Origin of the sequence: Xenorhabdus poinarii G6, from assembly GCF_000968175.1 — a bacterium.
In the GTDB taxonomy this organism is placed as follows: domain Bacteria; phylum Pseudomonadota; class Gammaproteobacteria; order Enterobacterales; family Enterobacteriaceae; genus Xenorhabdus; species Xenorhabdus poinarii.
In genome coordinates, this window is the sequence record NZ_FO704551.1 from 3,515,872 (window position 1) to 3,631,214 (window position 115,343).

At 43.0% G+C, this 115,343-nt stretch carries 99 protein-coding genes and 8 pseudogenes (2 of these 107 only partly in view); 58 read left to right on the forward strand and 49 right to left on the reverse strand.

All coding sequences use genetic code 11. From position 1 onward, the window contains the following. From XPG1_RS16240 to argC, 3 genes are all read right to left on the reverse strand, one after another. Positions 1 to 1,023, reverse strand: the 5' portion of a protein-coding gene (locus XPG1_RS16240; protein ID WP_045960163.1) for an argininosuccinate synthase. 189 nt of this gene lie to the left of the window's left edge; 1,023 of the gene's 1,212 nt are visible here — the first part of the coding sequence; the start codon lies at positions 1,021 to 1,023; its stop codon lies beyond the left edge, outside the window. A 52-nt stretch (positions 1,024 to 1,075) separates the two neighbouring features. Next, entirely contained in the window at positions 1,076 to 1,849 is a 774-nt protein-coding gene (argB, locus tag XPG1_RS16245) for an acetylglutamate kinase (RefSeq protein WP_045960164.1), read from the reverse strand. A 69-nt stretch (positions 1,850 to 1,918) separates the two neighbouring features. Next, positions 1,919 to 2,923 (reverse strand): N-acetyl-gamma-glutamyl-phosphate reductase, encoded by a 1,005-nt coding sequence (argC, locus tag XPG1_RS16250; RefSeq protein ID WP_045960165.1) that lies wholly within the window; start codon positions 2,921 to 2,923, stop codon positions 1,919 to 1,921. A 116-nt stretch (positions 2,924 to 3,039) separates the two neighbouring features. On the opposite strand from argC, the gene argE reads away from it, so the two are divergent. Together argE and metF are read left to right on the forward strand one after the other, a co-directional pair. Next, the gene (argE, locus tag XPG1_RS16255; protein WP_045960166.1) at positions 3,040 to 4,197 is read left to right on the forward strand and encodes an acetylornithine deacetylase; all 1,158 of its coding nucleotides are present in this window, start codon (positions 3,040 to 3,042) and stop codon (positions 4,195 to 4,197) included. A gap of 440 nt (positions 4,198 to 4,637) precedes the next feature. Continuing rightward, a complete protein-coding gene (gene metF, locus XPG1_RS16260) occupies positions 4,638 to 5,525 on the forward strand; it encodes a methylenetetrahydrofolate reductase (protein WP_045960167.1) in 888 nt (295 codons plus the stop codon). Positions 5,526 to 5,611: 86 nt separating this feature from the next. Here metF and ppc read toward each other — a convergent pair whose 3' ends face one another. From ppc to metB, 3 genes are all read right to left on the reverse strand, one after another. Next, complete coding sequence (gene ppc, locus XPG1_RS16265; RefSeq protein ID WP_045960168.1) at positions 5,612 to 8,248, reverse strand: phosphoenolpyruvate carboxylase; 2,637 nt, start codon at positions 8,246 to 8,248, stop codon at positions 5,612 to 5,614. 172 nt (positions 8,249 to 8,420) lie between these two features. Further along, positions 8,421 to 10,856, reverse strand: coding sequence for a bifunctional aspartate kinase/homoserine dehydrogenase II (locus XPG1_RS16270; RefSeq protein WP_045960169.1), 2,436 nt, complete (start codon positions 10,854 to 10,856; stop codon positions 8,421 to 8,423). Between the two features lie 2 nt (positions 10,857 to 10,858). Beyond that, on the reverse strand, positions 10,859 to 12,019 hold the full coding sequence (gene metB, locus XPG1_RS16275; RefSeq protein ID WP_045960170.1) for a cystathionine gamma-synthase: 1,161 nt from the start codon (positions 12,017 to 12,019) through the stop codon (positions 10,859 to 10,861). 290 nt (positions 12,020 to 12,309) lie between these two features. On the opposite strand from metB, the gene metJ reads away from it, so the two are divergent. After that, positions 12,310 to 12,627 (forward strand): met regulon transcriptional regulator MetJ, encoded by a 318-nt coding sequence (gene metJ, locus XPG1_RS16280; RefSeq protein WP_045960171.1) that lies wholly within the window; start codon positions 12,310 to 12,312, stop codon positions 12,625 to 12,627. 96 nt (positions 12,628 to 12,723) lie between these two features. Here metJ and rpmE read toward each other — a convergent pair whose 3' ends face one another. Next, positions 12,724 to 12,939, reverse strand: coding sequence for a 50S ribosomal protein L31 (gene rpmE / locus XPG1_RS16285; RefSeq protein WP_045960172.1), 216 nt, complete (start codon positions 12,937 to 12,939; stop codon positions 12,724 to 12,726). Between the two features lie 231 nt (positions 12,940 to 13,170). Between rpmE and priA the strand changes: the two genes are divergently transcribed. The 7 genes from priA to rraA all read left to right on the forward strand — a co-directional run bounded on the left by priA (position 13,171) and on the right by rraA (position 21,325). Further along, entirely contained in the window at positions 13,171 to 15,369 is a 2,199-nt protein-coding gene (priA, locus tag XPG1_RS16290) for a primosomal protein N' (RefSeq protein WP_045960173.1), read from the forward strand. A gap of 314 nt (positions 15,370 to 15,683) precedes the next feature. Next, positions 15,684 to 16,706, forward strand: a complete 1,023-nt coding sequence (gene cytR, locus XPG1_RS16295) for a DNA-binding transcriptional regulator CytR (RefSeq protein WP_045960174.1) — start codon at positions 15,684 to 15,686, stop codon at positions 16,704 to 16,706. Between the two features lie 71 nt (positions 16,707 to 16,777). Continuing rightward, positions 16,778 to 17,593, forward strand: coding sequence for a cell division protein FtsN (gene ftsN, locus XPG1_RS16300; RefSeq protein ID WP_045960175.1), 816 nt, complete (start codon positions 16,778 to 16,780; stop codon positions 17,591 to 17,593). A 137-nt stretch (positions 17,594 to 17,730) separates the two neighbouring features. Next, positions 17,731 to 18,261: an ATP-dependent protease subunit HslV gene (gene hslV / locus XPG1_RS16305; protein WP_045960176.1), complete on the forward strand. Its 531-nt coding sequence runs from the start codon at positions 17,731 to 17,733 to the stop codon at positions 18,259 to 18,261. Between the two features lie 11 nt (positions 18,262 to 18,272). Further along, positions 18,273 to 19,604 carry an ATP-dependent protease ATPase subunit HslU gene (hslU, locus tag XPG1_RS16310; protein ID WP_045960177.1) on the forward strand — a complete coding sequence of 444 codons (1,332 nt, stop codon included), beginning with the start codon at positions 18,273 to 18,275 and terminating at the stop codon, positions 19,602 to 19,604. A gap of 180 nt (positions 19,605 to 19,784) precedes the next feature. After that, complete coding sequence (locus tag XPG1_RS16315) at positions 19,785 to 20,702, forward strand: 1,4-dihydroxy-2-naphthoate polyprenyltransferase (protein ID WP_045960854.1); 918 nt, start codon at positions 19,785 to 19,787, stop codon at positions 20,700 to 20,702. 107 nt (positions 20,703 to 20,809) lie between these two features. Beyond that, positions 20,810 to 21,325: a ribonuclease E activity regulator RraA gene (rraA, locus tag XPG1_RS16320; protein WP_045960178.1), complete on the forward strand. Its 516-nt coding sequence runs from the start codon at positions 20,810 to 20,812 to the stop codon at positions 21,323 to 21,325. Positions 21,326 to 21,442: 117 nt separating this feature from the next. Here the strand turns inward: rraA and zapB are convergent, their stop codons facing one another. Further along, positions 21,443 to 21,685, reverse strand: a complete 243-nt coding sequence (zapB, locus tag XPG1_RS16325; RefSeq protein WP_045960179.1) for a cell division protein ZapB — start codon at positions 21,683 to 21,685, stop codon at positions 21,443 to 21,445. A gap of 317 nt (positions 21,686 to 22,002) precedes the next feature. Here zapB and XPG1_RS16330 point away from each other — a divergent pair, with 317 nt between their 5' ends. The 3 genes from XPG1_RS16330 (at position 22,003) to fpr (ending at position 25,397) form a co-directional block, all read left to right on the forward strand. Then, positions 22,003 to 22,800 (forward strand): MIP/aquaporin family protein, encoded by a 798-nt coding sequence (locus XPG1_RS16330; RefSeq protein WP_045960180.1) that lies wholly within the window; start codon positions 22,003 to 22,005, stop codon positions 22,798 to 22,800. Positions 22,801 to 22,869: 69 nt separating this feature from the next. Continuing rightward, entirely contained in the window at positions 22,870 to 24,393 is a 1,524-nt protein-coding gene (glpK, locus tag XPG1_RS16335; protein WP_045960181.1) for a glycerol kinase GlpK, read from the forward strand. A 257-nt stretch (positions 24,394 to 24,650) separates the two neighbouring features. After that, the gene (fpr, locus tag XPG1_RS16340; RefSeq protein ID WP_045960182.1) at positions 24,651 to 25,397 is read left to right on the forward strand and encodes a ferredoxin--NADP(+) reductase; all 747 of its coding nucleotides are present in this window, start codon (positions 24,651 to 24,653) and stop codon (positions 25,395 to 25,397) included. Positions 25,398 to 25,433: 36 nt separating this feature from the next. Here the strand turns inward: fpr and XPG1_RS16345 are convergent, their stop codons facing one another. Further along, positions 25,434 to 25,883, reverse strand: a complete 450-nt coding sequence (locus XPG1_RS16345; protein ID WP_045960183.1) for a DUF805 domain-containing protein — start codon at positions 25,881 to 25,883, stop codon at positions 25,434 to 25,436. 57 nt (positions 25,884 to 25,940) lie between these two features. On the opposite strand from XPG1_RS16345, the gene XPG1_RS16350 reads away from it, so the two are divergent. Further along, a complete protein-coding gene (locus tag XPG1_RS16350) occupies positions 25,941 to 26,561 on the forward strand; it encodes a DUF1454 family protein (RefSeq protein WP_045960856.1) in 621 nt (206 codons plus the stop codon). Positions 26,562 to 26,705: 144 nt separating this feature from the next. Then, complete coding sequence (gene tpiA / locus XPG1_RS16355) at positions 26,706 to 27,473, forward strand: triose-phosphate isomerase (protein ID WP_045960184.1); 768 nt, start codon at positions 26,706 to 26,708, stop codon at positions 27,471 to 27,473. A gap of 93 nt (positions 27,474 to 27,566) precedes the next feature. On the opposite strand, the gene XPG1_RS16360 is transcribed toward tpiA, so the two are convergent. The 3 genes from XPG1_RS16360 to fieF all read right to left on the reverse strand — a co-directional run bounded on the left by XPG1_RS16360 (position 27,567) and on the right by fieF (position 30,873). Further along, positions 27,567 to 28,541, reverse strand: a complete 975-nt coding sequence (locus XPG1_RS16360; RefSeq protein ID WP_436286834.1) for a sulfate ABC transporter substrate-binding protein — start codon at positions 28,539 to 28,541, stop codon at positions 27,567 to 27,569. Positions 28,542 to 28,790: 249 nt separating this feature from the next. Continuing rightward, positions 28,791 to 29,768 (reverse strand): 6-phosphofructokinase, encoded by a 978-nt coding sequence (pfkA, locus tag XPG1_RS16365; protein WP_045960185.1) that lies wholly within the window; start codon positions 29,766 to 29,768, stop codon positions 28,791 to 28,793. A 205-nt stretch (positions 29,769 to 29,973) separates the two neighbouring features. Next, complete coding sequence (gene fieF / locus XPG1_RS16370; protein ID WP_045960186.1) at positions 29,974 to 30,873, reverse strand: CDF family cation-efflux transporter FieF; 900 nt, start codon at positions 30,871 to 30,873, stop codon at positions 29,974 to 29,976. Between the two features lie 156 nt (positions 30,874 to 31,029). Between fieF and rfaL the strand changes: the two genes are divergently transcribed. After that, a complete protein-coding gene (rfaL, locus tag XPG1_RS16375) occupies positions 31,030 to 32,259 on the forward strand; it encodes an O-antigen ligase RfaL (protein ID WP_052708327.1) in 1,230 nt (409 codons plus the stop codon). A 43-nt stretch (positions 32,260 to 32,302) separates the two neighbouring features. Here the strand turns inward: rfaL and XPG1_RS16380 are convergent, their stop codons facing one another. Next, entirely contained in the window at positions 32,303 to 33,442 is a 1,140-nt protein-coding gene (locus XPG1_RS16380; protein ID WP_045960188.1) for a glycosyltransferase, read from the reverse strand. Between the two features lie 206 nt (positions 33,443 to 33,648). Then, positions 33,649 to 34,143, reverse strand: coding sequence for a Spy/CpxP family protein refolding chaperone (locus tag XPG1_RS16385; RefSeq protein WP_045960189.1), 495 nt, complete (start codon positions 34,141 to 34,143; stop codon positions 33,649 to 33,651). Between the two features lie 152 nt (positions 34,144 to 34,295). Here XPG1_RS16385 and cpxR point away from each other — a divergent pair, with 152 nt between their 5' ends. The 15 genes and pseudogenes from cpxR (at position 34,296) to trmL (ending at position 48,531) form a co-directional block, all read left to right on the forward strand. Continuing rightward, entirely contained in the window at positions 34,296 to 34,988 is a 693-nt protein-coding gene (gene cpxR, locus XPG1_RS16390; RefSeq protein WP_045960190.1) for an envelope stress response regulator transcription factor CpxR, read from the forward strand. Continuing rightward, positions 34,985 to 36,367 carry an envelope stress sensor histidine kinase CpxA gene (gene cpxA / locus XPG1_RS16395; RefSeq protein ID WP_045960191.1) on the forward strand — a complete coding sequence of 461 codons (1,383 nt, stop codon included), beginning with the start codon at positions 34,985 to 34,987 and terminating at the stop codon, positions 36,365 to 36,367. Before cpxR ends, cpxA begins: the two co-directional genes overlap by 4 nt. Before the next feature lie 306 nt (positions 36,368 to 36,673). Continuing rightward, positions 36,674 to 37,072: pseudogene (locus XPG1_RS16400) on the forward strand (GDP-mannose 4,6-dehydratase); the annotation flags it as partial. A gap of 77 nt (positions 37,073 to 37,149) precedes the next feature. Then, positions 37,150 to 37,371 (forward strand): annotated as a pseudogene (locus XPG1_RS18615) (DDE-type integrase/transposase/recombinase); the annotation flags it as partial. Between the two features lie 399 nt (positions 37,372 to 37,770). Continuing rightward, positions 37,771 to 38,226: an FAD synthase family protein gene (locus tag XPG1_RS16405; protein WP_045960192.1), complete on the forward strand. Its 456-nt coding sequence runs from the start codon at positions 37,771 to 37,773 to the stop codon at positions 38,224 to 38,226. Next, positions 38,226 to 38,831 (forward strand): SDR family oxidoreductase, encoded by a 606-nt coding sequence (locus XPG1_RS16410; RefSeq protein WP_045960193.1) that lies wholly within the window; start codon positions 38,226 to 38,228, stop codon positions 38,829 to 38,831. The genes XPG1_RS16405 and XPG1_RS16410 overlap by 1 nt, the downstream gene beginning before the upstream one ends. Before the next feature lie 26 nt (positions 38,832 to 38,857). Next, a complete protein-coding gene (locus XPG1_RS16415; protein ID WP_045960194.1) occupies positions 38,858 to 40,093 on the forward strand; it encodes an oligosaccharide flippase family protein in 1,236 nt (411 codons plus the stop codon). Beyond that, a complete protein-coding gene (locus XPG1_RS16420; protein WP_045960195.1) occupies positions 40,080 to 41,225 on the forward strand; it encodes a CDP-glycerol glycerophosphotransferase family protein in 1,146 nt (381 codons plus the stop codon). The genes XPG1_RS16415 and XPG1_RS16420 overlap by 14 nt, the downstream gene beginning before the upstream one ends. Continuing rightward, the gene (locus tag XPG1_RS16425) at positions 41,222 to 42,289 is read left to right on the forward strand and encodes a hypothetical protein (RefSeq protein ID WP_045960196.1); all 1,068 of its coding nucleotides are present in this window, start codon (positions 41,222 to 41,224) and stop codon (positions 42,287 to 42,289) included. The genes XPG1_RS16420 and XPG1_RS16425 overlap by 4 nt, the downstream gene beginning before the upstream one ends. A gap of 230 nt (positions 42,290 to 42,519) precedes the next feature. Continuing rightward, positions 42,520 to 43,440: a hypothetical protein gene (locus tag XPG1_RS16430; RefSeq protein WP_157879521.1), complete on the forward strand. Its 921-nt coding sequence runs from the start codon at positions 42,520 to 42,522 to the stop codon at positions 43,438 to 43,440. Positions 43,441 to 43,445: 5 nt separating this feature from the next. Then, positions 43,446 to 44,255 carry a glycosyltransferase gene (locus XPG1_RS16435; RefSeq protein WP_045960198.1) on the forward strand — a complete coding sequence of 270 codons (810 nt, stop codon included), beginning with the start codon at positions 43,446 to 43,448 and terminating at the stop codon, positions 44,253 to 44,255. 17 nt (positions 44,256 to 44,272) lie between these two features. Next, positions 44,273 to 45,430: a DegT/DnrJ/EryC1/StrS family aminotransferase gene (locus XPG1_RS16440; RefSeq protein WP_045960199.1), complete on the forward strand. Its 1,158-nt coding sequence runs from the start codon at positions 44,273 to 44,275 to the stop codon at positions 45,428 to 45,430. Next, positions 45,431 to 46,042 carry a sugar transferase gene (locus XPG1_RS16445; protein WP_045960200.1) on the forward strand — a complete coding sequence of 204 codons (612 nt, stop codon included), beginning with the start codon at positions 45,431 to 45,433 and terminating at the stop codon, positions 46,040 to 46,042. It begins immediately after the preceding gene. A 5-nt stretch (positions 46,043 to 46,047) separates the two neighbouring features. Beyond that, positions 46,048 to 47,922 (forward strand): polysaccharide biosynthesis protein, encoded by a 1,875-nt coding sequence (locus XPG1_RS16450; RefSeq protein WP_045960201.1) that lies wholly within the window; start codon positions 46,048 to 46,050, stop codon positions 47,920 to 47,922. Between the two features lie 105 nt (positions 47,923 to 48,027). Further along, complete coding sequence (gene trmL / locus XPG1_RS16455) at positions 48,028 to 48,531, forward strand: tRNA (uridine(34)/cytosine(34)/5-carboxymethylaminomethyluridine(34)-2'-O)-methyltransferase TrmL (protein ID WP_045960202.1); 504 nt, start codon at positions 48,028 to 48,030, stop codon at positions 48,529 to 48,531. Positions 48,532 to 48,604: 73 nt separating this feature from the next. Here trmL and cysE read toward each other — a convergent pair whose 3' ends face one another. From cysE to XPG1_RS16475, 4 genes are all read right to left on the reverse strand, one after another. Continuing rightward, the gene (cysE, locus tag XPG1_RS16460) at positions 48,605 to 49,426 is read right to left on the reverse strand and encodes a serine O-acetyltransferase (protein ID WP_045960860.1); all 822 of its coding nucleotides are present in this window, start codon (positions 49,424 to 49,426) and stop codon (positions 48,605 to 48,607) included. Positions 49,427 to 49,484: 58 nt separating this feature from the next. Next, complete coding sequence (gene gpsA / locus XPG1_RS16465) at positions 49,485 to 50,504, reverse strand: NAD(P)H-dependent glycerol-3-phosphate dehydrogenase (RefSeq protein WP_045960203.1); 1,020 nt, start codon at positions 50,502 to 50,504, stop codon at positions 49,485 to 49,487. Further along, entirely contained in the window at positions 50,504 to 50,974 is a 471-nt protein-coding gene (gene secB / locus XPG1_RS16470; RefSeq protein WP_045960204.1) for a protein-export chaperone SecB, read from the reverse strand. Before secB ends, gpsA begins: the two co-directional genes overlap by 1 nt. Before the next feature lie 128 nt (positions 50,975 to 51,102). Then, positions 51,103 to 51,540, reverse strand: coding sequence for a rhodanese-like domain-containing protein (locus XPG1_RS16475; protein WP_045960205.1), 438 nt, complete (start codon positions 51,538 to 51,540; stop codon positions 51,103 to 51,105). A gap of 329 nt (positions 51,541 to 51,869) precedes the next feature. On the opposite strand from XPG1_RS16475, the gene envC reads away from it, so the two are divergent. After that, positions 51,870 to 53,183: a murein hydrolase activator EnvC gene (envC, locus tag XPG1_RS16480; RefSeq protein WP_045960206.1), complete on the forward strand. Its 1,314-nt coding sequence runs from the start codon at positions 51,870 to 51,872 to the stop codon at positions 53,181 to 53,183. 40 nt (positions 53,184 to 53,223) lie between these two features. Here envC and XPG1_RS16485 read toward each other — a convergent pair whose 3' ends face one another. Further along, positions 53,224 to 54,108, reverse strand: coding sequence for an IS982 family transposase (locus XPG1_RS16485; RefSeq protein ID WP_045960131.1), 885 nt, complete (start codon positions 54,106 to 54,108; stop codon positions 53,224 to 53,226). A 116-nt stretch (positions 54,109 to 54,224) separates the two neighbouring features. On the opposite strand from XPG1_RS16485, the gene XPG1_RS16490 reads away from it, so the two are divergent. Beyond that, a complete protein-coding gene (locus XPG1_RS16490; protein ID WP_045960207.1) occupies positions 54,225 to 55,223 on the forward strand; it encodes a divergent polysaccharide deacetylase family protein in 999 nt (332 codons plus the stop codon). A gap of 4 nt (positions 55,224 to 55,227) precedes the next feature. Here XPG1_RS16490 and tdh read toward each other — a convergent pair whose 3' ends face one another. Next, on the reverse strand, positions 55,228 to 56,253 hold the full coding sequence (gene tdh / locus XPG1_RS16495; RefSeq protein ID WP_045960208.1) for an L-threonine 3-dehydrogenase: 1,026 nt from the start codon (positions 56,251 to 56,253) through the stop codon (positions 55,228 to 55,230). Between the two features lie 9 nt (positions 56,254 to 56,262). Next, positions 56,263 to 57,459, reverse strand: a complete 1,197-nt coding sequence (gene kbl, locus XPG1_RS16500) for a glycine C-acetyltransferase (RefSeq protein ID WP_045960209.1) — start codon at positions 57,457 to 57,459, stop codon at positions 56,263 to 56,265. Between the two features lie 286 nt (positions 57,460 to 57,745). Here kbl and rfaD point away from each other — a divergent pair, with 286 nt between their 5' ends. From rfaD to rfaC, 3 genes are read left to right on the forward strand one after another with little or no spacing between them, the layout of a single operon-like run. Further along, positions 57,746 to 58,684 (forward strand): ADP-glyceromanno-heptose 6-epimerase, encoded by a 939-nt coding sequence (gene rfaD, locus XPG1_RS16505; protein WP_045960210.1) that lies wholly within the window; start codon positions 57,746 to 57,748, stop codon positions 58,682 to 58,684. A gap of 9 nt (positions 58,685 to 58,693) precedes the next feature. Further along, positions 58,694 to 59,746 carry an ADP-heptose--LPS heptosyltransferase RfaF gene (rfaF, locus tag XPG1_RS16510; RefSeq protein ID WP_045960211.1) on the forward strand — a complete coding sequence of 351 codons (1,053 nt, stop codon included), beginning with the start codon at positions 58,694 to 58,696 and terminating at the stop codon, positions 59,744 to 59,746. Continuing rightward, positions 59,746 to 60,723: a lipopolysaccharide heptosyltransferase RfaC gene (gene rfaC / locus XPG1_RS16515; RefSeq protein ID WP_045960212.1), complete on the forward strand. Its 978-nt coding sequence runs from the start codon at positions 59,746 to 59,748 to the stop codon at positions 60,721 to 60,723. The genes rfaF and rfaC overlap by 1 nt, the downstream gene beginning before the upstream one ends. Here the strand turns inward: rfaC and XPG1_RS16520 are convergent. The 3 genes from XPG1_RS16520 to XPG1_RS16530 form a co-directional block, all read right to left on the reverse strand. Then, positions 60,703 to 61,593 carry a GNAT family N-acetyltransferase gene (locus XPG1_RS16520; RefSeq protein ID WP_045960213.1) on the reverse strand — a complete coding sequence of 297 codons (891 nt, stop codon included), beginning with the start codon at positions 61,591 to 61,593 and terminating at the stop codon, positions 60,703 to 60,705. The two genes, rfaC and XPG1_RS16520, sit on opposite strands and share 21 nt — an antisense overlap. A 122-nt stretch (positions 61,594 to 61,715) precedes the next feature. Beyond that, complete coding sequence (locus XPG1_RS16525; protein WP_045960214.1) at positions 61,716 to 62,840, reverse strand: glycosyltransferase family 9 protein; 1,125 nt, start codon at positions 62,838 to 62,840, stop codon at positions 61,716 to 61,718. 39 nt (positions 62,841 to 62,879) lie between these two features. Further along, positions 62,880 to 63,839 (reverse strand): polysaccharide deacetylase family protein, encoded by a 960-nt coding sequence (locus XPG1_RS16530; RefSeq protein ID WP_045960862.1) that lies wholly within the window; start codon positions 63,837 to 63,839, stop codon positions 62,880 to 62,882. A gap of 198 nt (positions 63,840 to 64,037) precedes the next feature. Here XPG1_RS16530 and rfaQ point away from each other — a divergent pair, with 198 nt between their 5' ends. The 6 genes from rfaQ to coaD all read left to right on the forward strand — a co-directional run bounded on the left by rfaQ (position 64,038) and on the right by coaD (position 69,975). Next, positions 64,038 to 65,108 (forward strand): putative lipopolysaccharide heptosyltransferase III, encoded by a 1,071-nt coding sequence (gene rfaQ / locus XPG1_RS16535; RefSeq protein WP_045960215.1) that lies wholly within the window; start codon positions 64,038 to 64,040, stop codon positions 65,106 to 65,108. Next, a complete protein-coding gene (locus XPG1_RS16540; protein ID WP_045960216.1) occupies positions 65,105 to 66,232 on the forward strand; it encodes a glycosyltransferase family 4 protein in 1,128 nt (375 codons plus the stop codon). Before rfaQ ends, XPG1_RS16540 begins: the two co-directional genes overlap by 4 nt. Continuing rightward, positions 66,232 to 67,335: a glycosyltransferase gene (locus XPG1_RS16545; RefSeq protein WP_045960217.1), complete on the forward strand. Its 1,104-nt coding sequence runs from the start codon at positions 66,232 to 66,234 to the stop codon at positions 67,333 to 67,335. Before XPG1_RS16540 ends, XPG1_RS16545 begins: the two co-directional genes overlap by 1 nt. A 104-nt stretch (positions 67,336 to 67,439) precedes the next feature. After that, positions 67,440 to 68,717 (forward strand): lipid IV(A) 3-deoxy-D-manno-octulosonic acid transferase, encoded by a 1,278-nt coding sequence (gene waaA, locus XPG1_RS16550; protein ID WP_045960218.1) that lies wholly within the window; start codon positions 67,440 to 67,442, stop codon positions 68,715 to 68,717. Beyond that, positions 68,717 to 69,496 (forward strand): glycosyltransferase family 2 protein, encoded by a 780-nt coding sequence (locus XPG1_RS16555; RefSeq protein ID WP_045960219.1) that lies wholly within the window; start codon positions 68,717 to 68,719, stop codon positions 69,494 to 69,496. Before waaA ends, XPG1_RS16555 begins: the two co-directional genes overlap by 1 nt. Beyond that, positions 69,493 to 69,975, forward strand: coding sequence for a pantetheine-phosphate adenylyltransferase (coaD, locus tag XPG1_RS16560; protein WP_045960220.1), 483 nt, complete (start codon positions 69,493 to 69,495; stop codon positions 69,973 to 69,975). The genes XPG1_RS16555 and coaD overlap by 4 nt, the downstream gene beginning before the upstream one ends. A 42-nt stretch (positions 69,976 to 70,017) precedes the next feature. Here coaD and mutM read toward each other — a convergent pair whose 3' ends face one another. The 8 genes from mutM to radC all read right to left on the reverse strand — a co-directional run bounded on the left by mutM (position 70,018) and on the right by radC (position 77,208). Next, the gene (mutM, locus tag XPG1_RS16565; RefSeq protein ID WP_045960221.1) at positions 70,018 to 70,839 is read right to left on the reverse strand and encodes a bifunctional DNA-formamidopyrimidine glycosylase/DNA-(apurinic or apyrimidinic site) lyase; all 822 of its coding nucleotides are present in this window, start codon (positions 70,837 to 70,839) and stop codon (positions 70,018 to 70,020) included. Between the two features lie 113 nt (positions 70,840 to 70,952). Beyond that, entirely contained in the window at positions 70,953 to 72,182 is a 1,230-nt protein-coding gene (locus XPG1_RS16570) for a glycosyltransferase family 4 protein (protein WP_045960222.1), read from the reverse strand. Then, positions 72,163 to 73,284: a glycosyltransferase family 4 protein gene (locus tag XPG1_RS16575; RefSeq protein ID WP_045960223.1), complete on the reverse strand. Its 1,122-nt coding sequence runs from the start codon at positions 73,282 to 73,284 to the stop codon at positions 72,163 to 72,165. Before XPG1_RS16575 ends, XPG1_RS16570 begins: the two co-directional genes overlap by 20 nt. Before the next feature lie 15 nt (positions 73,285 to 73,299). Next, on the reverse strand, positions 73,300 to 74,289 hold the full coding sequence (locus XPG1_RS16580) for a glycosyltransferase family 9 protein (RefSeq protein ID WP_045960224.1): 990 nt from the start codon (positions 74,287 to 74,289) through the stop codon (positions 73,300 to 73,302). Between the two features lie 177 nt (positions 74,290 to 74,466). Further along, positions 74,467 to 75,585 (reverse strand): glycosyltransferase family 4 protein, encoded by a 1,119-nt coding sequence (locus XPG1_RS16585; protein WP_045960225.1) that lies wholly within the window; start codon positions 75,583 to 75,585, stop codon positions 74,467 to 74,469. A 236-nt stretch (positions 75,586 to 75,821) separates the two neighbouring features. Next, on the reverse strand, positions 75,822 to 75,989 hold the full coding sequence (gene rpmG / locus XPG1_RS16590) for a 50S ribosomal protein L33 (RefSeq protein ID WP_010847629.1): 168 nt from the start codon (positions 75,987 to 75,989) through the stop codon (positions 75,822 to 75,824). Positions 75,990 to 76,000: 11 nt separating this feature from the next. Next, positions 76,001 to 76,237 carry a 50S ribosomal protein L28 gene (gene rpmB, locus XPG1_RS16595; protein ID WP_045960226.1) on the reverse strand — a complete coding sequence of 79 codons (237 nt, stop codon included), beginning with the start codon at positions 76,235 to 76,237 and terminating at the stop codon, positions 76,001 to 76,003. A 278-nt stretch (positions 76,238 to 76,515) separates the two neighbouring features. Next, positions 76,516 to 77,208, reverse strand: coding sequence for a RadC family protein (gene radC, locus XPG1_RS16600; protein WP_045960865.1), 693 nt, complete (start codon positions 77,206 to 77,208; stop codon positions 76,516 to 76,518). A gap of 269 nt (positions 77,209 to 77,477) precedes the next feature. On the opposite strand from radC, the gene coaBC reads away from it, so the two are divergent. The 3 genes from coaBC to slmA all read left to right on the forward strand — a co-directional run bounded on the left by coaBC (position 77,478) and on the right by slmA (position 79,914). Further along, the gene (gene coaBC / locus XPG1_RS16610) at positions 77,478 to 78,722 is read left to right on the forward strand and encodes a bifunctional phosphopantothenoylcysteine decarboxylase/phosphopantothenate--cysteine ligase CoaBC (RefSeq protein WP_045960228.1); all 1,245 of its coding nucleotides are present in this window, start codon (positions 77,478 to 77,480) and stop codon (positions 78,720 to 78,722) included. Beyond that, positions 78,700 to 79,158 carry a dUTP diphosphatase gene (dut, locus tag XPG1_RS16615; RefSeq protein ID WP_045960229.1) on the forward strand — a complete coding sequence of 153 codons (459 nt, stop codon included), beginning with the start codon at positions 78,700 to 78,702 and terminating at the stop codon, positions 79,156 to 79,158. The genes coaBC and dut overlap by 23 nt, the downstream gene beginning before the upstream one ends. Before the next feature lie 156 nt (positions 79,159 to 79,314). Further along, positions 79,315 to 79,914, forward strand: a complete 600-nt coding sequence (slmA, locus tag XPG1_RS16620) for a nucleoid occlusion factor SlmA (protein WP_045960230.1) — start codon at positions 79,315 to 79,317, stop codon at positions 79,912 to 79,914. Between the two features lie 164 nt (positions 79,915 to 80,078). Here slmA and pyrE read toward each other — a convergent pair whose 3' ends face one another. Then, positions 80,079 to 80,720 carry an orotate phosphoribosyltransferase gene (gene pyrE, locus XPG1_RS16625; protein ID WP_045960231.1) on the reverse strand — a complete coding sequence of 214 codons (642 nt, stop codon included), beginning with the start codon at positions 80,718 to 80,720 and terminating at the stop codon, positions 80,079 to 80,081. A gap of 92 nt (positions 80,721 to 80,812) precedes the next feature. Then, positions 80,813 to 81,556, reverse strand: coding sequence for a ribonuclease PH (rph, locus tag XPG1_RS16630; RefSeq protein ID WP_045960232.1), 744 nt, complete (start codon positions 81,554 to 81,556; stop codon positions 80,813 to 80,815). A 124-nt stretch (positions 81,557 to 81,680) separates the two neighbouring features. Between rph and XPG1_RS16635 the strand changes: the two genes are divergently transcribed. The 5 genes and pseudogenes from XPG1_RS16635 to dinD (XPG1_RS16650) all read left to right on the forward strand — a co-directional run. Then, a complete protein-coding gene (locus XPG1_RS16635; RefSeq protein ID WP_045960233.1) occupies positions 81,681 to 82,544 on the forward strand; it encodes a YicC/YloC family endoribonuclease in 864 nt (287 codons plus the stop codon). Between the two features lie 184 nt (positions 82,545 to 82,728). Then, the gene (locus tag XPG1_RS16640; protein WP_045960234.1) at positions 82,729 to 83,997 is read left to right on the forward strand and encodes a tyrosine-type recombinase/integrase; all 1,269 of its coding nucleotides are present in this window, start codon (positions 82,729 to 82,731) and stop codon (positions 83,995 to 83,997) included. 162 nt (positions 83,998 to 84,159) lie between these two features. After that, on the forward strand, positions 84,160 to 85,296 hold the full coding sequence (locus tag XPG1_RS16645; protein WP_045957660.1) for an IS701 family transposase: 1,137 nt from the start codon (positions 84,160 to 84,162) through the stop codon (positions 85,294 to 85,296). Next, positions 85,203 to 85,481, forward strand: coding sequence for a hypothetical protein (locus XPG1_RS18620; RefSeq protein WP_157879421.1), 279 nt, complete (start codon positions 85,203 to 85,205; stop codon positions 85,479 to 85,481). Before XPG1_RS16645 ends, XPG1_RS18620 begins: the two co-directional genes overlap by 94 nt. A 704-nt stretch (positions 85,482 to 86,185) precedes the next feature. Beyond that, positions 86,186 to 86,395 (forward strand): annotated as a pseudogene (gene dinD / locus XPG1_RS16650) (DNA damage-inducible protein D); the annotation flags it as partial. Positions 86,396 to 86,421: 26 nt separating this feature from the next. On the opposite strand, the gene XPG1_RS18145 reads toward dinD (XPG1_RS16650), so the two are convergent. Further along, a protein-coding gene (locus tag XPG1_RS18145; protein WP_157879522.1) for an IS1 family transposase occupies positions 86,422 to 87,116 on the reverse strand; the annotation gives its coding sequence in 2 pieces (ribosomal slippage) (positions 86,422 to 86,867 and positions 86,867 to 87,116; 696 coding nt in all). A 65-nt stretch (positions 87,117 to 87,181) separates the two neighbouring features. Here XPG1_RS18145 and dinD (XPG1_RS16665) point away from each other — a divergent pair. From dinD (XPG1_RS16665) to XPG1_RS16680, 4 genes and pseudogenes are all read left to right on the forward strand, one after another. Beyond that, positions 87,182 to 87,799 (forward strand): annotated as a pseudogene (dinD, locus tag XPG1_RS16665) (DNA damage-inducible protein D); the annotation flags it as partial. 159 nt (positions 87,800 to 87,958) lie between these two features. Then, positions 87,959 to 88,693: pseudogene (locus tag XPG1_RS16670) on the forward strand (tyrosine-type recombinase/integrase); the annotation flags it as partial. Between the two features lie 175 nt (positions 88,694 to 88,868). Next, the gene (locus tag XPG1_RS16675) at positions 88,869 to 89,294 is read left to right on the forward strand and encodes a hypothetical protein (RefSeq protein ID WP_045960237.1); all 426 of its coding nucleotides are present in this window, start codon (positions 88,869 to 88,871) and stop codon (positions 89,292 to 89,294) included. After that, complete coding sequence (locus XPG1_RS16680) at positions 89,295 to 90,617, forward strand: DUF6575 domain-containing protein (protein WP_045960238.1); 1,323 nt, start codon at positions 89,295 to 89,297, stop codon at positions 90,615 to 90,617. It abuts the gene before it with no gap. Positions 90,618 to 90,671: 54 nt separating this feature from the next. On the opposite strand, the gene XPG1_RS16685 is transcribed toward XPG1_RS16680, so the two are convergent. The 3 genes and pseudogenes from XPG1_RS16685 to XPG1_RS16700 all read right to left on the reverse strand — a co-directional run bounded on the left by XPG1_RS16685 (position 90,672) and on the right by XPG1_RS16700 (position 93,332). Next, a complete protein-coding gene (locus XPG1_RS16685) occupies positions 90,672 to 91,193 on the reverse strand; it encodes a hypothetical protein (RefSeq protein WP_045960239.1) in 522 nt (173 codons plus the stop codon). A gap of 446 nt (positions 91,194 to 91,639) precedes the next feature. Then, positions 91,640 to 92,117 (reverse strand): annotated as a pseudogene (locus XPG1_RS17835) (IS1634 family transposase); the annotation flags it as partial. 117 nt (positions 92,118 to 92,234) lie between these two features. Then, a complete protein-coding gene (locus XPG1_RS16700; RefSeq protein ID WP_045960242.1) occupies positions 92,235 to 93,332 on the reverse strand; it encodes an ISAs1 family transposase in 1,098 nt (365 codons plus the stop codon). Positions 93,333 to 93,725: 393 nt separating this feature from the next. Here XPG1_RS16700 and XPG1_RS16705 point away from each other — a divergent pair, with 393 nt between their 5' ends. Further along, a complete protein-coding gene (locus XPG1_RS16705; protein WP_052708330.1) occupies positions 93,726 to 94,076 on the forward strand; it encodes a YcxB family protein in 351 nt (116 codons plus the stop codon). A 208-nt stretch (positions 94,077 to 94,284) separates the two neighbouring features. On the opposite strand, the gene XPG1_RS17165 is transcribed toward XPG1_RS16705, so the two are convergent. Together XPG1_RS17165 and XPG1_RS16715 are read right to left on the reverse strand one after the other, a co-directional pair. Next, complete coding sequence (locus tag XPG1_RS17165; protein ID WP_052708331.1) at positions 94,285 to 95,256, reverse strand: TPM domain-containing protein; 972 nt, start codon at positions 95,254 to 95,256, stop codon at positions 94,285 to 94,287. 329 nt (positions 95,257 to 95,585) lie between these two features. Beyond that, positions 95,586 to 96,998: an MFS transporter gene (locus XPG1_RS16715; protein ID WP_045960243.1), complete on the reverse strand. Its 1,413-nt coding sequence runs from the start codon at positions 96,996 to 96,998 to the stop codon at positions 95,586 to 95,588. 94 nt (positions 96,999 to 97,092) lie between these two features. Here XPG1_RS16715 and XPG1_RS16720 point away from each other — a divergent pair, with 94 nt between their 5' ends. Further along, positions 97,093 to 97,794 (forward strand): helix-turn-helix transcriptional regulator, encoded by a 702-nt coding sequence (locus XPG1_RS16720; RefSeq protein WP_045960244.1) that lies wholly within the window; start codon positions 97,093 to 97,095, stop codon positions 97,792 to 97,794. A gap of 22 nt (positions 97,795 to 97,816) precedes the next feature. On the opposite strand, the gene XPG1_RS16725 is transcribed toward XPG1_RS16720, so the two are convergent. From XPG1_RS16725 to fdhE, 4 genes are all read right to left on the reverse strand, one after another. Continuing rightward, on the reverse strand, positions 97,817 to 99,463 hold the full coding sequence (locus XPG1_RS16725; protein ID WP_045960245.1) for an LTA synthase family protein: 1,647 nt from the start codon (positions 99,461 to 99,463) through the stop codon (positions 97,817 to 97,819). A 69-nt stretch (positions 99,464 to 99,532) separates the two neighbouring features. After that, on the reverse strand, positions 99,533 to 101,446 hold the full coding sequence (gene selB / locus XPG1_RS16730) for a selenocysteine-specific translation elongation factor (protein ID WP_045960246.1): 1,914 nt from the start codon (positions 101,444 to 101,446) through the stop codon (positions 99,533 to 99,535). A gap of 33 nt (positions 101,447 to 101,479) precedes the next feature. Continuing rightward, positions 101,480 to 102,871 (reverse strand): L-seryl-tRNA(Sec) selenium transferase, encoded by a 1,392-nt coding sequence (selA, locus tag XPG1_RS16735; protein WP_045960247.1) that lies wholly within the window; start codon positions 102,869 to 102,871, stop codon positions 101,480 to 101,482. An 18-nt stretch (positions 102,872 to 102,889) separates the two neighbouring features. Then, a complete protein-coding gene (gene fdhE / locus XPG1_RS16740; RefSeq protein ID WP_045960248.1) occupies positions 102,890 to 103,825 on the reverse strand; it encodes a formate dehydrogenase accessory protein FdhE in 936 nt (311 codons plus the stop codon). Between the two features lie 274 nt (positions 103,826 to 104,099). Here fdhE and XPG1_RS16745 point away from each other — a divergent pair, with 274 nt between their 5' ends. After that, positions 104,100 to 106,181 (forward strand): plasmid pRiA4b ORF-3 family protein, encoded by a 2,082-nt coding sequence (locus XPG1_RS16745; RefSeq protein WP_045960249.1) that lies wholly within the window; start codon positions 104,100 to 104,102, stop codon positions 106,179 to 106,181. 160 nt (positions 106,182 to 106,341) lie between these two features. On the opposite strand, the gene XPG1_RS16750 is transcribed toward XPG1_RS16745, so the two are convergent. The 5 genes and pseudogenes from XPG1_RS16750 to fdnG form a co-directional block, all read right to left on the reverse strand. Beyond that, positions 106,342 to 107,655, reverse strand: coding sequence for a sodium-dependent transporter (locus XPG1_RS16750; RefSeq protein ID WP_045960250.1), 1,314 nt, complete (start codon positions 107,653 to 107,655; stop codon positions 106,342 to 106,344). Further along, entirely contained in the window at positions 107,652 to 107,843 is a 192-nt protein-coding gene (locus XPG1_RS16755) for a hypothetical protein (RefSeq protein ID WP_045960251.1), read from the reverse strand. The genes XPG1_RS16750 and XPG1_RS16755 overlap by 4 nt, the downstream gene beginning before the upstream one ends. Positions 107,844 to 108,505: 662 nt before the next feature. Further along, complete coding sequence (gene fdoI / locus XPG1_RS16760) at positions 108,506 to 109,147, reverse strand: formate dehydrogenase cytochrome b556 subunit (RefSeq protein WP_045960252.1); 642 nt, start codon at positions 109,145 to 109,147, stop codon at positions 108,506 to 108,508. Continuing rightward, a pseudogene (gene fdxH / locus XPG1_RS16765) lies at positions 109,144 to 110,077 on the reverse strand (formate dehydrogenase subunit beta). The gene fdoI and the pseudogene fdxH overlap by 4 nt, the downstream one beginning before the upstream one ends. 13 nt (positions 110,078 to 110,090) lie before the next feature. Beyond that, positions 110,091 to 113,139: pseudogene (gene fdnG, locus XPG1_RS16770) on the reverse strand (formate dehydrogenase-N subunit alpha). 607 nt (positions 113,140 to 113,746) lie between these two features. On the opposite strand from fdnG, the gene XPG1_RS16780 reads away from it, so the two are divergent. Beyond that, positions 113,747 to 115,343 carry the 5' portion of an aldehyde dehydrogenase family protein gene (locus XPG1_RS16780; RefSeq protein ID WP_071825413.1) on the forward strand. The gene runs 1,208 nt beyond the window's last position, so the window shows 1,597 of its 2,805 coding nt (coding positions 1–1,597); it begins with the start codon at positions 113,747 to 113,749; the stop codon falls past the right edge of the window.

The window sequence follows — 115,343 nt, forward strand, 5'->3', positions numbered from 1 at the left end:
ACTGACCCCTGCGGCTAAACTTTCGGCCGCCGCCTGGATTGATTGACGCAATGGCGCAAACCAACGCCCATCATAAACAACATAAGACATTTCCAGCCCCAGTTGTTGACGCCATTTGAAACTATCGCGATCCAGAACCAATTGTTCAATGCCACGTAATGCTTCCATCATGATGGTTCCCCCCGGCGTTTCATAACAACCACGGGATTTCATACCTACCAGCCGGTTTTCCACAATATCGATCCGGCCAATACCGTGCCGGGCGCCCAACTGATTTAATTCATACAGGCATTGGTACGGTGAAAGCGTCTGACCATTCACAGCAACTACCTCGCCACGTTCAACTGTGACCGTGACATATTCTGCTTCATTGGGCGCGGCTTCTGGCGCAACTGTCCATGCCCAACAATCTTTATTGGCGGCATTCCACGTACTTTCCAGCACGCCACCTTCGGTTGAAATGTGCCATGCATTTTCATCCCGGCTATAGATTTTTTCTCGTGTTGCCGTTGTTGGGATATGACGAACTTTCAAATAATCCAGCAACGCTTCACGGGAACGGAGATCCCATTCCCGCCAGGGCGCGACCACCTTCAAATGCGGTGCCAACGCGGTATAAGTACTTTCAAACCGTACCTGATCATTCCCCTTTCCTGTTGCCCCATGAGCGACGGCATCAGCGCCCACTTTCAGAGCCAGTTCAACTTGTGCTTTGGCAATGATTGGACGAGCCATTGACGTTCCGAGCAAATAACTGCCCTCATACAGCGCACCGGTTTTCAGTACCGGATAAACATACTCTTTGATAAACGCTTCACGCAGATCGACAACATGGCATTCAGACGCACCAGAAAGCAACGCCTTCTGCTCCACACCGTCCAGATCTTCACGGCTTTGACCAACATCAGCCACAAACGCAATCACGTCACAATTGCCATAATTTTCTTTCAACCAGGGAATAATGGCCGATGTATCCAAACCACCTGAATAGGCCAAAACGATTTTTTTGATGTTTTTTGTCATAGGGGTAACCTTTTTAATTTTATTTATCTCAGCCACAGGGCCGTTCTCTCAATCAAACCAAAATTCGGGTGCCGATCGGTATACCATTAAATAACGCAATCAACTGATCCGCCTGTCGCCAACTTGCGATATCCACGGGTTGCCCAAGTGTTTTGGCTGCCGCCAGCGCGGCATTCACTTTAACAATCATGCCATCGGTGATAATGCCTTGATCAATAAGCTGTGCTATCTTTTCTGCTGAAATTTCCGGGATTTTTTGGCCTTGCCCATCCAGAATACCGCTGACATCAGACAGCAAGATCAAATCGCCATTCAGCACTTGTGCGATAGCCGTCGCCGCATGATCCGCATTCACATTCATCAGTTCACCTTGTTCAGTAATACCAATTGAACTGATAATCGGCACATAGCCCACATCCAGCAAAATTTTCAGCAAATCAGGCTGGCCGGGTCGGGTTTTACCCGTGTGACCAAATTCTTCATCGAGTTGAGAAACCTTCACCGTTCCGCCATCCGCCAGACATAAGCCGATAACAGGCAAACGGTACTTGATTGCCCACGCCAACAATTTCTTATTGGCCGTTCCAGCTAACGTTCCGGTAATAATGTCGATTTGCTCTTTTGGCGTGATCCGCAGACCTTGTTTCTTCACAATCGGCATCTGCAATTGCTGCATCAGCTCGTCAACCAGGCAGCCCCCACCGTGTACAATCACCAGTGGACGTCTGTGTGTTTTTCGGTATAGCTGTAATAAGGTAAATAACCGTTCCAGCGCTTCTTCATTGTCTAATAACACACCACCCAATTTGATCACTAACGGCTTCATCGGATTTATCCTCTGTCAGTATTCACATCGATAGGAGTCTTCATTTATTCGGGATCCAGCCATCAGAAACTAAAGCAACGCCTGAGTTTCTTCATACCCAAAACGAATATTCATGCACTGCACTGCTTGTGCGGCGGCACCTTTCAATAAATTATCCTCAGCACCGACGACGATCAGGTGCTGCCCCTGAACGGCAAAGCCGATATCACAGAATGGCAAACCAACAACCGCTTTCAGCGAGGGAAAGCCATGACGGTATAAACGCACCAATGGCTTATCATGATACGCCTGCTGATAAACCTCTCTGATTTGTGCTTCTGTCACATCTGCTTTCAATTTACAGGTCATGGTGGCAAGAATACCGCGCGAGAAATTGCCCAAATGAGGGGTAAAAATCACCTCCGTCCCTAAATGCGTGGCGATTTCTGGTTGATGACGATGGTTAAACACCCCATAAGGCTGCAAACTCACTTCACAAAAGCTATTGGTGGTAGCGGCTTTCCGACCGACACCGCTGACACCACTGACTGCATTAATCACCGGCCAATGTTCTGTATCTAATAAATTTTGCTCAAGCAATGGCTTCAAAGAAAGTTGAGAAACCGTGGGATAACAACCGGGCACTGCAATTAATTGTGCTTGCTTGATTTTTTCTGCCTGCCACTCTGCTAATCCATAGACTGCTCGCGCCAGCCACTCCGCATTTTTATGTTTAAACCCGTAGTATTTTTCATAAAACTGTGTATTTTGTATGCGATAAGCACCCGATAAATCAAACACAATACAGCCCGCATCCAGAAAGACTGGCGCAATATCATGGCTGACTTCATGAGCCGTCGCGAGGAAGACCACATCAATTTCCTTCGCGGCCTCACTCACGTCGGTCAGTGGCTGTAAGGGCAGATCAAGAATCCCCTTATATTGTGGATGAAGTTCGGAAAAACATTTCCCCCTATCTAAGCTTTGAGAAGACACCATCAAGCTGGAAAGATAGACATGGGGATGACGTTGTAGATAGGCTGCTAACTCAGCTCCGGTATAACCACTGGCACCCACAATCAGTGCATTCAACATGGAATTTATTCACCTTATAGTATTAACCCAATAGTATTAATTTAGCCACTTTATTGAATTTATATGCAGTTAATTTGCATTAATATTGATACTATTCTGAATAAAGGCTGTCAACAGTGAAAATGAAATTACCTTCTTTTATTAAATTATATGACCAACTCATTGCTGCCCCTTCTATCAGTGCAACGGATGCTGAGCGGGATCAAAGCAATGAAATTGTTATCAACCTGCTGGCAGAATGGCTAAAGGCAATTGGCTTTGCGATTGAAATTCAGCCTGTTCCTGACACCCGGGGAAAATTCAATCTACTGGCAACATTGGGTAAGGGGTCAGGCGGTTTACTGCTATGCGGTCATACCGATACCGTGCCTTTTGATGCCGGCCGCTGGACACAAGATCCCTTCACACTGACCGAACGTGATGGTAAGTTGTATGGGCTTGGCACGGCGGACATGAAAGGCTTCTTTGCCTTTATTATTGATGCCCTGCGGGATATGGATGCCAGCAAGCTATCTCATCCCCTTTATATTCTGGCCACCGCCGATGAAGAAACATCTATGGCAGGCGCGCGTTACTTTGCTGCCAATACCCATATTCGGCCTGATTTTGCCATCATCGGCGAACCTACATCGTTACAACCTATCCGCGCCCATAAAGGGCATATCGCTCCAGCGATCCGCATTGACGGAAAATCAGGACATTCCAGCGATCCTGACCGGGGAGTCAACGCGATTGATTTGATGCACGAATCCATCACCCAACTGATAAAACTACGCCACACCTTACAAGAACGCTATCACAATCCCGCTTTTGTTATTCCTTATCCCACCATGAATTTTGGTCATATTCACGGTGGTGACGCGGCGAACCGCATTTGCGCCTGCTGCGAACTACATATGGATATTCGCCCACTTCCCGGATTGACCTTACAAGATTTGAACGGATTACTGAACGACGCACTGGCTCCCGTCAAACAGCGCTGGCCAGGTCGTCTCAACGTGACAGAACTTCATGCCCCGATACCAGGTTATGAGTGTCCCACCGACCACAAGCTAGTTGGCGTCATCGAAAAATTGTTGGGAACAAAGGCAGATACCGTCAATTACTGTACGGAAGCACCGTTTATTCAGGAATTATGTCCCACACTGGTTTTAGGGCCAGGATCGATTGAACAGGCACATCAGCCCGACGAATTTTTGGATATGGCATTTATTGAACCAACAAGAAAGCTGCTTTCACAACTTGTTGAACATTTTTGTTTAAGTGCAGACTAAACGTTATCTCCCAACACCACTCTTCTTGCAGTCGGCATTATCACCTCGGTGAGTACACCGGGGTTTTTCGCGATAAAAATTAAAATCAATGTGACCCGCATTTGAATAAAAATAATGCACCATCGATATTAAAAATTATGTTTTTCATCGCCGTATGGTCACTGAACCCAATCAGGTTTGGTGTGGTGATGTTACGTCTGTGTGGCAGTCTTTGATAATAGCTTCTTCATCTAAACCGTTTCTAAATGCAAACCATGCTCCAACATGAATTTCTTTCCTAATCACTTTGAATATTCCTCACCAAGAATAAGCCATTTCTTGATTGACTAAAAATCCGACTTCACCCATTCTGTTTTGGACATCTAAATGGATAGACATATAAACATTTAAACATCTAAAAAAACGGATAAAAATGCCGTTTGTTCATGGGGGCACAGGGTATGAGTTTTTTTCACGCTAATCAGCGAGAGGCACTGAATCAGAATTTGGCTGAACTTGAAGGACAAATTCGTGTTTCCTTTGAATTCTTTCCGCCCAGTACTGCTGAGATGGAACAAACCCTGTGGAAATCCATTGATCGTTTAAGCAAACTGAAACCTAAATTTGTTTCCGTCACCTATGGCGCTAACTCTGGCGAACGTAATCGCACACATAGCATCATCAAAGACATTAAAGAAAAAACGGGTCTTGATGCAGCGCCACACTTGACCTGCATTGATGCCAACCGTGAAGAGCTGCGCAACATTGCCCATGATTATTGGCAAAACGGCATCCGTCATATTGTGGCCTTACGGGGTGATTTACCGGTTCATTGCGGTAAACCAGAAATGTATGGTGCTGATTTAGTCGCACTTTTAAAAGCAGAAGCCGATTTTGATATTTCTGTCGCGGCTTACCCTGAAGTGCATCCTGAAGCCAAAAGTGCGCAGGCAGATCTGATTAACCTGAAACGCAAAATTGATGCCGGCGCTAATCGCGCCATTACCCAATTCTTTTTTGATGTAGAGAGTTATCTGCGCTTTCGCGATCGTTGCGTTGCAACAGGCATTGATGTGGAAATCGTGCCGGGAATTTTACCTGTCTCAAACTTCCGTCAGTTACAACGATTTGCCACCCTCACGAATGTTCGTATTCCAAATTGGATGACCAGAATGTTTGAAGGGTTGGATGATGATCCAGAAAGCCGAAACTTAGTCGGTGCGTCTATTGCAATGGACATGGTAAAAATCCTCAGCCGTGAAGGCGTGAAAGATTTTCATTTTTATACCCTGAATCGGGCAGAATTGAGTTATGCCATCTGCCATACGTTAGGGGTTCGCCCTTGTTAACTTGTTGATATAACCATAAAAAAAGCCGAGTATTCGGCTTTTTATCATTCAAACATGTTTTACGAAATGTTTTACAAAAATCAAAACTAGCCCGTGTTGCGCATTCCCGCTGCAACGCCCGCAATAGTGACCATCAGTGCTTGTTCAAGATGTGGATCAGGGCTTTCCTGCTGACGGGAACGCTGTAACAATTCAGCTTGTAGCACGTTCAACGGATCGGTATACACATTACGCAATGCGATAGATTCAGCGATCCACGGCAAATCCGCCATTAATTGCTCATCCTGTGAAATTGACAGCACCGTTTTGATATCTTTCGCAAGCTGATCACGCAATTTTGCCCCCAGAGGCCACAATTTCGGTGCCACGAGACGTTGGTCATAATATTCCGCCAGCCATAAATCGGCTTTGGCAAACACCATCTCTAACATGGCGATACGCGTATTGAAGAATGGCCAGTCACGGCACATATCCGTTAAAACCGACAAATTACCCGTATCAATCACCCGTTGCAACGCCGCGCCTGCCCCCAGCCATGCCGGAAGCATCAGGCGGTTTTGTGTCCATGCGAATATCCACGGGATCGCCCGCAAACTTTCAACGCCTCCCGTCGGGCGTCGTTTCGCCGGCCGTGAGCCCAAAGGCAATTTGGCCAATTCCTGCTCAGGGGTGGCAGCCCGAAAATAAGGCACAAATTCCGGTTGTTCACGCACATAATCACGATACATGTCACAAGAAACAGCCGACAGCGTATCCATAATCTGCCGCCATTCCGGTTTCGGCTCCGGTGGTGGCAATAAGTTAGCTTCCAGAATCGCACTGGCATACAAGGCTAAGCTACTGATCGTGACCTGTGGCAAGCCAAACTTAAAGCGGATCATTTCCCCCTGTTCTGTGACACGTAATCCCCCCTTCAGACTCCCTGGTGGTTGGGAAAGCAACGCCGCATGAGCAGGCGCACCACCACGACCAATCGTACCTCCACGGCCATGAAACAGGGTCAGCGTCACGCCCTCTTGTTCACAGACTTTGATTAACGCATCCTGCGCCCGGTATTGCGCCCACGACGCGGCCATCACCCCCGCATCTTTAGCGGAATCCGAGTAACCAATCATCACCATCTGTTTATCTTTTATCAGATTGCGATACCACGCGATCCCCAACAATTGCCGAATCACACTCTCGGCGTTGTTAAGGTCTTCAAGGGTTTCGAATAAGGGTGCAACGGGCAATGACAGCGAGCATCCCGCTTCTTTCAACAACAATTTCACGGCCAAAACATCAGAAGGGACTTTCGCCATGGAAATAACATAAGCGGCAATCGCATCTTGTGGTGATTCAGCTATCACCTTGCAGGTATCGAAAATCTCCTGTGTTTCTGCACTTGGCTGCCAGTCACACGGGGTTAAAGGCCGCTTTGACTGCAATTCACGCAGCAGAAATGTTTGTTTTTCAGCTTCCGGCCAGCTCGCATAATCGCCCATTTCCAGATATTGCGTCAGTTCAGCTATCGCTTCGGTATGGCGGGTACTTTCCTGACGGATATCAATTCGCACCAAAGATAAACCAAAGCAACGAATACGACGCAAAGTATCCAGCAATTGCCCATTTGCAATAATTTCCATGCCACACGCTTTCAGGGATTGATAGCAAGCATACAATGGTTGCCACAACTGTTCGTTATGCAGCAATAAGTCCGTGGGTGGCAGCGCTTGCTCACCTTTCAGACGTTTTTCCAGGTAAGCCAGCGTGTGACCTAATTGCGTTCGCAGTTGTTTAGCAATTTCACGGTAAGGCTCTAACACATGCTCGCCCCCTGCCATCTGACGAAGTTCAGGTGTACATACCGACATGGAGAGTTCAGAAACTAAAATCTGGATATCTTTCAGAAACAGATCCGCCGCCTTCCAACGACTGAGCAGCAAGGCATGGCGAGTCATTTCAGCCGTCACGTTAGGATTACCATCACGATCTCCTCCCATCCAAGAGGTGAAACGGACAGGTACCGCTTCTACCGGCAGGCTGTAGCCAATGGATTGTTCCAGTTGTTCATTGAATTCACTCAGAAAGGCGGGGACACCCTCCCACAAACTGTTTTCTACCACGGCAAATCCCCATTTTGCTTCGTCAATGGGCGTCGGGCGGATCTTACGTATCTCATCGGTATGCCATGATTGAGCAATCAACTGGCGCAACCGACGCATAATGTTATTGCGTTCGTAGTCCGCCAGGTCATCATGATCAAGCTGTGCCAGGCAGCCATTCACTTCAACTAATTTATGAATCAAGGTACGGCGGGCAATTTCTGTCGGATGTGCAGTCAGAACCAATTCAATCGCCAGTTCATTGACCGCATTGACCAATTCATCATGATTGAACTGTTTTTCTTTGAGTCGGTTGAACAACGTTGCCAATGCCACCGGATTGCTTGCCGCCTCACCGTGTGGCGAAATGCTGTGATATTGTTCAGCAACGTTAGTCAGATTTAAAAACTGGTTAAACGCGCGGGCAACAGGCAGTAACTCATCATTAGATAAATTTTCCAGTGTCGATAAAAGCTGCTGACGGTGTTCTCCATTGCCAGCACGGGAGGATTTGGATAACTTCCTGATGGTTTCCACTTTATCAAGAATATCATCTCCCAAAGCTTCTTTAATTGTATCGCCCAATAACTTACCGAGCATACTGACATTACTTCGCATTGCAGAATATTGTTGATTCATATAATCCCTGACCTTGTGTTGCTGTATGTCACCTATTTTCACCAGCAAGCTGGCTCAATTCGCATTTACCCGATATCTGTCCGAATGTGTTATGTCTTACTGTCGCGGTTTTATGCCTTTCTGTCGACCATGTTCTGCTGTCGGGTTAAAAATCCGACGAGGGAAAGCGGGGCTACAGCAGTTGCGACAGACGATTTAAATCTGATTGGATCGCCCCCGCCGTGACATCCCGCCCGGCGCCTGGCCCACGGATCACTAATGGATTATCACGATACCAGCGGCTTTCTATCGCAAAAACATTATCGGCTGGCAACAGTGAGGCCAATGGATGATCACCACGCACGGCTTCCACACCAACTTTTGCCTTACCGCTGGTATCAAAACGCGCAACATACCGTAGTACCAGCCCCATTTCCCGGGCGGCTTCTAACCGTTGCAACATCTGTGCATTAATGGCTGCACTGTTTTCAAAGAATTCATCAATAGAGCCCACCCGAGCTTCTTGCGGCACTAACGATTCAACACGAACCTGATCAGGCTCGATCTCATAACCGGCTTCCCGCGCCAGGATCACCAACTTACGCATGACATCCTGACCAGAAAGATCAATGCGCGGATCAGGTTCCGTTAACCCCTGCTGCCATGCTTGTTCCACTAATTCACTGAAAGGCACTGAACCATCAAACTGCAAGAATAGCCAGGATAATGTGCCGGAAAATACCCCACTGATGGAGAGGATAGTATCCCCACTTTCCCGCAAATCCCTGACGGAATAGTTAATTGGCAGCCCCGCACCAACCGTCGCGTTATATAACCAGTGGCGGCCTGTTTTGGCAAACGCATCGCGGATCATACGATAAGTGTTGCTGTCGGAAGAACCAACAATCTTGTTAGCGCTGATAACATGGAAGCCATAACTGGCAAAATAGCTATATTCTGAGGCCAATTCTTCACTTGCCGTGACATCCAATACCACCAAATCGTCATAAGGATGTGCCCGCATCCATAAAAACAGCGCATCCTCATCATGTACAGTTGCTTCATCATCAAAAAATGCCATCGCCCGACTGGCGTCAATACCCTGATAATTCAGCAAACTCCGGCGGCTATCAACAACCCCCGCCAGAATAAATTCAAAACCACTGCGCGCAGAAATATTTTTCTGTTCACGGGCAAACAGCTCCAGCCAACGAGAACCAATATTGCCTTTGCCAAACAGCACTAAACCAATCCGTTTTTCAGCCCGGAACAGGCTTTGATGGAGTCCCTGAATCAGATGAGACGTTTGATTCGAACGCAGCACAGCAACCAGGCTGATACCGTCTTCCGCATGCCAGATAAATTCAACCGGCTGATCCTTTAATTGTTGATAAAAACGGTGGCTATGCAGCGGGTTTTTACATACTCCCGCGCCGACCAACGCCACCAGCGCCAAGCCTTCCCGCAAAGAAAGTTTGCAGGGGAAAGAGGCATCCTGCAAAACATCGAGGGCGCTATTGACAACTTCAGAGGTATAGCAAAGCTGGATCAGGTTGCAATCGGTATGCAACCCGGTCGCCAATGGCCGGATTTGAGTTCGCTTCAACAAAGAATCAATGTCTTTGTGGATTTGTTTGAAATCGTGGGCTGAAGAAACATGCAATTCAATCAGACAGACATCATCATGACTGGTCACGATTTTTGCGCCGGTTCCCGTTGCCAGTACCCGTTCAATACGGGTAGAACCTTGTTCTGGCTGGTAACTACAACGCAGTTGCAGATCAATATCGCTGGTGGAAACCGGCTGCAATGTACGGGTATGGAGCACCGGGGCAGCTAAACGCGCCAGTTCACTGGCTTCATCCAAACGCAGTAACGGTAGCAGGCAGGCATCCTTAACTTTGCGCGGATCAGCGCTGTAAACCCCCGCGACATCACTCCAGATGGTGACCTTTTTAGCCCCAGCCAACGCTCCCACCTGTGTCGCAGAATAATCACTGCCATTGCGTCCCAACAAGACCGTTTCACCATTTTGGGTGCTGGAAATAAAACCGGTTACTACTAATCGCTTATCAGGATGTTGGATCAATAACGAGTTAAGCAGCGGTTGTGACAATCCGACATCAACTTGCGGCTGAGCAACCCGCTCGGCTCTGAGGAATTGACGCGCATCCAGCCATGTACTAGGAATTCCCTGATTTTCAAGCACGGCAGCCATCAAACGGGCAGACCAAATTTCCCCATGCCCCACGACTTCGGCGTATGTGATGTCCGTGATGGGTTTATCCAGTAATGTACTCAATCTTTCCAGATCAGCGATAAACAGGGAACTCAGTTCTTCAGCAACTGTGTCAGGCAGCAAACCACGGATCAATTCTTGCTGGTAACGCCGCAGAGATTGCTGTACCTGATGCGCGGATATTCGGTCACTCTGACTCAGTTTAAGCCAGTCAATAAGCTGGTTCGTGGTACTCCCTGCGGCTGACACGACCATCAAATCACCCGGCTTGCTGTAGTTCACCATAATTTCAGCGACCCGCTGATAACATTTCACATCAGCCAAGCTACTACCACCAAATTTATGCAACTGACGGCCAGATTCCGCCCCCGCTGTTGTCAGTGTACTCATGATTACCTCGTTGCCGCTGCCTGAAACGCATTATCCAGATCAGCAATTAAATCCTGACTATCTTCAATTCCTACAGAGACACGAAGAAGCAAATCCGTTATCCCTGCCTGAGCCCTTGCTTCTGCCGACATGCCCGCGTGTGTCATTGTTGCGGTATGAGAAATCAACGATTCCACCCCACCGAGAGATTCAGCCAAAGTCAATAATTTTAACGCAGATAAAAAACGACGCATGGTCTGTTCATCACCATCCAATTCGAAACTGAGCATTGCCCCGAAACCTTGCTGTTGCTTAACGGCAATTTCATGCCCCGGGTGAGTTTTCAATCCAGGATAAAACAGTTTTTTCACCTGAGGCTGTTGTTGCAGATAATCCACAATGGCAACCGCATTGTTTTGCTGGAGTAACACGCGAGCAGATAATGTACGAATGCCACGCAATAGCAGATAGCTGTCAAACGCCGCAGCCGTCACGCCGATATTGTTTGCCCACCAGGCCACCTCTTCCGCAATAGAGGATTCCTTAGCGATAATGGCCCCTGCAATCAGATCAGAATGTCCATTCAAGTATTTTGTGCAGGAATGAACAACTAAATCAGCCCCTAAATCTAATGGTTTTTGCAAAACAGGACTTAAAAACGTGTTATCAACAACGACCAATGCCCCGACGTCATGCGCCAAACCACAAATATATTGAATATCCACGATCCGTAACAAGGGATTACTTGGTGTCTCAATCAATACCAGCTTGGGCTTTTTGGCTAATGCCTGTTTTAACGCCTGTTCATCGGATTGATCAACAAAAATCACCTTGTATGCACCGCGCTTGCTCTGACTGTCAAAAAGACGATAACTACCGCCATAACAGTCATGGGGAGCTACTAAGCAATCCCCCGGTTTCAGAAACACACTACAAAGCAGATGAATAGCAGACATACCACTGCTGGTCATCACTGCACCCACGCCCCCTTCCAGCTCTGCCAAAACCTGTTGGACAACATCACGACCAGGATTGCCACGGCGGGAGTAATCATGAGGTCTTGGCTCATTAAAACCGGTAAAGTTATAGGTACTGGAAAGATAGATAGGTGGCACAACACAGCCATATTGTTCATCAATATTTGCACCACTGTGCACCGCAATTGTCGCTTGCTTACATCCCATACCCTTTCCCCGCCATCGTTATTATTGGTGACATGCAAGAATAACGATTGGATATATAGACGTCAACACATCTAGACATCTAAAATGTTTTGCGCTTTAATATCCCAATTCAATAAGTACCATTACACTTTATATGTCTTCTGGTTATATTTTATAAATTAGTGCCAGTGGGGCGATATAGTCGATGGGTGAATTATGCTAGACTAACGCATTATCGACATGAAAATAGGTCAGAAATTTTCGCCAATTCCTGATCTCAATTACTTGATTTAGAATATTTAAGGTATCTCATGGCTGAGTGGAATGGTGAGTATGTCAGCCCTTATGCTGAACATGGCAAAAAAAGTGAACAAGTCAAAAAGATTACGGTTTCAATACCGCTGAAGGTGTTGAAAATACTGACTGATGAACGTACCCGCCGTCAGGTGAATAATCTGCGTCATGCAACAAACAGCGAGTTACTGTGTGAAGCTTTTCTCCATGCGTTCACTGGACAGCCTCTGCCTGATGATGACGATCTGCGCAAAGAGCGCTATGACGAAATCCCGGAAGCAGCCAAAATCATGATGCGCGAACTCGGTATTGATCCTGACACATGGGAATATTGATAACAAAAACGCCCGATGTTTTGCATCGGGCGTTTTTGTTCAACTGTCTTTACTTCAACTATCCCGCCTGTATTAATCACAGACAAGAAGAAGTCATTACTTCTTAGTACCTGGAACGCTGAAACGTTTGTTGAAGCGATCAACACGACCACCAGTTGCAACATCACGCTGTTTACCAGTGTAGAATGGGTGACATGCACCGCAAACGTCCAGGTTCAGATTGTGACTTACAGTAGAGTTGATTTTGATGATATTACCGCAAGAGCAAGATGCCGTAATTTCTTCGTATTTAGGATGGATACCTTGTTTCATGGAAAACCTCTGTTCAGGCCGTGTCGCTATCCAGCCTTGTTATCGCCAGACACCACACGTCGTGTTGATGAAAATAATTCTCGGGAATTTCTTTCTATACCAAAGGCGGCGGATCATACAGAATATCGGTTTATTGCGCAATGAAATCTGCTGATTTGCTATGATACCTTTATCGTTATCTGTTTTTTCTATGCCCTTTTATCGGGTCATTCATTATCCGGAAATCGCCTTATGACAGTTGTCCAGGTTGCGTTGCCTGTCCCTCTAACCCGTTCATTCGATTATCTATTACCACCAGCATTCTCGCTGCCAGCTATCGGTGTCCGCGTCTGCGTCCCTTTTGGTAAACGAAATGCAATCGGTATTGTCACGGCTATCACTGATAACAGCCAGCTCCCTTCTGAGCAACTCAAGTCTATTACCACCATTCTTGATGTCCAGCCCCTGTTCCCCAATGATCTCTGGCAACTGCTTCAATGGGCAGCCAGCTATTATCACTATCCGTTGGGCGAAGTGCTGTTCCATGCCCTCCCGGTCTTGCTACGACAGGGAAAACCGGCAGAATTTTCACCACTCTGGCAGTGGCATGTCACCGAGGCAGGCCGTGAACTCCCGCTCGAACAACTCAAGCGCGTCACTAAACAGCAAAAAGCATTGGCCACTTTGCGTCAGCAACCTATTTATCGTCATCAGGTTTCTGAACGGGAGTTAAGCGAAAGCGCACTACAATCACTGAAAAAAAAATCACTCATTACCCTTCATCCCGTCCAGCCAGAAGCGGAAAACTGGCATACGCATTTTACAACCCTCGGTGATAGGTTAAAACTCAATGCAGAGCAAGCAACTGCGGTAGGTGCTATTCGTGCAGAAGATCAGATTTTTTCTCCGTGGCTACTGGCCGGTATCACCGGGTCGGGTAAAACGGAAGTGTACCTCAGTGTACTGGAGAACATTCTTGCACAAGGTAAGCAAGCGCTGATTTTAGTCCCCGAAATTAGCTTAACACCACAAACTATCCGCCGATTCCGCGAACGTTTTAACGCTCCCATTGATGTTCTGCATTCAGCCCTGAACGATAGCGAACGGTTGACGGTTTGGCTGAGGGCAAAAAGGGGGGAAAATGCCATCGTTATCGGTACGCGTTCCGCTTTGTTTACCCCCTTTGCTCATCTGGGCGTTATTATTATCGATGAAGAACACGATAATTCTTATAAACAACAAGAAGGCTGGCGTTATCATGCCCGTGATCTGGCGGTATTCCGGGCTAAGCAAGAGGGAATTCCCATTATTATGGGTACAGCAACCCCCGCACTGGAAACGCTATATAATGTCAAACAGGGGAAATATCGCCAACTTACCTTGACCCAACGAGCCGGCCCTGCCCAACCAGCCACTCAGCATTTATTGGATCTCAAAGGGCTGCCATTAACAGTTGGATTATCACGACCCCTGATCAATCGCATCAGTGAACACCTCAAGGCGGACAACCAAGTCATCCTGTTTCTGAACCGTCGTGGTTATTCCCCTGCCCTGCTTTGCCATGAATGTGGCTGGATAGCCGAATGCCCACGTTGCGATCACTATTACACTCTGCATCAAAACTATCGCCACCTACGCTGCCACCACTGCGACAGCCAGCGTCCGATCCCTCGACAGTGCCCGCAATGCGGCTCCACCCACTTAATTCCCGTTGGCCTGGGTACTGAGCAACTTGAAGATGGCATGACAAAACTGTTCCCCAATACGCCGATTACCCGCATTGACCGTGACACCACCAGCCGCAAGGGAGCGCTGGAACAACAACTGGCCGAAGTGCATCAAGGTGGCGCACGTATTTTAATTGGCACGCAAATGTTAGCAAAAGGCCATCATTTTCCCGATGTGACACTGGTCGCTTTACTGGATGTCGATGGTGCTCTGTTTTCTGCTGATTTCCGGGCGGCAGAACGTTTTGCCCAGCTATATACTCAGGTCTCCGGCCGGGCGGGACGAGCCGGAAAACGAGGCGAGGTCGTCCTTCAGACTCACCATCCTGAGCACCCGATTTTGCAAATCTTGCTGGAAAAAGGCTACGATGCGTTTGCACAACAGGCGATGGAAGAGCGTCAACAAGTTCATCTACCACCTTTTGCCAGCCATATATTGCTTCGTTCCGAAGATCACGACAATCAACAAGCTCCCGCCTTTTTACAACAAATGCGTCAACTGTTTGAGCTTCATCCACAGCACGATGATCATTTATGGATCATGGGACCCGTCCCCGCATTACAGGCTAAACGGGGAGGCCGTTATCGCTGGCAATTGTTGATTCAACATCCTTCCCGCATTTTCCTACAAAAAATGATGAGCAGGATCTATCCACAAATCACTGCGCTGCCACTGGCACGCAAAGTGAAATGGAACATTGATGTCGATCCGACGGAAAATTGATAATAAAAAATCATCAATTAAGGACATCAACAGCACATGGTATCTCGTCGCCAGACGCCACCATTCAACTGAATATCGGTCAAAAAGAGAGACGATTATGTCTGTCATTTGCGAAGTCTCTCTAAAAAATGATTCATATCACACTTTTTATGTCAACAAAGTCACGGATGGCGCGGTAAATCCGTTTAAAATAAAATGATGAATATGACTGTAGAAAGCAATCCGCCAGCGCTCCCTTCTCAGGAATGACTGGCATTTTTTTGGCAGCCAGATAGCAATCTTTTCGCTACCGCTGGAGAGTTAAGGAGTGAACGATGGAAAAAAAGAATTGCGCGTTGGCAACCATGAAAGATGTTGCCAAAGTGGCTGGCGTTTCTACCGCAACTGTATCAAGAGCACTCATGAATCCTGACAAGGTTTCTACCCGCACACGCCAGAAAGTTGAAAATGCCGTATTGGAAGTGGGTTATTATCCTCACCATCTCACCAAAAATTTACGCCGCAACGAATCCAGAACAATTCTGGTTATCGTGCCCGATATCAGTGATCCTTTCTTTACTGAAGTCATTCGGGGTATTGAAGAAACCGCCGTAGATTATGGTTATTTGGTACTGATTGGCGATTGCAGATATCAGCAGCAAGAACATGCTTTTATCAATCTTCTGATCACCAAACGCATTGATGGTATGGTGTTGCTTGGTTCCAACATTCCTTTTGATATTTCCAAAGAAGAGCAAAAAAATCTGCCACCGATGGTGATGGCCAACGAATTCGCCCCCGGACTGGAACTCCCCACTGTTCATATTGACAACCTGACCGCCGCCTTTAATGCAACCCATCATTTGCAAAAACTGGGGCATCAACGCATCGCCTGTGTTACCGGACCGAAAACCATGCCACTGTGTCACTATCGCTTACAGGGTTACATTCAGGCATTGCGGCGCACCGGGGAAACAATCCATGAAGAATACATTGTGCGCGGCGATTTCACCTATGAAAGTGGCGCGGCATTGGCAGAAACCTTGCTGACTCTGCCTCAACCACCAAGTGCTATTTTCTGTCATAGCGATGTCATGGCAATGGGCGTCATGTGGCAAGCTAAAAAAATGGGATTAAAATTACCCGAAGATCTCTCTGTTGTCGGTTTCGATAATTTAAACTTGGCTCAATACTGTGAACCCGCCCTGACCACAGTGAGACAGCCACGTTATGAAATTGGACATCACGCGATGCTATTATTGCTTGAGCAGCTTCAGGGACGTTTTGTTTCTCAGGACTCACGCTTATTGGAGGCAGAATTGATCATTCGTGCAAGTACTTGCCCGCCTAAAAGCTAGGCAAATAACGCCAGCTTAAGTAACATTAGTTATCTATTCCTTTTATTTTAAATAACTCAGCGAATTAAACAGTGGCACAACGAGATTATGTAAGCCGTGGGCGTAACGCCCCCCGCCGGAAAAGTACTGGTAAGAAAGCAAAGCAGGCTCAAGGATTATCTAAAACGACATTAGCCATTGCCGTGGTTTTGGTAGTCATCTTTATGGGTGGGCTTTATTTCATCGTACATCATCAGAAAGAAGAAAATGTACAGAATACCCCACAGCCCCATCATAAGATCAAGGAAAATAGCCTGCCACCAAAACCAGAAGAGCGCTGGAGCTATATTAAGGAATTGGAAAATCGGCCTGTTAACACACCGCCAATTCAGGAACCCGATACCACATTCAACCAACAAAACCGGCCTCACCCATTAACACCGGAGCAGAAACAGTTACTGGAACAAATCCAAGCCGATATGCACCAGCCACCGATTTCACTGAAAGAAGTGCCTTACAATAGTGAGCCAGTTCCACGTTCACATGTCCTGGTCAATCCACCGACATCGCAATATGAATATTCCCAACAACAGGCAGAACAGCGCTTGTCAGAGGAAAAAAGTTCAGCGTCTTCTTCCCTGAACACCAGTGAAACGAGCAAACCAAAATCTGAAACAACCGGTTCAAAATGGATACTACAATGCGGTTCTTTCCGGGCAATCGCACCGGCGGAATCTGTCCGTGCCAGCCTTGCATTTGCAGGCATTGAGAGTCAGATTACGACGAAAGATAATTGGAACCGTGTTGTGCTTGGCCCCTATAAAAATAAGGCCAGTGCTGAAAAAATGCGTGAGCGCGTCGCAAATGCAGGTATCCCCAATTGTATTCTCCGCCCGCTAGGGGGTTGAAAAAGCTGAAAGCTCCCCCATCTAGATCTCTAATAACATACATATGGTGCTTTTATCAGCATTGTGCAAGCAATGGTGAGATAACAAATTCACGCTCCGTGTGTACCCTTTTCTATTTTGTAACCAGGGGCTAACTCGTGACTACAATCGTAAGTGTTCGCCGTAATGGCACAGTCGTCATCGGTGGTGATGGACAGGCAACAATGGGCCATACCGTTATGAAAGGCAATGTCCGCAAAGTACGCCGCCTTTACAATGACAAAGTCATCGCAGGTTTTGCCGGCGGTACGGCTGATGCTTTCACACTGTTCGAGCTGTTTGAACGAAAACTTGAAATGCATCAGGGGCATCTGACCAAAGCAGCCGTGGAACTCGCCAAAGATTGGCGAACAGATCGCATGCTGCGCAAACTGGAAGCCCTGCTTGCAGTCGCAGATGAAAACGCGTCTCTGATTATTACGGGTAACGGTGATGTGATTCAGCCAGAAAATGACCTTATTGCGATTGGTTCCGGTGGATCATACGCACAGGCGGCGGCTCGCGCGATGTTAGAAACAACCGAACTCAGTGCCAGAGAAATTGCAGAACGCGCTCTGACTATCGCTGGCGATATCTGCATCTACACCAACCATAATCACAACTTCGAAGAACTGCCTTCGAAATCGTAAGGATAGATAGTATGTCTGAAATGACTCCTCGCGAAATTGTCAGCGAACTCAATAACCACATCATCGGTCAGGACAAAGCCAAACGCGCTGTTGCCATTGCCCTGCGTAACCGCTGGCGTCGTATGCAGTTAGATGAATTACTGCGTCATGAAGTCACGCCAAAAAATATTTTGATGATCGGGCCGACCGGCGTTGGTAAAACCGAGATTGCCCGTCGTCTGGCAAAATTAGCCAACGCACCTTTTATTAAAGTTGAAGCCACGAAATTCACCGAAGTGGGCTATGTTGGTAAAGAAGTTGACTCGATCATCCGTGATCTGACAGATGCCGCAATAAAAATGGTGCGTCTGCAATCCATTGAAAAAAATCGCTATCGGGCAGAAGAATTGGCCGAAGAACGTATTCTGGATGTCCTGCTTCCTCCGGCAAAAAATAACTGGGGACAAACAGAAGCGCAATCCGAACCCTCTTCGACCCGTCAGGCATTTCGCAAAAAATTGCGTGAAGGCCAGTTAGACGATAAAGAAATTGAAATCGAAGTCGCCGCTGCGCCTGTTGGTGTTGAAATCATGGCCCCTCCGGGCATGGAAGAGATGACGAATCAATTACAATCCATGTTCCAAAACCTGGCAGGCCAGCGTCAAAACAGTCGCAAGATGAAAATCAAAGACGCTTTCAAGCTACTGGTTGAAGAAGAAGCAGCAAAACTGGTGAATCCAGAAGAGCTGAAACAACAGGCGATTGATGCCGTTGAACAACATGGCATCGTTTTCATTGATGAGATCGATAAAATTTGTAAACGCGGTCAAACGTCTGGCCCGGATGTTTCCCGTGAAGGTGTTCAGCGTGATCTGCTGCCACTGGTCGAAGGCTGTACCGTTTCCACTAAACACGGCATGGTCAAAACGGATCACATTCTGTTTATTGCTTCCGGTGCCTTCCAGGTTTCCAGCCCTTCCGACCTGATCCCTGAGCTTCAGGGTCGCTTGCCAATCCGTGTTGAATTGCAGGCGCTGACCACAGAAGATTTTGAACGAATTCTGACCGAGCCTAATGCTTCGCTGACTGAACAGTACAAAGCGCTGATGGCGACGGAAGGTCTGAATATCGAATTCACTGCTGACGGTATCCGTAAAATTGCAGAAGCAGCATGGCAAGTGAATGAAACAACCGAAAATATTGGTGCTCGTCGTCTGCATACGGTACTTGAGCGCATGATGGAAGACCTCTCCTTTGACGCCAGCGAAAGCCAGGGAAAATCCGTCGAAATTAATGCCGATTATGTTAAAGAACACTTGGACGAATTGGTTGCAGACGAAGATTTGAGCCGGTTTATTCTGTAATCAGTGACACCGGCTCAATAAGACCTCGTTGACTGCACTGATGCACGTGAAAAATCTAACGTGGAAAAGGCGCAAGATACGATAAAAAATCACGCTATTGGGAGGCCTTGAGCCTCCCCTTTTTTTATTTTCGATGGTATAAAATTTATTACACCCATTCTAATGGCAGACAGTAACAATATGAGCTCAACCACGTTTAGCAGTCAGATACAAGCATGGCTGGAAAGCTTGCGCCCCAAAACACTCCCGCTGGCCGTTGCTGCCGTTGTCACAGGCTCAGCGCTTTCTTCATGGGCAGGACAGTTCAAATGGCCAGTGACAGTATTGGCGTTATTCACCGCCGCCATACTGCAAATTCTCTCCAATCTGGCCAACGATTATGGTGATGTCACCAAAGGCAGCGATACAGCAAAACGTATTGGCCCAATGCGCGGGATGCAAAAGGGGCTGATTACGGCAAAGCAGATGAAAACAGCATTGAAGATCACCGTGCTGTTTTCTTGTTTATCTGGCATTTCCCTCATCGCGGTAGCCTGCAATAGCCCAAGTGACATCATCGGTTTCTTGATCCTGGGATTATTGGCGATTGTCGCTGCTATCACTTATACGGTAGGGGTTCGTCCTTATGGCTATATCGGATTAGGTGATATTTCCGTTCTGATTTTCTTCGGCTGGTTAAGTGTGCTCGGGACTTTCTATCTGCAAACCCATACGGTTTCCATCAGCACCGTGTTGCCCGCAACGGCTTGTGGCTTACTTTCTGTCGCAGTCTTAAACATCAATAATCTACGCGATATCGACAATGACCGCCAAAACGGTAAAAATACCCTGGCCGTCCGGCTGGGCGGAAAAAAAGCCCGCTATTATCATGCCACCCTTCTGCTTACCGCTATGCTCTGCCTTATCGCTTTCACATTACTCTACCTGCATGGCTGGTCTTGTTGGTTGTTCCTGCTTGCGTTTCCTCTCCTGTTGAAACATGCCGTACAAGTCTTGCGTGATCCCACCCCTGAAGGTATGCGTCCCAAGTTACTACAAATGGTCAAGGTTGCATTATTGACCAATATCCTATTTTCCCTTGGATTAATGTTGAATTAAGCGAGTAAACAGCCATTTTGCCCGGCAGTTTTAAGATTGATGGTTTTGCCAACACTGGCGTTAAAAGGATATACTGTCTATTCCTTGTATAACCAGACGTCAATCCTATGAAATATGATACTTCCGAACTTTGTGATATCTATCAAGAAGATATAAACGTGGTAGAGCCACTTTTCTCCAACTTTGGTGGGCGTACTTCATTTGGTGGTCGTATCATCACAGTAAAATGTTTTGAAGATAATGGCCTTCTTTATGATTTACTTGAAGAAAATGGACATGGTCGCATTTTGCTCGTTGATGGTGGTGGATCGGTACGCAAGGCACTCGTTGATGCAGAGCTGGCTCAAATTGCGGTCAATAATGAGTGGGAAGGTATTGTCGTCTATGGCGCGGTGCGTCAGGTCGATTATCTCGCCGAACTTGATATTGGTATTCAGGCAATGGCAGCTATTCCTGCGGGTTCCAACAGTGAAGGCGTAGGGGAAAGTGATATCAGAGTCAATTTTGGGGGGGTGACGTTCTTCTCTGGTGATTATCTTTACGCAGACAACACCGGTATCGTCTTATCGGATGTCCCACTGGAGATTGACGAAGCACTTGACGATAGTGATGACGAAATCTGATCCCCGGTAAAAATAGCCATATCACCATTCTGGTCTAGCCGATATGAAGATCCCCAATATAAAGGGGACAAAAAAAGGGCGTAATCATCGCCCTTTTCAGCTAAGCAATTGGATACCTTATTGTACATCTTCCATTTTACCCAGCAGGGTACGTAAACGCTCTTGCCATGCTGATTGTTCTTGCTTGAGCTGCTCATTTTCACGTGCCAGAGAATCACGGCTATCTGCCACATTCTGAACATCCTGAGATAAGACGGTATTCTTTTCTTTTAATTCTTCAATCTCCATTTGCAACAAAGTGATGGTATCGATCGCTTGCTGAACTTTGGATTCTAGTTTTTCAAAAACTTCAAATGACATTCTGGGGCCCTCTTGTAAGCAATGTCTTGATTGTATTTAGCCTGTTAACACCTGTCTAGTTTCATCCCTTCAATGTGCAGCATAACGAAAAATATAGTGACTAAACCCAAATGTCTACAAGATCACATTTCCAAGTTGAATAAAACACCAAGTAAATGCGAATTCGCTCATTTTGTTGACGCAACACGCAGATTTCAAGTTCGCTATTTCTCGTTTACGCTCATTAACGATAAATTCACAGGCACTTTTCCCTTACTACAGAAAAAGGGACAAATAATTATCCGCTTTCCCTTGTACTTTTTTATAGGATCATAGAAATGAGCCAGAGCACAGCACCAACATTATCAGGTCAATGCATTGCCGAATTTTTAGGCACCGCGTTGCTCGTTTTTTTTGGCTTAGGCTGCGTTGCTGCTGCCCGAATTGCAGGAGCACAACTCGGCTTATGGGAAATCAGCATCATCTGGGGCTTTGGTGTCGCTCTGGCCGTTTACCTTACTGCCGGCATTTCAGGCGCACATCTTAACCCCGCCGTGACCATCGCTTTATGCCTATTTGCCAATTTTGACAGAAAAAAAGTGTTGCCTTATATCATTGCCCAAATGTTCGGTGGCTTTGCTGCGGCACTGATTGTCTACATGATGTATTACAACCTTTTCCTGGATTATGAGCAAGTTCACAACATCGTTCGCGGTTCACAGGAAAGTCTCTTTACTGCCGGCGTTTTTTCAACTTATCCGGCAGCACCGATTTCCGTATTCCAGGCGTTTATCGTTGAAGTTATCATCGCAGCCGTTCTGCTATGCTTGATTCTGTCCCTGACAGATGATGGCAACGGCATCCCAAGAGGGCCTTTGGCACCGCTATTAATCGGCATTCTCATCGCCGTTATCGGGGGAGCATTTGGCCCTTTGACCGGCTTTGCGTTGAATCCGGCTCGTGATTTTGGTCCCAAATTAGTGGCTTATTTGGCGGGTTGGGGGAATATTGCCCTCACCGGAGGTCGGGATATTCCTTATTTTCTTGTTCCGTTGGTCGCGCCTATCGTTGGCGCGGTCTTAGGTGCCTTTGGCTACCGCCAGCTGATTACTCGCCATTTACCGCGCGAGGTCTGATTTGCCAGATAAAAACGCTGGCAAATCCATAAAACGATAAAAATGAGTCAATAAAACCAGGTTATAGTTATGACAACAGAAAATACAACTGAAAAAAAATATATTGTCGCTCTGGATCAGGGCACGACCAGTTCACGCGCCGTGATCTTTGATCACGATGCAAATATTGTCTGCATTTCACAACGTGAATTTACACAAATCTATCCCAAACCTGGATGGGTGGAACATGATCCCATGGAAATCTGGGCAAGCCAAAGTTCTACCCTAGTGGAAGTACTGGCAAAAGCCGATATCCGTTCTGATCAAATTGCCAGTATTGGTATTACCAACCAACGGGAAACGACCATTGTCTGGGAAAAAGAAACAGGTAAGCCGGTCTATAACGCCATTGTCTGGCAATGCCGCCGAACAGCAGACATCTGTACCAAACTGAAACAAAAAGAAGGGCTGGAAGAGTATATTCGCCAAAATACAGGGCTGGTCGTTGACCCTTACTTCTCCGGGACAAAAATCAAATGGATTTTGGACAACGTGGAAGGGGTTCGCCAACGTGCTGAGCATGGTGAGCTTTTATTCGGTACTGTTGATACCTGGTTAGTCTGGAAAATGACGCAGGGACGGGTGCACGTCACTGATTACACCAATGCTTCCCGTACCATGTTGTTCAATATCCATAACCTGGACTGGGATCAGAAAATCCTTGATGAGTTGGGCATACCACGCGTCATGCTGCCCGAAGTTGCCGCTTCCTCAACAATCTATGGCCAAACGAATATCGGAGGAAAAGGCGGCACCCGTATTCCGATTTCGGGTATCGCAGGTGACCAGCAAGCCGCACTGTATGGGCAATTGTGTGTTCATCCCGGCATGGCAAAAAATACTTACGGCACGGGCTGTTTCCTGTTGATGAACACCGGCAACGATGCCGTCCGCTCTAATCATGGCCTGTTGACTACCATTGCCTGTGGCCCACGTGGTGAAGTCAATTATGCGCTGGAAGGCGCGGTATTTGTGGGTGGCGCCTCCATTCAATGGCTACGTGATGAACTCAAACTGATTGCAGATGCTGCGGATTCAGAATATTTTGCAACCAAAGTCAAAGACAGCAATGGGGTTTATGTTGTGCCTGCATTTACCGGGCTTGGTGCGCCATATTGGGATCCTTACGCGCGTGGCGCTATTTTCGGATTAACCCGTGGCGCCAACAGCAACCATATTATCCGTGCCACACTGGAATCCATCGCTTACCAAACCCGCGATGTCCTGGACGCCATGCAAGCCGATGCGGGTACACGCTTGCAAGCATTGCGCGTCGACGGCGGTGCGGTTGCTAACAACTTCCTGATGCAGTTCCAGTCCGATATTCTCGGCACCCGTGTTGAGCGACCTGAAGTGCGTGAAAGCACGGCGTTAGGCGCCGCTTTCCTGGCGGGTTTGGCGGTCGGCTTCTGGCAAGATTTGGATGAAGTGAAAAGCAAGGCCTTGATCGAAAAAGAGTTCCGTCCAGGTATCGAAACGACTGAACGCAACCATAAATACAATGGCTGGAAAAAAGCGGTTGCCCGCGCCCAAGAGTGGGAAGATCGCGCTTAATCGCTCAAGGCGCTGGCATGGTTTTTTGTTACCTTGCCCGCGCCTTGAAAAACTCAGATTGACAGGATAGCGTGCCTTGCAACATGACACTTGGCTGATAACACAATGTGCCGATGGTAACACGTAATCGATAATGCTATTTCAAGTAATCACGTAAGATTGTGACCCAAAATCCCCCATTGACATCGTCTTCATCTGGCTGAGATTAATTCGTGCCCGATGAGTACGGATCATATTGTGTAGAGAGGTTAATCGTAATGGCAAATTGGGTTACAGGCAAAGTTACCGACATCACCCATTGGACAGATTCACTTTTCAGTATCAAAATTCATGCACCAATAGAAAAATTCACCGCCGGTCAATTTGCAAAACTTGCGCTGGAAATTGATGAAGAGCGCATTCAACGAGCTTACTCTTACGTCAATTCGCCTGATGATAATTATCTGGAATTTTACCTAGTCACCGTTCCGGGAGGAAAACTCAGCCCCCAATTGGCTGCGTTAAAAACCGGGAATGAGTTGTTCGTCACAGAGCAGGCCGCTGGTTTTTTCGTTCTTGATGAAATCCCTGACAGCCAAACACTCTGGATGCTTTCCACTGGCACAGCAATTGGGCCTTATCTTTCCATTCTCCAACAAGGTATTAATCTGGAGCGGTTCGAAAATATCGTTTTAGTTCACGCAGTGAGATGGGGAAAAGATTTAAGTTATTTGCCCTTGATGCAGGCATTAGAGAATAAATTTCAGGGTAAACTGAAAATACAAACCATCGTGAGTCGCGAAAAATGGCCCAATGCACTAATGGGTAGAATTCCGGCATTAATTGAAAATGGTCAGTTGGAATCGGCGGCAGGCTTATCCATTCAGGCCGAAAACAGCCATGTCATGTTGTGCGGGAATCCCCAAATGGTCAGGGATACCCAGCAACTATTGAAAGAACAACGTAATATGGCAAAACATCTGCGCCGTAAACCGGGTCATATCACCAGTGAGCAATACTGGTAAACCGCCACGGCGGTCTCAATAAATGTACCGATAAACTTATCCGCGTTTTTGAACTGTTTCCCTGGCAGAAATATAATCAACCGTTTCTGCCATCTTACCAAAGCGATTAGCGCCTTCCGTGCCCCGAAAAACACCACAATCCAATATCATCATGACGCAAATCAGTGTCGGGACAAAGCGGCCTATTCCCCACTGCCATATTGGCGCCATTATGCTCCAGTCAAGGGACACTAATATCCAGGCCAATGCCAGTAATAACACCCACCCACCACGTTTATTCCGGTCATGCAAACGTTTCGAGAAAATCGCCACGGTTAGATATAATAGCAAGGCCACACCAGGCATCGCATAATTCATCGGGATAACCCCCATGCCGTGGAGTGTCAGAAGTATAAAAATCAAAGCAAAACAAATACCGATTCCGTACCAAAACTCTCGTCGTCCAATTCGGCCTTTGAATGAAAAACCCCATTGTTGTAATGTCATGTCATCTTTCCAATTGTGGGCACTGTTTTTCCAGGATTTAACTCAGTGAGTCGTAAAATGAAAACAGGCATAAATAAACTTCTGGTGGCAATATTAATCGCTTTTGGTATCGGTTTACCATTACCAGCCTCTGCCTATGAAGCTTCTGTCACAACAGAAATAGGCTCATTGCCAATGTATCTACAGCCAGATTTTCCTACTTTCGAAGAAACCATCCCTGTCTTCCGGGAAAAATACAATAAAAAACATCCAGATATTCCGCTTAACGAATATAAAGTCATTGCAAGCCAAAACATTTCCCAACCTTTTATCCGTGCCGCCAGCCGGATCAATCAAAACATTTACTCTTCGGCAGTACTGGAGCGAGGCAGCGAAAAGATAAAAAGCCTCCAGCTTACGCTGTTACCTTCACTGAATGAACACGAAGATGAGCGGAACTGGATATTGGCAAAACGCTACATGGCGGCGCTGATCAATCAATTTGAACCAACCCTCTCCCCTGAACAAGCTCAAATTCAATTGGAAAAACTTTTGCAGGCAGCTGCAACTTTCTCGACGTTCAGTCAAAAAATGGGCGCAGTCCGTTATGTCATCGTAAACAGCAGCGAAAATATAATGACCTTCGCTATTGAACCGATTAAGCTATCGTTATCTGACACCACAATAGATGAGAATTAGTGACACAACGCAGAGCTATTCGCGTTGATGATCTTTATACTATCGGGATTCCACGGACAAGGAATGGCATGATGGTGATGTCATTCAAAGCAAGAATATTCATTCAGTTCGCAATTTAATTATTTTCTGGTTGGAGGGAAAAATATGCGACATCCATTAGTTATGGGTAACTGGAAATTAAATGGCAATACCCACATGGTTAACGACCTGATTGCAGGCCTGCGTAACGAATTGAGCAACGTTGACGGCTGTGGCGTCGCTATCGCACCACCAACAGTTTATGTTTCTCTGGCAAAAAATGCGCTGGCTGGCAGCCGTATCGCGCTCGGAGCACAAGATGTCGGTGTCAATCTTTCTGGTGCATTCACGGGTGAAACGTCCGCCGAAATGCTAAAAGAAGTCGGTGCACAATACATCATTATCGGTCACTCTGAACGACGGACTTATCACAAAGAAAGTGACGAATTCATCGCGAAGAAATTCGCCATTCTGAAAGAGCAGGGTTTGATCCCAGTTCTGTGCATTGGCGAAACCGAGCAAGAAAATGAAGCGGGTCAAACTGAAGCCGTTTGTGCACGACAAATTGATGCTGTTTTAAACACGCTGGGCGCAGAAGCATTCCAAGATGCCGTGATTGCTTATGAACCCGTTTGGGCAATCGGTACCGGCAAATCCGCTACACCTGCACAAGCTCAGGCTGTTCACAAATTTATTCGTGATCATATCGCCAAACAAGATACCGCGATTGCTGAGCAAGTCATTATTCAATACGGTGGTTCAGTGAATGCCGGCAATGCGGCAGAGCTGTTCACCCAACCGGATATCGACGGGGCGCTGGTCGGTGGCGCATCACTGAAAGCGGATGCTTTTGCCGTGATCGTGAAAGCCGCAGCAGAAGCGAAAAAAGCCTAATTCTCCGCAAAACACAACGTAACAACACGACCGCCACCAGGTATCACCCGTGGCGGTTTTTTTCTCTCTCAAACCGCGTCATCGGCTGAATGATTAACGTCGGATAATTTCGTCAAAAATCTTGCCCGTCGCAAAATGTTCTTTTTGCGCTTTATCCCACCCGCCAAAGACCTCATCAACGGTAAAAAGCCTCAGTTCAGGAAAAACCGTCCGATATTTTTGGGCAATGGCCTTATCGCGCGGACGATAATAATTTTTGGCCGCCATCTCCTGCCCAACCGGAGAATAAAGGTATTTCAGATAGGCGGTTGCCAGCTCGCGCGTTCCCCGTTTATCAACCACTTTATCGACAACAGAAACCGTTGGTTCCGCCAGAATAGAAATACTCGGTGTCACAATGTCAAATTTTCCCTTACCCAAGACATTAATGGCCAACAACGCTTCATTTTCCCACGCGATCAATACATCACCAATTCCACGCTCTACAAACGTATTCGTTGCCCCCCGCGCTCCGGCATCCAACACGTCAACATTTTTATACAACGCCCGCACAAACGCTTTGGCCTTAGCCTGATCCTGATTGTTATGCGCTAATCCATATCCCCAGGCTGCCAGATAATTCCAACGCGCCCCGCCGGACGTTTTGGGATTCGGTGTCACAATCGAAATCCCGGGACGAATTAAATCAGACCACTCTTTTATCTGTTTAGGGTTTCCCTTTCTCACCAAAAAGACAATGGTTGATGTATAAGGCGCAGAATTATCCGGTAAACGTTTAATCCAGTTCTTATCAATGCGCCCGCTTTTCGCGATAGCATCCACATCATAAGCCAATGCCAGAGTCACAACATCAGCCTGAAGACCATTAATCACGGAAGTTGCCTGCTTACCTGATCCCCCATGCGACTGGCGGATCTTGACATCATCCCCTGTTTTGTTATGCCAGTATTCGCTGAATGCCACATCATACTGTTGATAAAATTCACGGGTTGGATCATAAGAGACATTCAATAATTGAAGCGTTTTTGCCCATGCATTATTGGCCAACAGTGACATTGCCAGAACCATCAAAAATAACGTCAACATGAGATACGGTTTTGTGATCCCCCGCCTCAGGCTCGTCCTCATCCCCTTTGCATTCATCATCACGATCACACACTCCCCTAAGCTATTATGGTTTTCACCCTAAAAACTGACAGAAAGTGTTATAACTCAGAAATAATTTAAAATTTCCGCTTATGCGTAAGAGGAATATGAGAAATGAGATAGCCACATACATGGCTATCTCCAAAAGAGGATTTTACGGCGAAGAAAGGATTAGTAGAGCTTTTTCGCAGTGTCTAACCACTCTTTCTTAAAGACACGTTGCATGTTTTGTACTGCATCAATGATATCGTGATGAACAAGTTTCTCATTCTGGATACCAACACAGCGACCGCCATGGCCTTCCAACAAAAGTTGAACGGAGTACGCCCCCATACGAGAAGCGAGAATGCGGTCATAAGCAACCGGTGCGCCACCACGCTGAATATGCCCCAATACCGTTGCCCGTGTTTCGTGATGCGTTTCCGCCTCAATATATTTCGCCAACTCAGCAACATCACAGACATGCTCAGTAATGGCAACAATCGCGTGACGTTTCCCTTTTTGAATTCCGACCTGAATCTCAGCCAGCAATTCTTCACGATCAAACGGGGTTTCACTCTCAGGCAGAACAATAAATTCGCATCCCCCCGCAATGGCTGCGGATAACGTCAAATCACCGCAATAACGCCCCATCACTTCTACAATGGAAATGCGTTTGTGGGAAGTTGATGTATCACGCAAACGGTCAATGGCCTCAACCACCGTTTCCAGCGCCGTGAAATAACCGATGGTGTAATCTGTGCCTGCAACATCGTTGTCAATCGTTCCGGGCAAACCAATACAAGGGAAGCCTGCTTCGGTCAGCCTCTTCGCTCCCAGATAAGAGCCGTCACCGCCGATCACCACCAGCGCATCAATCTCATTTTTGTGCATGTTTTCAATGGCAATCTGGCGAACCTTATCATCCCTGAACTCAGGAAAACGGGCAGATCCCAAAAACGTACCACCGCGGTTAATCATGTCGGAAACACTAAAGCGATCAAGCTTCTTCATGCGGTTTTCATACAACCCCAGATAGCCATCATAAATACCATACACTTCCAACCCTTCGGTTAAAGCGGCACGAACAACACCACGAATAGCGGCGTTCATGCCAGGCGCATCACCGCCACTCGTTAAGACTCCGATTCTTTTAATCTTGTTGATCATGATGACCTCTGACTTATCGATATAATATTTGTCAATCTGCTGACGATTTCCCTAACGAGAAAAATTAACAGCAATCTTGCGAAACCTGATTGTCACTTCACTGAGCTGAATTGATTCAACACACCTATGATACGGAAAAACATTCAGCCTGCATTAAGATTATGTCTGTTCTTTGACGATCTTTTGATTATGAATAAATTTCCTTTCAATCCCAACGGTTTTTATGCTCTTCCGGCACAACAGAGCAAGGATCTTGGTGAATAATAATATCGGCATCAGGAAACCGGCGCCGCAATTTATTTTCGATGCCGTCAGCCAAAGCATGCACCTGCACCAACGGCATATGATCATCGATCTCCAGATGAAACTGGATAAAACGCGTCGGCCCTGATTGGCGGGTGCGCAGATCATGGCCACCCGCTACCCCGGGATAATTTCGGATGATTTCGATAATCTCCTGCCGCTCTTCATCCGGTAATGCATGATCAAGCAAAGATTGTACGGCATCATACCCCATTCGTAATGCACTATAGAGGATATAGACTCCGATACCCAAGGCAAATAGCGCATCCGCACGTTGAAAACCATACAGACTCAAAAGCAACGCCACCAAAATGGCGCCATTCATCAACAGGTCAGATTGATAATGCAGCTTGTCTGCCCGGATCGCCTGACTTTGGGTCTTATTAACCACCCATTTCTGGAACGTGACTAAACATAATGTGGAAATCAGAGCAATGACGATAACCCAAATACCTATCGCCGCATGCGCCAATGGTTTGGGGGCATACAGATGCTGGAAACCCGTTAAAAAGAGGAAAATTGCCGAACCGGAAATAAACATACTTTGTGCCAAAGCCGCCAACGACTCGGCCTTACCATGCCCAAAAGTATGCTCTTCATCAGCAGGCTGAAGTGAATAACGCACAACAAAAAAATTCATCAAGGAAGCGGCCAAATCGACTAATGAATCCACCAGCGCGGCCAGTAAACTCACCGAACCCGTTAGCCACCATGCAAAAATCTTCACAATCAACAACACACATGCCAGCACCGTTGCCGCTAATGCAGCAGAACTGACCCATCGCCCATAATTTATACTCATTGACGACCACCTTACGGTTATTCAGCCAGACTCAGGTATACTAATAACGCAGCATCCATCCCAGATGAATTTGTGAGGCTGCATTTTTCTACGTGCCTGTATGACTGAAATAATACAAAATACCCCCCAAAAATCCACTTTCTGTCCGGTATGGTTATGTTTAAACAAAATATTAAAAATAATTTATCTTGGAGTACATTTTTCGTCGGTGGCTACATCGCACTTGTCTACGTAACAGGTATCACACGCTATAAAAACTTATTTTTTGCGCTGGTGGCATTAACTGCGTTGTATTTTCTGATTAAAAACCCCAAAGGATGTCTTGCTGCTTTAAAAAATAATGTCATCTTGTCTTTAGGTATCCTGACATTAACCTATGTCTATTCAATAGTGATTTCACCGGAGCCCAAACTCAGTATCAGTGAACTTAAAACCCCTTTTTTCAGGGATGTTGTTCTTTCCAGCCTGTTGATTACTCTGGCATTAAGCCATACCAGTGCGCTTAAAATTCAGAAAATGGTTATCGGTTCATTTCTGATTGGGCTGTTATTCATCACACTGAAAGAAATTTACCTGTTTTATCAGGATTACCAAAACAATATCATGCCATTCACCACCTATAACCACCGCAATATCTCGGATGGCATCGTATTCTTCTTTCCCGCATTAGTCGCCCTTTGGCATTTTCAGAATCACAAAAATTACATTCGCTTAGCGCTGATAGCACTCCTGATTTTATCTGTCTTTTTTGTTTTGTTAGGAACCCTTTCCAGAGGCGCCTGGCTTGCTGTTTTTGTGATGTTTTTTTTGATGATCATCCTGAACAAAAACTGGAAGACGTTGGTTGCCAGTATCATTATGATTGGGGTTGGCATATTTGCCATCAAATCTGACTATCTTATCAAAGATTCTACTTTAGCTTTTAAGTTGGAACAGACCGATAGCAGCCACCGATACCATAATGGGACACAAGGCTCAGCTCTCACCTTGATTTTGGAAAAACCAATCAAAGGTTATGGCGCTGGCAACAAAATCTATGACCAAATTTACAACGATAACGTTAAAAACTACCCAGACTGGACATTTAAAACCTCGCTTGGCCCCCATAATATTTTCCTGACTGTATGGTTTTCTGGCGGAATATTTGGATTCGCGGCCTTTTTATTTGTAGGGCTTTTATACCTAAAACAATCAGCTCAAGAGTGGAAAGCAAGCAATAAACAAGCAGCGTTAATTTTATTGATCTCTTTCTTTGGCTATTTTATTGTCAGAGGAAACTTTGAGAGTGTTCATTTGAATATCTTGGGTATCTATCTTGGCTTACTGACCGCTTTGTGTCAGCAAAGATGGCATGAAAAAAGACAGCAATTTAGAACCGAAAGTTAACCATTCAACGGGCTATGCAATATTTGTGGATAGCCCATCACCGCTAAAACCACTCCGCTAATGTATTTGCTAAAGACACGCTGACATTACGCCAATCATATTGACTTATTACTGTCTCTTTGGCATGTTCAGCGACAGTGCTTAAATTGTCATTTAACAAAGTATCCGAAATATCTTTAGCAATACTCACCGGGGACAACGGTTCTTGCAGTAAAAAGCCTGTTTTTTCTGGAATAACAAATTCTTTTATTCCTCCTCTTGGACTGACCAACACCGGCACACCGCAGGCCATTGATTCCAAGGCAACCATACAAAATGCTTCTTCACCTAATGAAGGAACGACCGTTAAATCAGCAAGCGGATATACTTGATGCATGTCTATCGGCGGTATACTCCCTGCGAGAATACAGATATCAGCCATATCTGACGCTTTATCCAGCACCTTTTTCCGATAAACTTCGCGTTCACCTTTTTTAATCGTTGCATGATCCCCGATAAGAAGCAGCTTAATATTTTGCCCTTTTTGATTCAGCAAACTTACTGCATCCATGAGTTCAATAACGCCTTTACCTTTATCCAATCGGCCAGCATATAAGATAACGGTTTCATCATCTTTCAACCCAAAACGATCTCTTTTCCAACGAGTTCTCTGTTGATATAGCGCCTTATCAATACCATTTGGCACTACTTTGATATTCTCAATCTTTGCTTCGGAGTGAAAGAAATCCGCCAAAAAATGGCTAGGTGTAATGAGCTTTGTTTCTGGCGCTAAATCAGCGGTTTTATGTTTATTATGTAGATGAAGTACCATGAATTTTTCTGGATAAAGCTGCTTCACTGCATTATAAAGCGAAATAGAATTTTGGATGATCAAAATCGGTTTCTCGCCATACGAACATTGATAACGCATGACAGTATCCACCACCCTTTTAGCATAAGGATAAGGATCTAAACGAGACCATTTTCTAAAAAAACGCTTATAAACCACGCTCGTGTGTATCCTGTGAATGGTGGCATATTCACTGATCTTTTCTACCGTTTTCTCCGTTCTTTCTCCTTTACAGATAATTAAATTATGGGCCTGACTAATTTTGGCAACGTTATAGATCCACCACTCTACCGCGGCAGCATAGTTCGGGGGAATAGAATGGAATTCAGGGGCAACAAAAACACATTTTTTCATGAGAAAAGCAATCAGTAAACATCATGCACCGGATGAGATAAAAAAGTCAGTTTATACAAGTAAGCGATAATAGACAAAAAAAAGCCCCGAAACGGGGCTGAAAGACAGGGATGGTGTCTATGGCAAGGAAAATCGTTACTGATGCTATCTGGAATCAACGTACTTTTGTCATCAAAGCACTCAGCATCAAGCGTAGTTGTAAAAAATCAGTTCACGTTTTGAGTAAGACACTTACTTGTTTTACGTTTTTTCAATAACGCTTTCTGTTCTGCTGTAAGTAGCTGATAAACCTGATTATTGAATCTCGCCACTTCTATACCTAAAAGAACATGCTTTTCGGCGATTTTCTCAAGCAGTGAACGAACCTCAGTTTCATCAAAATCCTCTTCAGTCAAAAGATCATCCAGTTTAAAATGGGCATCCTGCATATCAGCCAACGGCTGTTCATACCCACCTTGCTCTCTGGCTAACCTCAATATCTGCTCACGCTGCTGTTCTGTTAATACGATTCCACCGAAGATATAGCTATAGTTGTACTGATTACCTCGGTAATAACTAAAATTCCTCTTATAATCACCTTGCATGCAAGATGGAGAAGAATGAGCTTCAGGAACATGATCCGCATCAGCAGTGTTAGCTAAGGTCTCCGTTGTTTCAAGAACAAACATTGACGCTACAGCCAATATTGCTATGTTACGCATTAAATTTCCTCGCTTTCTCGAACAACAGCATTCGATCTAGTGCGGACAACTATAACCCTGCTGCTGCAAACTAGCGTCAGAGCATGTAAAAGAACGTAAAGTCATGGAATAGCGGAGTTTGTTATCGTATTTTGCTCTTGGAGGAAGAATTAATGCATAAAATCTTATTAGTTGATGATGACCGCGAGCTAACATCGCTATTAAAAGAACTACTCGAAATGGAAGGATTCAATGTTGTGATCGCCCACGATGGTGAAGAAGCTTTACAATATATTGATGCTTCAATTGACCTATTATTGTTAGACATCATGATGCCACGTAAAAACGGCATTGAGACACTGAAAGCACTGCGGCAATCCCATCAGACGCCCGTGATCATGTTAACAGCTCGTGGTAGCAATCTAGACCGTGTTTTAGGCTTAGAACTAGGCGCAGATGACTATCTCCCCAAACCTTTTAACGATCGTGAACTCGTCGCCCGCATACGTGCCATTTTGCGCCGCTCTAACTGGAGTGAACAACAAGCTGAGATTGGAATACCGGTACTGGAGGTCGATAAACTACAACTCAATCCTGGGCGCCAGGAAGCCAGTTTTGCCGGCGAGATTTTGGATCTCACCGGCACGGAGTTCACACTACTTTATTTACTTGCACAACATTTAGGGCAAGTTGTTTCCCGCGAACAATTGAGTCAAGAAGTATTAGGTAAACGCTTAACACCTTTTGATCGGGCTATTGATATGCATATTTCAAATCTACGCCGTAAATTACCTAACAGAACAGATGAGCTACCCTGGTTTAAAACATTGCGTGGCCGTGGATACTTAATGGTTTCCGCAAAATGATCAATAGCTTGACTGCTCGTATATTCGCCATTTTTTGGTTTACGCTCGCACTCGTCCTGATGATAGCCTTAATGGCGCCTAAACTGGATTCGCGGCAATTAGCCCCTCTTTTGGATAATGAATATCAGGTTGGAAAAAAACTGGCAAAAGACATAGAAAAGGAATTAACACGTAGCCCAGGGAAAGGACTCTGGTGGATACACATGACAAACGCGATTAATCTGCTAGCTTCGCAAAACGAGCACGTACTCCTTATCACCACCAACAATGGCGTTATCATTGGTGGTGATACTGAGATTTCACGCTACCAACGACAAGCTATCCGCAACTTTATCGGATTATCCGATAACCCCGATCATCCTAAAAAGAAAAAATATAGCCGCTCGGAAGTCCTTGGTCCTTTTTCCGTTCACGATAACGAAGAATATTACCTTCTCTATTTCATTAGACCAGCGAGCAGCCCACAATCAGATTTTATTAATTTAATGTTTGACCGCCCCTTTTTACTGCCCGCAGCCACCATGTTAATCAGCGCACCATTACTACTGTGGCTGGCATGGAGCCTGGCAAAACCCGCCCGGAAACTAAAAAATGCGGCGGATGACGTCGCGAAAGGCAACTTACGGCAACACCCTGAACTAGAATCCGGCCCACAAGAGTTTTTGGCTACGGGCAGTAGCTTCAACCACATGATTAGCGCACTGGAAAGGATGGTCACCGCTCAACAACGGCTGATCTCCGATATCTCCCATGAACTACGCACCCCACTGACTCGTTTACAGTTGGCGACAGCCTTACTGCGCCGCCGTCACGGTGAAAGCAAAGAACTCGCACGTATCGAAACAGAAACTCAACGTTTAGACGGAATGATTAATGATCTGTTGATCCTTTCCCGTAATCATTATAAAAACGAATTACTGCGCGAAAACATCAAAGCCTATGATATATGGCATGACATTCTGGAAAATGCCAAATTTGAAGTCGAGCAGATGCATAAAACACTGGATATCATTTCTCCTCCTGGAAACTGGATGATTTACTGTAATCCAACAACACTTGGCAGCGCCCTGGAAAACATCGTCCGCAATGCACTACGTTACTCCAACAACCATATCGCCGTTGCCTTCAAAGCAGATAACCAAGGTGTAACGATCACCGTTGATGATGATGGCCCTGGAGTCAGTCTTGAAGATAGAGAAAATATCTTCCGGCCGTTTTATCGGACAGATGAAGCGAGAGATAGAGAATCTGGAGGAACTGGATTGGGTCTGGCAATTGTTGAAACGGCGGTGAGTCAGCACCGAGGCTGGGTAAAAGCAGAGGATAGCCCTTTAGGTGGATTACGACTGGTGATTTGGTTGCCATTGCATGGAAGATAGAACATTTTTTTAAGACTTAGTTAGTGACGAAATCTGACAATAAAGAAAAAACACAGATATACTTGACCTCAAGGCGATGAGAGTCTACTCTCGTCGCTACTTAACAAAAATCGTTAATATGTTTGATTTTGTTAAATGGAAAAATCCTTTTATATTAAATGGATAAGTCAAATTGTTACATATGATAGGCACTCTGGGAGCCGTAACCCAGTGCGGTAGCTATCACTAAAAAATAGCAATATATTTTCTATAAAATTTCCTTCTTAATACTTCATTCAATCCTAAAAGCAGCTGAAAAATTCAAAAATGAAAATTCTGGTTACCGGTGGCGCAGGTTTCATTGGCTCTGCATTAATTCGACATATTATCAACCATACTAATGATAGAGTTCTTAATGTTGATAAACTGACTTATGCAGGTAATTTAGAATCACTCAAAGCAATTGATAATAGCCCACGCTATTCTTTTGAAAAAGCAGATATTTGCGATCGTAACAGACTGGATAACATATTAGAACAATACCAGCCTGATGCTATTATGCACTTAGCAGCAGAAAGCCACGTTGACCGATCAATCAGCGGAACTGTGGAATTTTATTGAAACCAACATCGCTGGCACTCATGTACTTCTAGAGGCTGCACTCAAATACTGGTCTTCACTTGATAGTGAGAAAAAAGCTCTTTCCGCTTTCATCATATTTCTACGGCTCTGTCGCATTAAGAAAAGAGCGAGTAACCTACGTACTTTTACCGAGTAAGTTACCCATGTCTTTAACTCGAAACACCATCAGGCAAAGCAAGTACTTGAACAACCTTGTTGAGTAGGATCACAGGAACATCAAACGGAGGGTAAGGTTGATGGCCGGATTTAAATGATACCGCCAGGCGTAGACAATTCTGGTCGGCATTGAGCTGAGCCACATGATACGCAAAGGGCAATATCAGCATCCGGACAAAGGCGGAGACGGACGTTCCCCAGCAGAACAGTTTTTTCTTCTGATTGCTTTAAAAAAACAACCGACTCGGGTTTTCGATAACCATGCCACATTAACTCAACAGAGCCGGACAAAGCTTCAGTGGACACTATGGTGTTTACAAAGCTAAGAATGGTGGCTTAGCGTTGCACTTCAGACGTGAATTCGCCATTTGATGAAAGACACACGAGTGTTATCATGCTTGACCTGTCTGCATAATCAGACTGGCCTTTGACGGAAAATATAAACGGTACTGATGATTCGATTTGAGTTATTCACATAAAATAGTGAAAAATCAGTTCGTTACTGATAAACTGCAACTCTTGCTGACACAACTTACCAATAAAATCAGTAAGATAAACTCGTAATAGTGCGCACTGGGAGCCGTAACCCAGGGTGATGGCTATGGTTGATATTTTTTGGAGTAACAATGTCACGAATAATATATGTATCAGGTACTTTTGATTTATTCCATAGTAATCATTTAAAAATGATTAATTATGGTCGAGGGCTTGGTGATATACTTATTGTTGGTGTAAGTACCGATGAACTAGTTTGTTCATATAAAAAGAAACCATCTGTTCCTTTTGAAGAACGTATTGCTATTATTGAAGGATTAAAAGCACCGGATGTGGTAATACCTCAACACATTCTAGATCATAAAGAAACCGTCAAAAAGCTAAATATTGATGCTTTTGTTATTGGTGATGATTGGTATCCAAAGTATGATTATCTGAAAGAACTTGGTGTTGAAGTATTTTATTTTCCTTATGGAAAAGGGGTTAGTTCAACTAATTTAAAACAAACAATTTATGAGCAATATAAAAAGATTATAGAAACTAGTGATAATCACCCAACTCCAGATCCAGTAGATGATAAAAAATAATGAAAATATTAGTAACAGCAAAAAATAGTGATCTAGCAAAGTATTTGACTAAGAATATAAAAACAGAAGCTAATACTATAGAAACTCCATCAAGAGAAGAATTGAATGTTTCTGATATAGAAAGTGTAAGACAATATTTTGCAAAAAAAACATTTGATATTGTTATTAATTTCGCCGGTTCTTTATATTCAAGCACAATAGTTAAATCTGAACCAGAAAAATGGATTAATGATATTAATACGAACCTTATAGGTACATATCTGGTAAATAAATTTGCATTAATTAAAAATAAAAGCTGTCAAATAATTAATATATCCTCTACTGCAGCTTTCAATGCATACAATGACTGGAGCTCATACTGTGCATCTAAAGCTGGCGTCCTTAAAGTTTCTCAAGCATTATATAAAGATGGTTATAATATAATAACACTTTGCCCTGGTGCTATACAAACAAAGCTACGAGATTCACTATCTATAGAAAACTCGAATATAATGACTATTGAAGAAGGTTGCCAACCAATAATTAATGCGATCAATGGCCATTATACTAATGGTTCGATTATTTTTTATCGAAAAAATGAATTTAAATTCATAGAAAAATATTAAACAGGTCATAATAAATAGTAATAGATATGTCTAGATTATCCGTTAACATACTATCCCTCGTAGCGGTTCAACTAATTACTTACTTATCTCCAATTATAGCACTTCCTTATTTAAGCCGGGTATTAAATGTTGAGTCCTTTGGACTAGTTATGTTACTTATGTCAGTAATAGTGATATCAAATTTACTAACTGACTTCGGATTTAACTTATACTCTCCCGCATGGATAGCTAATAACAAAAATAATACCAATAAGATAAATATACATATCAGTTCAATTTTTATCTTAAAAGTGATTTTATTTTCATTAACATCAATTTGCCTAATCACATATTTTACTGTAACAAATACAATAAATGAAAATAAAGTCATACTATGTAGTGTGACTTTATTAGCAATATTATCTCAAAATTTTCAGATAATATGGTTCTTCCAAGGTATTGAAAAAATGTCAAACATTACATGTTTGACATTATTTTCTAAATTAAGTTATGTTATATTTATTATATTTTTTGTTAAAGGTAGTAATGATGTATCACAAGCAATTTTGAGTTATGCTTTTAGTAACTTCATAGCAACTACCATAGGGTTATTACTGTACATCAAATTAGGTTATAAAATATTAACTCCTAAATTAATTGATATAATTAATATCACAATAAATTCTTTCCCATTTTTCTTATCACGAGCAGCTGTATCAATTTATACTTCTGCAAGTACTCTAATCATAGGTAGCCATGCTGGGCTAACTCAAGCAGCATTATATTCAAGTGCTGAAAAATTATACCAAGCAGGTCAAAGTATTTCATTTCCAATTAGCCAAGCACTATATCCTTATTTAGCCAGAACTAAAAATATATCAACATTTTACCGTTTTATACTAGTTCTTATCCCTCCTTTAATAATTTCAATCGGCATTATTTATTATTTTTCGAATGAGATTATTATTTTATTCTATGGAAAAAATTATAACTTCGCTATAGATATTTTCCGTATATTCTTGATAACAACAATCATTAATTTTATTGCAGTAAATTTCGGCTATCCTGCATTCTCTATTATAGATCGATTAGATATTGCGAATAAGTCAGTTATTATTGCAGCCACTCTGCAATTAGTAATGTTGTTTATTTTATGCGTTATGAATCATATAACTGCTATCAGCATAGCTATATCTGTTTTGATAACTGAGAGTATAGTTATGGTAATCCGTGTTGTATATTTTATTAAAATATCAAAGAAGGTATTGCATGAATTTAAATAAGGTAAAAAAAGGATTAATTTTACTAATATCATATCCAATTTATCCCATTAGTTTTTTATTTCCTTCTAACAAAAAAAAATGGCTATTTGGTAGTTTTGGAAAATTTAATGATAATAGCCGTTATTTATTTGAATACTGCATTAAGAATGAAAAACAATTAAATTGCTATTGGCTAGCAAAAAATAGATCTGAATTTTCTCTTGTAAAAGAAATGGGATATCCCGTTATATATAAATATAGTTTACTAGGATTATTCCATCTATTAACATCCAAGGTCTATATATACTCATCATATGTAAATAATTTAAGTTACTTCACGTCAGGTAAGAAAATATTAGTAAACCTCTGGCATGGTATTCCCTTAAAAAAAATTGAATTTGATATTTCAACTCCACCGTTAAATTACTACTTCAAAGATGCAAATATATGGATGAAAATACTTTATCCTCATCATCATAAAAGAGAAAGTTTGTTACTATGCCCGGGAGAATATCTATATAAAAATATTTTTTTTTCTGCATTTAGGAAATCTAAAAATAAAATAATAGATGCAAACTATCCTCGTGTTTCCTTTTTAAAAGATAAAAAAAACAATTCAGAAAATAGTATATTTACTATTACCTATACACCAACTTGGCGCGATGATAATCCTAACTTTATAGATGATAAAATAGATCTACTACATAAAATTGATGAATTAGCTGAATTAAAGAAATTTCGGTTCAATTTAAAATTACATTCTAACTCTAAATTTAACCTCAAAACATTTAAGAATTTTAAAAATATCAACATTATCGATAACAAGATAGATCCAATGGATCTTTTATTAAGTACTGATTGTTTAATTACCGATTACTCCTCAATTTACTTAGATTTTTTAGTTTTAGATAAACCTATTATATTCTTCCAATATGATAAAGACCATTATTTAAAAAACAGGGAACTATATAAATATAAAATTAATGTATTACCTGGGTATATATGTTTAAATGATATAGATTTAATTAATGTATTATCTTCAAAAATATGTAAAACTGTACATGCAAAAGAGAGAACTAATTTACTTGAACTGATTAGCTCTAAAAATGAAAATAATTATATTATAAACAAAATAAAAGATAGTATCTTATGAGAGTATATATTTTTAGTGAAGTGTACTATGACGACAATAAGCACATAAATCAATATGTTTTTGATTTTTTAAGAAAAAAAAACATTGATTGCTATTTTGTTGAAAGAATAACAATGAATATTCCAATCGGTGGATATTTAAATAGAATTAAAAATAAATTTAAAAACATTATATATACTAAAAATAATAAAAAAATCACTTCTTATAACATCGACCCTAATATTATAAAAACCTTTATCTTTCCACCTTTATTTATATTTGGATTTATTAATAGAATAATTTTAAAAAAAAACAAATTAATACTAAATAAAGATGACGTGATCATTACATTTGTTCCACATAAACATATATTGAATGTAAGTGGGAATAGAGCAAAAATGGTATATTACTGCGTTCATGATACTACTCAACAAAAATATCCAAATAAGAATAAAATAATAGATTTTGAAAAAAATATCTTAGCGAAAAAATCTTTAGTATTTTGTGATAATAAAATTGTTATTGAAAAACTAGGTTTGGACACTATCGATTATATAAATAGTAATGGCATATACAAAAAAGGATACAGCGCATATTTAATGCCACCTCCAGTTCCCAATGAGTTTTTTATAAAAAATAATAATGTAAATACTATAAGCTATGATTTTATTTATTATGGTAGCTTTCATAAAGATATTGATCTTGATGTTATAATTTCTATTTTAGCAAATCACAAGGTATTAATTGTAAGTAATAATTGTCCTTCAGAGTTATATAAATATAATAATATTACTATAAAAAAATCAATTTATTCGATGAAGGAGTTGGCTAATACTATACGCTCAGCTCAATGTATTTTGCTTCCTTATAAAAACAGTAAATTTATGGAAACTATTACCCCAGCAAAAATATTACAAGTGAAAGCATTTTCAATGCCTGTAGTATGCACAAATCACTATTTAGCCGATAAATACTTATTGTCAAATAATATTAATAACCCTACAGTACCTACACCAATTAGTTCTATTTTTTCTGTAGAAAATATTTGCACCTTTATTCTAAACAAAATAGATGAATTACCATGATAATATCATTTCTTTTATTTTTATCTATTTTTTTTGTATTTTTATATTCCTCAAAATCAGTTAGTATTAGTCATTTAATATCATCATATTTTTTATCTTTAACCCCTATCGGTGAAACTAACATTCATATTATAATCATATTAACCTCTATTCTATTTTGCCTATATAAAAGAATATTTATTATTAGTAATAAGAGATTTTTTATTTTATTTAGTATATTAGCTATTAATATGGCACCTATATTCTTATCATTTGATTATAATATCTATAAAACCATTGGTAAACTATTAAAAATATTTATTTTTTTATTCCCATTTTCATTTATATATAACAAATCATTCACCATTAATTTATATAGGATGATGAGTGCGCTTGCTATTACATCTATTTTATTTTCACTTTTATGGCTATCTGTACGTATATATGATGGTGGCTTTCTTTTTGATATCCGTATATCAGGATTAGTATTAGATCCAAATTATTCTGTAATAGTAATCTGTTCTATTTTTTTATTAACCTATACTCTAAAAAAACATATAAACAAAATAAAACTAACTACAATTTCTTTAGTTAGCATATTAATATTAACACAATCAATATCATCATTGGTAATATTCCTATTTATTATACTGTCTGTAGTAAATTTTAAAAGGCTAAGAAGTAATAATTTACTATACTTAATATTAACTTTTTTAATTATAATGTATATTATTGTGATTCTGTATGTTTCTAAGAACATCCATTTAATTATGCTATCTGATTGGAATACAAACTATATCTCTTTAAAAATAAATTCACTATTAGTTCGGCTATATTCTCAAATGGAAGGTATGAAAATAATGCTTGGTGACCCGATTCATATTTTATATGGTTTTGGTTCACATACTAGTTTTGAACTATTTGGAAAAGTTATGCATAACGCCTACTTACAAACATTCTTTGATCATGGGGTTATTTTACTTATATCAATATATTTATATATAAATATAATTAGTAAAAATTATATATTTTATTTGGTTATTTTTTACTTACAAATTATGAATTTTTTATTTGATAATTACTTTATGGGAACTGTTTCTTTATTTTTTATTCTTGGCTTAATTTCAGAGAAAAGACCAGAAAAAAAAGTAATCTTAAATGAGATAAACTAAAAACCATGAAAAACGTATCTGTTCTAGTATCATTATATGATAAAGAGTCTGCTAATTATTTTAACTTATCTCTACAAAGTTTATATGAACAAGAATATAAACCTAAGGAAATAATATTAGTTTTAGACGGTCCTATAAATAATGAACTCAATAGCATTATAACTAAATGGTTAACTCTTCTGCCAATAACTTTAGTCCCCTTAAAAGAAAATGTCGGGCTAGCAAAAGCTTTAAATGAAGGACTGAAATATTGCCATTGTGATTACATAGCCAGAATGGATACAGATGATATCTGTACGCCAGAGCGTTTTCTGGTACAAACTAATTTTTTAGACAACAACCCTAATATTGATGTTGTCGGGACATGGATTTCTGAAATAAATGAAGATAATATTGAAATAAGAAATGCCGTTAAATATCCATTAATACATTCTGAATTATTTAAATTCTTTAGCAAAAGAGATCCTTTAGCTCATCCAACAGTAATGTTCAGAAAGCGTTTCTTTGAAAAAGCAGGTAATTATCCCATTGATATTCCATTAGGTGAAGATACTGCATTATGGTTTTCAGGTTTCAAAAACAACTGTAAATTTGCAAATATTCCTCATGTTGGATTAAAGTTCAGGCGTACATCTGATTTTTATTTGCGCCGTGCAAATAAGAAAAAAACCATTTCTTTGTTAGAATATAGAATATTTAAAATAAATAAAGAATTAAGATATGGATTATCTGCAAATATATATGCAATCCTTTATGCCTTTTTAGCTCTTTCTCCTATTTTTATAAAAAAAGTAATGTATAAGTACTTACGATAAACTAATAAGGATTAAACATGTTTTCTAAATTCCTCCCATTCTCTTTTCCTGAAATAGGTCAAGAAGAAATTGATGACGTAGTAGATTCTCTGAAAAGTGGCTGGATTACTACAGGGCCAAAAGCTAAAAAATTTGAGCAAGATTTTGCAAGTTATTTAGATAGCAATGTTGAAGCTATCTCAGTTAACTCAGCTACTTCTGGTTTACATTTAGCTTTAGAAGCGGTAGGTATTAAACCTGGTGATGAAGTTATAATTCCAACCTACACCTTTACAGCCACTGCCGAAGTCATTCGCTATCTAGGTGCAAATCCCATTTTTGTCGATTCACTCCCTGATTCACTTAACATTGATCCCGAAGCAATAAAAAAAGTTATCACTTCTAAAACAAAAGCTATTATTCCAGTGCATTTTGCAGGTTTATCTTGTGATATGGATGAAATAATTTCTATTGCTAAAGAGTTTAATCTGAAAATTGTTGAAGATGCGGCTCATGCATTTCCAACCATCTACAATGGAAAGAAAATAGGTACATTAGATACGGACGTTACTGTTTTTAGTTTTTATGCTAATAAAACAATGACCACAGCTGAAGGTGGTATGCTGGTTTCCCGTAATCCAGACATTATAAAAAGAGCAAAAGTGATGCGTCTTCATGGTATTAGTAAAGATGCATTTGATCGATATCAATCCAAAACTCCCGCTTGGTACTATGAAGTGATAGAGCCAGGATTTAAATACAATATGCCAGATATATGTGCAGCAATTGGTATTCATCAACTGAGAAAAATTGATTCCTTCCAGCAAAAAAGAGAGGAAATGGCAAAGTTTTATGATGAAGAATTAAAAAATTTACCACTAATATTGCCAACTAAACCTTTTAGTTCAGATAATCAACATGCATGGCACTTATATCCTATTCGCCTAAAAAATGAAGTCAAAATATCAAGAGATGATTTCATTATTAAAATGGCCGAGAGAAATATAGGATGTTCTGTTCACTTTATTCCTCTTCATAAACACCCTATTTGGAAAAACACTTATTCATTATCTGATAAAGATTTTCCTGTTGCAGAAAGTAATTTTCATAAAATAATCTCCATCCCTTTATATACAAAAATGACAAAAGACGATCAAATCAGAGTAATAAATGCAATAAAAGAGATTTTAGAATAAATGAAATTAAAATATAAAACTTTCAAAATATTTTTTGATTTTATTGCATCATTCATAGGGATTGTTTTTTTATCTCCTATATTAGTATCTATCGCAATATGGATTAAAATGGACTCGAAAGGGCCCATTTTTTTTCGTCAAAAACGTATTGGACAATGTGGAGAACCATTCTATATTCATAAATTCAGGAGTATGACATTAAATTCTGAACAAAAAGGACAGCTTACGATCGGTAATGATTCTCGTATAACCAACTCTGGAAAATTTATCAGAAAATATAAACTAGATGAATTAGCCCAACTTATTGATGTTATCCAAGGAAAAATGAGTTTAGTTGGTCCTAGACCCGAGGTACCTGAATTTATGGATAAATATTCCCCGGAAATAAAAACAGAGATATTATCAGTAAAACCGGGAATAACAGATCTAGCATCTATAGAAATGATAGATGAAAATGAAATTTTATCTCAATATTCAAATCCTCATCAAGCTTATATCGATATAATCATGCCTATCAAAGCTAAATATTACTTAAGCTATGTTAAACAACAATCATTTTGTTTTGATATAAAAATAATTTTTAAAACTATATATAAAATAATTTTCAGGTAACGTTCATGAACGAGAGACTTTTTTTCAAAAAAGAAAGGTTACTAAAAACATTTTTATTAATGATTGCTGATATTTTTATGATAGTTTCTTCATATTGGATCAGCATGTGGCTACGTTTGGATAGAGAAGTTCCTATTTATAGTTTATTACATTGGTCTGTAATTAGTTTAACAATACCCTGCACACTTTTTATATTTATTAGATTAGGATTTTACAGAGCAATATTACGATATGTTAATATGGGAATTTTAAAGTGGGCTATCATTGGTTCATTTTTATCAGCTCTAATCTTAATAGCATTTTCTGCATATCAACAAGCATTTTTACCAAGAACAGTTCCAATTATCTACTTTTCTTTTTTAGTTATTTTATTATGTGGAACTAGATTTTTCTACAGAACACTTCGTAACCATATGATGAATAAGAGTACTGCCGTCATTATATATGGTGCAGGAGAATCAGGGAGACAACTATTACCTATACTAAAAGAGCATCACGAATTTGAACCAGTAGCATTTATTGATGATAATGCAAAACTAAAAAACCTAAGCATTCATGGGGTCATTGTTTATTCACCGAACTCAATTATTGATTTAATAGAAAAGTATAATGTAAAAAAGATACTACTAGCAATTCCCAGTGCATCGAGATCTGAGAGAAGAGACATTATAGAGAAGCTACAATCTTCTCATTGTGAGATATTAACAATCCCAAACTTTAATGAATTGGTAGATGGAACAGCCCAGATCGACACTCTAAGAAAAATATCAATAGATGATCTGTTAGGCCGGGAACAAGTATCTCCATTACCAGAATTATTATCTAAAAACATATCAAATAGAAATGTCCTTATATCTGGAGCAGGTGGTTCAATTGGTTCAGAACTGTGCCGTCAAATTATTCTACAAAAGCCAAATTATCTAATTCTAGTTGAGTTAACAGAGTATGCTCTTTACTCAATAGAAAGAGAACTGCAAAAAATAAATAGGGATAAAAAACTTGATGTAAATATCATTCCCATATTAGGGAATATAAAAAATTCAGAAAAAATAAATAAAATAATTAGTAAGTTTAATATCAATACTATTTATCATGCTGCTGCATACAAACACGTTCCCCTCGTGGAATTAAATACTATAGAAGGTATTCAAAATAATATTTTTGGGACACTAGCTATTGCTCAAGCTGCTATCGCTCAAAAAGTTGATAAATTCGTCTTAATATCAACAGATAAAGCAGTTCGCCCCACAAACATAATGGGAGCAACAAAAAGATTTGCTGAATTGATATTACAAGCATTAGCCAAACAAAATAAACATACTCAGTTTTCTATGGTAAGATTTGGAAATGTGCTTGGCTCTTCAGGTTCAGTTGTCCCGCTTTTTGAAAAACAAATAGCTAATGGTGGCCCAATAACCCTTACTCATAAAGACATTACTCGATACTTCATGACAATCCCAGAAGCAGCTCAACTAGTCATTCAAGCTGGTGCAATGGGCGTAAATGGCGATGTTTTTGTATTGGATATGGGAGAATCAGTAAGAATATATGATCTTGCAATCAAAATGATAAATCTTTCAGGTTTAACCGTTAAAGAAGAAAATAATCGAAATGGTGATATAGAAATAAAAGTAACAGGTCTTCGTCCCGGAGAAAAATTATATGAAGAATTACTGGTAGGAAACAATGTATCAGGCACAAATCATCCTAGAATTATGACGGCAAATGAGATCTATCTAGAATGGCCTGAGCTTAATGAATTAATTAAAAATCTTCAAGCTGCTTGCTGTGAATGTAATTTAAAAGCCATCCGCGAAATATTGATAAATGCACCTTTGGAATTTCATCCCAAAGACGAGATATGTGATTTATTAAAATAATTTATTAACTATTTCCAACACTACCATTAACAAACAGATCCAAAAAAATAAATTTCTATTCTCGAATAAACCACCTCTATCGCAAATTCTTTCGTTTTAAACACTATGCTAAACATCGTCCTATTCGAACCAGAAATTCCGCCTAATACAGGCAATATTATCCGCCTGTGTGCAAACACTGGCTGCCAGCTTCATCTTATCCAACCGCTAGGTTTCACATGGGATGATAAACGCCTGCGTCGTGCCGGGTTGGATTACCATGAGTTTGCTAACATCAAGCAACATCACGATTACAATGCATTCTTGGAAAGTGAAGGTTTAAGTCCACTGAACTCACAATCCCCTTCTGGAGCGCGCCTGTTTGCCTTAACCACTAAAGGCACGCCGGCACACAGTAATGTGCGTTATCGTGATGGTGATTACTTGATGTTTGGCCCGGAAACCCGTGGTTTACCATCTTATGTGTTAGATAATATGCCACCGGAACAGAAGATTAGAATTCCCATGCTACCAGATAGTCGCAGCATGAATCTGTCCAATTCTGTCGCTGTGGTTGTGTTTGAGGCCTGGCGGCAACTGGGTTATCCCGGTGCGTTATTGCGGGATTAAATTCATGAATGGCATTCAGCGCTTCATCCATGCTGAATGCCATTATTATTGTTCAATAAAAAAGGACAGGACCTTAAATCCCATCCCCATTCTCAAATCCGTTATTAATGCCATTAAAATGCTGATCCATATCCAGCGATGGCTTATCGCTTTCTGGTTTTCCGACAATCCTTGCCGGTACACCAGCCACAGTGGTATGCGGGGGAACGGGTCTTAACACCACCGATCCCGCCCCAATTTTAGCACCACGGCCAATCTCGATATTACCGAGGATCTTGGAACCCGCACCAATCATTACCCCTTCTCGCACTTTCGGATGGCGATCTCCGCTAGTTTTACCTGTTCCCCCAAGAGTCACAGATTGCAGAATAGAAACGTCATTCTCAACAATCGCGGTTTCACCAATCACGATCCCTGTTGCGTGGTCAAGCATAATGCCACAGCCAATCTGTGCGGCCGGATGGATATCAACGCCAAAAGAAACCGAAATCTGGTTTTGTAGATAGATTGCCAATGCCTTGCGGTCTTGTTTCCATAACCAATGGGCAATACGGTAGGCTTGTAGGGCATGGAAGCCTTTAAGATAAAGGAGGGGGGTTGAATATTTGTCTACTGCCGGGTCACGTAATCGAACCGCTTTGATATCACGAGCTGCCGATTCGATCATCTTTGGCTCACTGCTGTAAGCATCTTCAACAACTTCTCTGACCGCAATTGCGGGCATAATCGGTGTCGCCAGTTTATTTGCCAGCATATAGCTCAAGGCACTGCCAAGATTTTCATGCTTGAGTAATGTCGCGTGAAAAAAACTGGCTAACATTGGTTCACAATCCGCCAGAGCTCTTGCCTCATTTTTTATATTTTTCCAGACTTCACTCAGTTCTTCTCGAGACATATCAATCATTCTCATGTGATTGTTTTCTACCCTCTCTGAGGAGGCGATTTTAATCTAATTAAGCGCGGGAACTTTCTCCTTCATCCCTTGTAGCTCTTCCCAATAATGCCTGAGCTGCTTCAATTACACTTTTATTGCGATACAATATCTGGTAGATTTGCTCGGTGATCGGCATTTCAACACCCGCTCGTTCCGCCAGTGCCCGAACTTCTTTGGTATTACGGTATCCTTCAACAACCTGGCCGATTTCACGCTGCGCCTCATCCACGCCAATACCCTGCCCCAGCATCATGCCAAAGCGACGGTTGCGGGATTGGTTATCGGTACAGGTCAGGACTAAATCCCCCAACCCAGCCATTCCCATAAAGGTGGAAGGATCCGCCCCCAGTGCTACACCAAGACGGCTCATCTCTGCCAATCCTCGGGTAATCAACGCCGTGCGGGCATTCGCCCCAAATCCCATACCATCAGAGATACCAGCACCAATCGCAATCACATTTTTTATTGCGCCACCAAGCTGCACTCCAATAAAATCCGGATTCTTGTATACCCGAAAACTTTTGCCGCAATGAAAAAGTTGCTGGAGCTCTTCACCAAATTCAAGGGTTGTGGCAGACACTGCAATCGCTGTTGGCAAACCTGCCGCCAGCTCTTTTGCGAACGTCGGGCCAGAAACGACAGCCAAAGGAATTTTATTCCCTAATATCTCACGGGCGACATCTTGTAATAAGCGCCCTGTTTCTGCTTCAAGCCCCTTGGTTGCCCAAACGATACGGCTATCATGCGGTAAATGTGGCTTAATCTTTTGCAAAACATCACCGAAAACATGGCTGGGTACCACGATCAGGATATTGCGACTGGCGGCAACAGCGCGTTTCAAATCGGCTTCAAGCCGTAAGCTATCAGGAAAAAAAACATCCGGTAAAAATGCCTGATTGCAACGCGCTTGTTGCAAGGCATTGATGTGAGAAGGGTTATGTCCCCACAACACCACTTCATGCCCATTACGAGCTAAAGTAATGGCTAAAGCGGTGCCGTATGAACCGGCACCGATTACTGTCATAGAAGCGGTCTTCATCAGGCTTCCTGCTCAGCCTCATCAGACTGAGGTTCTGCTTGTTGTTGCAGATAGTTCATGAACAGAGCATCAAAGTTGACAGGCGCCAGGTTCAGCTGAGGGAAAGTACCACGACCTACCAGGCTCGTGATACATTCACGGGCATATGGGAACAAAATGTTCGGGCAGTATGCGCCCAGGCAGTGAGCCAACTGAGTGCCTTCAATACCATCAATAGAGAAAATACCCGCTTGCTGAACTTCACACAGGAATGCGGTTTCTTCTCCCAATGTTGCCGTAACAGTAACGCGCAGAACAACTTCATAAACGCCCTGTGCCAGTTCACTGGAAGCCGTGTCCAGATCCAATTTGACTTCCGGCTGCCATTCCTGTTGGAAAATCTGCGGGGCTTTTGGCGCTTCGAAGGAAACGTCTTTCGTGTAAATACGTTGGATCTGGAAAGCCATTTCTGTGTTGTTTTGTTCTGACATAATAATATTTACCTTTTTTAGATGTCCTTACTAAACCGTTTAATCGTGCAAGCGTACTATTTGTACATCATTGTATTTATACCTAATTATACCTAAGATTGTTGTACTTAAGCTTGCACCTGAGTTCGTTATTTTTTGCCGCGCGCCAATGGCAGATTTTCACCCACCCAGCCAGCAATACCTTCTTTCAGGGAATAAACTTGCTCAAAGCCAAAACGAACCAAATTCTCCGCCGGTGTTCTGGATTCCAGCCCATTCGCTGAAACGAGGATAACAGGCTGTTTTTTATGTTTCTCCAACTCACCCAGATTATTCTCTTTAATCTCAGATGGCGTCAGGTTAACGGAACCAATGATATGCCCTTTGCGGAAATCGTCACGAGAACGTAAATCCACGACGACTGCGTCTTCCTTGTTGATTAAATGGATGACCTGAGTACGGGTGATCTCTTTACTCTTGGAGAACACGCTTTTTACCGTCATGGCAATGACAGCCACCAGCAATGCAATCCAGACAAGACTCAGGATCGGGTTCCGGCTAATAAATTGCATGATTTCTTGCAGCATGGAGGGCAACAACTCCCGTTAGTTAATAACAAATATCTAAGGTAGAAGAGTATACCTGTGTGTTGCGTCAATTACAGCCAATTAGCACCAATCTAATGCAGTTTTTGCGGGGAGTTTCGAGAAAAGTTTAAAAATACCCTGAGAATAACTTGATTATCATGCATGATTAAAATATTTCATGTAACACTGAGTCTAGGCAGGATCTTCAACAATAAATGAACTAAATTAACTAAAACTTATATTAATGATAAAAAACAGGCTGTTCTCTGGTCAGGGACAATTCCTCATGAAATAATCAGGCGCAATATAGCAGCAGGATACTCAATAAGATGGCTGAAAATAAGGATCTAACAAGCCGAAATCATCGGCAGAAACAATATAATAAGCAAAGTAAAATCAGGGTGTTATATCTCTTTGCCTTGTTGTTCGCCTTTTTCAGTTTCAATCCCTATACTTTCGCCAATCAAATTTCAGAAAATAAAAATCAGCTCAAAGACATTCAGCAGGATATTGCCGAGAAAGAAAAAAGTGTCAAACAACAGCAAAAAAAACGCACTGACCTGCTGACTCAATTGAAAGAACAAGAAAGTACCATTTCAGAAGTCGGACGTTCTCTGCATACGACCCAGACTCATTTGAGCAAGTTGGAAAACGAGGTTTTATCGCTGAATACAAATATTAAACGCCTGCAAATACAGCAAAAAGAGCAACGTCAATTACTTGCCAGTCAATTGGACGCAGCTTTTCGACAAGGAAATCATCAAGGATTAGAATTGTTGCTCAATGGTCAGGAAAGCCAACGCAAAGAGCGTATTCTCGCGTATTACAGTTACTTGAATCAGGCTCGTCAGGAAACGATCCTCAAACTGCAAACAACCACCGAAGAACTCAATCAGAAAAAAAAACAGCAACTAGAAAAACAAAATGAGCAAAAAGCCATACTGTCCAGCCAAAAACAACAAAAACAACAGATGGAAATTGCCCGTACCGCACGGCAGAAAACATTAACGTCACTGGAATCTTCATTAAAAAAAGAACAACAAAGCCTGACTGAACTCCGGCAAAATGAAGCCAGATTAAGAAACAAGATTGCCAAAGCTGAACGGGAAGCCAAAGCGCGTGCCGAACAGGAAGCACGTGAGGCAGCACGCGTGCGTGCTCGAGTGGCCGCAAAACAGAAACAAGCTCAACAAACAGGCGCCAGCTACAAACCGACAGAAGAAGAACGCGCCCTCATGGCTCGGACTGGCGGTCTTGGACGCCCTGCCGGGCAAGCAGTCTGGCCAGTTCGAGGGCGTGTCATACACAGTTTCGCTGACGCAATACAAGGTGAGCTACGCTGGAAAGGGATTGTCATTTCTGCATCGGAAGGCACCGAGGTCAGAGCAATCTCAGATGGGCGTGTATTACTGGCAGACTGGTTGCAGGGCTATGGTCTGGTTGTGGTGGTTGAACACGGGAAAGGCGATATGAGTATTTATGGTTACAATCAGAGCACCTTAGTCAAGGTTGGCCAACAGGTAAGAGCGGGTCAACCCATTGCTCTGGTAGGAAGCAGCGGTGGACAACAACAGCCCGCACTATACTTTGAAATCCGCCGTCAGGGGCGGGCTGTTAACCCATTACCGTGGTTAGGCAAATAGGGTAATAATATCGAATAGACGTAATTAACCCGAATTCCGTTTAAGCCGTCATTGGAAAATCTTCTTCTGAGTAGAAAACTTTCAGTGACGGTTTCTTCCATTTTAGGCAGTAAGCAATGACACCACCTAAAACGGTCAATAGAAATCCTTTTATACTTCGGTGCCGGGAATGCTCTATTTGAGAAATGGTTTTTAATTGCCCATTAATTGTTTCAATAATAAAACGCTTTGATAACATTATATTATCCCATTCAGCCAGCACTTGCGCTTTCATGTGACGGCGCTTTTTTGTCATGAACGTTACACCCGCTTGCGCTAAAGCACCTGCCAGTTCTTGACTAAGATAGCCTTTGTCACCATAAAGAGAACCCGTTAATGCTTTTGCTAATTCGCGAACCGGTTCCCGATCATCCACATTACCGGCGGTGATTTTGAGTGCCAGAATTTCGCCCTGATGGTTAACAATCAAGTGTAATTTGAAACCGTAAAACCACCCTATCGAGGTTTTTCCTCGCTGTGCCACCCCCTCAAACACCTTATGGCGGGGAATACGAATGTTATGGCACACGCGTAAACTCGTGGAATCAATAAAAGCGATCCCCGTGGGCTTTCCTTTTAACTGAGTCAGATAACTGCACAGCGGCACTAAAACGGAAGGGGAAACACTGACAAAACGGGTATAACTGAGCAAAGTTGGAAAATCGTGATGATGATATTTCCAAATATGCTCCAGATAAAAATGTTTAAAATCACGGTAATGCGACATGTGAAAGCGGATCAGGATGGTCATCATTTCACTGGGATACATGTGACCTTGCCTGCGGCGTAGACGATGCCCCTTATTAAGACAAAACTGTTCCCATTGAGGAATGAAAAAACGACAAAAGTCATCGACATCGCAGAAAATTTCAACTAGTTTGTTCATTGCCTGTTCCTTCTTAGAGCGGTTTTTGGTGTGCACCAAAACTTTGCTCTTGGAACAGGCACTTCGCCAATTTTTTATCCAGAATTCGGGTTAATTAATACAGGATGAACACAATCATGGTGAAGATGTGGTATCGATTAATAAAAGGAGTTAATTCATCCTCACTTTTACTTGGGATATTGTTATTCTTCACCTCATTGCCATTTACCTCAAATGCTCAAGCTGCACGTTTAGCCATCGTCATTGATGACGTTGGCTATCGTATTAGCGAAGAAAATAAGATACTCCAAATGCCGGTTGCGGTTTCTATCGCAATCCTGCCCAATTCTCCGCACGGCAAAAAAATGGCAGAAAAAGCACATAAACAGGGACGGGAAATTTTGATCCACCTGCCAATGGCACCCCTCAGTAAGCAACCACTGGAAAAAAACACACTCCATCCCACCATGAGCAAGGAAGAAATTGCTCGTATTATTCAAGATGCAATACAGAAAGTTCCCTATGCTCTCGGGATGAATAATCATATGGGCAGTGCGATGACCTCTAATCTCAGTGGCATGGAAAAGGTCATGCAAGTGTTATCCGATCATCATCTCTATTTTCTGGACAGCGTAACCATTGGTAATACACAAGTGACCAAAGCAGCGAAAGGAACTTCAGTCCCGGTGCTCCGCCGCAATGTTTTTCTGGATAATATTCAAACCGAGGCAGAGACACTGCATCAACTTAACCGAGCCATCTCCCTTGCCCGCAAACAAGGTTCAGCCATTGCAATTGGACACCCGCACCCAACAACCCTGCGAGCCTTACAACAAGCACTTGCTATCTTACCCCGTGATATTGAATTGGTTGCACCCGGTATGTTACTTAGCCCCGTCCCGACAAACAAACATGATCAACAGACCGCACTCAAGTGTACCAAACGCCATGCATCGGAATCTGTCCCTGCGATTCAGTTGGATTATCTCAAGATGGCAAGCAAAGCATTAACCAACAATGTCATCGTGAATGCCTTAAGGCAGTACCTTCAAACGATCTTGGGCAATGCCCCGAAACAAAAAAAGGGTAAAACAGACGCCCATAAAACCAAAGACGCCTGTGCTAACTTTAAATGATGCATTAATCCCAATTTAAGATAACTTTGCCAGATTGCCCGGATCGCATAATATCAAAGCCTTTCTGGTAATCATCAATGGCAAATTGGTGAGTGATAATCGGGGACAAATCCAAACCAGACTGGATCAACGCGGCCATCTTATACCAGGTTTCGAACATCTCACGTCCGTAAATCCCCTTAATGAATAGCCCCTTAAAGATGACTTGATTCCAGTCTATTGCCATGTCTGATGGCGGGATCCCCAACAGTGCGATACGTCCGCCGTGATTCATGGTATTCAGTAACGTACGAAATGCAGGGGGTGCACCTGACATCTCCAACCCCACATCAAAACCTTCTGTCATGCCCAGCTCTGCCATCACATCGGTCAGGTTTTCTTCACTGACATTCACAGCACGAGTAACCCCCATTTTGCGGGCCAGCTCAAGGCGATATTCGTTCACATCAGTAATCACGACATGGCGGGCACCCACATGCTTACACACTGCCGCGGCCATAATCCCAATAGGGCCTGCACCGGATACCAGTACATCTTCCCCCACCAGATCAAAAGACAACGCCGTGTGTACCGCGTTACCGAAGGGGTCAAAAATAGCCGCCATCTCATCCGGAATATTCTCCGGAATTTTAAAGGCATTAAATGCCGGAATAACCAGATACTCAGCAAAAGCACCTTCACGGTTCACACCAACACCGGTGGTATTGCGGCATAAGTGAGTACGCCCACCACGACAATTACGGCAGTGACCACAAGTAATATGGCCTTCACCAGATACGCGATCACCAATCTCGAAGCCTTTTACTTCCTGGCCAATCGCAACCACTTCACCAACATATTCGTGTCCTACCACCATTGGCACAGGGATCGTTTTTTGGGACCAATCATCCCAGTTATAGATGTGAACATCTGTCCCGCAAATGGCTGTTTTACGGATTTTAATCATCACATCATTGTGCCCAATCGTTGGTGTGGGCACATCCGTCATCCAGATACCTTCTTCTGACTTTAATTTAGACAATGCTTTCATAATGAAACCTTAGGCAATGACGTTCAATTGCTTGCCGATGCGTATAAATGCAGCCACCACACGCTCAATTTGCGCTTCCGTATGGGCAGCGGAGATCTGAGTACGGATGCGAGCCTGATCTTTAGGAACAACCGGATAGAAGAAGCCAATCACATAGATGCCTTCTTTCAAGAGTTCCGCGGCGAATTCCTGCGCCAATTTCGCATCACCCAACATGACCGGGATGATTGCATGGTCAGCGCCTGCCAACGTGAAGCCCGCGGCAGTCATTTTTTCACGGAAAATATTCACATTTCGCCAAAGACGCTCACGCAGCTCATCTCCATCTTTCAACATATCCAGCACTTTGATTGATGCAGCGACAATCGCCGGAGCCAGTGAATTAGAGAACAGATACGGACGTGAACGCTGGCGCAACCATTCAACGACTTCTTTACGGGCCGCGGTATACCCCCCGGATGCACCACCTAACGCTTTGCCGAGCGTACCAGTGATAATGTCAACACGCCCCATGACATCACAATATTCATGGGTTCCACGTCCCTGCTTACCAACAAAGCCAACCGCATGTGAATCGTCAACCATCACCAGAGCACCAAATTCATCTGCCAGATCACAGATGGATTTTAAGTCAGCAATTACGCCATCCATTGAAAAGACCCCGTCAGTCGCGATCAGGATATTTTGACCCCCTTCGGCTTTTGCTTTTTCTAGCTGTGCTCTTAATTCCTGCATATTATTATTGGTATAGCGGTAACGTTTCGCTTTACATAACCGGATACCATCAATAATGGAAGCATGGTTCAAAGCATCAGAGATAATGGCATCTTCTGGCCCAAACAGGGTTTCAAATAAACCCCCGTTTGCATCAAAGCAAGACGAGTACAAAATAGCATCTTCCATACCCAAAAATTCAGCGATCTTATTTTCTAATACTTTGTGGGTGTCTTGCGTACCACAAATAAAGCGAACAGAAGCCATACCAAAACCGTGGCTATCCATTCCTGCTTTTGCGGCAGCGATCAGATCCGGGTGATTGGCCAAACCTAAGTAGTTATTGGCACAAAAATTAATGACCTGCTTACCCTCAGTCACAGCAATATTGGCATTCTGGGCAGAAGTGATGATACGTTCACTTTTAAATAGCCCTTCAGAACGGGCCTGCTCCAACTGTTCATTAATTTTCTGATAAAACGACGCTGACATTTTTCTCTCCTGAATACCTGATTAAGTGAAAGGCGTGGTGTATTTTACGGGTAGATCCGGCGAGTGACGACACAACGAGAAAGATAATATCAACTTTGTAAAGCTGATCACGGCTCAGAGCCTGGCATACAGCAAGATTTCAGGATATTCCCCTGTTTAAGCTGCTGTCGTTAATAGGGTTAAGTGCTATTATACGCACAAATTGCAGCAACAAGGCCGCAATGTGGAAAGATCCGGGTGTAAAAATCTGGGTACAGCGTGAACTGACTATTTAGAGGTGAGCCAAATGATTATTGTCACTGGTGGCGCAGGGTTTATTGGCAGCAATATTGTCAAGGCACTGAATGACGAAGGCTATAAGGATATTCTGGTTGTTGATAACCTGAAAGACGGTACAAAATTCGTCAATTTGGTTGATTTGGATATCACCGATTATATGGATAAAGAAGATTTCATTGCCAGTATCGTTGCGGGTGATGATTTAGGCGATATTGACGCCATTTTCCATGAGGGTGCGTGCTCATCCACCACCGAATGGGATGGTAAGTATATGATGGATAACAATTATCAGTACTCCAAAGATATACTGCACTATTGTCTGGATCGTCAAATCCCTTTCCTGTATGCCTCCTCTGCTGCAACTTATGGTGGTCGTAGTGACAATTTTATTGAAGCTCGTCAATATGAAAAGCCTCTCAATGTTTATGGTTACTCTAAGTTCCTGTTTGATCAATATGTTCGTGATATTTTGCCTCACGCAGATTCCCAGATTTGTGGTTTCCGTTATTTCAATGTGTACGGGCCACGGGAAGGGCATAAGGGCAGCATGGCAAGTGTCGCCTACCATTTGAATCATCAGATTCATCAAGGCCAAAATCCGAAGTTGTTTGCTGGTAGTGAACATTTCCGCCGCGATTTCATCTACGTCGGTGATGTTACCGCAGTCAATCTGTGGTTCTGGAAAAATAGCATTTCCGGTATTTTTAATTGTGGAACAGGCCGCGCTGAATCTTTCCAGGCTGTTGCCGATGCTGTCACTCAATTCCACCAAGAAAAATCGCCTGTTGTGGAATACATCGATTTCCCCGAAAAGTTAAAAGGGCATTATCAGCGTTTTACTCAAGCAGACCTGACAAAACTTCGTGCCACGGGTTATGAAACACCGTTCAAAACCGTCGCGGAAGGTGTCGCTGAATATATGCAATGGCTCAATCAGGATAATTAATCGATTTCTATGAAGATATTGGTGATTGGCCCATCATGGGTGGGTGACATGATGATGTCACAAAGCCTCTACCGTACGTTGAAAGCGTTATACCCTCATGCAGACATTGATGTGATGGCACCAGCATGGTGCCGCCCATTACTGGCAAAAATGCCAGAAGTGAATCAGGCGTTGGCGATGCCGCTCGGCCATGGTGCCCTTGCTTTAGGTGAGCGCCGACGCCTTGGGTTTACATTGCGCGAAAATAAATACGATCATGCCTATGTATTACCCAACTCATTCAAATCTGCATTGATTCCTTTCTTTGCCAATATTCCTCGGCGTACCGGTTGGCGCGGTGAAATGCGTTACGGATTGCTGAATGATATCCGGGTTCTGAATAAGCGGGCTTTTCCACTCATGGTTCAGCGCTACGTGGCTCTCGCATATGAAGGGAAAAACATACGCAGTGCCGATGACTTCCCTCACCCACTATTGTGGCCACAATTAAGTGTCAATGATGAAGACATTGCAGAATCAACCTCTGCCTTCAATATTGCCGATCACCGCCCGATTATTGGCTTCTGCCCCGGTGCTGAGTTTGGTCCAGCCAAACGCTGGCCGCATTATCACTATGCAACCCTGGCCGAACAGTTAATTACCGAAAAAGGTTATCAGATATTGTTGTTTGGTTCCGATAAAGATCATCCGGCGGGTGAAGATATTCGTACCCTGTTAAGTGATGAGGCTCGTGAGAACTGTCTCAATTTAGCGGGGAAAACCTCACTTGAGCAGGCCGTCAATATCATCGCAGGCTGCGATGCTATCGTCACCAATGATTCAGGTTTGATGCATGTGGCGGCCGCCTTAAACCGGCCATTAGTCGCATTATATGGGCCAAGTAGCCCTGATTTTACGCCGCCGCTATCAAATAAAGCTGAAATCATCCGCTTGATTACGGGTTACCATAAAATCAGAAAAGGTGACAGCGATGGCGGCTATCACCAAAGTCTGATCGATATTCAACCTGCAATGGTGTTATCTTCATTAGCGAAATTGCTACCGGCGGAGAGCCAAAATTAATGCGTGTTTTACTGGTGAAAACATCCTCAATGGGGGATGTGCTACATACTCTGCCAGCATTAACTGATGCCAGAACGTGCTTGCCTGATATTCAATTTGATTGGGTCGTCGAAGAAGGGTTTGCTCAAATTCCAGCCTGGCACAATGCTATCGAAAATGTGATCCCCGTAGCTATCCGTCGTTGGCGTCAACATTGGTTCAGGAAAGATGTTCGTGCAGAAAGAGCGCAATTTAAGCGACAACTTCAACAATGCCAGTATGACGCTATCATTGATGCGCAAGGATTGTTGAAAAGTGCTTTTTTAGTGACTCGGCTGGCACAAGGCCCAAAACACGGTTACGACCGGAAAAGTATCCGCGAACCCATCGCCAGTTTCTTTTACGATCACGGCCATACCATCAGTAAAAAACAGCATGCCGTTGAACGCATTCGAGCTTTATTTGCGGAGAGTTTGGGTTACAAAAAGCCTTCAGAGCAAGGTGATTACGCCATCGCACGCCATTTTTTGCACCCGTCAGCCCATCGCGAAGGGCATTATCTGGTTTTCCTCCATGCAACTACGCGTGATGAAAAGCATTGGCCAGAAAAACATTGGCGACAACTTATTGAAGCAATCCAGCCGACAGGTATGCGCATTAAACTCCCTTGGGGGGCAGAGCATGAACATCAACGGGCATTAAGGCTGGCAGCCGGATTTTCCCATGTTGATGTACTGCCAAAGCTGTCACTATCGGAAATCGCGCACATCCTTGCGGGAGCAGAAGCCGTGGTTTCAGTCGATACGGGGTTAAGTCACCTTACAGCCGCCCTTGATCGGCCCAATATTACGCTATTTGGGCCGACTGATCCCGGATTGATTGGGGGATATGGAAAAGATCAGCATTCTCTGACATCGGTGGATAATACGATGGAAGGTATTATGCCACGGGAGGTTGAGCTGCTTTTACAGAATAAATTAAACAAGCACTTTTCCTAATGGTAATGTTTCACACCAACGATTTTTATATTCAAAAGTAGGATTACCCAAGGAATAGCGCATGGTCTTATCTCCCTTTTGGCACTGTGCTTTTGCTTCTTGGATATTGACCCACATTAAAACACTCCCAACGCTGAGGTGAGCATATTCGGGATCATAACCACCATTAATGGCATCAAAGGAAACCCATTTGGGGCTATCGGCCCACAGAACAAAATCATAAGCACAAGGTTTACCATTGATCAGCAACACATTACCAAATATATGCTCACGAAGCTCTGAGTATATTTCAAGAAGATGCTTTTTCTGCTCCTCAGAATGGCGATAATCCCAACGCTTTTGATACAAATCGACATAAATATTTACCAATTCTTCCGCACTAAATTCACTTGAAGGGTGAATTTCTCCTCCTGCACGTTTAAATTTGTTGATCTCGTTGCTGCGATTACGACGGGTTTTATAAGAGAAACTATCTTTTATAAGACAAATCTGACGCTTACTGAAAAGGGGCTTATAACTGACATTGATAAAGTTTTTTTCATGAATAGATGATAATCTTTTCGATTTTATTGGTAAAAATAGTTTTGCATCCGTTGCAACAGGAAAAATAATCTCATCATGAGGTAGTGGATATGAACCGTGTATATTCTCTACTAATTTTTTATTTTTGACAGAAAAACACACACCATCAATAGTATGTTCATTTTTCTTTATATAGAAGGAAAAACGACTTCCTTCTATATGGTTATCCAAAAAAGAAACAATGTTCGGATGTGTTAATACCCCGCCACCAAAGAGAGCATAAGCTTCTTTATACTGTTCTAGATTGCATTCTTTCCATCCTGAAAAAAGTGTTTTTAACTTATCCATAGCGCCCCGAAAAAATACCGTTACAATTTAATGACAAAAAATTAACTCACACTACTATCTTATAGTAAATCATACAAGGGGCTGTCCTAGATTATATTGGTTATCTAGGACAGCCCCTAAATTTATAAAGATACTTTGTTGTTCAGTAAGCGTGTACCACACAGCACTTTATCCACTTCAGATAAGACTACATCAGGCGATATAATTGCCATTACATTTGTATCATTTATTCTATTTAATGGCATCATCGCACCGACAATAATATTGTGGAACTCAGGATTCTGATAAGGGCCTGTATAATAAGGAAAAGCTGTTACAAATAAGCTAATAGTAGGTACTTTTAAGGCAATCGCTATATGCATCGGCCCCGTATCACCAGTAACAAGTACATCTAATTCATTTATTTTTTGTGTCAATTCTACTAATGTTGTTTTTCCAATAAGTTGATTTATCCTATTATGATATTTACCTGGCAACAATGCCATAAAATCTTGTTGTAAATGCATATCATTAGGCGAACCTATTAATACGATCTGCGTAGTATTATCATTACTTAAAATATGGGATGCCACTTGAACAAAATTCTTTACGGGCCAACAGCGCTCAGGTGAAGATGCCCCCATTTGAAACCCAATTGATACATGATTTTTACTGATTGTACTAACACAACAAGGCAGATGCATTTCAATACAGGATGTTGACGTTGTATCACATCCTAATGGTTTTATTAATTCAAGTTTCCGTTGAATAATATGTCCTCTATATGATTCAACATAATTAGTTAGCCATTTTTCAATTAGTTTATTTTCATTGTAATTGTCCCTAAACACAAATTTAGCACCAGACATAATAGCACTCAAATAATCATATGGATTGTGTGAGTGTAGAATGATAGCCAAATCAGGCTTACCTGATTTATTTATTTCTCTCAATAAATTAGGGATATGATTCACTTTATTATTCCATGTGATAACCTTATCCCAATCAGCACCATCTTCAAGAAAAGATTTAAAATTCTGATGACAAATCAATGTAATAAAAGCATTTTTAAACCTTTTTCTTACAGCATGTATCGCTGGTGTATTGAGCAGAAAATCACCCAGTGCAGTTGTAGAATAAATGATGATATTAGAGAAATTTTTCTCTTCTAATTTATTAAATTCTATTCTTGATTGGGTAAAATCCCAACGTCTAGTATACATTTTTAAGAATAGATCTACCAATTTGTGCTTAAAGTATTTTTCCATTTAACACCTTTTGCATTATAGTTTCCCATCTTAGAGTTATTATTTAATTATTTTCTCTCGATAATATTCCGCCAAAGTACGACCTTGTACCAATGGCTTCAAAAATTCAAACAATCCTTCTAGGTCTTGATAAAGTTGCTCAATCTGTTCTTCATCCTTAAATGTTGGACTTCCTCCTGGCATAAACTCTGAAGAATGCAGCATAAACTCAACATAATCACTACCAGATGCTAATGTTTTCTGAACGACTTCTTTCATTTGCGCAAGATTTCCGCCGTTTGGCCTCAGCCAATTAACCGATGGAGAACGCTGTTTTCCCCTCAATCGATCATATTTTTGCTTAATAAAGTTCATAACCGCAAAGTGCTTATACTGAATACTCATCGGTACTTGCAATAATGAAGAATCGCCTGCTTTCGCAATATTCTGTAAATCCATAAAATAGGCATGATCAGGAAAATGAGTATAATCTGTTCCACCATTTCCATTAGGATCCCCCTTAGTAAAGGTCCAGTTAACTTTTGGCGTCACCGAACAATCTACCTGATACCCATACTCTACCAATAATTGTGCATAATATTCGTTGAATGCCCAACGCCCAGCACGATGACTCAACATTTTAGTTTGTAGCCTATCTTCCAAAAGATGAGTCATCAAATCAATTTTGGCTTTGATCTGATCTTTCGGATATTCAATGAGATAAGGCTTATAATACAGATCATCATCAGTGAGGGAAACAAGAGGAGGGCTATTCCATGCATGCAAATGCATGCCAATTTCCCCGGTATTTCTGGCAATCACATCTTTGGCAAATTCAATATAACTATCATCCATTGCCATTTCATAGTTGGTTAGCCAAACAGGTTTGAAGCCGAAGCGTTCACAGAGTCTCTGGAATCTTGGGAGATATTCGGTGTTTTTTGTTAAGATCTGGCCATTATTTTGCCATAGATCATCACCTTCAGTGTCGATCGTGATAATAAAAGCGGGTAATAACATTGAATTGCACCAAAAATATAATAATAGTGATTTAATGGTACGCATAGCAATCACATAACGCAATTAGATAATCCTGGCTATCTGATTAGGTGTAAACTCCACCTTATACCGCCTTTAGTTGGCATGCTTAAAGACGCCGCGCTACGATTTTTACATCAAAATCACCGAATAACCTTGACATGCTAAAGAATTCAACAAATGACACTAAAAAACAATCAAATCACACGCATTCTGGTGATTAAATTACAACATCACGGGGATATGTTACTGATAACGCCTGTTATCAGCACACTTGCACTCCACTATCCAGGTACAGAAATTGATGTACTCCTTTATCAAGAAACGGCCCCCATGTTGGAAAATTCAGCAGAGATTTCGCGTATTTTTTCCATAGATCGTCAATGGAAACAATTAGGCACCAAAAAGAAATTATTGCATGAGTGGGCTCTACTCAAAGCATTAAGACAACAACACTATGATTTAGTGATCAATCTGGCTGATCAGTGGAGAAGTGCATTTATTTCCCTTTTGACTGGTGCATCAACCCGTTTGGCTCTTAGTTTCCCCAAACGACAAAATTGGAAATGGCGTTTTTGTCACACCGAGGTTATACCAACAGATGATCATGACTTATTGCATACTGTAGAACAAAATCTTTCTATCCTAAAACCATTGCAATTTGATTCAATGATTACAAAAGTGACCATGAACTATAGTAATAGTGATTTACAGTGGCTCAAGAAAGTACTTTCTAAACATCAAGTTCCAGAAAAATACATTGTTATTCAACCTACATCCCGATGGTTTTTTAAATGTTGGGATGAAAAGAAAATGGCAGAAGTGATTACTGCTCTGCAAGAAGATGGACATAACATCATCATGACTTCTGGGCCAGAGCAAAAGGAACTGGAGATGGTAGCCACCATATTGTCACACTGCCCTGATAGCAAAAAGAATATTCTTTCCCTCGCCGGGAAGTTGACATTACCCAAACTTGCCGCGTTGATTGATCACGCTGAATTATTTATTGGTGTAGATTCGGTCCCAATGCACATGGCCGCTGCCCTGGAAACACCCAACATAGCATTATTCGGCCCATCCAAACTGACGTTTTGGAAGCCTTGGCAATCTATTGGTGAGGTGATTTGGGCCGGCGATTATGGCAATATTCCACACCCAGATAATATAAAAACTCATACAAACGAACGTTATTTAGATCTAATACCTACAGATGCCGTCATTTCAGCAGCAAGGAAATATATTTCATGAAACCATTACGTTTAGCCATTGTCCGTCAAAAGTACCGTCCAGATGGAGGTGCTGAACGTTTTATCTCAAGAGCTCTGGAAGCACTCAAACACCAACAACTTGAACTGAATGTCATTACACGTTCCTGGCAAGGTGTACCTAACCCAAATTGGCATATTCATCTATGTGATCCCATTAAATATGGAAGAATCAGTCGTGAAAGGGGTTTCGCCACATCAGCACGGAAATTATGGCAAAAAGAACAATTTGATTTAGTTCAAAGCCATGAACGCATTGCTGGCTGTGATATTTATCGGGCTGGAGATGGTGTACACAAACGCTGGTTACACCAACGAGCTCGTATATTACCAACATGGAAAGCACGATGGCTGTTAGATGATCGCTATCACCGCTATGTGATGAATACAGAAGCAGAAATGTATGCAGATCCTTCTTTAAAAAAAGTGATTTGTAACGCTGAAATGATAAAAAAGGAAATTATTGAAGAATTTGGTGTAGCTGAAGATAAAATTGCCGTTATATACAATTCGATCGATAACACAACATTCTTTCCTGCTGACGAACAATCCCGGCTACAACTTAGGCAGCAATACCAAATCCCCACGGCTGCAAGATGCTTAATTTATGTTGGTTCAGGTTTTGAACGAAAAGGATTATCAGCCGCAATTAAAGCTGTCGCGCAAACAGATAGTTACCTATTAGTCATTGGCAAAGACAAAAAGCAGAAAAAATATCAGGCAATTGCCAATACCTTGGGGTGTTCTCATCGCGTTCGTTTTATGGGGTTACAACAAAACACACTGCCTTTTTATCAATTGTCTGATGCTTTGATCCTACCGACGTTATATGATCCATTTCCCAATGTGATCCTTGAAGCTCTGGCATGCGGCTTGCCCGTTATCACTAGCACAACATGTGGAGGGGCTGAATTTATCACCGAAGGAAAAAATGGCTTTATCTGTGATGCCTTAGATATTGAAAAACTAAGGGATGCGATTTATCGCATTCCTGTTAATATATTCGGCACAGATATGTCTATTGCCGCCAGAAACCAAATAATCGCTGCAACCCCTGAAAATTTATCTAAACAATTAAACGATCTTTATCAACGAGTTTTAACATAGTGAAAGAACATATTCTTTTTATTATTGATGGGTTGCCTGGCGGAGGAGCTGAAAATGTGACTCTTCGTCTTGCCGCGAGTTTGAGTAGATCAAACTACCAAGTTTCATTACTTTCACTGAATAATCAATTGGATTATATCATCCAGGATGATATCCATTACATTACCAGTTTAGATGACTATCAAGGACCACTACGAAAACTCAATGAAATAAACCGTAGGGCTAAAGCGATGGATAAAGTTTTATTTAAGCTTTTCCAACAAAAAGGTAAGCCTTTACTTGTCATATCTAATTTACATAAAACTGACCGTATCGTAGTTAAATCCAAAATCCTGAAGAAATTCAATGTATGGCATTGTATTCATGGGATTTTTTCTCACTCCTATTTAAGCAATAAAAAAGGGCTTTCTTATTGGATAAAAAAAGAAAAGATAAAAAAAGTTTATAAAAATAAAAAAATTATTTGCGTTTCTGATGCTGTTCGCAATGATCTTGTAAACAACATCGGAATAAAGCCCAAACAGATAAAAACTATCTACAATCCCTTCGACTTTGAGAAAATAAAAGCACAGGCTTCAGAAACCAATCCTTATCATGGGTTAAATTATATTCTGCATGTTGGGCGCTTACATGAAGTCAAGCGCCAAGATCGACTAATAGACGCGTTTGCACAAACCAATCTCCCATGTAAGCTAATCCTTGTGGGACAAGGTTCCAAAGCAGTAGAAGATAATCTTAAAGTCAGAATCCATAAACATGGATTAGATGATAAAGTCATTTGGGCTGGTTTTCAGCCTAATCCGCATCCCATTATCAATGAAGCAAAAGCTGTTGTGATAAGTTCAGACAGTGAGGGATTACCGACAGTATTAATTGAAGCATTAATTTGTCATACACCTATCGTCAGTACTGATTGCCCTGGCGGAGTTAGAGAGATCATGACAGGTCAATTGAAAAATTATCTATCTGAACTCGATGCCGGCTCTTTGGCAGAAAAAATACGCCTTGCTTACGATATTCCTCCACAAATGACAGAAGAACTGTATAAAAAATTTGAAGCAAACAATATACAGAAACAATATATTGGATTAATAGAAAAATAGTATACACAATACCAAACTATAGTTTAAAGAGGCTCGCATTTTACACACTTTCTTCAAACCAGTGTGATACTATAACCGCAGTCTATGTCAGTGAATTTGATAGAATGTTGCTTCGCTTATATCAGGTACTTCTCTATATTATCCAACCCATTATCTGGTTACGTCTACTGCTACGTAGCCGTAAATCCCCTGCGTATCGTAAACGCTGGGGAGAACGCTATGGCTTCTGTGCCCGAAAGGTAACGCCTGGGGGGATATTACTGCATTCCGTTTCTGTTGGAGAGACATTAGCGGCTATTCCGCTAGTGAGGATATTACGACATCATTACCCTTCTTTGCCGATTACGATTACGACCATGACACCGACAGGCTCGGAAAGGGTTCTGTCTGCTCTGGGTAATGATGTTCACCACGTCTACCTTCCCTACGACCTGCCAGGTTCAATGAGCCGTTTTCTTGATCACATCAAGCCAAAGTTAGTGATTATCATGGAAACCGAACTCTGGCCGAATCTGATCATTCAGCTACATCAACGGGCAATCCCGTTGGTTATCGCCAACGCCAGATTATCCGCTCGTTCCGCCGTGGGCTATCAAAAAATTGGTAGCTTTATCAAAACTATTTTAAATAAGATCACGTTAATCGCCGCCCAAAATCAGGAAGATGGTGAACGTTTTATCGAATTGGGATTAAGACGCTCCCAGCTCTCTGTCACGGGTAGTCTTAAATTCGATATTTCTGTTACACCAGAACTCGCAGCCAAGGCCGTGACATTGCGCCGCCAATGGGCACCTCATCGCCCGGTATGGATAGCAACCAGCACTCATGACGGGGAAGAGTCGATCATCCTGGATGCACATTGTAAACTGCTTAAACAATTTCCTGACTTATTACTGATCCTGGTTCCCCGCCACCCCGAACGCTTCGGAAAAGCGGCAGAATTGACCCAAAAAGCCGGGCTGAACGCAGTATTACGTAGCGCCAATATGATTCCTGATGCCAATGTGCAAGTGGTGATCGGAGATACGATGGGCGAACTGATGCTTCTGTACGGTATTGCGGATCTGGCGTTTGTCGGGGGTAGCCTGATAGAACGTGGGGGACATAATCCATTAGAAGCCGCAGCCCATGCAATTCCGGTTATCATGGGGCCACATACTTTTAATTTTAAAGATATCTGTGCCAAGCTGAATAAAGCAAATGGTCTCATTACCGTGACAGATAGCCAATCATTAAGCGCTGCCATCAATAGCCTGCTGACAGACGAAGATTATCGGCGCTATTATGGCCACCACGCAGCAGAAGTTTTACATGAAAACCAGGGCGCCCTTCAACGCTTGCTAAAATTACTGGAGCCTTATCTTCCCCCAAGGAGCCATTGATGAGCGCGAAAAAACGTTTGTCCGTTGTCATGATCACCAAAAATGCCTCTGATGTCATTACAGACTGCCTGCTTTCGGTGAGTTGGGCTGATGAGATCATCGTCCTGGATTCCGGTAGTTCCGATGCTACTTGCCAAATAGCCAGCGAGATGGGGGCAAAAGTCTACCTGAATACTCAGTGGCCTGGATTCGGGCGTCAACGACAGCTTGCGCAATCCTATGCCAGCGGTGATTATATTTTTATGATTGATACCGATGAGCGCGTCACTCCTGAATTGAAGGCATCCATTGAACAGGTTTTAGCTAATCCTGACGATCATAAAGTCTATCGCTGTGCACGCCTGAATCTGTTTATGGGGCGGTTTATGAAACACAGTGGCTGGTATCCCGATAACGTTATTCGCCTTTATTGCCGTGAACGGTATCAATACAACGATAATCAGGTGCATGAATCCCTTGATACGCAAGGTGCCCCCATCGTCACGTTAAGAGGTGATTTACGTCACCTGACCTGTCGTAATCTGTTGAAATTTCAGCAAAAACAGTTAAATTACGCCAGAGACTGGGCGAAACAGCGTTACGAGCAAGGCAGAAAAACCCATTATTTTTCGATAATTAGCCATACGCTGGGCGCATTTTGCAAAACCTGGCTCTTAAGAGCGGGCTTTCTGGATGGTAAGCAGGGGCTAATGTTGGCAATAGTGAATGCCCAATATACATTCAATAAATACGCGGCACTTTGGGAACTGACTCAAACAAAGAGTACAAAGCAACGATGAAAAGAAAAGCGATTTATCCCGGCACCTTTGATCCCATCACCTACGGTCATCTTGATATTGTTACCCGTGCCGCCAACATGTTTGACCATGTTTTATTAGCGATCGCCAATAGTGATAGAAAAAATCCTATGTTCAATTTAGAAGAACGAGTCGCATTGGCAAAAGAGGTGACAGCGCATCTGGACAATGTCGATGTCGTTGGGTTTAGCGAATTGATGGTTAATTTTGCCAAAAAGCAACAAGCTAATATCTTAATCCGTGGTGTACGTTCTGTTTCCGATTTTGAATATGAATGGCAGCTCGCCAATATGAATCGGCATTTTATGCCTGAGCTGGAAAGTGTCTTTTTATTACCTTCTCAGGCATTGTCTTTCGTCTCATCATCTTTAATCAAAGATGTTGCACGCCATGATGGCGATATTTCATCCTTCCTGTCAGAGCCAGTTGCAAAGGCAATGCTGAAAAAATTAGGTAAATAATACCGCTATAGTGGGACAATGATTTTTTGTCCCCAAATACGCTTAATGCTGACACTGACGACAGAAAAAGGTACTACGTTGTCCCAGCTTTATACTCTCAATTTTCGCACCACTTTCTTCACCACATCGTGGGCAAGATTCACCTTTCTTACCATAGACAAATAACGCCTGAGCAAAATACCCCGGTTTACCATCTGATTGCAGAAAATCCTTCAGTGTCGTCCCTCCCAACTCAATAGAACGGCGTAAGATCTGCTTGATTGTCTCGACGATGAGATAAGCTTCTTGTCGCGTCAGCGAATTCACTGAGCGGTCAGGCAAGATATGAGCCACAAACAACACTTCATTGGCATAGATATTGCCAACCCCCACGACAATTTTATTATCCATCAACCAAGGTTTAATGGCGGTTTTTTTATGACGGGAGAGCGTGTAGAGATATTCACCATCAAACTGATCAGAAAGAGGCTCTGGACCTAAATGAGCCAGTACGGAACACTCATTGAGATGATGACTCCACAGCCACGCGCCAAAACGTCGGGGATCGGTATATCGAAGAATTTTGCCGTCCGCCATCATCAAATCAATATGATCATGCTTTGCGGGAGGTTGTTGATTTAACAAGATGCGCAGACTGCCAGACATCCCCAAATGGATAATAATCCAGCCTTCTGGCAACTCGAGCAATAAATATTTTGCTCGCCGCTGAACACTCAGCACTGGCCTGTTTGAAAGGGCCATAATTTGTGCAGAAACAGGCCAGCGCAAACGGGAATTTCTGACTTCGACACACTGGATCACGTTCCCAACCAAGTGAGGTTCAATCCCCCTGCGACTGGTTTCCACCTCTGGTAGCTCCGGCATTCTGCCTCCTTAAATAAAAAATCAGCTATAGCAGTGTCTGCGCAGATCACAATACCTTTTTCAAGTTTGATTTGCAGCCAAATTTGTTCATGCTGGTAATGACATTTTCAACGCTATTGACGGGAGCATCGGCATACCGGCTCTGTTCGGCAAACAGGGCTTTGAGCAATTTTTTCCAATATCACAGCCATAATTAACGTTGCACGCTGATCCCAATTAAAGCGCTCGGTGACCAATCGTTGAGAATAGTCTGCTTTTGCTTGCATTTCAGCGGGATGATTAATCAGCCATTGTATTTGTTCAGCAAAACTTTGGGGGTTTTCACTATCAGCAAAATTGACTGCATTTTCATCAACGGCATCACGAATAGAAGGGAGATCAGAAATCACCACCGGCTTGCCCATGGCCATATATTCAAAAAGCTTAAGGGGAGAAGTATAGCGACTGCCAATATTGGTTTTCGTCAAGGGCAGAACACAAATATCACTATCAGCAATCACCTGAAAGCGTTTTTGCGGTTGAATAAAACCCAGGAAGTTGACTTTATCACTCACGCCAATCTGGTTGGCATCCCGTTGCAACCGTTCGATTTGCTCGGCAGTACCACCGGCAATATGAAGTTCAATATTATCCAGGTAAGCCATAGCGTTCATCACCGTAGGAATGCCTTTCCAGCGATGTAAGCTCCCCAAGTAAAGGACTTTTTTAGGACGTGGATATTGGCGATCGACCCCGAGATCGGGCAGCATCTGTTTAGCGGATTCAACCGCCAACATATCAACCCCATCAGACGCCACAATAATCGGTGTCTTGACACGATATTGCTTATAAATATCTTCTCTCAATAGCGAAGTCAGGGCAAAGATAACCTCAGAATGTTCATAAACCTGCTGTTCCATTTTTCTTAGTTTATGATATTTATGCTGATTTTTACGCTTCAGTAAGTCATGCGATTCTTTAAATGACAAAGAAAATACTTCATGACTTTCAAAGAAATGAGGGATATCTGGATGCTTATACAGCAGATAATTCGCCATTTTGAGATTACGGGTAAACAGTGCATCAACCTGATTCTCTTTAAGCCACCGGGAAACCTGCAAATAAAACAGTTTCTGGGTATTTAATGGGAAGTACCATTTTCTTCGTATATTGTGCAGTGGAATTAAATCCACAGAAGGGGGTAACGGCCGGCCAAGAATCTCTTCAACTTGGCTTTGGCCTTTTGGGGTTATCAGATAAACCTGGTGTCCTTGTCGAGCAAAAGCATCTACATTCTGTAGAATTTGCAGGGATGCAACCCGATAATCAGGCACGGGATAAGGATCAATATACGCAATTTTCATTATTTTTTATCGCGTTTAATAAACGTTCAGCAGAATGTTCCCAAGTGTACATTGATTCAATCCTCTGACGAGCGGATTCTCCCATACTTTTCCCTCTATCTGGCAAGGTTAAAAGATGATTCACTGCACCAGCAATTGCCTCTGCATTTCCCGGCGTCACCAGAATGCCAGCATGACCTTCGTTGCCAACCACCTCCGGGATCCCACCAATATGACTGGCAATAACAGGACGTCCACATGCCATTGATTCGGCGATGGTAATACCAAATGCTTCATCACCAATACTGGGGAAAATGCCCGCATCTCCTGCGGCATAAAATTCAGGTAACTGATCGTGGCTCACTGAAGGATGCAGAATGACCGATTGTTGCAACTGTAAATCAGCTATTCGCTTTTCAAGCGCGCTCAACTCTTCACCTGCACCAATAATCAATAACGTAACGTCTTTGTCCCGCAATAGCGCCATGGCATCGATAGCAACTTTCATGCCCTTCCAACCCACCAATCTGCCAGCAAACGTTAACAGGAATGTTTTTTCATCGATTCCTAAGCGAGTTCGGACATCAGAATCAGCCGGTTTGAATTTATCGATATCCACACCATTATAAATAACGCTTGGAAATTGCTTGAAGTGGTGCTGGATCTGCCAGGCATTAAAATGACTGCAGGCGACCCACGCAGCGATTTTCTTACTAAGCCTTCTATCTCCTTTAAAAAAACTGGTTCCACCACTCATATAGCAAAAGTGGGTGCGAGATGATACAGGCATCATTCTGGGCCAGAAAAAATCAAAAGGCTTCGTCAAAATGACCCAATCAAAATTTTCGGCAATTACCGTTTCACGGGCATGACGGGCAAAAGAGTAACGTTCAACAATGCGTTGAAAACGACGCCCAATATTAAGCACACGTTCTCTGGGAATAAAGGGAAAAGTATGGATATGGATATCTCTTCCGCCCAAGGCAGGCCGGACATCACCAGTACCACCGAAAATATGAATTTCATGCCCTGCATCTGTCAATGCCTTGGCTAACTCCCACACTGCGGTTTGAATACCGCCGTAGGACATGGTAACGGTAACATCGATAAATCCTATCTTCATTTTGTTCACTACCCTTTATTCATTTTTCAGCAAATGCTGAACAGAACACCAGACCTGATCTACCAATATCGCTGACATTGTATCTTGACGAGTCGCCTGTTTATAACCTACCGGGTGTTCAATTATCGCTAATTTTGGATGCTGTTGAGGTGCGAGAAAACGCCCAGGATGAAAACTATGATACAGAGCAACCATGGGTATTCCTAATGCCCCGGCCAGATGAGTCGTGCCTGTATCAACACCCACATACAAATTAAGTTTATTCATGATTGCCGCATTTTGCCGCATTGTTGTTTTACCAGCCAAAGACGAGCATCTGTCAGCGCCCAATTTTTCAGCCAGCCTGCGGGCGCTATCTTCACCTTCTTTACTACCGAGCAGTAAAATATGGGCATGTGGATAATGATGGTAGATACGTTGAGCTAACTCATAAAAGTGTTCTACAGGCCAGTCACGATAAGATTTTGCCGGAAAGCTCTGTAACTGAAAACCTATCCTTAATTGTTGTTCTATTCCTTGTTGACGAAGAAAATCGCTGGCATATTCTTCTTCAAGTGGGCTGACCCGATATTGCAAACGCCAATCACTGATCTCAACCCCAAGTGCATTAATTAACAAAGCCCTTTCCTGTTGCGCAGGCATCAATTCATCCGGTCTTGCAACAGCATACTCATTTGATTTTGCAGCAGAGGCATCAGCAAAATAAACGGTTAAATTTGCTACCCGTTTGGCATACTGCAATAAGGATTTATCATGGCCATATACCAGTGCCAAATCATACTGACGGCGGAAAAACCAGCCACACCATCTGGCTTTGCCCTTTGAAAAATCTTTCAATTCATTAATTTCATCGATATTTTCAAGGATTTCTTTTGTTTTTTTGTGCACCAATAGATCAATATTCGCCTCCGGCCACTTTTCTTTCAAGGCATGAATAACCGGGGTTACCAATAATGTGTCGCCAAAACGGGCAATATTGATGATTAAAATTTTTTGGGGTTGCATAATAATGAATATGAAATTATCAATCCAAGGATTGGTAGTTTAGACACTATACAGCAAAGCCATTACATGTTCTATTTACTGTGAAAATTTTTAATAAAAACAAAAATAAAATAAACGTTATTTCAATATAGTTAAACAAAAAATAGCGTTTATTCCATTGATGCTGATAAAAAAATATCACCGTTGGCTTTCTGAACAGCGATAAAAAATAGATTCCATTTTATCTAACATATTATCCAGCCCAAATAAATGAGTCGCCCGTTTCAGGGAAGCGTCCCCCATTTTTACACGTCGTTTGGTATCATGCATTAATATGTCTAATTTTTCTGTTAATTCTCCAACGTTTTTAGGTTCGATAATATACCCGGTCTCTTCATCAATGACCGCTTCTGCAATAGCCCCCACCGACGTAGACACAACAGGCAATCCACATGCCATTGCCTGCATAATGCCTTGAGGAACACCTTCATTACCAAAAGAAGGTAAGGCAAAAATATCCATTGCATTTAAACAATCAGGCACATCCTGACGATTACCAAGAAAAATAACACTGTCTGTCAATCCTTCCCGCTGAACCTGTGGTTCTAAATTCTTTCTCTGTGGGCCATCCCCCACAAATAACAATTGCCAATCAGGGTAACGTTGATGAAGAACCTTCCAACTATCAAGCAGATAACGGTGTCCTTTCCACGTTCTCATTGTGGCAACAATGCCCAACGTGGGCTTGTCTTTGATACCGATATGCTGACGGCTCAGAGATTTACTTTCAGGATGAAAACGCGATAAATCGATCCCCGTCGGTACTGAAGTCATATGGGCAAGAGGGTAGCCATTATGTATATGCAGATACTGGCGCAACTTTTCTCCGGTTGTCACGATATGTTGACCAGCACGCAGATACAGCCAACGGGTCGCAATCGATTTTGAAACATCGGTCGAGACATGGCGGGTTCTGACTATCGGAGGCATATTTTTTAATGTGGCACATGCCGCCGCTGCCAGCCAAGAATCCGTCGAACTATGGGTATTGATGACATCAAATTGACGGCCTTCTGTCTTTAACCAGCGACGCATTGCCCGAAGACAAGGAAGACGTTTTTTTTCAATAGGAAGGGCAACAACTGGCACACCATAATGATGCGCTTCACGGTACAGGGTTGAGGTTGGACAACATACGATCACGACATGATGGCCACGCTGTATCATGCCCTGGGATTCCGTCAGGATACGAATCTCCTGCCCTCCCCAGCCGCATGATGATTCTGTATGTAAGATATTCAAGGTCTTTCCAGCCATAGCGCCACACCTGACGGTTTATATTAAAAAAGCGCTAGTATAGCGGAACAATGTATGACGTCTACACACATCTCCCCTTAACATATCCTCCTCACATCTCTCCCCTGTAGATTTCAACATGCAAAGCGACATTACCCTTGGAACAGTGATAATGAGGTGGTGAGAATGGGCGAGGAGCGACAAGCAGGTATAAAAAAACCCAGCTTAACGCTGGGTTTTTTTATAGTCCACTAAAATTATTTAATTTTAGCTTCTTTGTACATGACATGCTGACGAACAACTGGATCGAATTTTTTCATTTCCAGTTTTTCAGGCATAGTACGCTTGTTCTTCGTAGTGGTATAGAAATGACCAGTACCAGCAGAAGAAACCAGCTTAATTTTATCGCGAATACCTTTAGCCATTTTTCAGCTCCTTAGTATTTCTCACCACGGGCACGCAGTTCAGCCAGAACATTGTCGATACCCTTTTTGTCAATCACACGCATACCTTTAGCAGATACACGCAGAGTTACAAAACGTTTCTCTGACTCAACCCAGAAACGGTGAGAGTGCAGGTTAGGCAGAAAACGACGTTTAGTCGCATTTAATGCGTGAGAGCGGTTGTTACCACTCACCGGACGCTTGCCAGTAACTTGGCAGACTCGGGACATGTCTCTATTCTCCAAAAATCAAATCAGCTCGAGCTTTGTATTGGGTGTGACCGCCTCGTCAGGCTTAGGAGCCCATCTCAGTCAATTTTTTACTGAAAATCGTCTTGACTGAAAAGTACGTTACCGAAAAGACTCGCATTTTCCCAGTAAGAAAATGTACTGAGATAGGCTCTTCTCGCCAAACCCAAGATCCTCAAAGGTGGCGTAGTATACGCCCTCATTCGCTGATGCTCAAGTCCCGAACAACTAAGATCTGATCGTATCGCGAAAAAACCATATCAAATCCAACCTCTTTCCATAAATGAGACACAATATTGCTTGCCAACAACAATATGATCCAAAACCTTGACCCCCACTAACTGACAAGCCTCAATAATTTTTTCTGTCACGACTTTATCAGCCAGGCTAGGCTCTGGATCACCGGAAGGATGATTATGGGCAAGAATGATGGATGCCGCATTCACTTTAACCGCTTGTTTCACAATTTCACGCGGATGAACTTCAACTTTGTTTATCGTCCCTTTAAACATTTCATCATAACAAATGACTTTATTCTGGTTTGTCAAAAATAGTACGACAAACACTTCCCTGTCTTGCCAGGATAATAAATCCTGCAAATAATGCTGAGTGACTGTGGGGCTACTCATGACATCTTCGTGGAGAAACTGACTGGAGAAAAACCGTTTTGCCAATTCAGCGACTGCCTGTAGTTGCACATACTTGCATAACCCCATCCCCTTATGCGCACAAAAATCAGCGTAATCAGCAGACAAAAGATGATAAAGCGAACCAAATGATTTCAACAGATGCTCTGCCATTTGTACGACAGGAACACCCCGGGCTCCCGTTCGCAAAAAGATTGCCAGTAATTCAGCATCTGTTAGGGAAACCGCACCATAAGCCAGTAACTTCTCCCGGGGCAGAAGATTTAAATGCAATTCATCACTTCGTTCTACGACCGTGGAATCCATCATTCCCCCTCCCTGTAATCTTCGTTATCCTCTATTTCCCAATGACAAATGGAAACCATCAATCCATATCTATTTGCCCGCTACCTGTCTTCACCATTCACGCTGTTACTATCCCACGATGAAAAAACCATCACCAGTTTCATCTGTCTGGCTTGCGCAGCACTTCGCAAACTTGCCATTTTTGACTATCAACATCAGACGGCTGCTCAACCCAATATTTTCTTATGATAGAATCTTAAGGAATTGCAACTTACATCTGGGCAATCAAAATGACAGGATTTTCCGGCAAACAACGTTCTGATATTTCGCTTTCCGATAAGCGAATCATCCTTGGCATAAGTGGCGGGATCGCCGCTTACAAAGCGGCCGAACTGGTACGCCGTTTACGTGAACACGGTGCTCAGGTACGCGTCGTTATGACTCCCGCAGCAGAAGCGTTTATCACACCACTGACCTTACAAGCCGTATCTGGTCATCCCGTCTCTGATGATCTTCTCGATCCTACAGCCGAAGCAGCCATGGGGCATATCGAACTGGCAAAATGGGCGGATTTAATCATTTTGGCTCCTGCTACCGCTGATTTACTGGCTCGCTTAACCGCCGGTATGGCGAATGATTTAGTCACCACCCTTTGTCTGGCTTCCGCTGCACCTATTGCTGTTGCGCCGGCAATGAACCAACAAATGTACCGTGCACCGGCAACCCAACATAACCTGAAACTATTGAAAGCGCGTAATGTGCTGATTTGGGGCCCCGATGAAGGCAGCCAGGCCTGTGGTGATGTTGGCCCCGGGAGAATGTTGGAACCTATGGCGATTGTTGAACGGGCGATACAACATTTCAATACCGAGCAAGATTTTTCTGGCCTAAGCATCATGATTACGGCAGGCCCTACTCGTGAAGCCCTAGATCCTGTTCGTTTCATCAGCAATCATAGCTCCGGTAAAATGGGCTTTTCCATTGCGCAAGCCGCAGCAGCGCGTGGCGCAGACGTGACATTAATCGCAGGCCCCGTGAATTTACCAACACCACCGCACGTCAAACGCATTGATGTCAGTAGTGCGTTGGAAATGCATGAACAGGTTCAAGCAACGGCGGCCTCACAAAATATCTTTATCGGTTGTGCTGCCGTATCTGACTACCGTTTTAAACACATTTCGACAGAGAAAATCAAAAAGCAAGGTGATGAAATCACATTTACACTGGTGAAAAATCCTGACATTGTAGCGAGCGTTGCCGCAATGGAAAAAGCACGTCCATTTGTCGTTGGATTTGCAGCCGAAACCCAGAATGTGGAAGAATACGCTCGCGGAAAACTCAAGCAAAAGCATCTGGACTTGATTTGCGCGAATGATGTATCCCTGGCTGGACATGGTTTCAACAGCGATACTAATGCATTACATCTATTCTGGCATGATGGCAGTGTTCATTTACCTCACAGTAGTAAATTACAACTCAGCCACCGCTTATTAGACGAGATACTCAAACGCTATGATGAAAAAAATCGACGTTAAAATCCTTGATCCCCGCATCGGGCAAGAACTTCCTTTACCGACTTATGCTACACCTGGCTCTGCGGGTTTAGATTTACGTGCTTGTCTGGATAATGCGGTGGAACTGGCTCCTGGGCAAACTGAATTGCTTCCAACTGGGATTGCCATCCATATTGCCGATGAACAACTGGCCGCCGTCATTCTTCCGCGCTCTGGCCTGGGCCACAAACATGGTGTTGTTCTGGGTAATTTAGTGGGACTTATTGACTCCGATTATCAAGGGCAATTAATGGTTTCTGTTTGGAACCGGGGTGATAAAACATTCACTATCGAACCGGGTGAACGCATCGCCCAAATGGTTTTTGTCCCGGTAGTCCAGGCTGAATTTAATTTAGTTGACGATTTTGAGGTGAGCCAACGCGGCAGTGGGGGTTTTGGCCATTCCGGTCGTCAATAACTTTCCATAAAACCTGATACCGTCAACCAATTTTCATATTTTTTGTCCACAATATTCGGCTCAACAATCACATTGTGGACAAAATATTGTGGCAAAAATATTGAGGAAAAAAGTAGCAGGATTTGTTTTGCTGTTTTAGCAGGGGTCTTATCAGACATGGCAGAAAAAGAACGGACAAAAAAGAAAAATAGACGCGAGGAAATCTTGCAGGCACTGGCACACATGCTGGAATCCAGTGATGGTAGCCAACGCATTACGACTGCAAAACTCGCCGCAAACGTTGGCGTTTCTGAAGCAGCTCTTTACCGTCATTTTCCGAGCAAAACCCGGATGTTTGACAGCTTAATTGAGTTTATTGAAGATTCCTTAATTTCACGCATCAATTTGATCCTGCAAGATGAAAAAGACACCATCACGCGCATTCGGCTCATCCTCGCGCTTCTGTTAGGTTTTGCGGAAAAGAATCCGGGGCTGACCCGTATCATGACCGGCCATGCGCTAATGTTCGAACAAGACCGATTGCAAAATCGCATCAACCAGCTATTTGAGCGCATTGAAATGCAGCTTCGGCAAATCTTGAAAGAGAAAAAAATCCGGGATGGACAAGGATTCAACTATGACGAAACCGTGTTGGCCTCACAATTACTGGCATTTTGTGAAGGGATGCTCTCCCGTTTTGTTCGTTCTGAATTTCGCTATCGTCCGACAACTGAATTTGAAGTACGATGGCCTTTAATATTGATCCAACTAAAATAATCTGCCACAACAACAGATTGTCGCCATATCGTCAATGTGTACCTGATATACCATAAACGATAACAGGTGGATGCCATTTCTACTACTCACCCCGCCCACCGTTGGGCGAGGGGATTTTTTTCTTAATCTATCTGTCGCTAGCAACTCGCAACGTTTGCTGACCATCAAATACCGTATTCTTTACGATAAACTTCCACAGCTTCCAGATGAGATTGCATTTCTGGGTTTTCACGCAAATAGCTCACCAAATCATTCAAGGTAATAATGGAGAAAACCTGACAATCGTAGTCACGTTCCACTTCCTGAATGGCGGAAAGCGTTTCACGCCCGCGTTCCTGACGATCCAGACACAAAATCACGCCAGATAGCGTTGCCCCATGCTGCTTAATGATTTCCATTGATTCACGAATCGCCGTCCCCGCAGTAATCACATCATCGACAACCACGACATGACCTTGCAGAGGGCTACCAACCAGCGAACCACCTTCACCATGATCTTTGGCTTCCTTGCGATTAAAACAATAAGGCATATCAATAGCATGCTGGTCAGCCAATGCTACTGCGGTAGTTGTCGCAATCGGGATACCTTTGTAAGCCGGCCCAAACAACAAATCACACTTGATCCCGCTATCGAGCAACGCTGCCGCATAAAAACGACCAATCAATGCCAAATCACGCCCGGTATTAAACAGCCCCGCATTGAAAAAGTAAGGACTTTTGCGACCAGATTTCAGCGTAAATTCGCCAAATTTCAGTACCTGTTTTTTCAGTGCCAGCTCAATAAATTCGCGCTGATAGGCTTTCATTGGAGTTACTCCTCTTTGATTCTTTTTATTAATGACTCGATTGCAGATATATTGCAGGCATAAAAAAGGCGACTCTTCAGCCGCCTGATTGATTAATTTAATGATTCTTGTTCTAACGCATCTCTCTGCGCGGCGAAAATGGTTTCCAATCCCTCTTTGGCCAATGAGAGCAAAGAAAGCAACTCATCATGACTGAACGGTTCACCTTCTGCTGTACCCTGCACTTCAATCATTCTGCCGTCATCCATCATGACGACATTCATATCAGTTTCTGCCACAGAGTCTTCGACATATTCCAGATCGCAACGCCCTTCACCTTCAACGATCCCAACGGATACTGCAGCGACCATCGCTTTTAATGGGCTTGCCTTCAATTTACCGTCCGTGACCAGCTTATTCAGAGCATCAACCAACGCAACACAGGCACCAGAAATGGCAGCAGTACGGGTTCCACCATCCGCTTGAATCACATCACAATCCAACGTAATGGTAAACTCACCTAACTTTTTCAAATCGACCGCAGCACGCAATGAGCGGGCAATCAAACGCTGGATTTCCATCGTGCGCCCGGTTTGCTTACCTCTGGCAGCTTCTCGGGCGTTACGGCTGTTGGTTGCCCGTGGCAACATACCGTATTCAGCCGTGATCCAGCCCTGCCCCTGACCTTTAAGAAAACGTGGAATTCCTTCTTCAACGGAGGCATTACACAACACTTTAGTATCCCCAAATTCCACCAACACAGAGCCTTCCGCATGTTTGGTGTAATGACGGGTCATTTTAATAGGACGCACCTGCCCTGCCGCTCTTCCCGCTGGACGCTTTCCTACTAAGCTCATCGTGTGATCTCCGTTGTTAATACATGATTGGAGGCACATTATACGGCCTAAAGTGGTGAATGCCTATCTTGCATCTACATGGGGCGTTATAATCCATCCATCATTTTATAATTGGGAACGACTTATGATCCGTAGTATGACTGCTTTTGCACGGCGAGATATCAAAGGAGATTGGGGAAATGCGGCATGGGAACTGCGTTCTGTCAATCAACGTTACCTGGAAACCTATATTCGCCTGCCAGAACAACTCAGAAGCCTTGAACCCGTTATCCGCGAGCGCATTCGTTCCCGACTGACGCGCGGTAAAGTGGAATGTAACCTGCGTTTTGAGCTGGATATCCAGTCTCAAAGTTCCTTACTTCTGAATGAAAAACTGGCAAAACAACTGGTTGAAGCAGCCAACTGGGTTAAGTTGCAAAGCGGTGAAGGCGAAATCAATCCGGTGGATATTCTCCGCTGGCCGGGAGTAATGTCTGCTGAAGAGCAGAATTTGGATGCCATCAGCACACAGTTGCTGGCGGAATTGGAGCTGGCACTCGATACCTTTATTCAGAGTCGCGAGACGGAAGGGCAAGCACTTAAAGCACTGATTGAACAGCGTTTGGATGCTGTGACTGTCGGTGTGGCTAAAGTCCGTGAACAAATGCCAGCCATCCTGCAATGGCAACGTGAACGTTTACAAACCAAATTGGACGATGCACAAATTCAGTTGGATAATAACCGTCTGGAGCAGGAGCTGATTTTATTAGCGCAACGGATTGATGTAGCAGAAGAATTAGATCGTCTGGACGCTCACGTTAAAGAGACACGTAATATTCTGAAGAAAAAAGAGGCTGTTGGCCGCCGATTAGATTTTATGATGCAAGAATTTAACCGCGAATCAAACACATTAGCCTCAAAATCAATTAATGCAGATGTGACCAACACGGCCATTGAATTGAAGGTACTAATTGAACAGATGCGCGAACAAATTCAAAATATTGAATAGTGTTTCATAGAGACTCTTAAAATATCAAAAAGCCAGTTTATACAATGTATTGCTGGCTTTTATTCTATCATGAGATTGCACTAAAACTCACAATAGCGCATGATTATTGGGTACACCTAGGTGTACACCTTAGCTAGTAAAAATAATTTTAGGTGTACCCACGCTAGCCGTAGGAGGTAACCCAATGCCAAAACTTACAGACAAACAGATTAGGGCATGGATAAAGTCAGGGGAAAGGTTCGAAGGTAAAACGGACGGTAACGGCTTATATCTGAGCTACAGAGAAAACTATAAACACCCAGTTTGGCGTTTCAGATATAAGTTTGCAGGTAAACGCAGATCTGTATTGCTTGGTTCGTATATTGATATATCTCTTGCTAAGGCCAGAGAGATAACAAAAGAATTATCAGCCCGCGTATCTCTGGGCTATGACGTTGCTATGGAGAAACAAGAACGCAAAGCTGAAGCACTGGCAAAAATTGAGGCTGAAAAAAATGCTATCAAAGTTTCAGATCTAGCAGCCGAATACTTCAAACGCCAGATACTTCCTCGTTGGAAACATCCCGACATATTGCGTAGGCGTATCGATAAGGATATTAATCCACGCATCGGTGATATGAATATCGAGGATGTTAAACCCCGTCATATTGATGAAATGCTAAAGAGCATCGTCGACAGGGGTGCACCAACTATAGCTACAGATGTTCTACGATGGGTCAGACGTATATTTGATTATGGTATCAGACGTCAACTCATTGATGTAAATCCCTGTTCAGCATTCGAGGTTGCTGATGCTGGTGGGAAAGAAGTATCACGCGATAGATGGCTAACCAGAGAAGAATTAATCATTGTGCTGAGGGCGTTCAGAGCGTCCACAATCAGCCGTCAGAATGAAATCAGCTTTAAGATATTGCTAGCTCTATGCTTGCGCAAAATGGAGCTATGCGCTGCTCGTTGGGAGGAGTTCGATTTTGCTAATGGAGTTTGGCATTTCCCGGCAGAACGAAGCAAGAACGGTGATGCAGTAGATATTCCTCTATGCCCACAAGTTATCGATTGGTTTATGGAATTAAAACCAATGGCCTGTAGTAGCCAATACGTTCTACCAGCAAGAAAAATGCAACACCGCATGATTCCACATATCCAAGAAACCACCCTACCCGTTGCACTTGCCAAAGTAAGACGAGAACTACCGCCTAGCATACCTAATTTCACCATTCACGACTTTAGACGAACCGCCAGAACCCACTTAGCCGCTTTAGGTGTCGATCCATTTGTTGCCGAACGTTGCTTAAATCATCGTATAAAAGGTGTTGAAGGTATTTATAACAGGCATGATTATTTTGATGAACGGAAAGCAGCATTAGCCAGATGGTGTGATTTTCTGGTGGCACTGGAGAAAGGTGAAAATTACAACGTGACTCCAATAAATAAAAATGTGACGAGGAAATAACGTGGTTAGCTTTATTAAATTAGGAATATTTGAACGAGAGGCAAAAACTCCAGCATTAAATACAAGGCAATTAGCCTTATTATTATGTGGATTAGTACTACAGCCGTAATCCATATTGTGCCATGATGGGGTTCTTCTTCCTTGAATCAAAGGTGGTGTCACATGCCATCCCCTGCCAAAATCTGGGAACAGGCGCTACAGGCATTACATGCCCGTCTGGCTCCCTTATTTCACTCTACCGGCCCGCGACAACGCAGCCTCGCCTATCTTCGGGGATTGCTCAGTGATGTTGAACGTAAGAATAGCTGGCAACTGGCTGAATGGATGGGGGAAAGTTCCCCCGATGGCATTCAATATTTGCTGGAACGCGCTGACTGGGATGTCGAGATGGCCCGCGATATCCTGCGGGATTATGTCACCGAACATTTGGGCGATGAACAGGGAGTTCTTATCCTTGATGAAACCGGTTTTATCAAAAAAGGGACCCATTCTGCCGGGGTACAGCGTCAGTATAGTGGGACCGCTGGACGGGTAGAAAACAGCCAGATAGGCGTCTTTCTATGTTACGCCGGCCACGGCGGGCATGCTTTTATTGACCGGGCCTTATACCTGCCCCGCCAATGGACCGATGACCGTGCCCGCTGTGAAGCCGCGGGTATCCCGGCCAGTGTCACGTTTGCAACGAAACCCCAGTTAGCCCGGCAGATGCTGGAACGGACATGGGATGCCGGCGTGCCCTGTCGCTGGGTGACCGCGGATGAAGTGTATGGCCGTGACCGTCGTCTGAGGGTCTGGCTGGAATCCCGATACCAACCCTTTGTGTTAGCCATTCCCTGCAATACCCCCTTATGGTGGCGAGGGCCAGAGTATATGCGTGCTGACCGGATTGCCGATACGTTGACTGCCGCTGACTGGAAAACACGGTCAGCGGGAACGGGAACAAAAGGTGAGCGTGAGTATGACTGGGCTGTTGTGCCATTATGGCGTTTACAGCTCAGTGAAGAGGAGCGGCGTTATGGTCATTATCTGTTGGTTCGCCGCAGCCGGGATAGTAGACAGGAACGGGCTTACTATGTGGTGTATGCCTTGCGAGAACAGGCGGATCTTAATACGCTGGTTCAGGTGGCGGGTTGTCGCTGGGAAATTGAAAGTGGCTTTAAGGAAATCAAAGGGAAATGTGGACTGGATCACTACGAAGTGCGGCGATGGCAGAGTTGGCACCGGCATATTACCTTGTCGTTACTGGCCCATGCAGTCCTCGCGGTTCTGCGGGTACAGGAGAAAAAAAAACACCGGTAGGTCGGGTTCCGCTCAGTGTAGCGGAACTCCGTAAGCTGCTGTCAAAACTGATGGAAAAAGCGGGAGAGACAATCGAACAGGTTTTACATTGGTCAGACTGGCGACGACGGCATCAATACCGGGCACAACAATGTCATTATCGTCGCCGGGGAAATCATCGGCTTACAGAACAATTACGGCTGTAGTACTAAGAATCAGCATCAACCTTTTCTGGCCAGAATTGTCAGGCGCAGAACGTGAACAGTGAAAATAAATGTTTCACACCATTTCAGTTTACATTTCCTCTTACCCCGCATAAAGACTGGCTTTCTAGTTTTTATGTTGGGTTTCCGCCCAAGTAAAAATCTCACGTAAAATAGAAAAATTATTTTATTTCAACATCATACAATCACATCATCAGAATACGACGGAATAGGAAACTGTAATTTACTGAAATTCTTTTCACTCATTTCAGTTTGTGATTTTTCTCACACAGCCAGCACTGGCGCGATCTGGTGATTTGGTTTGTAGGATCTTCAAACTGAAAAAACTTTTTGATCCAAAACGTGCAGGCGGGTGCGGAGTAGTGCGTTTTACGTCGGGTTTACGTTTATTTCGTGGGGATTACGTGGCGTAGGTGTGATGTAGTGACGTGAACCAAATAAATCTATCTAGACCACCAAATTTTATCTGCGTAGCTTAGCGTGCAACTGGTTGCGTTGTATGAGCATGTAAAAAGGCCACAGTTAACGCTGTCTCTTGGTGGGTGATTATTTTACTTTGTGAATGGTTTTAGATTTGTGATAAATGCAAGCAACGCCATGCTTACAATTTGGTGGGCTAATGATTACATTAAAGGTAAGCTACCCACAGCATCAATCTATACTACCAACCTGAGAGGGGCGATACCATGGAGCAACACCAGCCATTTGAAGAAATAAAAAGAATTGATGAATCAGGTAACGAATTTTGGTCGGCCAGAGAGCTTTCTAAGCTGCTTGAATATTCGGAGTATCGTCACTTTACACCTGTTTTAGAACGAGCTAAAGAAGCTTGCTCCCATAGCGGACACAATATTGAAAACCATTTCGAGGATGTCCTCGATATGGTCAATATTGGGTTGTGTATTCAATGCGTTGATTGACTCTAAATATAATATTCTCTTTCGATAAAAGTCCCGATGACTTTATCATGCATTTCCGGCGATTTTGAATAACCCAATGTTTTGCGGTTTAATCGCTTAATTCGATTACGAAGAGTGAGATTTTCACGCTCGATCCGTTGCGTGAAACTTTTCCCGATGAGGTGTTTATTCGTTTGTAACATATTGTAAGCATTTAAATTATCTGTACACCAGAAAGCTACGTTGAATCGAGCGAGTTTTTTCAATAGCTTCTTCAGCGTTTTCTTATTCCGCCTTCCAAAGGTATGAGCAATGATACGTTTCAGACGGGGCTCCCAAGCATACCATAACCAACGTTGTTGTTTTTTATTGCCGACAAAAGACCACATCTCGTCAACTTCACAGACCAACTGAATTTCCAAATTATCCAGTGGCAGTGCTGTTACCCATCTTGGGCGGAGTTTTTTAGGGTGCGAACAACAGCATTAATACTGATGTGTAATGCCCGTGCGGTATCACGAATACCTGAATTATTCATGGCAAGATCAACGATTTGTTCTTTTATCCCGGCATGACAGGCGCGATAAGAATAATCCAGTTGGAAAGTGCGATGACAGGAGAAACAACGATAACGCGGGTGACCCCCTTTCCCTTTACCATGCTTTTTCACCGCTTTTATTTGGTTGCAAAATCGGCATTTTACTTCCACTGTTGCCACTCAAGTTCTCCCCATAAAAATGGTGATTATAACTAAGGAACAACGCCTTGAATACACGACCCAATATTGGCTCAGGTGCACAAAGAAAATTAAAGGATGTAATACTGTCTCGTTATGCCTGCTATCTCGTTGTACAAAATGGCGATCCGAGCAAACCAGTGATAGCGACAGGGCAGACATATTTTGCAATTCAAACCAGGCGACAAGAGCTAGCAGATGATGCAACATTTAGAGAACTGCAAGAAGATAAAAAGCGGCTCTTGCTACGCAATGAGCTAAAAGAGCATAACAAGCAGTTAGTTGAAACAGCCCAGCGAGCAGGCGTAGAAACAAGTATTGATTTTGCCATTTTCCAAAATCACGGCTACCAAGGCTTATATGGTGGACTAGACCAAAAAGCAATTCACCAGAGAAAAGGCTTAAAAAAAACACAACGGATATTAGATCACATGGGGTCAACGGAGCTTGCTGCTAACTTGTTTAGAGCAACCCAAGCCGAGGAAAAGCTGAGGCGAGATAACGTAAAAGGCAAAACACAAGCAAACCAGACCCATTTTGACGTTGTAAGAAAAGTAAGGGATACAATCCAAGAGTTGGGCGGAACAATGCCAGAGGATTTACCATCGCCAGAGAAAAGCATCAAGCAATTAGAAACGACAGCAAAGAAAAAACTCAAAAAGTAATCACATCGCTAATATGTGATTTTCGATTGTACATATTACAATCAGCTAGTGGTATACCTCGATTTAGCGTGTACCCAAGGGTTTACCCATAGAAAATATTGAATAGCATGAACCCAGTAAGGGCAGGCTTCATATCGCATACTCAATGAATAGATCCTATGGACTCGCCGTATTTTCGATTACGGGATAAGACGCCATATGCTGGAAACGAACCCCACTGGCGCTTTTGAAATTGATGATGCGGGTGGGCAGGAAAAAAGCAGAGAACGCTGATTAAGCCGTGAAGAGCTTGTGAAATTCTTGCAGGCAATGCCGATGACAAAAGGGTTCTCACGCCAGAACGAGCTGACAATGAAGCTTCTGCTGGTGTTCTGCTGCCGTAAGATGGAACTCTGTGGTGCACGTTGGGAAGAGTTCGATCTTGACGAAGCTATCTGGCGTTTACCCGCTGAACGAGTTAAGAATGGTGATGCGATCGATATCCCTATCCCTGTACCAGCACTTGAATGGCTGAAAGAACTGCATCAGATATCCTGCAATAGCCAGTGGGTGCTTCCAGCTAGAAAGATGTAGTACCGCATGATTCCCCACATTCAGGAAAGCACACTGCCTGTTGCTTTGAGCAAGGTAAAGAGCAATCTACCTAATGTGCCTAATTTTACTATTCATGATTTTCGACGCACCGCACGTTCACATCTGGCGGCATTGGGTGTTGACCCAGTAGTTGCAGAACGATGCCTGAACCACAGAATCAAAGACGTTGAGGGGATTTACAACCGCTATCAGTATTTTGATGAGAGGAAAGAAGCATTGGAGCTATGGGCTAATTTGCTTACGTCCTTAGAAAGGGGCAAGGGCTATAACGTGATGCCATTGAGAAAGGGTATCGCATGAAATGTACTGACATGTAACCGATAATCAGATTGGTTACATGTCAGCAGTTGGGTTTCAACCATCTTTTTGCGCCATATTCCCTTGAGTGATCAATACTTGTGAGAAGTATTCTTGATTTAACGACCAGTTTGAGGGTAAATATAGCAATCTGTAAAATCTACCGACCGTTACCAATATGTTAAAAAAACAAGATTCTAAGAACGTAAAAAAAGATGGTTGGCCCGACTTTTTCCCATCTGATCTTGAGCTACCACCGAAGGATTCTGTTGATGCAGCTGGAACTTTATACAGGCTAGTTAGATCATTACCGCCGACAGAAGAGTGTTTTTGGTCAACCCATCAAGAACAGCCTAACAGGCATCAAAAATGTAATACCTTAGAAAAAAAACAGGCTGTTTATGGGACAAGTGTGTGGTCTAGTAAAGAACTCTTACTTGAAGCGATGGAATCGCTACCTGAAGCCTTGAAACAACGCAAGTTAGCCAGCGGCGTAGTCAACGCTAGTATGGGGAAAATGCGTAAAACCCTTGAAGAGGGTCACATTACATTGTGGCTAAAAAAAAATAGCCAAATCCATATAAATTTTAGCGAGGTTAAATAAATGGAATTATTCGCTAGTTATCCAACATTTGGTAAACTAAGAATAATAAATGTTTACCTCGAGTTTGATGGTCCAAAAATTTTCTATGCTGAAAATGAAAGCGGCTCAACCTTCTTTGTATATTGGGTTGGCGATGAAGCAACTTCCGAAAATTGGTATGTAATTCCGTGTTCAAAAGCTAAAATAATAGCTTTTGAAAAAAAACAATTAAATCTAAAAACAATACTTGAACAACAGGAACAAGACTATTTTTACGACGTTAAATTGCCATTCTCTTCCAGCAAAGAGCTGATTGTTAATTTTAAACACAAAAATGAAATATCAGAGATAAAACTTCCTAAGGAAAATGTTTTTGTAAAAAGTATAAAAATTTATTCTCCTAGCATTCTTGAAAATGATCTCATCCCAACACATGAGTTAATTGTATCTAAAACAAATAAGAAATCTAAGAAAAATGTTTTATTAGAACATATGAGCCTTGTTTGTGATAGGTTTAGTGAACTAGTATTTGGCTTTAACAAATCACATGATATTATTAGTAGCTTACAACCCTTAAATGCAAGGTATGGTTCTTTTGCAATTTCTCTTCATGCAGAAAACTTGACGAAATTCGAAGAATTTTTGGCGAAAGCATCAGAGTTAATGATCCATAAAAAAGATATCATTTCCTTCTTAGAAGAATGGGATATAGATATTAAAGTTTTCCTAAATTTATTAAAAGCAATAGAACACTCAAGCATTGATTTTGAACTGCGCTCTTCGGCAGAACCAGATAAAATCATAAAAATATACAAGATTGATGCAGAGATATATTTATCGCGCCTAAAGAAAAGAGCTCTTACATATATTTCATCAATCAAAGTTCCTCAAGGAAATGATATTGAAAAAGTGTTCAAACTTATTGACTTAAAATGGAATAATGAACCAGTAAATGCTATATCATTAAGTGTTAAACCAAGACTAGTTGCTTATTATAGACAATCTGCTCATATACTTGGATTTGTTGAGTATAATGGTGAGTTAACACCTCAGGGGCAAAGAATTGCTCTGTCAGATAGCAACACAAAATATAGGATTACCGCTAATGCCTTTGAAGCCAGTGAATGTGCATGGGCATGGATAAATCACTTTGATTTAATTAATATTGCTGAGATTGACCCCAATACTGCTAAGGATTTCCTGACTGAACGCTGCCCAACCTTATCTGGCAAAACAATTACCCGTAGAGCAAATACTCTATCATCGTGGTGGAAACAGCTCAAGCCACATTATTTAGATGCCAAATCTTTTAATGATGAAAGACATCCAAAAAACGAAGTCTGATTAAAGCATAGATAAAGAGAGGATTACCTCTCTTTATTCTATTTATCTCAAACATTATCCTTCTGATACATTTTTAGATAACTGCTGGAGCTTTTTAATAAATACATCCCAGTTATAAGAGCAAATTGCACCCATACATAAATAACCAATCTTTACACTATTTTTTTCTTCATCAAGGTTAGAACCACCAGTGAGAATTATCAACCCACTATAAATGAGGCAAAAGATTAATATCCCTATAATAATAGAAAGAATTGGAGCCATGAAATAACCCCATAAATGATCAATATCTAACCTCTTATTTACAGCGGCATACTTGTGTAATGAAGTAATACCTAAGGTTGCACCACCTAAAATTGCACCAAATATAGTGAATATTGCAAGTTTAATTTCTTCGTTTATAATGAAAGTTTTATTAAAATGCAACATACTTCCTAAAAAAGAAAAATCACCGGACAACAATAAAAACAAATATTTTATCGAAAGAAAAGAGTATGCCATTAGATAAATAAAAATGATGGAAGCTAAAACCAGCCTCCCCCAACTAAAAGGTACTTCTTCAATATCCTGTTCCATTCTTTCTCTCTTACTATTTTTTGATTAAAGATGTGATTTTTACTTGCATTGAACGACCGACAGAGCATACGCTAGGGCAAAATAAATATTATTGTACAACTAAGTTTTTTGAATCTATATTACCATTTCTTGTATAAGGCATCAATGTACCCTATCACAATCACACCGAATATCTTTACCCGGTGAGCTAGTAATTTTTAACCTTAATAAAATTTAACTTGTTGACGATTTATAAACTCTTTTAGCAAAGACACTTAAGGTAAGAGCCACTACAATTTGTAACTCTTACCTGCTCAACTATTTTCGAACGTATTCCCCATCCATTGAACCAACAGCAGAAACACCACAATAGTTTTCACAACTGCAGGTCATTACATTAACGGAACCATCGTTTAATTCACTAATCACTGCAACACAGACACTTGAACCGACATTCCGCATCACTTTCAGGAATAAAATGATTCATAGGGTTGCCCCAATATTTTCAACAGTTCATTTTGATACCCCTGTATTCCCATCACCATACGGTGTTCCTGAAACTCAAAAGTACTAATCCCTTCGAAGGTCAAAAACACCCAACGCGCCGTGGGAGATTGGGTGGGTTTACCTTTCATATCGGGATAGAACGGGGGATTTTGCTTCAGTCCGGTGCGGATCTTATGCTCCAGTGCGGCATAAACCATTAAACTGCATGTCATTATCATTAATAACGCTTCGATACGTTCTGGCTTTTTCAAATAAATCGCTGAGGTCAGAAACTCCGGACTTTTCAGAAAACGGAAACCCCGCTCGACTTTTTTGTTGCGCTTTGTAATTAGCCAGCAGAGTTTCCATATTCAGCACTTTATCGTCCATTTCATTCGTCGCCAGAATAAACATACCGACTTTGAGGCGGGCATAAGCCACTTTCTCCAGATGGCTGTAGACGCACGACACACACAACTAGCTGCTTGAGGTGTTGAAGGTATCTATAACAAGCATGATTATATTGATATGAGGGTTATCGATAATACCAGGGCGCGAGCATACTTTGATTGATATCTATCCAAAGAACACTTGTGCACGGTAATCATCACTCCAGCCTGCTTTTTTAAGTTTATTTCTTTGGCTGGGAGCACCACAGTTACATTGTTTTACCATATTCAATACGATACACCGGAATAACGCCAGATTTTCAATGGCTCCGTCCAGAACAATACGTGAATCATCCTCTTTAAAAACCACATCAAGGATATAATGTTGACTATTTTCAATCCGCCAATGCTGTCGGATGTAGTGCCCTAAGGATTTGTGCCGGGGAGAAAGTGAGCTGATATAGTAAGACGTATCTACCGTGCCTTTGCCATTTTCTGACCGATGTCGTTCGACCGCGATGATACTGCGAATTGTTGGCCATTTTTCTGCCATTTCAGGGGAAAATTGAGGTTTGAGCTGGAAAACATAGCGCTCTTCCCGACGTCCATGCGCTTCTTGCTTAACTTCAGTGACAATTTGTTCTTTACCTGCATCAAACACCGCCTGAAATTGTAATTGGACAGCAGCCCATAACTTAGGCTGATTTTTCTTTACCTGAACAACCACATGCGCTTTCTTTTCACGGATTTTTTCCCCTGTTTCACGCTGACAATGCAGGGCATCAAGCGTCACAATACGGCCTTTTAGATTAAGGATATCCAACATTTGGCGAACAACTCGAATTTCACCGTTTTTCGTGGTTGTGGCTTTCTGGCTCAACACTAATCCCCGTTCGGTGTCATACGCTGTGACCAATTGGACAGCATTTTTCTTTTCATTCCGGTAAGCCCGTCTCAGGACTTTTCCATCAAAGGCGATGACGGGTTTATCACCTAACTCACGCTGTTCATTAACCCAGTTCAGTAAAGCTTCCAGTAAAGAATCCAGCTCGATAGCCCGCAGTATTCTCGCAATGGTATGTCGACGGGGTATTCCATGGGAAAAAGCCCGGTATTCCTGTAACCACTTAATTTTGGCTTGCCCGTAAGTTTCAATGTCTTGCCAACCTTCGGCTCCCGCCATAATGGCACTGACAACGAGGAAAATAATATCAACCAGATCGTATTGACGATTAATGTCAGAGCGGGTTTCTTTCACAACGGATAAATGTTCAATCAGAGTCATAGGTAAGCAAGTAAGAAGGAAAATAAGTCTCATTAGATCATGTCGTTTGCCTTCATACAAGAGATGTTAAAAAAGTATGCTCGCGCCCTGTCGATAATACGAGGATTAAAAATTTATTACTCCGGGTGTGGCGGACAGGCAACAATCTGAGAAAGAGCATCAACCATTTTCTGGCTAGAATTACCAGGGGCAGAATGTGAACAGTGAAAATCAATTTCACACCATTTCAGTTTGAGAATTAAGTTGGGGGCTGTCCTAGATAATGGTTAAATTTTACCTTTAACTATTTGTTTTATCAGTGCAGGCATTGCTGTTTTTCTACTCTTTTTAACTGCCATTATTCTTAATTTACAAGTTGATAACGTCAGTGATGTCATTATTCGAATCAAGAATATGAACCTCTGTGCATTTATCTTGCTTGCTGCATCTTTCGCTGGGTTTGTTTTGACGCAAGCATTAGAACAGTTTGTTATGAAAAAGAATGAAAAAAAAGAGCAGGAGAATCAGGAATACGTTCGACATTTAAAAATAAACCGATATTACATTGAGAATATTCAGGGATTCGTTAGCACGAAAGCTTCTTGGTCATTCATCAAAAGGGCTTACATCAAGAAACAATTTATGTTCATACAAACAAATAACAATGAATATATTGTTTTTCCTGCCAGATCGCTGGCGTCAGAAGCAGAATTCCAACAATTATTTATGTTCATCACAGAGCAGATTAATAACCATTCTAAATAAAAAATACCGCCAACTCAGAAGCCGAAGCGGTAGACAAACATATCAAAGGTCGCAGTGTAATAATGGGCAACCGTGCAGAGTTTGTCAGGCAGGCGATCATAGAGAAGCGAGAAACGATAGCAAAGAAAAACTCAGGGAGTAGCAAAGAAAAATACGCACGCTATAGATAGGTGGAGAAGAAAATATCCACCTATAGCCTAAAAACAAATTACCAGTCGCTTGATGCACCACCACCGTTACTTCTGCCACCACCCCCTAAAAAGTTACCATCATCGTCATCATTGTCATCACTTTTGGGGCTGTCAGCACCAGAGCCAGAGCCACCAAACAAACCGCCGAACAGATTGCTGAATAGGCTTTTCAACAATGACAGTACTGAGAAGAGAACCAAACATATCAGAATGACGGGCAGCAGGAAGATTAGCAGATAAAACGCTAATGGAATGGGCGGGAATATGCCAACAAGGCTCAGTACGTAGGTGGCTACCGAGGTGGTAAGGACACATTTAAGGTAACGTTTAAACCAGTGCCCGGTGCGGAAAACTAACCATGGCAGGCATAACATGCTCACCAGGCAAAATCCGAAGGGCGCAACGAGGCTTTCCTCTGATACCTTATCGGATATGTTGTCAAATGCGCTATTTTCTTCAACAGCCTTCGCAACCCTCGACAATTCCGTCTGTGTTTCCGCTTGTCCAAGCAAGGTGCCAACAGCATCAATGGCGTTACTAATCCCTTCATAGTAAGCCATCTCTTTGAAAGCAGGTTTCACCTCCTTACGTAAGATACCGGAAACCTTGCCATCTGTTAGTTGACCTTCCAAACCGGAACCGACTGCAATACGCATTTTATGGTCATCAACAGCGATCAAAAACAAAATTCCATCATGGCGATCTTTTTCTTTGCTCCCCAATTTCCATTTATCAAATACCCGGGAAGCAAACTCTTCAACCGTATCACTCCCCGTCGTCGGGAGAATCAAAACGGCCATCTGTACCTTTTTTTCGGCTTGCAGCTTTTTCAATTGACGAGTCAGTCCCTGCTTCTCTTGTTTTGTCAGAATCGTAGCGAGATCGGTGACACGTTTGCTTAATGCCGGGACATCAATAACCGTGGTTTCTTGTTTTATCTTCTCTCCAGCCGATACATTACCTATGCCGCTAAGCAATAAAAACAGCACCAAAAAAAATCTTATTATAAAGGCAGGGGTTATTCTCGATTGTGTCATTCCGTCACAACAACCACTTTTTGGCCTATGGGAAACTACTAACATCAAATATCCTTAGTTCTTATTTAGCAGATCAATCATCGCTATTATATGGATATATCCCATTCTGCGTAATCAAAAAACACATTATCGAAAAAAGCAAAATAACAAACGTTAGCGCAGATCACCGCAGAAAAACTGCTGATGAAATTAACAATATGTCATTTTCAATTGGAGAACATATCAAAAGCAGCGTTATCTGCACACTCATCCCTCACAACCGATCAATGTGCAGTAATTGGTTATTTATCCACTGCAATTTTGGCTGATTTAAATGCTGTAAATAATGCCAATATTGGCGCAATGGCGAAAAGTAAAAATAACCAATAGGAAGAAGAAGCCGCTCCCTCTATTCCACCCGGTTGATAAAATCCAAAGAAATTCACGATCATCCCCCCTAAGGCAGAACCGAATGCAGAAGAAAATAACTGCACGGTAGTAATCGATGATCCAGCGATGTTTTTATCCACCTCATTGGAAACTTGCAAAATGCGGGTTAAAAGATGAGGCCAACCAAATCCCACGCCAAAGCCAAATAACCCCAATCCCAAAATGAGCAATAGCATTATCTGCCACTCACCTGATGATGAGGAGGGTAGAAAGACAAGTAATAGCAACATGCCGCTTAACATAAAAATCGGGCCGCTTATCATCGAAAACCGCATCTTCGCGCCCTGCCAACTGGCACTGAGCATTTCTCCTATCGTCCACCCCACGGCGGCGGAAGCAACCATATAGCCAGAAACCAACGGCGATTGACCATGCAACACTTGCAAAAAGTAGGGAATAAAAACATCCCCCGCCAATCCAATCACTAATAGCGCAATAGTGGTGAATAAAATCAGATGTGGGGAACGCCAACTCAAGGCATTTTCAGGCAATAATCTCACGGAAGCCCGACGTTCATAAATGACCAATAAAGCGATCAGTAGTACAGCCGCAATAATGCCAATCATGTTAAATCGAATATCCTGTGACACACTACCAGAGGAAACGGCCAGCACGGCGGTTGATAGTAGAATCAATTGCATAATAGGTAATGCGGTTTTGGTTTTATTCTGCACTGGCGTTTTCGGTAAGACCCGGTAGGTAAATACGGCATAACCCAAAGTAATGGGGAGCATAATGCCAAAAGAGTAACGCCATGCATTCATTTCAGCAAAAACACCACCAATAGCTGGCCCAATTAAGGTTGCTACCCCCCACATGCCCGAAATCAGCGCCATAGCCCTGGACCAAAGTGATTGGGCAAAGACGTGATTAATCATCGAATAGGAAAGTGCAAACAGAAATCCACCACCGAGTCCTTGAATCGTTCTGCCAATCAACATCACCACCATCGTCGGTGCAAGGGTACAAATTAAACTACCGATGAAAAAGACCAGTGCCGCAACCAGATAAGCATTCCTGGCTCCCGATGCACTTAACAATCTTGCCGAAAGCACAGAACCAATGATCGATGCCATAATAAATAACGTCGTATTCCAGGCATAGAGATTCAGTCCCCCAATATCTTTAACAACAGAAGGCAGAATAGTAATCGCAATTAAGGTGTTCGCTGCCATCAATACTATGCCCAGTGACAGAACTATCGCACTTGGTGCATTTTTGCTGGAAAACAGATCCCTCCAGCGGCTCTCCTCAGTCATTATCATGATGGTTGTCCTGAATTCAGGTTGAGTTATGAAAAGTCCTACGTTAAATTAAACAAGATAAAACTTGGAATAAATTAATATCGAGATAAATAATATGTCAAGTTTTGACTTGGAAAATAAAACAATCATGGGACAAACAGTGAGTGATAAGTTATTAATGCTGCTGAAAACCCAAGGTTCATTACAAGCCTCTGATGCCGGCAAGCTATTGGGAACAACCGGGGAAGCAGCCCGTCAGCAATTTGTGAAACTGGCTAAAGAGGGTTTGGTGGAAGCAAAATCAGAAACACGGGGCGTTGGTCGGCCAATACAACGTTGGCATCTCACAGACAACGGTCATGCCCGATTTCCTGATACACATGCTGAACTCACCACGCAAATGATTACGATTATTCGCAGTCAATTGGGTGAGACAGCGATGGATTTAATTATCAATGAGCGCGAAAAAGAGGCTTTTTCCAGCTATAAAAAGGCGATGGAAGGGGCGGAAAAGTTACAGGAAAAAATTGAGCGGTTAGTCGCCATTCGTTGTCGGGAAGGTTACATGGCGCATTATTCTGTTGAGGAAAACGGTACTATTTTATTTTTTGAGAACCACTGCCCGATTTGTGCTGCCGCAAAAATATGTCAGGGATTTTGTCGGGCAGAATTAAAACTGTTTCGTGATATTCTGCAAGCCAACGTAGAAAGGAGTGAATATATTCTTCAGGGCCACCGACGCTGCGCCTATCGCATCACGCCAGTGGAGCCATGTGATCGTTCAAATTTATTGGGACAAAATAACACTGTCGACTGAACGATTTTTTGCCGGAAGAACGTTACTCACCCGCCACCTGTAATTGCTGGTAAATATAATGCTTATAACTCGCTACCAGCGCATTATCCTGACAATCATTCAAAGCACCATCACACAAATGGCGCATGATCATATTGGCTTGATAAAACTCAGGTGCCACCAAGCGAGTACGTTCCAAAATGATGCCGCCGAGGAAAGAGATATCCGTCAGTTTGCCGGTGGTGATTGGCGCACCCTGTACCAGATTATCCCGTAACGTAAATTGGGTCACATGTGCCGGATCAGGGAGTGAGGAGTGATAATCAGCAAAATGGATGTTCGGTTGATGATCACCAAAATAGAGGAAAATAGTCGGTTTATCACGATGAGCCACGAATTCACTGAAATCCTTGATAGCCGGATCGGACGCGATGATTTTTTCCATATAGTGGCTAAACTTGCCGGCCACCGTTGCAGGCTGCACTTTACCCGCCAAACCGTAATCATCCTGATGACTCTCTTCATAAGGGCCATGTTCATACATGGTCAGAGAAAAAATAAAAATCGGCTTGTCTGTTTCCTTAGCCAAGAGCGTTTTCACATAAGACAACATCGCTTTTGTCGGAATTTTCCATAAATTTTCATCCATATCTGCCGGATAGCCCAGTTCCTGCGGTTGGATAATGCGATCAACACCCAGGGTCTTGTAAGCATATCCCGCATGATAAGCCGATTTATTAAATGGTGTCAGAACGACGGTGTAATAGCCATTGTCTTTCATGGCACGGAACAAACTGTTTTTCAGGTGATCAACGACAATGTAAAACACCGAATTTTTATTAGGTTCAAAATCCTCTGTATTCAATCCGGTTAAAACGGAGAATTCAGATAACCAGGTGCCCCCCCCAAAGGTCTGTACCCTGAGTGGGCTTTGCGCACGAACCCCCGCATCATGCTGAAACATATACAGGTCTGGCAAGTGTACATTGGTGGGTAATTGGTAAATATGGGGATTAACGGTGGATTCTTGTAACAATACAACGACATCCGGTTTTACCGCTGATTGAGGTTCAGGCAATGTCACTGTTTTCGCCTGTTGTAAGAAATAATCAGCCGATATACCCAGTTTCGGCGGTTGATATCGTGATTCTGAGGCAGACATGACCATATTGGTCATCGTTCCCCGCCCCTTCGGTAATTCGCTTTGCCATGCGGTATGGTAAGCATTCACCGTCAGGTTAACGCCCCAGGCGCTGACAGCCACCAAAACGAGACTGCCGAGACGCCATTTGATCCCATGTGCAGGAGACGCCGATTTCCAACCCAATATCATATTGAATATCAACCAGATCAGCATCCCTGCCACCGCAATACCGGCCAACCAATAATGACGTAGCGTTTCCTGATTTGCCGGATCTAACATGACATTCAAATCAGAAAACAGTAATTGATCTTTGTAGTAATGAATTTTTATCTGGTTAAGAAATTTGAGGATAATAAACAAGGTTCCGGCTAACACGGCCGAAAATAACCAGCGCGCTGAAACGAAAAACGCCAGGCCAAACATCACACCAAATACGCCAACAGACACCAGTGCAGGGTAAATATCCCCGCCTTTTTCAAACACTAATATCAAGGCAGCAATCAACAGCAACCCCAGATAAATTGTCGAGATTATCTTTTTCTTCATACTCTATTGAATTCCACACATGAGGTCAGTTTGACGACTCGTTGAAAAAAACATGATTAGCGTTAAGGGCTAAAAAATTCCCTCATCCCGCAAAATATGCAAATCCGCTTTCCTGCGGGTCAATCCCATACGATCAAAATATTCCAGTATTTGAATCGCTAACTTCCGCCCAACGCTTAATTCATCTCGAAACTCGATTGCGGTGATGCCTCCCTTATCCTGAGAATAACGACGGATTAAATCAGCAAACTGCTGAATACACTGATAGCGGTAATAACGATCAGGCACAATCGCGATAATGAGGCCCAATTGGGCGGCTTTTCGCAAAAGACAACGCAACGTTTCTTCCTCTTCCCCCATTTTAGTTGCCAAATCGCGTACCCACCACGCTTCCGCTTTAAAATACGGTTCGACTTTTAACCACAAGTACGCCTGTTCTGTGGTAAACGTCAATCCATGTTCAGGCAAATATAACCAACCACGAGTTTGTTTCAGCTTTCCTTGCGCTAATAGCTGGTTGATCAACGCATAAACCAACCGATCATCCAGTGTCGGCAACGCTATTCGTTTCAAACGCGCCTTGCCCAATCCCTGTTGATCGGGGTGTTTTTCATGGTATGCCCCTAAGCGCTGTAAAAGTGTTTGTTCTGCCAACGTCGCATGATGCCGGGAGATTGCCCAATCCCCGGCAACCACCACCTGCGTTTCAGCCAGCAAACTGTTGAGCTGACTTTCTGTCAACTGACGAGCCCAGGCAAAATGGCTAAGTGACAATGCACCCTGTGTTAAGTATAAAGTGAAACTTTCCGTATGGCTGAATGAGCGAGCCAGTTGGGCCAGCCAGGCAAGAAATTCAGGCCGGCGCTTGCCTCGCCGTGGGGAATGTAAACTAATAACTCTCGCCCCGGCCAGAGTGCTCCGGGCACTGATATCACGCAGTATCAAGCGATCATCTTCCACCAACCACAAAGGGCTGTCCAGCATCAGTTCAGCCAATACTGGCGTATCGGCCAGCGAATTCAGGATAGAAATTCGTCCGGTAATATGGCGGGTAGCATGATGGATATGGAGAGATTGCCCGTGTTGCAGTGGTACATCCGCTTCAATTTCAACCAACACTTTTTCAGTCGCAAACAATGGGTTTTGTGATACCGGTAGCGGCGACAACACCCAATCGCCACGGGACACCTGCGCTTTACTGACATCACCAACGATATTCAAGGCAATACGCTGTCCCGCTTTAGCGCTCCGGGCAGGTTGATTCTGCGCATGTAACCCCCTCACTCTCACCGCTTGCTGACAGCCGGTCAGCCACAAAGTATCTCCCACCTCGATGCTTCCCGCCAAGGCGGTTCCAGTCACAATCAAACCCACCCCCTTCACAGTAAACACCCGATCGATCGCCAAACGAAAACGGTGGGCCAATTTTTCATGCGGTGGATTTGGCCAGGCAGAAGGGGAGAACGATTGCCGGGCAGAATGAATTTGATGCAGAGATAACAGATGCTCCCGCAGCGGGATAATACCATCCTCAGTCACCGCTGACGTGACGAAAAACGGTGCCGATTGCCAACCTTGTGAGGCCAGTAATTGCCTGACCTGCTGGCGCACGTCGTCAATCCGGGCCTGTTCGACACGATCTGCTTTAGTCAGCACAACCGTTATGGCAGGTCGCCCGATTAAACGCAAAATGGCCACATGCTCCCGCGTCTGAGCCATCACTCCGTCATCACAGGCAACGACCAACAGGATATGCGCTATACCCCCTATCCCCGCCAGCATATTGGACAGAAATTTTTCATGTCCCGGTACATCAACAAACCCCACCGACGATCCCTCTGGCTGCGGCCAGTAAGCATAACCGAGATCGATCGTCATCCCCCGTTTTTTCTCCTCCGGTAAATGTGTCGTATCAACGCCCGTGATTGCTTGAATCAGGGTAGTTTTTCCGTGATCAACATGTCCTGCGGTGGCAAAAATCATCGTTATCAAACCTATTTTTTATCACTGGAACGTTTATAACAGCAATGCTCGCCATAATTCATTCCCATCTTCCAGGCAACGCAAATCCAGCCATAACCGGCCATCATACAGACGTCCAATCACCGGTTTTTTCAGATGACGCCATTGATGAGCTAATTTTTCCAATGTGCTGCCACGTCCATCAATCGCAGTAAAAGTCAACGCCCAACTAGGCAACCGATCCACCGGTAAAGAGCCACTGCCAATTTGGGAATAGCAAGGCTCATCACAGACAATGAATTTTTCACTATAATAGGCCTGAGCCCGGGGAAGTAGCTGTTGCGCCATATCACGGATTTCACCTTGCGGGCGGGTCAGCAGACGCAAAATAGGTAATGTCTGGCAAAGCTGTTCAGGATGTTGATAGAGACGTAACGTTGCTTCCAGCGCAGCCAGCGTCATTTTATCTGCCCGCAATGCGCGTTTCAGGGGATGATGTTGGATCGCCGTGATCCACCGTTTTTTACCCACAATAATACCGGCTTGCGGCCCACCCAATAATTTATCGCCAGAAAATGTCACTAAATCAATGCCATGATTCAGATAATCCTGAGGCATCGGCTCTGCCGGTAAACCATATCGCGTCATATCGATGATGGAACCGCTGCCAAGATCGATGGCCGTCGGGATTTGAGATACCCGGCCTAATTCCGCTAACGCTTCACCTGACACTTCAGCCGTGAAACCGGCAATGCGGTAATTACTGGTATGCACTTTCATCAACATGCCCGTATTGGCGTTGATCGCCTGCCGATAATCTTGCAGATGCGTTCGGTTTGTTGTCCCCACTTCGACCAGACGACAACCCGCCTGCACCATCACATCGGGAATGCGAAACGCGCCACCAATCTCCACCAATTCGCCACGGGAAACGACAACCTCTTTTCCCGACGCCACCGTTGCCAACACCAACAAAACAGCGGCGGCATTATTGTTAACGATGCAGGCATCTTCTGCCCCCGTTAGCGTACAGAGTAAATCCGCCAGCGCGCGATCACGATGCCCCCGATGAGCACCATCAAGGGAATATTCCAGCGTCACCGGCGAACGCATCGCCTGGGTGACGGCATCAATTGCCGTTTCAGCCAACAATGCCCGCCCCAAATTGGTATGGAGCACCGTTCCGCTCAGATTAAATACCGGTTTTAAGGCTGAGGTTTGATTCCTGTCTAATCGTCGGTGCAATGATGTTCCCCAGTCATCACTCCAATCCGGTAAAGCTTGATGTTCACGAATATTAAACCGAGCCTGTTCCTGCATTTCGCGCAAGATATCGACGACTTGTGTCTGCCCATGAGCAGCAATCAGCGAGGTAATTTTCGGCTCCCGCAGCAAGCTGTCAATCGATGGCAACTGGCGGAATAACGTGTTTATGTCTTGTGTCATCGCGTCCTTTCTCTCCCTTTATTCGTCAGGAAACAAAAACGGGTTCAGGCTACTGCGGGCAAACCCCTCTTCTTCCATTTTGGCATCCAGAATCAAGGACGCCAGATCATCGGCCACAACATCAATGTTCGGATCTTTCTCCTGATACAAAATTTTGAGATAACTGCCGCAATCACCACAACTTTCCGTCTTAATAGCGGCTTGTTCACTCTCTAATGACCAATAATTCAGATCGCGGCTCTGTTCACAGTTAGTGCATTTCACGCGGACGACATGCCATTCACTTTCACACAAATGACAGTGTAAGTAACGCAACCCCTGACTAGTGCCGATTTGCACCACACTGGCCACAGGCATACTGCCGCAAACCGGGCAAAACTGGCGATGTTCACCATATTCCGCCCGGGCATGACCCGGGATCAAACTGGCCATTTGCGCCCAATACACCGATAACGCCGCCCAGACAAACACCGATTGATCAGCACTTACCTTACTGAACTCACGATTGAGCAGCGCACTTGCGATCTCTTCTGATGTTTGGGCTGAATTTTTTGCCAGATTTTCGAGGACAGGTTTCACATGTTCAGGTACGGTAGACTGCAATTCCACTATTAAGGTGTGCAGGATATTCTGCCAATGCGGAGTGCGGCGCAACGTTTTGCAATCCAGAGGGGGTGATCCCACTTGTGGCGAATGATGGCAAAACAGCTCATCCCATACCATCTTCAACGGATTGTCATATAACGCTTTTTGCTGTGCTTGTGCAATTTTTGCCGCAAAATTCAGGTAATTTGACAAGGGATTGCTTTCCGTTGCCAACGTTTTCAGGCGTTCGGCACGCTGTTGATACAAATTTTTCAGGTTGGCAAATAACAATGGAGGAATAAAACTCGCCGATCTTTCATTTATCCGCGCCTGGACTAGCTGCTCTTTAGGAACAATGCGAATACTCATTATCTCAACCTTTCCTGTGATGTTGATACCCCAAGATTCCACCGACCTGCCTGTTAGGATAGCGGAATGGCATGACCCTATACCCAATGAATCTCAAGTTGCCACCGGCAAAAGAGTGTGAGCGGGTAGACGATTCGCCATAAATTCCAACACGAGTCTACTGACCTGTCAAAAATCTAAGTTAGACTGCTAATGAGCATAGGGGAGAGTCTATTTGACAGCATGATAATAACGCTCTTCTTGACTGGTAAATGGATAGTTGAAGAGGTAATGAATGAAAATAACGTCCGAAGAATTGCTATCTGCAATAAAAAAATACGCCCACTCTCCCAAAAAACAACACGTTTTAACCCAGAAACAAACAGAGTGGTTTTCCGAGCCTGAAAACGTCTTCTCACTCATCAGCCTGGTGCTGACACTACCTGAAACGTTAACCAACGAGTTAGAAGACAGCATTCACAATTGGGTTGACCTTGCCGTCGCGGAACTCTCGTTCACGGCAAACAAATTGCCTGTTGAAGCCAAACAACGTTTTGAAGAGCGCATTGAACAACTGCTGCGTCATACCACCGGCAATGCCGAACTCAATAGCAATGGTGTGTTGTTATGCCTATCTATCCTGAAAAGATATCAGTTTCATATCACAACGGATATCACTCAACTGTTAGATATTCCACAATATGTGGATAACACCAATATCGCCACGTTTCCCTCCACGCCACCCAATTTAAGACAACTGTTTGAACAGTTTGAAATTCAGTCCAGCCTGAGCTTCATCGATTTTTTTGAAGACGGCCTGGCCGTGATCCCTCCCGATGCGCTAATCCCTCTATTTTCAGAAATCACGTCGTATTCATGGGGAATAGATGCCCTAGTGCTACTGACCCAATACTTTGAGGAACCGATAGCCCTTGCCAGTGCGCAAGTATTGGACAATTGTCCCTCCTCTGCCTGGAAAAACGTCTCCTATCTGCAACTGATCAATCTGTGTACCCGCTTTAATCGCCATCCTTCCATTCACCCTTGTTTTAAGCGCTGGAAAAAAAGGGCGATGGCACACAACAAAATGCCGCCTGTTCATCCACCAGCAGAGATACATGAATTGTATGTCACCCATGTCGATGGACATGATTGTGCCAGCATGATAATGACAATCACCCTGAGCGGGCAAAAGTACCAAATGAATATGATGCTGGATTTTAAATCTGGCATCCGCGAAAGTTTACTGAATATTTCGCCTGACCTGACCATCCCCGAATTGATCGATGAGTTGAACACTTATGGCAATAATAATATTGACTTTACGCCCGTCACGCCTGACTGGCTGCAACAAATACTACCGTGGATATTGTCAGTTCAGCAAAACAAAAACACACCACTCGATCTCCACTCACTTTATTGGTTGTCTCAGCTTCCCTTAGCATGGACACAGCCCGAAGAGTTTGCACTTGAGTGCTGGAGCCAAAAGCTCGGTTATCAAGCCAATCCACAACGACAAGCGCGGAATCGCCTTGGCATGACCATGGGTTCACCCTTAATCCTGAGTTGGTTAGCACCGGAAGAATATTTATTAAAAGCGAAAAAGCCCAAAGATTTACTCAAGCACTATTACTATGCAAACCGGGAGTTATTTGTTGAACGCCTGACTTACTCCGCGACAATTGAACAATACAGACTGCCCCCACAGATGCCCCATTTGGTGGATCAATATTTAGATTTGGCCTATACCCTCAGCGATCCGGCACTTAATCGCAAGAAATTTGCGTTATTTGATACTCTTTCTGAGATCAGCTTTGAATATTTCTACATGGAACAAGAGGCGGCGATTTTACCGCAAGGACTGGTGCTCAAAGTCAGTTTACTCGATGCCAGCCCGGCCGTATGGCGCCGGATTCGTGTCAGCAATCAGCTAACACTCAGCGAATTTCATGATGTGATACAAAATGCTATGGGTTGGGAAAACGCACATCTCTTCCAGTTTAATGTTTCCGGGGTTGATATCCCGGAAGAAAATTATGACCAAACGCCTGTCGGCGTATTTCTGAATGACATTGGAGACGAACTTTACTACCAATACGACGTTGGCGATGATTGGTTACATCAGATAATCGTCGAAAAAGTGCTTCAAAAAGACCTTATTCTGCCTGAGGTAACCGCAGGTAATGGCATGTGTCCGGCTGAAGATATTGGTGGCATTTGGCGCTGGAATCATTTGCTCAAATTAAGAAAAAAGAAAGTGCTGACGAAAGATGAAACGGAACAACTGGAATCGTTGGGATTGTCGCCAAGCGAAACGTTAAAACCTTTTGATAAAGAACAGGTTAATCAGCGCCTGACAGCACGTTTCAATCTATAAGGCTCAATAATATCGAAGAAAACCGGAGGGGAAGAATAATCTCCGGTTTCTTTTTTTATCTGATGTCATATAACGTCTGAGTTGGTAAGAATTAACTCGATGAAAATATTTCTCAGACAGAACCAAACAGCGGGCTAATCACTTATCCCACCTAACACAATCAAATCAGGCCGTGTACCAGAATCACGCCTATACATAAAGGCCCGACATATCGCCATATAAACCGTAAACATTGACGACGCCATGATGACGTATTATCGGGTATGAGTTCATTAACTTTACGTGACCAACCAAATACGAGGCAAATAATAATCCCGAATAATGGCATCAGCACATTGGACGTAATAAAGTCCAACATGTCGAAAATGGATTTTCCACCTAATGTGACGTGACTGAGAGAACCAAAAGAGAGGGAAACAGGGATCCCCATTAACATAATGGATGCAGTGACCATTAAGCCTGCTTTACGACGTGACCAGCGAAAACGACTCTGAACATAAGCAACAATGTGCTCAAGCAATGAAATGGCTGAGGTCAGTGCCGCCATGAGTAACAATAAAAAGAAAGTGACCGCTAATATTGATCCGCCGGGAAGACTGGCGAAATAAATGGGCATCGTCATAAACGTTAATCCAGGGCCTGCATTTGGTTTTAAGCCAGCTGCCGCCAACGCGGGAAAAATCATCAGACCAGCCAATATACACACCAAACAGGAGAGAATGACAACCCAGAGACTCGATTTACCTACACCGCGGTTATTCGGCAAATAGGAGCTGTATGTAATGTGAATCCCTAACCCGATAGACAGTGAGAAAAATGCCAATCCTAATGCATCTAAAACACCTTTTCCAGTCAAGCTACTGAAATCTGGATACAAGAATAATTTGAGTCCTTCTGATGAACCCGGTAGACGGATGCCAACAATAATCAACATGATCATGATTAAAAATAACAATGGCATCATTACCTTAACTGATTTTTCTAAACCTTTTTGCACTCCAGATAACACCACAAAACAGGTTAACCCTGAAAATGCCAGATGGGCGATTATCGGCCAGAATGGATCGCTGATGAAATTGGTGAAAATAGAGGTCAATTGAGAGATGTCGGTAATATTCAGTTGTCCTGTCCCCGCCATCACCGTGTAGCCTATGGTCCAACCACCGACAACACTATAGAAGCTATAGATACACCATGAACTGAATATGCCCATAAAGCCAACCCAGCCCCAGTGTTTACCGAGTAATTTTTTAAACGCATTAACCGCCACTTCACCCGTACTGCTTCCCAGTAAGTTTTCAGCTAACAGAATTGCCAACCCGATTGCAAAGCTAAACAATAAAAAGACAACTAAAAATGCGCCACCACCATTTGTTGCGGAAACATAAGAGAATTTCCAGATCGCACCAATACCAACAGCAGATCCGGTTGCTGCTAATACATGCCCCAGACGAGACGTCCATTGTTGACTCATGCTAACCCCCGAAGAGATACCGTGTTAGCACATGTCCCCAGCAAAGCAACAGCAGCTGTACACCAGGCATGTTCAGCCGCCTGTCGTCCAACCATAGACGAGGAAATGATATTGCTCACCCCGCCGCATGGGGCAAATGTAATAAAATCCAATGCCCAAATATCGTTAGATAATAAACTGTATGTCATAATGATGATTAACTTCTTTTTTCAGAAATAATTTAATTTATAATAGTTACTATCACAATTACTTGGCGTGCCAAGATGATAATAACGGCCAGAATTGCCAACAACGGCACCAAGTAAAACGTTTAAGTGTTAAAAGACTCTAGTGAAGTATCTAAAATTATTATTTCACTATAGCGCCCTCATTTCTCTTAAGTGAGTTACATTACTGCAGGCGGCGAGTTTATTCATTTTACACAGAAATTACACATAACAGATATTGAAATCTGTCAATAAAATCGTGTTGAGATGCGATAATTTATTAACTTTTCTGCAACCTTTATTCTACAAGATGGCATGCCACCTTATTCCTTAAAATTGTCTGCCAGGAATGAATATGATAAAAAAATAATATGTAACAAACCATCCTTAAATTTACTTTATTCCTCTTTTTTAATTTTAACGAATATCTTATTTCATCATAATCGCCTCTTTATAATATAGGATATCGTGTTTGGCTTTATTTTAGGGTCATGTATTCAATACGTAATCAAAAAATCGGATAAAGCATTTCAGCCATAATCAGGTTTAATATAAAAACAACAACCATTAATAACGATACCCATATGGTTTTTTTACATTCTTGCGGTCACAAGGCAGGATACCTTCCGTACCCTGCCTCACATTCATTCTTTTTCCTTTTGGCGTTCTTGTTCCAAAATCTCACGATACCAACGTGGATGATGTTTTTTCGCCCAACCGCGCGTCACCCAGCCTTCCACCATCGCGCGCACCGAGCCTTTCACCCAAAACGCCGCATAAGCGTGAACAATAATCGTCAGGATCAAGCCTATCGCTGCCAGTGAGTGAACCAGTAACGCAATCCGGATCAATGGGATAGGGAAATACACCGCAAAATAGGGACGCCAGATCATGATGCCACTAATGAGTAACAAGAGTAGGCTGAGACTCACTGACCAGTAAATCCCTTTCTGACCAAGGTTATACTGCCCGATCTCCCCTGCTTCCTCATTACGCAGCACCTTATGAATATTCTTCGCCCATTCAAGGTCGTCCTTATTGATCAGGTTATGTTTGAAATACCGGAAAAACATAAAGATAAACAGAAAGAACATCACCGCACCTGCAAACGGGTGCAATATCCGTGACAGTTGCGGCGTCCCAAAGATATTCATCATCCAGTTCAGCGAAGGAAAGAAAAATCCCAATCCACTGATGGCCGTCAACAAGAAACAAATGACCACCGCCCAATGGTTGATGCGCTCAACCGGAGAATGACGAATAATGATATCGTTACGCTGTTTCATTTCTTCACCGCCTCATTATTGGTTTTGTCCGAATCCATCTCTTTCAGGGCGTTTTCTTCCTCTTCTTTAGAAACCCGGTTCGGACCAATCCCCACATAATGAAAAATGGACACCGCGAAGGTAGCCGCAAAACCAATGGCAGCCAAGGGCTTCCAGATGCCTTTCCAAAATGTCACCGTCGGGCTGATGGCAGGGTTATCCGGCAATCCATGATAGAGCTGAGGTTTGTTGGCATGATGCAGCACATACATAACATGGGTGCCCCCTACGCCCGCAGGATCATACAAACCTGCATTTTCATAACCGCGACCTTTAAGCTCCTCAACCCGATCGGCTGCCAGCGCTTGCATATCCTGCTTACTGCCAAAATGAATCGCCCCTGTCGGACACGTTTTCACACAAGCCGGTTCCTGGTTCCTGCCCTACCTCGACACGGTCAACGCACAGCGTACATTTGTAAGCGCGATTATCGTCTTTGTTGATGCGCGGCACATTGAATGGACAACCTGCAATGCAATAACCGCAACCAATACAGTGCTCCGACTGAAAATCCACAATGCCATTGGTATACTGAATAATCGCGCCTTCCGCCGGACAGGCTTTCAGACAGCCGGGATCAGCGCAATGCATACAACCATCCTTGCGGATCAACCATTCCAGCCTGCCATTCTCCTCCACTTCGGAAAATCGCATCACTGTCCACGACTTCGCTGTCAGATCGGCCGGATTGTCATAAACACCCACGTTATGCCCAATTTCATCACGAATGTCGTTCCATTCTGAACAAGCCACCTGACACGCTTTACAACCAATACAGGTCGTCACGTCGATCAATTTTGCCACTTCTTGCTGGTGATCCCGCACACGAGGCGCGGGCGTCAGTGAATGAGTGGCAGAACGCCGAATAATGTCCTGAGATTGCAATGACATGATTTTTCTCCCCCTACACCTTTTCCACATTCACAAGAAATGCTTTGAATTCCGGTGTTTGCGTATTGGCATCACCAACAAACGGCGTCAGCGTATTCGCAAGAAACCCTTTCTTCGCCGCCCCCTCAAAGCCCCAGTGAATCGGAATACCGATGGTATCCACTTCACGGCCATGAACAAGCAGGGTACGAAGCCGTTTCGTCACGACCGCTTTGGCTTTGATATAGCCACGATAAGAACTGACTTTAACGGTATCGCCCTGTTTGATGCCTTTTTCTGCCGCCAGCCGTTCGCCGATTTCCACAAATTGTTCCGGTTGAGCAATTGCGTTCAACAACGCATGTTTCGTCCAGAAATGGAAATGTTCCGTCAAACGGTAAGTGGTGCCTACGTAAGGGAATTTGTCGGCCTTGCCCAGCGCCTCAAAATCGCGCCTGAACACACGAGCCGCCGGATTGGACACCACATTCGGATGCAGTGGGTTGGTTCCCAACGGTGTCTCAAATGGCTCGTAGTGCTCAGGGAATGGCCCTTCAGCCATTTTGTCGATGGCAAACAGACGTCCCATCCCTTCTGGCTGCATGATAAATGGCCCGACATCGGTTCCCGGCGCTGCATTGCTGTAATCCGGGATATCCACCCCATGCCACTGATCACCATTCCAGGCGATTAACCGGCGTTTAGGATCCCACGGATTGCCCTGTGGATCGGCCGATGCCCGGTTATACAGGATACGACGATTCAATGGCCAGGCCCAGGCCCAACCCGGTGTATTGCCTATACCGGATGGATCAGCATTATCACGACGTGCCATCTGGTTGCCTTCCGCCGTCCAGCTTCCGGCAAAAATCCAGCAGCCGCTGGCCGTGGTACCATCATCACGCAATTGTGCAAAAGAAGATAATTGCTGCCCCTTTTTAACCAAAATATTACCGTTGGCATCCCGTAAATCAGCTAAGGCGCGGCCATTATTTTCCTGTGCTACCTCTTCCGGTGTCGGCGCATCGGGATCAAAGTAATCCCATGTCATGCTCAGGATTTGTTCTGACGCGACGCCACCTTCTTCCCGGTACAGGTCACGCAGGCGCTTGAAAATACCGGACAAAATTTCACCATCCCCAATGGCTTCCCCTGGTGCATCTGCACCTTTCCAGTGCCATTGTAACCAGCGAGCTGAATTGACTATCGAACCCGCTTCTTCGGCAAAACAGCAACATGGCAGACGGAAAACTTCGGTTTGAATAGTGGCAGGATCAACCTCATTGAATTCACCGTGATTTTGCCAGAATGACGACGTTTCAGTACTGAGTGGGTCAACCGTCACTAAAAACTTCAGTTTCGATAACGCGGCGACCACTTTGTTCTTGTCCGGGAATGAGGCAATGGGATTGAAGCCCTGGCAGATATAGCCATTCACTTCCCCTTGCGACATCATTTCAAAATATTGCAAAACATCGTAGGGCTTATCCCACTTCGGCAACAAGTCAAAACCCCAATCATTCTCTTTACGGGCATGATCGCCATAGAAACTTTTCATCAAGCTGACAAAGAATTTCGGATAATGACGCCAATAGTTGACCTGCCCCGGAAGGGTGGCTTTCGGTGTGTTGGCCTGCAAATAGGTTTGCAAATCAGTCTGTTTTTCTGATGGTAAAGAGAGATAACCCGGCAGGCTTTGGGATAACAAGCCTAAATCCGTCAGTCCCTGAATATTGGAGTGACCACGCAACGCATTAATGCCGCCTCCCGCCATTCCCATATTGCCGAGTAATAATTGGATCATCGCCATCGTGCGGATATTCTGCGCGCCAATAGAATGTTGCGTCCAACCCAGTGCATACAGGAAAGAGGTGGTTTTGTCTTTCGCGCTGGTTTCAGCCAGATATTCACACACTTTGAGGAAATCTTCCTTTGGTGTACCACAAATATCTGTCACGACATCCGGTGTATAACGGCTGACGTGGGTCTTTAACAGGTTCCAGACACAACGTGGATGAGTCAGGGTTTTGTCGCGTTTGGCGAACCCATTTTCATCCAGTTCATAATGCCAGGTCGTTTTATCGTACCGACGATTTTCGGCATCATAACCACTGAACAGACCATCATCGAACGAGAAATCTGCCCGCACAATCAGGCTGGCATTGGTATAAGCCTCAACGTACTCACGATTTATTTTTTCATGAGTCATCAGGTATAAGATCACACCGGACAAGAAGGCAATATCGGTGCCGGAACGGATAGGCGTGTAGAAATCCGCCACGGATGCCGTACGGGTAAAACGGGGATCGATAACAATCAATTTGGCATTGTTATGAATTTTCGCTTCCATCACCCAACGGAAACCGACAGGATGAGCCTCCGCAGCATTCCCGCCCATCACGACAATTAAGTTCGCATTCTTAATATCCACCCAGTGCTTGGTCATCGCACCGCGACCAAATGTTGGAGCAAGACTTGCTACCGTTGGTCCGTGTCAGACACGCGCCTGGTTGTCTACGGCAAGCATGCCGAGAGCGCGACTAAATTTCTGCGATAAAAAGCCGGTTTCATTACTGGCCGCAGATGCACACAACATGCCGGTGGTCAGCCAACGGTTAACCGTCACTCCCTCTTGATTCGTTGTGACGAAGTTGGCATCGCGATCTTGTTTCATCAATCTCGCGATACGATCGAAAGCCTCATTCCAGCTTATTCGCTGCCATTGATGGGAACCTGGAGCACGATATTCTGGATAGTGCAGGCGATTCTTGCTGTGAATAAAATCCACCAAACCAGCACCTTTGGGACATAAAGCGCCACGGTTTACCGGATGGTCTGAATCACCTTCGATATGGAAAAGCGTCGATTTGGCATTTTTAGCACCATCACCGATGGCTGTACATCAATAATCCACAGCCGACAGAGCAGTATGTGCAGGTATTCCGGGTTTCACGCGCACGCAACAATTTATAGTGACGTGTTTGTGCCATCGCTGCGGTCGGGGCAAACCCTAGCGCGGCGGCCGTCGTACCCGCCATACCACCAGCGCAGATCTTAAAGAACTGCCTTCTGCTGACTTGCATGGGGGATCTCCTCACTCACATTGCTCACTCACACACTGCTTAATGAGGCAGGGTGCGTCTGTTCTGATGAAGACATCATTATTATTAACGACATCATTGAATCATCACGTTCGGATTGCTTACCTTATATCCACACAAACCGTATTATGAATCAATCGACTGGAGAATTCACTAATGAATAAGGAAAGGCCAGAAAATGAGTGAACTCTGGAAGAGATTTGTGATGTTTTTCGCATGAATGTGCAACAAAAAAACACCAGATACAGGACTCAGTGGAACCGATTAAAATCGGATTAATTCAATTTATTATTTATCAATAAAAAACAACCCCCTTAAAATAAAAAATAAAAAACGCACAACAATACCTTACTAATAATAACATCCATAATATAAAAAAAGGCATTGCTCTGCGTTGACTGTAAAAAGTAGCCGGCGTATTTTCATTTAATCACTAACTTTGCGTAACTTTAAAATACATTAGCTAATAAATTAAAATCAGTAAAATTTAAAAAAGAAACAATTTCCACATTAAATTTTATTTTTTTGTTTTTAACCATTATAAGAAAACATAATAATACAGAGGGGTAAATTATACATGAAGTGGTATATGAAAGAAGCATTAGAAATAAATAACGCCATACCCTATGGTGAAGAAATTAATATTAGTGCTGGTTTTGGACCTACAGGGATACCCCACATAGGAACACTTTGTGAAATTATTCGCACTAATTTAGTTAAAAATGAATTGATCAGGTTGGGCCGAACGGTGAATTTTTATCTAATTTCAGATGATTTAGATCCCTTCAGAAAAATTCCATCCAATATACCTAACCCAGAAAAACTAAACAAATATTTAGGATTACCTATAAATAAAGTTCCAGATCCTTTTGGTATCTACCCTTCATTCTCAGAAATGGCTGAAAACAGATTATTTAAACTAGCTAAAGAGTATAATGTGAATTTCAATATAATAAAAAACTCTATCGCCTATAAAAAGGGAGATTACAACACCACCATTAAATTATTCCTTCATAATTTCCCTATCATAAATAGAATATGTAAAGAATCCACTGGTTTTTTAAGACAAAGAACCTATAATATTATAATGCCAATTTCTGAAATAACGGGGAAAATACTTGAGCATATCGTTATAACAGATATCAACGCTGATAATGGAGAAATAACTTATTATATACCATCAGATGAAATAGTAAACAAACCGGGGCATGAATATGGTGTCGAACTACGCGAACTTTATCAGGAAGAAATTTTAGATAAAGAACAAACCGTTTCTGTATTTAACGGCAAAGCTAAGCTTCAGTGGAAAGCAGACTGGAGTATGCGTTTACTATATAGAAATATTCATTTTGAAATGCATGGCGAGGATCTGATAGATTCAGCGTCTGTGGCACAACAGATTTACGCTGCATTACATAAACCAGCCCCACGTCTTTATAAATATGGCCTGTTTCTTGACGCTTCAGGAAAAAAGATTTCTAAATCAAAAGGTAATGGTTTTTCTCTGGATGATGCGAAAAATCTTCTTACACAAAACGCTATCCAAGTCCACTTATCAAAAGATCCCAAAAAATCGACTAAATTCGCGATAGAACAAGCTCTTAGATTAAACGACCAGGCAAATATTGCTAATAAAAAAAGGTTGTCTTTTCTAAAGATATCCAGAATCTTACAAGCATCGAAGCCTGCCAACATTTCCTGCGCAAGAAAATTCCTTGATCTGTATAGGAGAGATGGAGAATTTATATCAGAAAATGAACTGCAAATTAGCTATAATTATTATTTAAAAACCAATAAAAATTATAATAATGGATTAACCACAACGAAAGAAAAGAATTATTTTTTGTTTATCGCTAATTCAATAAAACAAGATAGAACGTTATCTAAGGAAAACATTTTCCAATTTATACTCGAATCTTTCAAAACAAACTTTCCTGATCACGATAAATCACAGATATGGCTTTTACTTTACCGAGGATTGTTTGGTGATATCTGCGGACCTAAAATTAAAACATGGATAAAAATAAATGATACAAAAGACATCATTGAACACTTTAGCAACCCACACCAAGTAATATCAGAAAATCAACAACACCGTGATAAAAATGAAAAAACAGAACACCACATGATGATAAACAAGGATAAGGAAAATAAAACACATATGATAAAGTTATTTAACAAAATTG

What these genes read in the sequence shown, in the direction of transcription:
- mutM (WP_045960221.1), bottom strand. Translation starts at nt 70,839, where the DNA reads ATGCCGGAGCTACCAGAGGTGGAAACCAGTCGCAGGGGGATTGAACCT.
- XPG1_RS16570 (WP_045960222.1), bottom strand. Translation starts at nt 72,182, where the DNA reads ATGAAAATTGCGTATATTGATCCTTATCCCGTGCCTGATTATCGGGTT.
- XPG1_RS16440 (WP_045960199.1), top strand. Translation starts at nt 44,273, where the DNA reads ATGTTTTCTAAATTCCTCCCATTCTCTTTTCCTGAAATAGGTCAAGAA.
- XPG1_RS16745 (WP_045960249.1), top strand. Translation starts at nt 104,100, where the DNA reads ATGAAAATAACGTCCGAAGAATTGCTATCTGCAATAAAAAAATACGCC.
- rfaD (WP_045960210.1), top strand. Translation starts at nt 57,746, where the DNA reads ATGATTATTGTCACTGGTGGCGCAGGGTTTATTGGCAGCAATATTGTC.
- rfaQ (WP_045960215.1), top strand. Translation starts at nt 64,038, where the DNA reads ATGACACTAAAAAACAATCAAATCACACGCATTCTGGTGATTAAATTA.
- rfaC (WP_045960212.1), top strand. Translation starts at nt 59,746, where the DNA reads ATGCGTGTTTTACTGGTGAAAACATCCTCAATGGGGGATGTGCTACAT.
- rpmB (WP_045960226.1), bottom strand. Translation starts at nt 76,237, where the DNA reads ATGTCCCGAGTCTGCCAAGTTACTGGCAAGCGTCCGGTGAGTGGTAAC.
- XPG1_RS16675 (WP_045960237.1), top strand. Translation starts at nt 88,869, where the DNA reads ATGTTAAAAAAACAAGATTCTAAGAACGTAAAAAAAGATGGTTGGCCC.
- XPG1_RS16700 (WP_045960242.1), bottom strand. Translation starts at nt 93,332, where the DNA reads ATGACTCTGATTGAACATTTATCCGTTGTGAAAGAAACCCGCTCTGAC.
- rph (WP_045960232.1), bottom strand. Translation starts at nt 81,556, where the DNA reads ATGAGCTTAGTAGGAAAGCGTCCAGCGGGAAGAGCGGCAGGGCAGGTG.
- waaA (WP_045960218.1), top strand. Translation starts at nt 67,440, where the DNA reads ATGTTGCTTCGCTTATATCAGGTACTTCTCTATATTATCCAACCCATT.
- XPG1_RS16415 (WP_045960194.1), top strand. Translation starts at nt 38,858, where the DNA reads ATGTCTAGATTATCCGTTAACATACTATCCCTCGTAGCGGTTCAACTA.
- XPG1_RS16705 (WP_052708330.1), top strand. Translation starts at nt 93,726, where the DNA reads ATGAACCTCTGTGCATTTATCTTGCTTGCTGCATCTTTCGCTGGGTTT.
- pfkA (WP_045960185.1), bottom strand. Translation starts at nt 29,768, where the DNA reads ATGATCAACAAGATTAAAAGAATCGGAGTCTTAACGAGTGGCGGTGAT.
- envC (WP_045960206.1), top strand. Translation starts at nt 51,870, where the DNA reads ATGGCTGAAAATAAGGATCTAACAAGCCGAAATCATCGGCAGAAACAA.
- XPG1_RS16585 (WP_045960225.1), bottom strand. Translation starts at nt 75,585, where the DNA reads ATGGCTGGAAAGACCTTGAATATCTTACATACAGAATCATCATGCGGC.
- cpxR (WP_045960190.1), top strand. Translation starts at nt 34,296, where the DNA reads ATGCATAAAATCTTATTAGTTGATGATGACCGCGAGCTAACATCGCTA.
- cytR (WP_045960174.1), top strand. Translation starts at nt 15,684, where the DNA reads ATGGAAAAAAAGAATTGCGCGTTGGCAACCATGAAAGATGTTGCCAAA.
- XPG1_RS16755 (WP_045960251.1), bottom strand. Translation starts at nt 107,843, where the DNA reads ATGACATACAGTTTATTATCTAACGATATTTGGGCATTGGATTTTATT.
- pyrE (WP_045960231.1), bottom strand. Translation starts at nt 80,720, where the DNA reads ATGAAAGCCTATCAGCGCGAATTTATTGAGCTGGCACTGAAAAAACAG.
- cysE (WP_045960860.1), bottom strand. Translation starts at nt 49,426, where the DNA reads ATGTCTCGAGAAGAACTGAGTGAAGTCTGGAAAAATATAAAAAATGAG.
- XPG1_RS16420 (WP_045960195.1), top strand. Translation starts at nt 40,080, where the DNA reads ATGAATTTAAATAAGGTAAAAAAAGGATTAATTTTACTAATATCATAT.
- gpsA (WP_045960203.1), bottom strand. Translation starts at nt 50,504, where the DNA reads ATGAAGACCGCTTCTATGACAGTAATCGGTGCCGGTTCATACGGCACC.
- XPG1_RS16720 (WP_045960244.1), top strand. Translation starts at nt 97,093, where the DNA reads ATGTCAAGTTTTGACTTGGAAAATAAAACAATCATGGGACAAACAGTG.
- XPG1_RS16530 (WP_045960862.1), bottom strand. Translation starts at nt 63,839, where the DNA reads ATGTTATTACCCGCTTTTATTATCACGATCGACACTGAAGGTGATGAT.
- glpK (WP_045960181.1), top strand. Translation starts at nt 22,870, where the DNA reads ATGACAACAGAAAATACAACTGAAAAAAAATATATTGTCGCTCTGGAT.
- fpr (WP_045960182.1), top strand. Translation starts at nt 24,651, where the DNA reads ATGGCAAATTGGGTTACAGGCAAAGTTACCGACATCACCCATTGGACA.
- slmA (WP_045960230.1), top strand. Translation starts at nt 79,315, where the DNA reads ATGGCAGAAAAAGAACGGACAAAAAAGAAAAATAGACGCGAGGAAATC.
- metF (WP_045960167.1), top strand. Translation starts at nt 4,638, where the DNA reads ATGAGTTTTTTTCACGCTAATCAGCGAGAGGCACTGAATCAGAATTTG.
- cpxA (WP_045960191.1), top strand. Translation starts at nt 34,985, where the DNA reads ATGATCAATAGCTTGACTGCTCGTATATTCGCCATTTTTTGGTTTACG.
- XPG1_RS16380 (WP_045960188.1), bottom strand. Translation starts at nt 33,442, where the DNA reads ATGAAAAAATGTGTTTTTGTTGCCCCTGAATTCCATTCTATTCCCCCG.
- XPG1_RS16330 (WP_045960180.1), top strand. Translation starts at nt 22,003, where the DNA reads ATGAGCCAGAGCACAGCACCAACATTATCAGGTCAATGCATTGCCGAA.
- radC (WP_045960865.1), bottom strand. Translation starts at nt 77,208, where the DNA reads ATGGATTCCACGGTCGTAGAACGAAGTGATGAATTGCATTTAAATCTT.
- XPG1_RS16405 (WP_045960192.1), top strand. Translation starts at nt 37,771, where the DNA reads ATGTCACGAATAATATATGTATCAGGTACTTTTGATTTATTCCATAGT.
- coaBC (WP_045960228.1), top strand. Translation starts at nt 77,478, where the DNA reads ATGACAGGATTTTCCGGCAAACAACGTTCTGATATTTCGCTTTCCGAT.
- XPG1_RS16680 (WP_045960238.1), top strand. Translation starts at nt 89,295, where the DNA reads ATGGAATTATTCGCTAGTTATCCAACATTTGGTAAACTAAGAATAATA.
- selB (WP_045960246.1), bottom strand. Translation starts at nt 101,446, where the DNA reads ATGATTTTTGCCACCGCAGGACATGTTGATCACGGAAAAACTACCCTG.
- dut (WP_045960229.1), top strand. Translation starts at nt 78,700, where the DNA reads ATGATGAAAAAAATCGACGTTAAAATCCTTGATCCCCGCATCGGGCAA.
- XPG1_RS16580 (WP_045960224.1), bottom strand. Translation starts at nt 74,289, where the DNA reads ATGCAACCCCAAAAAATTTTAATCATCAATATTGCCCGTTTTGGCGAC.
- priA (WP_045960173.1), top strand. Translation starts at nt 13,171, where the DNA reads ATGACAGTTGTCCAGGTTGCGTTGCCTGTCCCTCTAACCCGTTCATTC.
- argB (WP_045960164.1), bottom strand. Translation starts at nt 1,849, where the DNA reads ATGAAGCCGTTAGTGATCAAATTGGGTGGTGTGTTATTAGACAATGAA.
- XPG1_RS16540 (WP_045960216.1), top strand. Translation starts at nt 65,105, where the DNA reads ATGAAACCATTACGTTTAGCCATTGTCCGTCAAAAGTACCGTCCAGAT.
- metB (WP_045960170.1), bottom strand. Translation starts at nt 12,019, where the DNA reads ATGGGATGTAAGCAAGCGACAATTGCGGTGCACAGTGGTGCAAATATT.
- XPG1_RS16685 (WP_045960239.1), bottom strand. Translation starts at nt 91,193, where the DNA reads ATGGAACAGGATATTGAAGAAGTACCTTTTAGTTGGGGGAGGCTGGTT.
- XPG1_RS16445 (WP_045960200.1), top strand. Translation starts at nt 45,431, where the DNA reads ATGAAATTAAAATATAAAACTTTCAAAATATTTTTTGATTTTATTGCA.
- tdh (WP_045960208.1), bottom strand. Translation starts at nt 56,253, where the DNA reads ATGAAAGCATTGTCTAAATTAAAGTCAGAAGAAGGTATCTGGATGACG.
- rfaL (WP_052708327.1), top strand. Translation starts at nt 31,030, where the DNA reads ATGTTTAAACAAAATATTAAAAATAATTTATCTTGGAGTACATTTTTC.
- kbl (WP_045960209.1), bottom strand. Translation starts at nt 57,459, where the DNA reads ATGTCAGCGTCGTTTTATCAGAAAATTAATGAACAGTTGGAGCAGGCC.
- fdhE (WP_045960248.1), bottom strand. Translation starts at nt 103,825, where the DNA reads ATGAGTATTCGCATTGTTCCTAAAGAGCAGCTAGTCCAGGCGCGGATA.
- XPG1_RS16715 (WP_045960243.1), bottom strand. Translation starts at nt 96,998, where the DNA reads ATGATAATGACTGAGGAGAGCCGCTGGAGGGATCTGTTTTCCAGCAAA.
- rfaF (WP_045960211.1), top strand. Translation starts at nt 58,694, where the DNA reads ATGAAGATATTGGTGATTGGCCCATCATGGGTGGGTGACATGATGATG.
- XPG1_RS16450 (WP_045960201.1), top strand. Translation starts at nt 46,048, where the DNA reads ATGAACGAGAGACTTTTTTTCAAAAAAGAAAGGTTACTAAAAACATTT.
- XPG1_RS16575 (WP_045960223.1), bottom strand. Translation starts at nt 73,284, where the DNA reads ATGAAGATAGGATTTATCGATGTTACCGTTACCATGTCCTACGGCGGT.
- fieF (WP_045960186.1), bottom strand. Translation starts at nt 30,873, where the DNA reads ATGAGTATAAATTATGGGCGATGGGTCAGTTCTGCTGCATTAGCGGCA.
- selA (WP_045960247.1), bottom strand. Translation starts at nt 102,871, where the DNA reads ATGACACAAGACATAAACACGTTATTCCGCCAGTTGCCATCGATTGAC.
- XPG1_RS16520 (WP_045960213.1), bottom strand. Translation starts at nt 61,593, where the DNA reads ATGGATAAGTTAAAAACACTTTTTTCAGGATGGAAAGAATGCAATCTA.
- rpmE (WP_045960172.1), bottom strand. Translation starts at nt 12,939, where the DNA reads ATGAAACAAGGTATCCATCCTAAATACGAAGAAATTACGGCATCTTGC.
- argC (WP_045960165.1), bottom strand. Translation starts at nt 2,923, where the DNA reads ATGTTGAATGCACTGATTGTGGGTGCCAGTGGTTATACCGGAGCTGAG.
- XPG1_RS16385 (WP_045960189.1), bottom strand. Translation starts at nt 34,143, where the DNA reads ATGCGTAACATAGCAATATTGGCTGTAGCGTCAATGTTTGTTCTTGAA.
- XPG1_RS18620 (WP_157879421.1), top strand. Translation starts at nt 85,203, where the DNA reads ATGGCAGAGTTGGCACCGGCATATTACCTTGTCGTTACTGGCCCATGC.
- XPG1_RS16425 (WP_045960196.1), top strand. Translation starts at nt 41,222, where the DNA reads ATGAGAGTATATATTTTTAGTGAAGTGTACTATGACGACAATAAGCAC.
- rraA (WP_045960178.1), top strand. Translation starts at nt 20,810, where the DNA reads ATGAAATATGATACTTCCGAACTTTGTGATATCTATCAAGAAGATATA.
- XPG1_RS16525 (WP_045960214.1), bottom strand. Translation starts at nt 62,840, where the DNA reads ATGGAAAAATACTTTAAGCACAAATTGGTAGATCTATTCTTAAAAATG.
- XPG1_RS16490 (WP_045960207.1), top strand. Translation starts at nt 54,225, where the DNA reads ATGGTGAAGATGTGGTATCGATTAATAAAAGGAGTTAATTCATCCTCA.
- XPG1_RS16485 (WP_045960131.1), bottom strand. Translation starts at nt 54,108, where the DNA reads ATGAACAAACTAGTTGAAATTTTCTGCGATGTCGATGACTTTTGTCGT.
- ppc (WP_045960168.1), bottom strand. Translation starts at nt 8,248, where the DNA reads ATGAATCAACAATATTCTGCAATGCGAAGTAATGTCAGTATGCTCGGT.
- XPG1_RS16725 (WP_045960245.1), bottom strand. Translation starts at nt 99,463, where the DNA reads ATGAAGAAAAAGATAATCTCGACAATTTATCTGGGGTTGCTGTTGATT.
- tpiA (WP_045960184.1), top strand. Translation starts at nt 26,706, where the DNA reads ATGCGACATCCATTAGTTATGGGTAACTGGAAATTAAATGGCAATACC.
- hslU (WP_045960177.1), top strand. Translation starts at nt 18,273, where the DNA reads ATGTCTGAAATGACTCCTCGCGAAATTGTCAGCGAACTCAATAACCAC.
- metJ (WP_045960171.1), top strand. Translation starts at nt 12,310, where the DNA reads ATGGCTGAGTGGAATGGTGAGTATGTCAGCCCTTATGCTGAACATGGC.
- XPG1_RS16640 (WP_045960234.1), top strand. Translation starts at nt 82,729, where the DNA reads ATGCCAAAACTTACAGACAAACAGATTAGGGCATGGATAAAGTCAGGG.
- XPG1_RS16360 (WP_436286834.1), bottom strand. Translation starts at nt 28,541, where the DNA reads ATGGTTCTGGCAATGTCACTGTTGGCCAATAATGCATGGGCAAAAACG.
- coaD (WP_045960220.1), top strand. Translation starts at nt 69,493, where the DNA reads ATGAAAAGAAAAGCGATTTATCCCGGCACCTTTGATCCCATCACCTAC.
- XPG1_RS16435 (WP_045960198.1), top strand. Translation starts at nt 43,446, where the DNA reads ATGAAAAACGTATCTGTTCTAGTATCATTATATGATAAAGAGTCTGCT.
- secB (WP_045960204.1), bottom strand. Translation starts at nt 50,974, where the DNA reads ATGTCAGAACAAAACAACACAGAAATGGCTTTCCAGATCCAACGTATT.
- XPG1_RS16645 (WP_045957660.1), top strand. Translation starts at nt 84,160, where the DNA reads ATGCCATCCCCTGCCAAAATCTGGGAACAGGCGCTACAGGCATTACAT.
- XPG1_RS16270 (WP_045960169.1), bottom strand. Translation starts at nt 10,856, where the DNA reads ATGAGTACACTGACAACAGCGGGGGCGGAATCTGGCCGTCAGTTGCAT.
- XPG1_RS16635 (WP_045960233.1), top strand. Translation starts at nt 81,681, where the DNA reads ATGATCCGTAGTATGACTGCTTTTGCACGGCGAGATATCAAAGGAGAT.
- XPG1_RS16750 (WP_045960250.1), bottom strand. Translation starts at nt 107,655, where the DNA reads ATGAGTCAACAATGGACGTCTCGTCTGGGGCATGTATTAGCAGCAACC.
- XPG1_RS16555 (WP_045960219.1), top strand. Translation starts at nt 68,717, where the DNA reads ATGAGCGCGAAAAAACGTTTGTCCGTTGTCATGATCACCAAAAATGCC.
- XPG1_RS16410 (WP_045960193.1), top strand. Translation starts at nt 38,226, where the DNA reads ATGAAAATATTAGTAACAGCAAAAAATAGTGATCTAGCAAAGTATTTG.
- XPG1_RS16430 (WP_157879521.1), top strand. Translation starts at nt 42,520, where the DNA reads ATGGCACCTATATTCTTATCATTTGATTATAATATCTATAAAACCATT.
- zapB (WP_045960179.1), bottom strand. Translation starts at nt 21,685, where the DNA reads ATGTCATTTGAAGTTTTTGAAAAACTAGAATCCAAAGTTCAGCAAGCG.
- rpmG (WP_010847629.1), bottom strand. Translation starts at nt 75,989, where the DNA reads ATGGCTAAAGGTATTCGCGATAAAATTAAGCTGGTTTCTTCTGCTGGT.
- XPG1_RS16475 (WP_045960205.1), bottom strand. Translation starts at nt 51,540, where the DNA reads ATGCTGCAAGAAATCATGCAATTTATTAGCCGGAACCCGATCCTGAGT.
- XPG1_RS16350 (WP_045960856.1), top strand. Translation starts at nt 25,941, where the DNA reads ATGAAAACAGGCATAAATAAACTTCTGGTGGCAATATTAATCGCTTTT.
- XPG1_RS16345 (WP_045960183.1), bottom strand. Translation starts at nt 25,883, where the DNA reads ATGACATTACAACAATGGGGTTTTTCATTCAAAGGCCGAATTGGACGA.
- XPG1_RS16315 (WP_045960854.1), top strand. Translation starts at nt 19,785, where the DNA reads ATGAGCTCAACCACGTTTAGCAGTCAGATACAAGCATGGCTGGAAAGC.
- trmL (WP_045960202.1), top strand. Translation starts at nt 48,028, where the DNA reads ATGCTAAACATCGTCCTATTCGAACCAGAAATTCCGCCTAATACAGGC.
- fdoI (WP_045960252.1), bottom strand. Translation starts at nt 109,147, where the DNA reads ATGAAACAGCGTAACGATATCATTATTCGTCATTCTCCGGTTGAGCGC.